The 90,705-nt window shown below is 48.0% G+C and carries 92 protein-coding genes, 5 tRNA genes, 1 pseudogene and 1 riboswitch; of the genes and pseudogenes, 26 read left to right on the top strand and 72 right to left on the bottom strand.

What is annotated here, in order from left to right:
• The 9 genes from H1R82_RS00060 to H1R82_RS00100 all read right to left on the bottom strand — a co-directional run.
• Positions 1–392 (bottom strand): hypothetical protein (locus H1R82_RS00060; protein WP_181821571.1); only part of this gene is annotated, 392 nt, incomplete at its 3' end.
• A 218-nt stretch (positions 393–610) separates the two neighbouring features.
• Entirely contained in the window at positions 611–1,357 is a 747-nt protein-coding gene (locus tag H1R82_RS00065; RefSeq protein WP_147437075.1) for a hypothetical protein, read from the bottom strand.
• A 6-nt stretch (positions 1,358–1,363) separates the two neighbouring features.
• A complete protein-coding gene (locus H1R82_RS00070; RefSeq protein WP_181821577.1) occupies positions 1,364–2,752 on the bottom strand; it encodes a Tle-like phospholipase domain-containing protein in 1,389 nt (462 codons plus the stop codon).
• Positions 2,753–2,846: 94 nt separating this feature from the next.
• Positions 2,847–3,578 carry a hypothetical protein gene (locus H1R82_RS00075; protein ID WP_181732719.1) on the bottom strand — a complete coding sequence of 244 codons (732 nt, stop codon included), beginning with the start codon at positions 3,576–3,578 and terminating at the stop codon, positions 2,847–2,849.
• 117 nt (positions 3,579–3,695) lie between these two features.
• Positions 3,696–4,340: a hypothetical protein gene (locus H1R82_RS00080; protein WP_062842838.1), complete on the bottom strand. Its 645-nt coding sequence runs from the start codon at positions 4,338–4,340 to the stop codon at positions 3,696–3,698.
• A gap of 81 nt (positions 4,341–4,421) precedes the next feature.
• Positions 4,422–5,888: a Tle-like phospholipase domain-containing protein gene (locus tag H1R82_RS00085; protein ID WP_181732718.1), complete on the bottom strand. Its 1,467-nt coding sequence runs from the start codon at positions 5,886–5,888 to the stop codon at positions 4,422–4,424.
• Between the two features lie 348 nt (positions 5,889–6,236).
• A complete protein-coding gene (locus tag H1R82_RS00090) occupies positions 6,237–8,390 on the bottom strand; it encodes a DNA topoisomerase III (RefSeq protein ID WP_181732717.1) in 2,154 nt (717 codons plus the stop codon).
• Positions 8,391–8,531: 141 nt separating this feature from the next.
• A complete protein-coding gene (locus tag H1R82_RS00095) occupies positions 8,532–10,001 on the bottom strand; it encodes a flavin monoamine oxidase family protein (protein WP_374189091.1) in 1,470 nt (489 codons plus the stop codon).
• A gap of 89 nt (positions 10,002–10,090) precedes the next feature.
• A complete protein-coding gene (locus H1R82_RS00100) occupies positions 10,091–10,360 on the bottom strand; it encodes a hypothetical protein (protein WP_181732715.1) in 270 nt (89 codons plus the stop codon).
• A 251-nt stretch (positions 10,361–10,611) separates the two neighbouring features.
• On the opposite strand from H1R82_RS00100, the gene H1R82_RS00105 reads away from it, so the two are divergent.
• Positions 10,612–11,970, top strand: coding sequence for a helix-turn-helix domain-containing protein (locus H1R82_RS00105; RefSeq protein WP_181732714.1), 1,359 nt, complete (start codon positions 10,612–10,614; stop codon positions 11,968–11,970).
• Between the two features lie 90 nt (positions 11,971–12,060).
• Here the strand turns inward: H1R82_RS00105 and H1R82_RS00110 are convergent, their stop codons facing one another.
• The 4 genes from H1R82_RS00110 to H1R82_RS00125 form a co-directional block, all read right to left on the bottom strand.
• Positions 12,061–13,239 (bottom strand): YbfB/YjiJ family MFS transporter, encoded by a 1,179-nt coding sequence (locus H1R82_RS00110; RefSeq protein ID WP_181732713.1) that lies wholly within the window; start codon positions 13,237–13,239, stop codon positions 12,061–12,063.
• A 367-nt stretch (positions 13,240–13,606) separates the two neighbouring features.
• Complete coding sequence (locus H1R82_RS00115; protein ID WP_181732712.1) at positions 13,607–14,365, bottom strand: NAD-dependent deacylase; 759 nt, start codon at positions 14,363–14,365, stop codon at positions 13,607–13,609.
• 62 nt (positions 14,366–14,427) lie between these two features.
• Complete coding sequence (locus tag H1R82_RS00120) at positions 14,428–15,015, bottom strand: HD domain-containing protein (protein WP_232334006.1); 588 nt, start codon at positions 15,013–15,015, stop codon at positions 14,428–14,430.
• A 20-nt stretch (positions 15,016–15,035) separates the two neighbouring features.
• Positions 15,036–15,569, bottom strand: coding sequence for a class IV adenylate cyclase (locus tag H1R82_RS00125; protein WP_181732710.1), 534 nt, complete (start codon positions 15,567–15,569; stop codon positions 15,036–15,038).
• Between the two features lie 132 nt (positions 15,570–15,701).
• On the opposite strand from H1R82_RS00125, the gene H1R82_RS00130 reads away from it, so the two are divergent.
• Positions 15,702–16,307 carry a pentapeptide repeat-containing protein gene (locus H1R82_RS00130; protein ID WP_181732709.1) on the top strand — a complete coding sequence of 202 codons (606 nt, stop codon included), beginning with the start codon at positions 15,702–15,704 and terminating at the stop codon, positions 16,305–16,307.
• Positions 16,308–16,377: 70 nt separating this feature from the next.
• On the opposite strand, the gene H1R82_RS00135 is transcribed toward H1R82_RS00130, so the two are convergent.
• From H1R82_RS00135 to H1R82_RS00195, 13 genes are all read right to left on the bottom strand, one after another.
• The gene (locus H1R82_RS00135) at positions 16,378–16,983 is read right to left on the bottom strand and encodes a LysE/ArgO family amino acid transporter (protein ID WP_181732708.1); all 606 of its coding nucleotides are present in this window, start codon (positions 16,981–16,983) and stop codon (positions 16,378–16,380) included.
• A 159-nt stretch (positions 16,984–17,142) separates the two neighbouring features.
• Positions 17,143–17,598 (bottom strand): NUDIX hydrolase, encoded by a 456-nt coding sequence (locus tag H1R82_RS00140; RefSeq protein ID WP_181732707.1) that lies wholly within the window; start codon positions 17,596–17,598, stop codon positions 17,143–17,145.
• Positions 17,599–17,732: 134 nt separating this feature from the next.
• Entirely contained in the window at positions 17,733–18,878 is a 1,146-nt protein-coding gene (gene yhbH, locus H1R82_RS00145) for a sporulation protein YhbH (RefSeq protein ID WP_181732706.1), read from the bottom strand.
• A gap of 92 nt (positions 18,879–18,970) precedes the next feature.
• Positions 18,971–20,866, bottom strand: coding sequence for a PrkA family serine protein kinase (gene prkA, locus H1R82_RS00150; RefSeq protein WP_181732705.1), 1,896 nt, complete (start codon positions 20,864–20,866; stop codon positions 18,971–18,973).
• A gap of 206 nt (positions 20,867–21,072) precedes the next feature.
• Positions 21,073–21,822 (bottom strand): HAD family hydrolase, encoded by a 750-nt coding sequence (locus tag H1R82_RS00155; RefSeq protein WP_181732704.1) that lies wholly within the window; start codon positions 21,820–21,822, stop codon positions 21,073–21,075.
• A gap of 30 nt (positions 21,823–21,852) precedes the next feature.
• Positions 21,853–22,317 (bottom strand): tRNA (cytidine(34)-2'-O)-methyltransferase, encoded by a 465-nt coding sequence (locus H1R82_RS00160; protein WP_181732703.1) that lies wholly within the window; start codon positions 22,315–22,317, stop codon positions 21,853–21,855.
• Positions 22,318–22,389: 72 nt separating this feature from the next.
• Entirely contained in the window at positions 22,390–22,887 is a 498-nt protein-coding gene (locus tag H1R82_RS00165; RefSeq protein ID WP_181732702.1) for an amidase domain-containing protein, read from the bottom strand.
• Between the two features lie 60 nt (positions 22,888–22,947).
• Positions 22,948–23,553, bottom strand: a complete 606-nt coding sequence (locus H1R82_RS00170; RefSeq protein ID WP_181732701.1) for a hypothetical protein — start codon at positions 23,551–23,553, stop codon at positions 22,948–22,950.
• 64 nt (positions 23,554–23,617) lie between these two features.
• Positions 23,618–24,145, bottom strand: coding sequence for a methylated-DNA--[protein]-cysteine S-methyltransferase (locus H1R82_RS00175; RefSeq protein ID WP_181732700.1), 528 nt, complete (start codon positions 24,143–24,145; stop codon positions 23,618–23,620).
• A 209-nt stretch (positions 24,146–24,354) separates the two neighbouring features.
• The gene (queG, locus tag H1R82_RS00180) at positions 24,355–25,539 is read right to left on the bottom strand and encodes a tRNA epoxyqueuosine(34) reductase QueG (protein ID WP_181732699.1); all 1,185 of its coding nucleotides are present in this window, start codon (positions 25,537–25,539) and stop codon (positions 24,355–24,357) included.
• A 71-nt stretch (positions 25,540–25,610) separates the two neighbouring features.
• Positions 25,611–26,042: a ribonuclease HI gene (gene rnhA, locus H1R82_RS00185; protein ID WP_181732698.1), complete on the bottom strand. Its 432-nt coding sequence runs from the start codon at positions 26,040–26,042 to the stop codon at positions 25,611–25,613.
• Positions 26,039–27,751, bottom strand: coding sequence for an ABC-ATPase domain-containing protein (locus tag H1R82_RS00190; RefSeq protein ID WP_181732697.1), 1,713 nt, complete (start codon positions 27,749–27,751; stop codon positions 26,039–26,041). Before H1R82_RS00190 ends, rnhA begins: the two co-directional genes overlap by 4 nt.
• A complete protein-coding gene (locus H1R82_RS00195; protein WP_181732696.1) occupies positions 27,748–28,344 on the bottom strand; it encodes a uracil-DNA glycosylase in 597 nt (198 codons plus the stop codon). The genes H1R82_RS00190 and H1R82_RS00195 overlap by 4 nt, the downstream gene beginning before the upstream one ends.
• 147 nt (positions 28,345–28,491) lie before the next feature.
• Between H1R82_RS00195 and H1R82_RS00200 the strand changes: the two genes are divergently transcribed.
• Positions 28,492–29,328, top strand: a complete 837-nt coding sequence (locus tag H1R82_RS00200) for an HAD family hydrolase (RefSeq protein ID WP_181732695.1) — start codon at positions 28,492–28,494, stop codon at positions 29,326–29,328.
• A gap of 59 nt (positions 29,329–29,387) precedes the next feature.
• On the opposite strand, the gene H1R82_RS00205 is transcribed toward H1R82_RS00200, so the two are convergent.
• The gene (locus H1R82_RS00205; RefSeq protein ID WP_181732694.1) at positions 29,388–30,935 is read right to left on the bottom strand and encodes an FAD-dependent monooxygenase; all 1,548 of its coding nucleotides are present in this window, start codon (positions 30,933–30,935) and stop codon (positions 29,388–29,390) included.
• Positions 30,936–31,133: 198 nt separating this feature from the next.
• Between H1R82_RS00205 and H1R82_RS00210 the strand changes: the two genes are divergently transcribed.
• Positions 31,134–31,754 (top strand): TetR/AcrR family transcriptional regulator, encoded by a 621-nt coding sequence (locus H1R82_RS00210; protein ID WP_181732693.1) that lies wholly within the window; start codon positions 31,134–31,136, stop codon positions 31,752–31,754.
• Positions 31,755–31,845: 91 nt separating this feature from the next.
• On the opposite strand, the gene H1R82_RS00215 is transcribed toward H1R82_RS00210, so the two are convergent.
• The 8 genes from H1R82_RS00215 to H1R82_RS00250 all read right to left on the bottom strand — a co-directional run bounded on the left by H1R82_RS00215 (position 31,846) and on the right by H1R82_RS00250 (position 36,023).
• Positions 31,846–31,922: transfer RNA gene (locus H1R82_RS00215), tRNA-Pro, on the bottom strand.
• 5 nt (positions 31,923–31,927) lie between these two features.
• Positions 31,928–32,004, bottom strand: a tRNA-Pro gene (locus H1R82_RS00220).
• Positions 32,005–32,178: 174 nt separating this feature from the next.
• On the bottom strand, positions 32,179–32,388 hold the full coding sequence (locus H1R82_RS00225) for a phage holin (protein WP_181732692.1): 210 nt from the start codon (positions 32,386–32,388) through the stop codon (positions 32,179–32,181).
• 218 nt (positions 32,389–32,606) lie between these two features.
• Positions 32,607–32,692, bottom strand: a tRNA-Leu gene (locus H1R82_RS00230).
• A gap of 247 nt (positions 32,693–32,939) precedes the next feature.
• Entirely contained in the window at positions 32,940–33,386 is a 447-nt protein-coding gene (locus H1R82_RS00235; protein ID WP_181732691.1) for a hypothetical protein, read from the bottom strand.
• A gap of 240 nt (positions 33,387–33,626) precedes the next feature.
• Positions 33,627–34,703, bottom strand: a complete 1,077-nt coding sequence (locus H1R82_RS00240; RefSeq protein WP_181732690.1) for a WD40/YVTN/BNR-like repeat-containing protein — start codon at positions 34,701–34,703, stop codon at positions 33,627–33,629.
• A gap of 239 nt (positions 34,704–34,942) precedes the next feature.
• Positions 34,943–35,335, bottom strand: a complete 393-nt coding sequence (locus H1R82_RS00245; RefSeq protein ID WP_181732689.1) for a thioesterase family protein — start codon at positions 35,333–35,335, stop codon at positions 34,943–34,945.
• Between the two features lie 82 nt (positions 35,336–35,417).
• Positions 35,418–36,023, bottom strand: coding sequence for a TetR/AcrR family transcriptional regulator (locus H1R82_RS00250; RefSeq protein WP_181732688.1), 606 nt, complete (start codon positions 36,021–36,023; stop codon positions 35,418–35,420).
• A 253-nt stretch (positions 36,024–36,276) separates the two neighbouring features.
• Between H1R82_RS00250 and H1R82_RS00255 the strand changes: the two genes are divergently transcribed.
• The gene (locus tag H1R82_RS00255; RefSeq protein WP_181732687.1) at positions 36,277–36,489 is read left to right on the top strand and encodes a hypothetical protein; all 213 of its coding nucleotides are present in this window, start codon (positions 36,277–36,279) and stop codon (positions 36,487–36,489) included.
• Positions 36,490–36,542: 53 nt separating this feature from the next.
• Here H1R82_RS00255 and lplA read toward each other — a convergent pair whose 3' ends face one another.
• Complete coding sequence (gene lplA / locus H1R82_RS00260) at positions 36,543–37,532, bottom strand: lipoate--protein ligase (protein ID WP_181732686.1); 990 nt, start codon at positions 37,530–37,532, stop codon at positions 36,543–36,545.
• 179 nt (positions 37,533–37,711) lie between these two features.
• On the opposite strand from lplA, the gene recQ reads away from it, so the two are divergent.
• The 4 genes from recQ (at position 37,712) to H1R82_RS00280 (ending at position 43,609) form a co-directional block, all read left to right on the top strand.
• Positions 37,712–39,853 (top strand): DNA helicase RecQ, encoded by a 2,142-nt coding sequence (recQ, locus tag H1R82_RS00265; protein ID WP_181732685.1) that lies wholly within the window; start codon positions 37,712–37,714, stop codon positions 39,851–39,853.
• 223 nt (positions 39,854–40,076) lie between these two features.
• Positions 40,077–40,871: an HAD family hydrolase gene (locus H1R82_RS00270; RefSeq protein WP_181732684.1), complete on the top strand. Its 795-nt coding sequence runs from the start codon at positions 40,077–40,079 to the stop codon at positions 40,869–40,871.
• 19 nt (positions 40,872–40,890) lie between these two features.
• A complete protein-coding gene (gene rnz / locus H1R82_RS00275) occupies positions 40,891–41,826 on the top strand; it encodes a ribonuclease Z (protein WP_181732683.1) in 936 nt (311 codons plus the stop codon).
• Positions 41,827–41,908: 82 nt separating this feature from the next.
• Positions 41,909–43,609, top strand: coding sequence for a serine hydrolase domain-containing protein (locus H1R82_RS00280; protein WP_181732682.1), 1,701 nt, complete (start codon positions 41,909–41,911; stop codon positions 43,607–43,609).
• An 18-nt stretch (positions 43,610–43,627) separates the two neighbouring features.
• Here the strand turns inward: H1R82_RS00280 and H1R82_RS00285 are convergent, their stop codons facing one another.
• Positions 43,628–44,818, bottom strand: coding sequence for an MFS transporter (locus H1R82_RS00285; RefSeq protein WP_181732681.1), 1,191 nt, complete (start codon positions 44,816–44,818; stop codon positions 43,628–43,630).
• An 85-nt stretch (positions 44,819–44,903) separates the two neighbouring features.
• Here H1R82_RS00285 and H1R82_RS00290 point away from each other — a divergent pair, with 85 nt between their 5' ends.
• The 4 genes from H1R82_RS00290 to H1R82_RS00305 all read left to right on the top strand — a co-directional run bounded on the left by H1R82_RS00290 (position 44,904) and on the right by H1R82_RS00305 (position 47,576).
• Positions 44,904–45,701, top strand: a complete 798-nt coding sequence (locus H1R82_RS00290) for a mechanosensitive ion channel family protein (protein ID WP_232334003.1) — start codon at positions 44,904–44,906, stop codon at positions 45,699–45,701.
• A gap of 70 nt (positions 45,702–45,771) precedes the next feature.
• Positions 45,772–45,978 carry a YhzD family protein gene (locus tag H1R82_RS00295; protein WP_232334004.1) on the top strand — a complete coding sequence of 69 codons (207 nt, stop codon included), beginning with the start codon at positions 45,772–45,774 and terminating at the stop codon, positions 45,976–45,978.
• A gap of 193 nt (positions 45,979–46,171) precedes the next feature.
• Complete coding sequence (locus H1R82_RS00300) at positions 46,172–47,101, top strand: trypsin-like serine peptidase (protein WP_181732679.1); 930 nt, start codon at positions 46,172–46,174, stop codon at positions 47,099–47,101.
• A 109-nt stretch (positions 47,102–47,210) separates the two neighbouring features.
• Positions 47,211–47,576 carry a carboxypeptidase-like regulatory domain-containing protein gene (locus H1R82_RS00305; RefSeq protein WP_181732678.1) on the top strand — a complete coding sequence of 122 codons (366 nt, stop codon included), beginning with the start codon at positions 47,211–47,213 and terminating at the stop codon, positions 47,574–47,576.
• Between the two features lie 48 nt (positions 47,577–47,624).
• Here the strand turns inward: H1R82_RS00305 and H1R82_RS00310 are convergent, their stop codons facing one another.
• The 13 genes from H1R82_RS00310 to H1R82_RS00370 form a co-directional block, all read right to left on the bottom strand.
• Positions 47,625–49,709 (bottom strand): thioredoxin domain-containing protein, encoded by a 2,085-nt coding sequence (locus H1R82_RS00310; protein WP_181732677.1) that lies wholly within the window; start codon positions 49,707–49,709, stop codon positions 47,625–47,627.
• Between the two features lie 199 nt (positions 49,710–49,908).
• On the bottom strand, positions 49,909–50,328 hold the full coding sequence (locus H1R82_RS00315) for a hypothetical protein (RefSeq protein WP_181732676.1): 420 nt from the start codon (positions 50,326–50,328) through the stop codon (positions 49,909–49,911).
• A 140-nt stretch (positions 50,329–50,468) separates the two neighbouring features.
• Positions 50,469–50,897, bottom strand: coding sequence for an MBL fold metallo-hydrolase (locus tag H1R82_RS00320; protein ID WP_181732675.1), 429 nt, complete (start codon positions 50,895–50,897; stop codon positions 50,469–50,471).
• On the bottom strand, positions 50,846–51,427 hold the full coding sequence (locus H1R82_RS00325) for an MBL fold metallo-hydrolase (RefSeq protein ID WP_181732674.1): 582 nt from the start codon (positions 51,425–51,427) through the stop codon (positions 50,846–50,848). Before H1R82_RS00325 ends, H1R82_RS00320 begins: the two co-directional genes overlap by 52 nt.
• A gap of 235 nt (positions 51,428–51,662) precedes the next feature.
• The gene (locus tag H1R82_RS00330) at positions 51,663–52,106 is read right to left on the bottom strand and encodes a hypothetical protein (protein ID WP_309544759.1); all 444 of its coding nucleotides are present in this window, start codon (positions 52,104–52,106) and stop codon (positions 51,663–51,665) included.
• Between the two features lie 23 nt (positions 52,107–52,129).
• Positions 52,130–52,375 (bottom strand): hypothetical protein, encoded by a 246-nt coding sequence (locus tag H1R82_RS00335; protein WP_181732673.1) that lies wholly within the window; start codon positions 52,373–52,375, stop codon positions 52,130–52,132.
• Between the two features lie 42 nt (positions 52,376–52,417).
• Positions 52,418–53,011 (bottom strand): hypothetical protein, encoded by a 594-nt coding sequence (locus H1R82_RS00340; RefSeq protein ID WP_181821573.1) that lies wholly within the window; start codon positions 53,009–53,011, stop codon positions 52,418–52,420.
• Positions 52,924–53,217, bottom strand: coding sequence for a hypothetical protein (locus tag H1R82_RS00345; protein ID WP_181732671.1), 294 nt, complete (start codon positions 53,215–53,217; stop codon positions 52,924–52,926). Before H1R82_RS00345 ends, H1R82_RS00340 begins: the two co-directional genes overlap by 88 nt.
• Positions 53,218–53,762: 545 nt before the next feature.
• Positions 53,763–54,911: a mannitol-1-phosphate 5-dehydrogenase gene (locus H1R82_RS00350; RefSeq protein ID WP_181732670.1), complete on the bottom strand. Its 1,149-nt coding sequence runs from the start codon at positions 54,909–54,911 to the stop codon at positions 53,763–53,765.
• A 13-nt stretch (positions 54,912–54,924) separates the two neighbouring features.
• Entirely contained in the window at positions 54,925–55,350 is a 426-nt protein-coding gene (locus tag H1R82_RS00355) for a PTS mannitol transporter subunit IIA (protein ID WP_181732669.1), read from the bottom strand.
• Position 55,351: 1 nt separating this feature from the next.
• A complete protein-coding gene (locus tag H1R82_RS00360) occupies positions 55,352–57,475 on the bottom strand; it encodes a BglG family transcription antiterminator (RefSeq protein ID WP_181732668.1) in 2,124 nt (707 codons plus the stop codon).
• A gap of 60 nt (positions 57,476–57,535) precedes the next feature.
• The gene (locus H1R82_RS00365; protein ID WP_181732667.1) at positions 57,536–58,990 is read right to left on the bottom strand and encodes a PTS mannitol transporter subunit IIBC; all 1,455 of its coding nucleotides are present in this window, start codon (positions 58,988–58,990) and stop codon (positions 57,536–57,538) included.
• Between the two features lie 205 nt (positions 58,991–59,195).
• Positions 59,196–60,485 carry a homocysteine synthase gene (locus H1R82_RS00370; RefSeq protein ID WP_181732666.1) on the bottom strand — a complete coding sequence of 430 codons (1,290 nt, stop codon included), beginning with the start codon at positions 60,483–60,485 and terminating at the stop codon, positions 59,196–59,198.
• Positions 60,486–60,562: 77 nt separating this feature from the next.
• Positions 60,563–60,675: riboswitch (SAM riboswitch) on the bottom strand.
• A gap of 406 nt (positions 60,676–61,081) precedes the next feature.
• Between H1R82_RS00370 and H1R82_RS00375 the strand changes: the two genes are divergently transcribed.
• From H1R82_RS00375 to H1R82_RS00385, 3 genes are all read left to right on the top strand, one after another.
• Positions 61,082–61,480, top strand: a complete 399-nt coding sequence (locus H1R82_RS00375) for a DUF1259 domain-containing protein (RefSeq protein ID WP_181732665.1) — start codon at positions 61,082–61,084, stop codon at positions 61,478–61,480.
• An 88-nt stretch (positions 61,481–61,568) separates the two neighbouring features.
• Positions 61,569–62,042 (top strand): TVP38/TMEM64 family protein, encoded by a 474-nt coding sequence (locus H1R82_RS00380; protein WP_181732664.1) that lies wholly within the window; start codon positions 61,569–61,571, stop codon positions 62,040–62,042.
• A gap of 100 nt (positions 62,043–62,142) precedes the next feature.
• On the top strand, positions 62,143–62,688 hold the full coding sequence (locus tag H1R82_RS00385; protein WP_181732663.1) for a DJ-1/PfpI family protein: 546 nt from the start codon (positions 62,143–62,145) through the stop codon (positions 62,686–62,688).
• Between the two features lie 42 nt (positions 62,689–62,730).
• Here H1R82_RS00385 and H1R82_RS00390 read toward each other — a convergent pair whose 3' ends face one another.
• Positions 62,731–67,044: a PolC-type DNA polymerase III gene (locus tag H1R82_RS00390; RefSeq protein ID WP_181732662.1), complete on the bottom strand. Its 4,314-nt coding sequence runs from the start codon at positions 67,042–67,044 to the stop codon at positions 62,731–62,733.
• A gap of 223 nt (positions 67,045–67,267) precedes the next feature.
• Here H1R82_RS00390 and exaC point away from each other — a divergent pair, with 223 nt between their 5' ends.
• Positions 67,268–68,800, top strand: a complete 1,533-nt coding sequence (exaC, locus tag H1R82_RS00395) for an acetaldehyde dehydrogenase ExaC (RefSeq protein ID WP_181732661.1) — start codon at positions 67,268–67,270, stop codon at positions 68,798–68,800.
• A 10-nt stretch (positions 68,801–68,810) separates the two neighbouring features.
• A complete protein-coding gene (locus H1R82_RS00400; protein ID WP_181732660.1) occupies positions 68,811–69,176 on the top strand; it encodes a DUF779 domain-containing protein in 366 nt (121 codons plus the stop codon).
• A 41-nt stretch (positions 69,177–69,217) separates the two neighbouring features.
• On the opposite strand, the gene H1R82_RS00405 is transcribed toward H1R82_RS00400, so the two are convergent.
• Positions 69,218–69,778 carry a CAP domain-containing protein gene (locus H1R82_RS00405; protein ID WP_181732659.1) on the bottom strand — a complete coding sequence of 187 codons (561 nt, stop codon included), beginning with the start codon at positions 69,776–69,778 and terminating at the stop codon, positions 69,218–69,220.
• An 83-nt stretch (positions 69,779–69,861) separates the two neighbouring features.
• Positions 69,862–70,437, bottom strand: coding sequence for a hypothetical protein (locus tag H1R82_RS00410; RefSeq protein WP_181732658.1), 576 nt, complete (start codon positions 70,435–70,437; stop codon positions 69,862–69,864).
• 511 nt (positions 70,438–70,948) lie between these two features.
• Here H1R82_RS00410 and H1R82_RS00415 point away from each other — a divergent pair.
• Positions 70,949–71,266: a hypothetical protein gene (locus H1R82_RS00415; protein WP_181732657.1), complete on the top strand. Its 318-nt coding sequence runs from the start codon at positions 70,949–70,951 to the stop codon at positions 71,264–71,266.
• 110 nt (positions 71,267–71,376) lie between these two features.
• On the opposite strand, the gene H1R82_RS00420 is transcribed toward H1R82_RS00415, so the two are convergent.
• The 3 genes from H1R82_RS00420 to H1R82_RS00430 all read right to left on the bottom strand — a co-directional run bounded on the left by H1R82_RS00420 (position 71,377) and on the right by H1R82_RS00430 (position 71,913).
• Positions 71,377–71,466, bottom strand: a tRNA-Leu gene (locus H1R82_RS00420).
• A 5-nt stretch (positions 71,467–71,471) separates the two neighbouring features.
• A tRNA-Leu gene (locus H1R82_RS00425) sits at positions 71,472–71,557 on the bottom strand.
• Between the two features lie 113 nt (positions 71,558–71,670).
• Positions 71,671–71,913 carry a hypothetical protein gene (locus tag H1R82_RS00430; RefSeq protein WP_181732656.1) on the bottom strand — a complete coding sequence of 81 codons (243 nt, stop codon included), beginning with the start codon at positions 71,911–71,913 and terminating at the stop codon, positions 71,671–71,673.
• Between the two features lie 177 nt (positions 71,914–72,090).
• Between H1R82_RS00430 and H1R82_RS00435 the strand changes: the two genes are divergently transcribed.
• Complete coding sequence (locus H1R82_RS00435) at positions 72,091–72,621, top strand: divergent PAP2 family protein (protein ID WP_181732655.1); 531 nt, start codon at positions 72,091–72,093, stop codon at positions 72,619–72,621.
• A gap of 76 nt (positions 72,622–72,697) precedes the next feature.
• The gene (locus H1R82_RS00440; RefSeq protein ID WP_181732654.1) at positions 72,698–73,516 is read left to right on the top strand and encodes a cobalamin-binding protein; all 819 of its coding nucleotides are present in this window, start codon (positions 72,698–72,700) and stop codon (positions 73,514–73,516) included.
• Here H1R82_RS00440 and H1R82_RS00445 read toward each other — a convergent pair.
• From H1R82_RS00445 to H1R82_RS00460, 4 genes are all read right to left on the bottom strand, one after another.
• Positions 73,502–74,374 (bottom strand): diacylglycerol/lipid kinase family protein, encoded by an 873-nt coding sequence (locus H1R82_RS00445; RefSeq protein ID WP_181732653.1) that lies wholly within the window; start codon positions 74,372–74,374, stop codon positions 73,502–73,504. The genes H1R82_RS00440 and H1R82_RS00445 overlap by 15 nt on opposite strands.
• A gap of 57 nt (positions 74,375–74,431) precedes the next feature.
• Positions 74,432–74,701 (bottom strand): YuiB family protein, encoded by a 270-nt coding sequence (locus tag H1R82_RS00450; RefSeq protein ID WP_082240761.1) that lies wholly within the window; start codon positions 74,699–74,701, stop codon positions 74,432–74,434.
• Positions 74,702–74,791: 90 nt separating this feature from the next.
• A complete protein-coding gene (locus H1R82_RS00455) occupies positions 74,792–74,926 on the bottom strand; it encodes a YuiA family protein (RefSeq protein ID WP_181732652.1) in 135 nt (44 codons plus the stop codon).
• A gap of 204 nt (positions 74,927–75,130) precedes the next feature.
• Positions 75,131–76,330 carry an NAD(P)/FAD-dependent oxidoreductase gene (locus H1R82_RS00460; protein ID WP_181732651.1) on the bottom strand — a complete coding sequence of 400 codons (1,200 nt, stop codon included), beginning with the start codon at positions 76,328–76,330 and terminating at the stop codon, positions 75,131–75,133.
• Positions 76,331–76,613: 283 nt separating this feature from the next.
• Here H1R82_RS00460 and H1R82_RS00465 point away from each other — a divergent pair, with 283 nt between their 5' ends.
• Together H1R82_RS00465 and H1R82_RS00470 are read left to right on the top strand one after the other, a co-directional pair.
• The gene (locus H1R82_RS00465) at positions 76,614–77,621 is read left to right on the top strand and encodes an NAD(P)/FAD-dependent oxidoreductase (RefSeq protein WP_181732650.1); all 1,008 of its coding nucleotides are present in this window, start codon (positions 76,614–76,616) and stop codon (positions 77,619–77,621) included.
• Between the two features lie 62 nt (positions 77,622–77,683).
• A complete protein-coding gene (locus H1R82_RS00470; protein ID WP_181732649.1) occupies positions 77,684–77,947 on the top strand; it encodes a TFIIB-type zinc ribbon-containing protein in 264 nt (87 codons plus the stop codon).
• Between the two features lie 33 nt (positions 77,948–77,980).
• Here the strand turns inward: H1R82_RS00470 and H1R82_RS00475 are convergent, their stop codons facing one another.
• Complete coding sequence (locus tag H1R82_RS00475) at positions 77,981–78,340, bottom strand: HesB/IscA family protein (protein WP_181732648.1); 360 nt, start codon at positions 78,338–78,340, stop codon at positions 77,981–77,983.
• Between the two features lie 62 nt (positions 78,341–78,402).
• Entirely contained in the window at positions 78,403–78,645 is a 243-nt protein-coding gene (locus H1R82_RS00480) for an aspartyl-phosphate phosphatase Spo0E family protein (protein ID WP_181732647.1), read from the bottom strand.
• A gap of 394 nt (positions 78,646–79,039) precedes the next feature.
• Between H1R82_RS00480 and mqnE the strand changes: the two genes are divergently transcribed.
• A complete protein-coding gene (gene mqnE, locus H1R82_RS00485; RefSeq protein ID WP_181732646.1) occupies positions 79,040–80,140 on the top strand; it encodes an aminofutalosine synthase MqnE in 1,101 nt (366 codons plus the stop codon).
• A 34-nt stretch (positions 80,141–80,174) separates the two neighbouring features.
• On the opposite strand, the gene H1R82_RS00490 is transcribed toward mqnE, so the two are convergent.
• The 10 genes and pseudogenes from H1R82_RS00490 to cysK form a co-directional block, all read right to left on the bottom strand.
• The gene (locus H1R82_RS00490) at positions 80,175–80,414 is read right to left on the bottom strand and encodes a DUF1450 domain-containing protein (RefSeq protein ID WP_181732645.1); all 240 of its coding nucleotides are present in this window, start codon (positions 80,412–80,414) and stop codon (positions 80,175–80,177) included.
• Between the two features lie 105 nt (positions 80,415–80,519).
• Complete coding sequence (locus H1R82_RS00495; protein ID WP_181732644.1) at positions 80,520–81,089, bottom strand: hypothetical protein; 570 nt, start codon at positions 81,087–81,089, stop codon at positions 80,520–80,522.
• A gap of 24 nt (positions 81,090–81,113) precedes the next feature.
• A complete protein-coding gene (ggt, locus tag H1R82_RS00500) occupies positions 81,114–82,754 on the bottom strand; it encodes a gamma-glutamyltransferase (protein WP_181732643.1) in 1,641 nt (546 codons plus the stop codon).
• The gene (locus H1R82_RS00505; RefSeq protein ID WP_181732642.1) at positions 82,744–83,916 is read right to left on the bottom strand and encodes a CapA family protein; all 1,173 of its coding nucleotides are present in this window, start codon (positions 83,914–83,916) and stop codon (positions 82,744–82,746) included. The genes ggt and H1R82_RS00505 overlap by 11 nt, the downstream gene beginning before the upstream one ends.
• Positions 83,917–83,983: 67 nt before the next feature.
• Positions 83,984–85,150, bottom strand: a complete 1,167-nt coding sequence (locus H1R82_RS00510) for a CapA family protein (RefSeq protein WP_181732641.1) — start codon at positions 85,148–85,150, stop codon at positions 83,984–83,986.
• 96 nt (positions 85,151–85,246) lie between these two features.
• Positions 85,247–85,723, bottom strand: coding sequence for a poly-gamma-glutamate biosynthesis protein PgsC (gene pgsC / locus H1R82_RS00515; protein ID WP_181732640.1), 477 nt, complete (start codon positions 85,721–85,723; stop codon positions 85,247–85,249).
• Positions 85,724–85,837: 114 nt separating this feature from the next.
• Positions 85,838–87,004: pseudogene (gene pgsB, locus H1R82_RS00520) on the bottom strand (poly-gamma-glutamate synthase PgsB); the annotation flags it as partial.
• Positions 87,005–87,273: 269 nt separating this feature from the next.
• Positions 87,274–87,582 carry a YuzD family protein gene (locus H1R82_RS00525; RefSeq protein WP_181732638.1) on the bottom strand — a complete coding sequence of 103 codons (309 nt, stop codon included), beginning with the start codon at positions 87,580–87,582 and terminating at the stop codon, positions 87,274–87,276.
• A gap of 26 nt (positions 87,583–87,608) precedes the next feature.
• Complete coding sequence (locus H1R82_RS00530) at positions 87,609–88,742, bottom strand: bifunctional cystathionine gamma-lyase/homocysteine desulfhydrase (RefSeq protein ID WP_181732637.1); 1,134 nt, start codon at positions 88,740–88,742, stop codon at positions 87,609–87,611.
• 3 nt (positions 88,743–88,745) lie between these two features.
• Positions 88,746–89,672, bottom strand: a complete 927-nt coding sequence (gene cysK, locus H1R82_RS00535; RefSeq protein WP_181732636.1) for a cysteine synthase A — start codon at positions 89,670–89,672, stop codon at positions 88,746–88,748.
• Between the two features lie 191 nt (positions 89,673–89,863).
• Here cysK and H1R82_RS00540 point away from each other — a divergent pair, with 191 nt between their 5' ends.
• Positions 89,864–90,091 (top strand): NifU family protein, encoded by a 228-nt coding sequence (locus H1R82_RS00540; protein ID WP_181732635.1) that lies wholly within the window; start codon positions 89,864–89,866, stop codon positions 90,089–90,091.
• Between the two features lie 100 nt (positions 90,092–90,191).
• On the top strand, positions 90,192–90,705 hold a 514-nt coding region (locus tag H1R82_RS00545; protein ID WP_181821575.1), incomplete at its 3' end, for an Nramp family divalent metal transporter.

Below are 90,705 nucleotides of genomic sequence, written 5' to 3' on the forward strand. Positions count from 1 at the left end.
GTCACATTTAGCTTATATTCCGGATCAACTCCATTTTTCAAAACTTCAAACACTGAAGGAATTTTCCCTGTATACTTATCTTTTTTCGTCCCATCTGAAAAGCCAATATTCTCGATCCTTCTCACATCAAAATCCTTTTTGACCAACGACGTAATTTTTGGAGTTAATTCTTCCGTCCATAATGTCTCAACATATGTATCCCTGATTTCATTCGGTTCCATAATAACGGATACTTGAGTGTTCTTTTGATCTTTGACATTCCCTCTGACTGTATAAGTTTGTCCTGTGAAACGGTCCTTACTTACATCGGATACTTTAAAATCTTTATTGTATGTATCCTTGATATACTGAATGGCTTTTTCTTTGATTTTTTTCTCTTCTGACCAATCCATGTCCCTCATGCCTCCTGTGCCTGTGCATCCGGCCAACAGGAATACAAACAACAGGATGAAAACAATCCAGCTTCTTTGGATATTCACCTTTTTTCTACTCCCTTCCTATCATCAAACAATTGTTAAGATCATTATATAAATTCCGCTGTCCCATTGACTTAGCCATAAATTTAGGGATGGGCCAATATCTTTCTTGCCCATCCCCATATTCATCTAAATCAGTATACAGTTTTATATTGATTCAAATTTATTGAATCAATTTCCGCTTTTTGAATATCATCAATCGAAATTACATATTCGTATAATAAGTATTTTCCTTCATCTTCTTTTGTTGTCGATGTTTTTAATTGATCATCATAAACATAAATCGTTACTCGTACCCTATTAAAATTCATTTCTTCGATTTCCTCTAAAAAGTTTTTTATTGATTGTTCATACTTCCCTCCGTTTTTATAAATTTCTCCAGTCCATTTAAACAAATAATCCTTATCTCCCCCGTTTTTCAGCACTTCATACACGGATGGAATCTCTCCGGTATATTTATTCGTTTTTGTCCCATTGGTATAAGAGATAGTTTCGATTCTCTTTATTTCAAAGTGTTTATTTGAAATTTCCTTGATTTTTGGTTCTAACTCCTGATCCCATTTCACAAGCACATAATCATCTTTTATCTCTGGAGGCATCCAATAAACAGTTATTTCTGTATTGTTCTCATCTTTCACATTTCCCGTTATAAAACAATTGGAATTAAACTCTCGAACACACTCCACTTTTGTTACAACAAACTCTTTATTGTATGTACTTTTAATATGCTGAACAGCTTTATCCTTCAGTTGTTTTTTTTCCTCTTGACTCATTTGCTTTCCCTCTTCCTTTGGTAATGTATCAACGGAATTTGTTTGACAACCGGTCAGCATCATAACAATGACACAAACACAAATGATTGGTATCCACTTTCCTCTCAACCGAATTCACTCCCTTGGGGCAATATTTCCATTATTTTTCTCATATAAATTTGGAATGGGTGTATCTAATTTTTCCTTTGTATCTTCATCGTACCCGGTTGTGAAATTAGAAATGCCATGACTTCCCGAAAAAACATTGATATTTAATTTGTTATCTAGTCCCTCATCCAACGTTACTTTACCGGCTTTATCAATATCATAAGTTTCTCCCAGTCGATAGCCAACCGATCCCACTACATCATCATTAAAACGATAGTTGCGAATCAGTTTATCATATGCGCCTGTGGACTCTTTAATAATATCCACTTGTACATGAGGATCTGTAAGATTTATCACATAACTTCCAGCAGTTAACACAGCAGCCCCTTTAGGACCACCTAAAGATCCAAGCAAAGTACTCCCATTCACATTTGGGAACAGGTTGTTTCCCGGGGCATTAAAAGTGACTGCTGGAATTTTATATCTGGCTGCACAATCAGCAGCTAAATATCCTCCTAAAGAATGCCCCGTAATGGTCTTTTTATAATGCTTATACTTTTCATTACTTAAAATCTGTTCTTTCACAAAAATGCGTGCCTTATTTACTTGTGAATTAACCAAACTACTATCATTCCCCAAAGCAATGGGCCCATCACCGATTACAATATCTTGCCACCGATCAGGTTCTGTGCCCCGGAAAGCAATAATCATTTCTTTTGTGGTGGAGTTAACAAACACATGAGCTTGTAGCCCATTAGACAAGTCAAGACTTAAGCTTTTATCTTCTGACCAATCTTCACCAAGATAAGTTTCTATATTTTTCTCTGAGATTACATCTTTATAAGTCATATCTGATGCAAATGCCAACTGTCTATCAGTCACTTCACGATCCTTTAACGTCCCATTGGGATATAACCAATTTTCTATTGACTGTCGAACACTGCTATATGCCCGCTGAACTCCATTTTTTATCTGGTGTCCAAACTTACTGAACAATCCGGTGAGGGCTGTGATTCCAAGCACAATTCCCCCAGTGATTTTGCCTGCTGTGGAGGTCATCCAATCCCAGGCTTTTTGGGCCGCTTTCTTGGTGGCGGATGCGGCGGTGTCCCAAGTCTTTTTCGCGCCGTTTTTCAGGTTGTTCCAAGTGTTGGAGACCCCGTTTTTTAATTTGTTCCAAGAACCGGAGACAAAGTCTCCCACTTGGCTGAAGAAGCCTTTCTCCTGCTTGGACGGGGCAACGTTCAGCTCCTCCGTCGGCTTGGGAGCCGGAGCCGGTTTTCCTTGGTTGAAATCCTCATGGATCTGCGGAACATCGAAACTCCCGCCGCCGGTTGCATAGGCAGTTGGTGTGGCCAGTACACATGCAACCAAAATGAAGCATAAGAAGAGTTTCCCATGATGTATCGTTTTCATTTTGGCAACCTTTCACCTCTTTTGCATGATGCGTCCCCTTGCTGAAGGGGAATTCTGAAAATCCTATGATTTTCTTTTGCCCATCCCCGTTTCTCTATTCTTTGATGACTGTCTTATATTGATCCAGATCGTGATGATCGATATCTACTTTTTGGATATCTTCAAAATAAATATTATAACGGCTTAAAATATGATTACTATCATTGGTACCCTCGGGTGTTGTTTTAAATTTATCCTCTAAAACAAAAATCTCCATCACAACTTCATTAAAATGCATCCCTTTCAAAGCTTTTAGGAAATTTTTGATTCCCTGCTCGTATCGACCATTTTGTTCATAAATATTAAACACTAAAGCCAGCTCGTATTCTGGCTCCCCTCCATTTTCCAAGATAGTAAAAATAGATGGTATTTCTCCGGTATACTTATCTTTTTCGGTTCCATTTGAATATGCAATATGTTCAATCTTCCTTACATCAAAATGTTTTTCAACCAATGACGTGATTTTGGGTTTCAATTCCTCCGTCCATAATGTTGCCACGTATGTATCCCTGATTTCATTCGGTTCCATAATAATGGATACTTGAGTGTTCTTTTGATCTTTGACATTCCCTCTGACTGTATAAGTTTGTCCTGTGAAACGGTCCTTACTTACCTCGGATACTTCAAAATCTTTATTGTATGTATCCTTGATATACTGAATGGCTTTTTCTTTGATTTTTTTCTTTTCTGCCTGATCTATATCTCCCTCTCCTCCCGTTCCTGTGCATCCGGCCAACAGGAATACAAACAACAGGATGAAAACAATCCAGATTCTTTGGATATTCACCTTTTTTCTACTCCCTTCCTATCATCAATCCCTAAGGTCATTATATAAGTTCCGCTGTCCCGTTGACTTAGCTATAAATTTAGGGATGGGCGATTTTTCCTGCCCATCCCTGTTTCTCTATTCTTTGATTACTGTCTTATATTGATCCAAGTCAAGACTGTCAATATCCACTTTTTGAATGTCATCGATCACAATATTGTAGCGATACAGAGTATAGCTACTTTCCTTAACGTCTTCAGGGGCCGATTTCAATTCATCATCTACGACAAATACTTCCATCAGGAATTTATTAAAATTCATCAATTGGATTTCCTTTAAAAAATTCCGCAATTCTTTCTCATATTTTCCTTCATTCTCATAAATTCGCATTGTGGCTTCCAATGTAAAATCCGGATCTCCTCCGTTTTCCAACACTTGAAATACAGAAGGAACTTCTCCGGTATAGTCACTTTTCTTTGTTCCATCACTATAAACCACCTCTTCAACCTTTCTTACATCCATATGTTTATGAATCACCGATGTAATTTTTGGCTTTAGTTCTTCTGTCCATAATCTGGTAACATAAGTATCATCCATTTCATCCGGTTTTTCCCAAAAAACCGTTGCTTCAGTATCTTTACCATCTTTTACTACTCCTCGTACACGAACAAGTCCAGTTACTTGACCTATACTTACTTTTGTTACCTCAAATTCTTTATTGTATTTGCCCCTTATATATTCAATAGCTTTTTCTCTGATTTCTTTTTGCTCTTGTTGTTCCATCTGTCCCACTCCTTCTGTACAGCCTACTAACAGTAAAGTGAATGTCATTAAAATAACCAGCCAACTTCTTATGTACCTCACTTAATTCGCACTCCTTTTCCTCGATACAAGATTTCCATCCTGATCATAGAGATTTGGAATCGGTGATTTGCTACTATCAGTAAAATTACCTATTTTATGACCAAACTTCGCCGTTAATCGTTGATCTAATCCGTCTTTATCATCGGCTTCTTCAATGCTTCCATCGGGTTGAATATTGTATGTTTTCCCAAGACGATAACCAAATGAGCCAATCAGATCATCATTATATCTGTAGTTACGAATCATTTCATCATAAGCACCGGACCTCTCTTTTTCCGCAATTTCCCGTATCTTCGGATCTGTGATATTTCGTTTATAGCTATTATAAACACCAAATTTTATTTCTCTGTCATAAATAGATTGCACTAAATATTTAGGGAAAAAGGCGAATGCACGAAGAAACTCCTTCACTGTACTGATATTAAGATTTTTTTCCAAATTCATTCCCGGAGCATTAAAGGAAACAGCCGGAATATCATATCTCGCAGCACAATCTACAGCCAGATACCCTCCTAAAGAATGTCCGGTTAATACCATTTTATAACCTTTATATTCTTCACTATTAATAATATCCGCTACTATCTTTCTTGCCTCTACAGCTTGGTGATTATTTCGGTCATCTCCATGAGCTATATATTTATAATCAGCAATCAAAACATCATTTATAAAGTCTTTCGTTGGTTCGGTTCCTCGAAATGCAATAACCATTTGTGTGAATTTATTTGTAAAAATATAGCCTTGTAATCCATTATCTTTATCTATTTTTTCACTAACCTTCCAATTTTCACCTAAAATATTTCGTAAATCATCATAGTTTATTTCGTCATCATAAGCCAACTCAGATAACTCAGCCAACTGTTTATCCGAAACGTCAATATCACTCAGCTTTCCATAAGGATATTGGCTGTTTCCCGCTGCCATTCCGGCATTCCCCAGACTGGCTGTCAGGTTTTGTCTTTCCAATCCCTTTCTCGCAAAAAGATTTTTCAAATTTGTATAGGCTGATTGGATCCCTCTGGCGAGGGGTTGCCCGAATTTGCTCAACAATCCGGTGAGTGCTGCGATTCCAAGCACAATTCCCCCGGTGATTTTGCCTGCTGTGGAGGTCATCCAATCCCAGGCTTTTTGAGCCGCATTCTTGGTGGCGGTTGCGGCGGTGTTCCAAGCTTTTTTCGCTCCGTTTTTCAGGTTGTTCCAGGTGTTGGAGACCCCGTCTTTTAATTTGTTCCAAGAGCCGGAAACAACGTCTCCCATTTTGCTGAAGAATCCTTTTTCCTGCTTGGACGGGGCAACGTTCAGCTCCTCCGTCGGTGTGGGAGCCGGAGCCGGTTTTCCTTGGTTGAAATCCTCATGGATCTCTGGAACATCGAAACCCCCGCCGCCGGTTGCATAGGCGGTTGGTGTGACCAGGGCACATGCAACCAAAATGAAGCATAAGAGAAACTTCCCATGATGTATCGTTTTCATTTTGGCAACCTTTCACCTCTTTACCTGTGAGTCCGTGTCATTAAAAACTTTGAAATCGATGGTTTTTCTTCCTTCTCCTTTTGCTAATATTAATAATTATAAAAAAATTATAAATTTGACTTTAAAAAACGAAGAAATACGTTGGTGAACGATACTTTTCCTCCTGCAATCTGCAAAAAAGATGGACAGATCCCATTCTGCCCATCTTTTTTAATGTTGGATCACCGTTTTTGATCCAAATCAAGGTTTATCCATTTAACCTTGTTCTTTCGGTTTCCTTTTGTGATGATCCGAAGAATATAAAAAACCCCCGCCTTTTCAGCAGGGTTGAAAAGACGGGGAGAATTCTCATTCATTGGAGGAAAAGAGTTTGGACAAGGCTTCTTTGAGAGCCGGATTGGACAGTTCCTCCTGTTGTTTGAGATAGCGATTAATTTCTTTGCGCGAGACTTTGCTTTTTTGCTCTTTTTCCATCCGTTCTTTGAAAGAGGCATATTTTTCCCGGAAACCACAAGAACAGACAAAGATGCGCCCCTCTCCTTCCCCGCGCAGTTCCATCCGCTTTCTGCATTCGGGGCAGTGGACATTGGTGATGCGAGCCAGGTTTTTCCGGTAACCGCAGGACCGGTCCTGGCAAACCAGCATTCTTCCTTTTTTGTTCTTGACTTCAAGCAGCCGCTTGCCGCAGTCCGGACAGCGGGTGGCTGTCAGGTTGTCATGGCGGAAGGTGCGTTCGCTGGCTTTGATTTCATTGACCACCCGTTTGGCATAATCCCTCATCTCACGCAAGAAGCTTTCTTTTTTCAATTTCCCGTTGGCGATCGATTGCAGTTTTTGTTCCCATTTCGCGGTGAGTTCCGGCGATTTCAACTCCTCCGGGACCAAATCGAGCAGTTGTCTGCCGGTGGAGGTGAGGTAAATGTATTTTCCTTTCTTTTCAATATAATAGCTGTCAAACAATTTCTCGATGATATCCGCCCGGGTGGCCACGGTTCCGAGCCCGCCCGTTTCCCCGATCGTTTTGATCAAATCTTTCCGGTCGGTTTCCATGTATTTCACCGGATTTTCCATGGCGGCGATCAAGGTGCCTTCGGTAAAGCGTTCCGGCGGCTCCGTTTCTCCTTGCGTCAACTTCAAAGACCGGACGTTCAGCTCCTCGCCGGGCTGAACCCGGGATAATGCCGGGTTGATGTCGGCTTCCGGTTCGCTGCCGGCCACTTGTTTCCAGCCGGGGGACAACACGGTTTTCCCGCCGGCGATGAATGGTTCCCCTCCGATGGTTCCCTCCAACTTGATCTCCTCATATTCAAAGGGCGGGAACAACACGGCAAAAAACCTTCGCACCACCAGATCAAAAATCTTTCGCTCCCGGGGGCTGAGGTCTTCCAACCGGGCCGGCTCTTCGGTCGGAATGATGGCATGGTGATCGGAAACTTTCCGGTCATCCACAAAATGGGCGCCGGCTTTCACCCCTTGTTTTGCTTGCCGGGCAAACTCCGCATACGGACCCACCCGGCAGGCTTCGATCCGCTCTTTTAACGTATCCACGATGTCGGAAGACAAATAACGGGAATCCGTGCGCGGATAGGTGACCACTTTGTGTGTTTCATACAATTGCTGAAGCGTCGACAAGGTTTCTTTGGCGGAAAATCCGTACCGCTGGTTGGCTTCCCGTTGCAATTCGGTCAAGTCGTAAAGGGCAGGCGCCCATTTCTTTTTCTTTTTCCGGCTGGCATGGGTGATGGAAAGCTTCTTTCCTTTGCCTGCAGCCACGATGTTTTCGCAAACCTCTTTGCGAAAGCTCCGGCCTTTTTTCCAAGTGAATTTCAACCCTTTGTCCGTGACCGCTTCCACCCCGTAAAACGGCTTCGGCCGGAAATTTTTGATCTCCTCTTCGCGGCGGGCAATCATAGCCAATGTGGGAGTCTGGACCCGTCCGCATGAAAGCGAGGCATTATACTTGCTGGTCAACGCCCTGGTCGCATTAATGCCAACCACCCAATCCGCTTCCGCCCGGGCCACCGCGGAACGGTATAAGTTTTCGTACAGTTTTCCGTCCTTCAGTTTTTTAAAACCTTCTTTGATCGCCTTGTCGGTGACGGAGGAAATCCACAAACGCTTGACCGGCTTTTTGACCCGGGCTTTTTCAATAATCCATCGGGCCACCAGTTCCCCTTCCCGGCCGGCGTCGGTGGCAATGACAATGTTTTTCACATCCGGTCGGGACATCAGCTTTTTGATCTGATGAAATTGTTTGCTCGTTTTCCGGATCACCACTTGTTTCAAGGGTTGGGGCAAAATCGGCAGATCTTCCATCCGCCAGACTTTGTACTTTTTGTCATAGGCTTCCGGTTCCGCCAATGTGACAAGATGGCCGAATGCCCATGTCACGATATATTTGTCTCCTTCCATAAAGCCATTTCCTTTTTTGCGGCAACCGAGGACACGGGCAAGATCCCGGCCAACGGAAGGTTTTTCTGCAAGTACCACTGATTTTTTCATCTTGACTCTTTACATCCTTTCAATCCACGCAAAAAAGTTTACCAATCTCACTCTACCACTGTTTTCGGCAGAGTACCAGTTTGCATCCCCCCTTTAAAAAAAACGGGCAAAAAAAATAAGCCTGATCCATCCCATACAGGCTTATGGTTCATTCCGCCGGTGAACATCGTGGGCCGCCCGGATTCCGGATTCAATCGCCCCCTGGATCCATGTTCTCGTGTAGGAAGCATGTTCCCCTGCAAAGTACACCCTTCCTTCCGACGCGATAACGGCCGGGAACAATTCGCTTTCCTGTTCCGGTTTAAACATCGAGAATCCACCGTTGGTATGCGGATATTTTTGCCAACTGAAGGAAGCGCCCGTCACGACATGGTTTTCGATCGAGGGGCCGAAAACTTTCATCAGCTCATCCATGCATTCTTTGATTTGTTGATCCAGGGACAATCCGTCCCAAATCAATGCATGATCCTCCCATGTGTAACTGGCCAGCACCACGCCGGTGTCGCTGCCAAACCCATGGCTGGGGAAATAGGTGAAGCGGATCGGCTGGTCGGTGATCATTTTCCCGCCAAACAGACCCGCGTCTTCCCAAAACCGTTTGTTAAACTGGATTCCGATTTTGGTGGAAGCCACGTAATGCAATTGCCGGATCGCCTTCCATTTGGCATGCGAAAAAGAATCGAACGGCTCGACGTCCACATATTGAAAAGCGGAAAAAGGAATCGTGATGATGGCTGCATCTCCGGTCACATGAACCGTCTTGGAATTTTGATCCAGGGCATAAATGGTGACTTCCCGTTCGTTTTGCACAATCCGGGTCATCTTGTGCCGGAACAAAATGTTGGGCCGGAGTTGCGGCAAAAAAGCTTTCGGCAACTGATCCAACCCTCCGGCCACCTCATAAAAAGAAACATCCGGGCTTTCAAGAAGAATCAATTCACGCAATGCCTCAAGAAAAGACAATTCGGGAAGCCCTTCCAAATCTGCGAGCACCAGGATTTGTTCAATCGCGGCCGGCGACAGGGTCCAGCCCACCGGATTGTAACGGAAAAACGAATCGACGGAATATTTGTCAAATTCTTTGATCACCGTGATCCAACGCTGATCCGGGTCTTCTTCGATGAACTGAGTGATCGGGGAAACGGCCAGATTGAGCAAATCGCTGATGGTTTTCCCTTTTTCAAAGTCATTAACCGGAAACCTCAGGACATCCGGATTTCGTTCGTACTCTTTCAGCCGTACCAACACATTATTGACAAAAATCAGATCGTTGGGAGTGGAATTCACAAACGGCCGGAGCATCAGCCCGAATTTCCGGATATACTCCAATGTCAAATGATGACTGTTGGGAATGCGCATGGCTCCGGCCTCCATATACTCCCCGTTCTCAAACGGTGACCGGATTGTATACACTCTTCCTCCCACACGATCCGAAGATTCCAAAAGGATCACTTCATGCCCGGCTTCTTTCAGCAAAGAAGCAGCCACCAGTCCGGCCATTCCCGCTCCAACCACAATGATCCGTTTCGGTTGGGATGTCCGGCCGAGTCCTTTTTGGATGATGGAGATCATTTCTTCATTGGATAACGAGGGAATAAAAGGATTCATGATTTACCTCCAAGGACATAGAATACTATATCCTATGCATTTCCAGCCCTTTTAAGCATCGCGGTCCCCCGTTTTTCTCCATCCGGTCGGATTTACGCGAAAATATCGTAGGATTTAAATTTCCACACTGATTTTTTCTCTTCTTTGAAAACCTCCAAATCCCAACAGGGAATTTCAATCATTTTCCCGTCTTCGGTCTGAATCCGGACCCGGGTGTGTTTCACTTTTTTGGCCTCACAACAAACTTCGGTTCTTTCCTCATTGCCGTCGCGTTTGACCGCGACATACAAGTACATTTTTTGCATGTCCTCCAAAAATTTCTCCACTTCGCTTTCGGTTCCTTCAATGTTTAACTTCAACACGGTTCACTGTCCCCTTCCTTGGATTTTCCATGAAATGGTTGATGATTTGTCCGAAAATAGTATATAATTTACAAAAAATATTTGCAAATTTAACAAAAATTGTTATATTCATTCAATTATTCCTGATATTTCTAAATATACATGAAATATTTAAACAAACCCTCCGGATATTTGGTGCACCAAACCAAATAAACGGAATTCCCCCAAATATATCGACAAAACCGGACGGAAAATTTTTTGAGGTGAATGGAATGAAAGAACAAATCGATCGCGTGGCACTCGGGAGGTTTATCCGCCAGCAGCGGAAGAAACGAAAGCTCCGCCAGACGGACCTGACGGATGAAAAGTTGACCCAACCCGTTTTAAGCTCGATTGAAAACGGCAGAGGACAAGTCAGCGTGGAAAAATTGGAATACGTCCTGAAAAAGCTGGGAGTGAAAGAAGATGTAACGTGTTTTTCCATGCAAAAGACAAAAGAAGAAAAGATCAATGAGACCATCCGGTTGCAGTTGACGGCCGTCGAAACGATCATCGATCTGATCAGCCCGGACCCGGGCCTGGCACGATTAAGGGAACTGAACATTCACGATGACCATCCGCTCTCTGTGTGGGCGCATTATTTGAAAGGCAAAGCTTACGCCGGGAAAAAGAAAGGGAAAAAAGCGCAGAAACATTTCACGGAGGCGATTTTGCGACTGGAACAACAATATCCGGAAATGGCTGAAAGCAACTTGCATTCCGCCAGCTACAACGGGTTAAGCCTGCTGGAGTACATGACGGACCAATACGGTACAGCACTCCGGTATGCCAAACAGGCACGGGAATGTTTTCAGGAAGAGGGGGAAAGAAGGTATTTAAAAGAAATTATCCTGGTCAATCAGGCCATTTATCTCGAAAAACTGAACCGCCTGGAAGAAGCGCAAAACACCTTGAATGAATTGAAAAAAGAGCAAGCCGGCTATCTCAGCAAAGAAGCACTCCTGTATCATTATGACGTCCGTTCTTCCATCTTGGCCAAAGCCCGGATGCATTCCATGGCCATCCAGTCGGCATTGAAAGGGATCGAGCTGGCCCGTGTGGACAAGATGGCGGATCGCCTGATGAAGTTTTGGGGAATGCTGGGCCGGATTTACATCGAATCCGGACAGCTTCATCAAGCGGAAATCTGTCTGGAAACGGCGCAACAGTTGGAAAAAAAGGTACGCAAGGCGGGATTGTCCGCTTATCTTTACATACAGTTGGCCACATGGCATGAAAAAAAGAAACAAGCGGAACCGGCCCGCAACTATTCCCTCAAAGCGCTTGCATCCAGCAGAAAAGCGGGCCTGGCTTACCATGAGTGCGAAGCCTTGATGCTCATGGCAAACAGCTTTTTTCTGCAAAACGAAAACCACAAAGCTTTTCAAACATTAAAGGAGGCACTCCAAATCGCGACACAGCATTCATTTTCCGACTTAACCGACCGGATCCATCTTCTGATTGGCGCGCATCTGGGCCAACTTGGAGAACGCCATACCCATGCCTTTGCCTTGGATTTCCTCCATTCCCATGTCAAAAGCCGGGAGAAGAAAGAACCCCTGCCCGTGACCCTCCCCGCCGACTCCCCTTAAAACACGAATACCTCCCGGCTCATCCCCGGGAGGTGTTCTTCTTGGAATATCCGCAATGTTTGTCCATCGCCAAGTGAAAGGATATCCCCTTCATAACAGAGTATTTTTTCGTTGTGCGATAACATTATTCATTAGAAAAATTGCCCCCAACAACAGAATTGCGGTGGCGAATACCAAGGAAGAAGTATAACTGTTTGTTTTCTCCGCAAGGATCCCGGCACCGATCGGGCCGAGAATTTGACCCAATCCATAAATCGCAGTCATATAACCGATCACGCGACTGCTTTGTTGAGGATAAATCTCCCGCCCCATGGAAGTGGCAAGCGTGGTGATCCCCATAAAAGTCCCGCCAAACAGAAAAGCTCCCAAATAAATCCCGATGGCATCAGGGTAAATGGCAGGAAGAAGGACACCGACTGCTTGCAATAAATATGTAACCATCAGGGAAATTTGGTATCCCCAGCAATTCGCAATCCATGCCCAAAAAATACAGGAAGGGATTGCGGCAAGCCCTGCAATCATCCAGCTGACGGCGGGATTTTGAGACAAGGAAGGAATTTGCGCCGCCATTGCCACCAGAAAGGTTCCCGTCACGATATAACCCAAACCTTCACACCCATAAGCAGCCATCAGCCAAATGAGTTGTTTTTTATTGTTCTGAACTTCCACAGCAGTTGGATGGGACTCCGATGACCCGGCTGATTCATTTCCTTCTGTCACACCAAACCACGAAACCAAACCCAACAGAATACTGAATACCATCAAACCGAGCCACGCTCCATCCCATTGCAACCATTGGACAAAATAAGGCACGAGCAAACCGCTGAAGAAGATCCCCCATCCAACCCCACCATAGAAAAAACCAGCCCAGCTCATTCGCTGTTGATTGGCCAGCCGATCCAAAACTATGCCTGAAATCAAGACGAATACCATGGCACTGGATATGCCTGATAAAAAACGCCACAACATCCAAAGTGCTTCATGGGTCGTACAGCCCATCAACCCCGTGGTCAAAATATTGACCAAAAGACTGATTCGAAAATAAAAAGTCCGTTTGTTTCCCCAACGAACGGCTCCGGCGAATAAGGCGCCCAACAAATATCCCAAGTAGTTTCCGGAAGCCAAATAACCTGCCATCGATTCTGAGAAGCCCTGACTCTGTTGCATGTACGGCAGAAGCGGGGTATATGAAAACCGTCCAATTCCCATGGCAATCAGCAATGCAATGGTTCCCGAAGCCAAGGTGACAACCAGATTATTTTGTTTCATGACACATCGACTCTTCCTTCACAAAAGAGACAACGTTTTATCATCTCTTTCTAGTTTATGTGTAAACATTGAGTTCTCCGATATATAACGACAAACCACACAAAGATATTGATTAAAGATATATTCATTCTATTAAATCCATTAAATATATTCAATAATATAAATTTTATATATAAAACATTTCTTCTGTTAACACCAAAAATTATAATTGAATCCAATGCTCTCCCCGCCGATTCCCCTTAAAACACGAACACCTCCCGGCCTCAACCCGGGAGGTGTTCTTCTTGGGATATCAGCAATGTTTGTCTTTATTACTATAACATATTTTCTACCTGTCCATCGTTTTAAATGATCCACATCCCAGCCTTTAACCTTGCACCTTTTCCTCCAATTGCCGCAACCGCTCTTCTCCCAACAGAACTCTCCCGCCTTCGCTCAGCACCAGCCCGATGCTGTCGCGGATGAGTTGATCCGCCAGGGAATCAAGCGGCGTGGAACTTTTGTTGATGAGGATAATGTCTGAACCGGTTTCATGGGCGATTTCCACCAACCCGGCAAAAGGATACACTTGCAAGGACGTGCCCATCACGAGAATCAGATCCGCTTGCTCCACTTCCCGGACGGCCTCATTCCAGGAAGCCGTGTCCAGCGGTTCCCCAAACAGCACAATCGGCGGCCGGAGAGGAGCCCGGCACTGCTCATCGGTACAATAATAAGTGCCTTCACGATACGAAGTGGCCGGATACGCTTTTCCGCAGCCGGAACAAACCAGATGGCGCATGTGCCCGTGAATCTCGATCACTTTTTGGCTTCCCGCCCGCTGATGGAAACCGTCAATGTTTTGCGTCAGGATCGCTTTCACCATGCCTTCTTTTTCCAGTTCAGCCAACACATAATGGCCGATATTGGGGTGATGTTTCAACAACTCTTCCACCCGCATCTGGTAAAACTCAAAAAAATCTTTCGTCCCGATGGCACCCGGGGTGGCAATTTCATTGGGATCCCTGCCGCTCCAAAGCCCGCCTTGCGAGCGGAAATCCGGAAGACCGCTTTCCGTGGACATCCCTGCTCCGGTCAAAACCACGAGATGTTTGGCATTTTGAACCTTTTTCACCCATTCTCTCATGCCCTTACCCTCCTTCTCCCATTCATGTTAAGACGATTTTGATCCGGAAACCAGTCTCGGCTTTATGAACAGATCCACCGGTTAACGCGGTTGATGATGTCTTGATATTTCGGTTTGCACTGAATCATCATCCGGCTGACCGGATGATGCTCTCCATATCGCTTTACCACATCCCGGACCCTTTCGTCCAAACTGACTTTTTCCCCTTGCGGCGAAGTTTGAACATCACAATATGTGACCAAGTCTGTAAACAGCCGGTCTTGCTCGTCCAACAGATCATGATTCAAAGAATATGCCGGAAGCAAATCGCTTCTTTTTTCCTTTACCGTTTCATAAGCTTCCGAATGAAAAAGAACCGCGGCAATCACCGGCTTGTTAAAACCGGCCTTAAAAGCAAAACAAGCTCCGTCAAAGGGATGAAAGTTGGTTTTGTTTAACTTGGGACTATAACCGATATCATGGAGATAAGCGGCTTGAATCAGTTCTTTTTTCACTTCCTCATTGAAATTTAGCTTTGGCAAAATCTCTTTCATTAAACGGACAACGCCCAAGATATGATGATACCGGTTTTCTTCAGGAGAAAGAAAGTCTGCCAGTCTATCCGCATGAAACGGTTCGGGAGTTTTCCCGGACGATCTGAGAAGTTTCATCTTCACCAAAAATTTCCCCCTCATTCAAACCGCAATGATTGAAGAGCTTGCGGCCCGATCCCGTACCGGGCCAATGTTTTGACCGTGCTTTCGCCGGTTAATTGTTCTTCCTTCACCCCGAGCTGTAAAGCCACTTGGATCACATGTTCTTTGGACTTTCCCTCAATCTCCAGATACGGAGGAATACCCGGCCACTCGTCAATCTCCAGTCTCGCACCACCGAGCAAAAAACGGGTTCTCCGGTTTTCCTGATACCCCTTGGGACGATACCCCAATTTTCCGAGCAACCGGCCGGCCTCCTCGAAGCTGCTCACGGTGATCTCAATCTCTTCCGTTCCGCCGATCCCGTCATGGTGCACTTCTTTCACCGCCAGTGTGACTTCTTCGCCCGTATCGCGCAGGCGCATCCATTTACTGTGGTCTCCCGGAGTGATCTCATAAACATAACGCCGCATCAAAAATTCGCCGGCCTTTTCCCCGCCTGCTTTGAAGATTCGTTCCATCATTTCGGCCGGATCGATTTCCAGGACTTTGGCTTCAAATTCAATGGCCATTTGGACTTTCCCCCTTCCTTTTTATTATAAAAGCACGGCGGCTGGATGTTTCGAGAAAGTGTGAACACTCCTGTCTTTATCCGCCGGACTGTTGCATATTCTTTGTAACAGCCTGAACAAGGGAGAATGGATATGACGAAGTGGACAAAAAAAGAGTTCGTCGATGAAGATTTCAGCCATCAACGCTTTCCCGCCGTATCCATGGAAGAATGCCATTTTCTCCGCTGCCGTTTCAGACAAACGTTTTTGAAGGAAATCAGCACAACCCGTTGCGTCTTTGAAGAATGCCATTTTGCCCATGCGATCCTGAACGGCTCCACACATCGCGGATCAGCCTTTTTCAATTGCCAATTTGAACACGCCCGGTTGTTTGCTTCGGTTTTTGAAAACTGCAAAATGACCGGATCTTCCTTCGGCGAGGCTGATTTCACCGGTGCTTCCATCCAAGGCGGAGACTGGTCTTACACCTTGCTTAGAAACCAGCATTTCAAGCGATGCGACCTTTCCGGAATCCGGTTCAAAGAGGCCGACTTATACGGTACGGAGTTTGAACAATGCAATTTTAAAGAGGCGGATTTATCTTATGCGAACATCCAAGGGGCTTCTTTCAAAGGATCCGATTTGAGAGGCGCCATTTTGGAAGGATTGGATCTGAAAAGCTCCAACCTAAAAGGAACCCGCATCGACCTTGCCCAAGCCATTCAACTGGCCCGCTCGTTTGGTGCCATCGTGGAGTAAATTTCCCCAATTAAAAAATCAACCCGGTGACGGTTGGTTTGCCACCAGGTTGATGAAAAGGATCCGGGCTTCAGATGGTAAACAGCAGGTACAAAGCGGTGCCCCACATAATGAAAGCCGACACTTTGTTCAACATGTTGATCACGCCGGCGGATTGATGAAACCTTCCCACTTGCTTTCCCACCCATGCCAGGGAAAAGAACCAGATCCAGGATACGGCGACACAGGCAAGCGTAAAAGCAAACTTTTCGGCACCGGTATAGGAAAGGGAACTGGTGCCGATCACCCCGATTGTATCCATGATGGCATGCGGATTGAGCAATGAAACGGAAACGGCAAAAGCGATTTGCTTTTTGGGGGAAAGCGATGATTTTTGCGGCTGATCCGGATCCGGTCGACTTTTGAAAGTCACCCATCCCATATAGGTTAAAAAGAGGGTGCCCGCGAGGATCAGCATCACCTTGACCCAATATACGCCAAAAACCACAACCGATACTCCCAAAACAGCCAAAGAGATCAGGAGTGTGTCACAAACCGATGCAGTAATCACCACCGGCAAAGCCCGGAAAAACTTAGGTTGCGTGGCCCCCTGATTAAATACAAAAACATTTTGAACCCCGAGCGGCAAGATCAGCCCGAAAGACAAAATGATGCCATGAATTACGGCTTGAACCATTTTATACTGCTTTCCTTTCCGGATCACTTTCAGATTTCTGTTTCTTTAACAGAGTAATTTAATTCAGCAAACGCTAAAGAATCCCCTTCTTGAAATCTAAAATCATTTCGCAAAAAAGCATATCTCTTCAGCTGGATCACAAAATCCGTCTTCTGAATCTTATATTGATCTTTTTCTTTCAGTCCAACCGAAGCTGTCAAACCATTTGCCTTTTTTGTAGTTTTCAATGGCCCTTAAAATATACGGAATCGTGTTTACCGGCAATTGATCCAACGGGAAGAACCTTAAATCATCGCATTTATGAGGTTCTTGATTCTTTATTTCTCCTTCCCATTCTTTCACGGTTGCAAAGAAATCGATCCGCTCATCCCCGGCTTTACGATGCATGACACTGACGATTTCAATGTTCTCTTCTGTCAAATGTACTCCGGCTTCTTCCTTTGCTTCGCGAACGGCAGCTTGTTTAACGGTTTCTCCGCCATCCAAATGACCGGCGACAACAGAGTAATTCCCGTCTTCATAACCCGTATTGAAACGACGAAGCAACAAAATCTGATGATCCCTGATAAAAAAGAGATGAATGGTGACCGGTGCAGTAAATCGCCTGGTTGCCATCCCGGACAACTCCTTTCAGATCAAATCCCGAAATAATCATTATTTTACTAATTATCTTTCCATCTTTCTATTTAGTACCCCAATCATTTTTCCAAAAGAAAAAACGCCTCCTCAAAGAGAAGGCGTTTTTGGATTCAAGCTTCTTTCTTTCCGAAAAAGTGCTTCAGCGCATCATAGACTTGCCCTTTTTCCCGGATGACAAAGTGGGCAAAGCGCGGCACTTTCAAATGGCGATAGGCACTCATCAAGGTGGAATGCCGGTTATATTGGTTGACTTCCCCGTAGCCAAACATATTGGAACGTTTGAGAATTTCGCGCACCAATTGGACGCAGCGTTCATTGTCCGAACTTAAATTGTCTCCATCGGAAAAATGGAACGGGTAAATGTTATACCGGTCATGCGGATAGCGGGAATCAATGATTTCCAGAGCTTTCCGGTAGGCCGAGGAACAAATGGTTCCGCCGCTTTCTCCTTTGGTGAAAAATTGTTCTTCGCTCACTTCCTTGGCTTCCGTGTGATGAGCGATGAACACAATCTCGACATTTTCGTACTTGGTGCGAAGGAAACGGGTCATCCAGAAAAAGAAACTGCGGGCAATATATTTTTCAAAAACCCCCATCGATCCGCTGGTGTCCATCATGGCAATCACGACCGCATTGGAATGCGGCACGACGATGTCTTCCCATGTTTTAAAGCGGAGATCATCGACGGAAATTTGGGTTTTTTTGCTTCCTTTCAGTGCGTTTCGTTTAATGGCCGCCAGCAACGTGCGTTTTTTATCGATGTTTCCCATCAATCCTTTTTTGCGCACATCATTGAAGCGGATGTCATCCACCGACATATCCTGGCTTTCTTTGCTCTCCAGGTGCGGCAGTTCCAACTCGGAAAACAACATTCCTTCCAATTCTTCCACGGAGACTTCGGCTTCATAATAATCGTGCCCTGCTTGATCGCCGGCTCCCTGTCCTTTTCCCGGCCCCTGATTGCCGGAACCGGGTTCTTTCCCCAACACATCTCCCACCTTGCTGTCCCCATTTCCTTGTCCCACGTGCTTCCCTTTGTTGTAGTTAAAGCGGAAACGGTATTCTTCAATGGAGCGAACCGGGATTTTCACGATCTGTTTCCCGTCCGACATAATGATGCTTTCTTCACTGATTAAATCCGGCAGGTTTTTTCGGATCGCTTCTTTCACTTTTTCCTGGTGCCGCATTTGGTCCTGATATCCTTTGCGGTGAAGGGACCAGTCTTCCTCAGAGACAATAAACGGGGGGTGCGCCATGGGTTTCACCTCCCTGAAAATAAAGCCCTTTAGACTGTTGCGGCAAGGACTCTCTTTCCGACAGAAGAATCCTTGCCGCAATTTTTTGACCGTCAGCGGTTTAACAAACTGCCCACGTATCTTAAAAGCTCATTGGCACTGGCAGGCGTATATCCGTATTCGGTCACCAGCCGGTTAATCACTTCATTGATTTTTTTCAATTGGTTTTCATCCGGGTTTTTGGTGGATGTCGTGATTTTCACCACGTCCTTGAGATCGGCAAACAATTTTTTCTGGATCGCTTCACGCAGGCGGGGATGCTGTTTATAATCAAACTTTTTCCCTTTGCGCGCATAAGCCGAAATGCGAATCAAAATCTCTTCGCGGAACGCTTTTTTGGCATTTTCCGAGATGCCGATTTGCTCTTCAATGGAGCGCATCAACTTTTCATCCGGCTCCAGTTCTTCCCCGGTGATTGGATCGCGGATTTTGTTCCAGTTGCAATAAGCTTCCACATTATCCAGATAATTTTCCATCAGGGTTTCCGCCGACTCTTCATAAGAGTAGACAAACGCTTTTTGCACTTCTTTTTTGGCGATTTCGTCGTATTCTTTCCGGGCGATGGAAATGAAATGGAGGTATTTCTCGCGCTGCTCGGGAGTAATGGAAGGATGTTGGTCCAAACCGTCTTTGAGGGAACGAAGAATATCCAAAGCGTTGATAAAATTGGTTTCCGTCTTGATGAGTGCACTGGAGATCCGGTTGATGACATAGCGGGGATCGATGCCGGACATACCTTCATCGAGGTGTTCATTGCGCAATTCATCCACGTCGATGTCTTTGGATCCTTCGACCACTTCCCCGTCATACAGGCGCATTTTCGTCAAAAGATCCACTTTTTTCGATTCTTTCAACCGGGTCAGAATGGAAAAGATCGCTGCGGCTCTGAGCGAGTGGGGAGCAATATGGATGTGGGCCAGGTCACTTTGTCCAATTAATTTTTTATAAATTCTTTCTTCTTCCGTCACGCTTAAATTATACGGAATGGGCATCACGATGATCCGTGATTGCAACGCTTCATTTTTCTTATTGGCAATAAACGCTTTGTACTCGGCTTCATTGGTGTGGGCGACAATCACTTCATCCGCGGAGATCAATGCAAAACGACCGGCTTTGAAATTGCCTTCCTGGGTCAGTGATAACAAGTTCCACAGAAACTTCTCATCACACTTGAGCATTTCCTGGAACTCCATCAACCCGCGGTTGGCTTTGTTCAGCTCGCCGTCAAACCGGTAAGCGCGCGGATCGGACTCCGAACCGTATTCAGTGATGGTGGAAAAGTCAATGCTTCCCGTCAAATCGGCGATATCTTGTGATTTGGGGTCCGACGGGCTGAACGTTCCAATTCCGACCCGTTCATCCTCGGACAGGATGATCCGTTTCACGGGAACGTCTTCAATCCGTCCGTTGAATTCTTCCTTCAGCCGGAACCGGCAAGACGGGCAAAGTTTCCCTTCGATCTTCACGCCAAACTCTTGTTCAAATTCGGGCCTCAACTCCTCGGGAATCAAGTTGAGCGGTTGTTCATGCATCGGGCATCCTTTGATCGCGTAAACGGCCCCTTCGTCGGTCATGGAGTACTTCTCCAACCCTTTTTTCAACAGCGTCACAATGGTGGACTTTCCTCCACTGACCGGTCCCATCAACAGTAGGACCCGTTTTCTGACATCCAAGCGCCGGGCGGCGGAGTGAAAATACTCTTCGACCAAGCGGGTGATGGCCTGATCCAGCCCGAACAGCTCTTTGGTGAAGAAATGGTATTTTTTATTTCCTTGTGAATCGGTTGAAACACCGTCTTTTATAATCATATCGTAAACTCGGGAATGAGCGGTTTGAGCCACGCGGGGATTTTTCTTCACGATGTCCAGATAGTCAATGAAGGTTCCTTCCCATTCCAAGCTCTTCTCGCGGTTGCGATACTCCTCAAGGCGTCTGAGGAAATGATCCATGGAAAGCCTCCTCTCTAAACTTTCAAACCAAACCGTTGACTTTTCAAATCCCTGGTGACTAACAATCTGAAAAAGGAAAAGAGACTAAGGCATGATTTTCTATCATATATATGCGCTATTTAGAAAGTTGTTACTTCTATTTTATCAGAATTTAAAGGAAAAAGATAGAAAAACCTCAGGAAAAATCTGAGGTTTTTCAAAAATCTTCAGCGGATGGATGGCTCAAAATCTCTTTTTTCAAATACGCCCGTTTGCTGTTGGATCGATTCCAACAAGCTTTGAAGATCCCCGGCATCATCAACCGGATACGTCGGTTTGCCCCGGTTGATTTGGTATTCGGATTTTAAATAGAATGTTTTCATCCCCGTGGTGGAAGCCACCATGTCTTCCTGCATATCGTTGCCGATCATGACACATTCTTCCGGCCGGACTCCGATCCGCGCGGCAACTTCCAGATAATATTCCGGATTGGGTTTGCAATAGTGGGCCTCTTCATACACGGTCACCCATTGAAAGGGAAGATCATCGATTCCGGCCCATTTCAACCGCTCCATGATCGCGGCCTTCGGGAATACCGGATTGGTTGCCACCACGACTTTATACCCTTGATCCACCGCGGCTTGTACCACTTTCCGGGACAAAGGACTCACCTTTGTATATTTGGAAAGTTTCGGGAAATCTTGTTCATAAAATTGATTGAATAAAGGCCAGATGATTTCCCGGTCCAGCCCGGAACGTTTGAGAAACTCCCGTTCAAAAATTTGTTCGTTGGTCCTTGTCCCGTCCCCGCTTTTCATCATGGCTTCTGTCGCTTCCCAAATGGTTTGGATCAGCTGATCGGGTGCGATCAGATGCTTCACCTTTCCCGCCAGTTCTTTCAAGTAAATGCGCACGAAAGACTCCGTGTCAAGCGGCAGAAGCGTGCCGTCCAAATCAAACAAACATGCTTTGATCATAAGGTGTCCCTCTTTCTGTGTGAATCTCCGTCAGACCAGGTTCTTAAAACCGATTTGCCTCAATCCTTCATACAAAACGATGGCAACGGAGTTCGATAAATTTAACGAACGGGAGACTGGCCGCATGGGAATCCGGATCATGGTATCCTTGTGCGCCTCCCAAATTTCAGGTGCCAATCCTTTGGTTTCTTTGCCGAAAACAAAAAAATCATTTTCCCGGTAAACCGGTTCGGTATAATGTTTTTTCGCAAAGGTTTCCACACAAAAAAAGCGCCCGTCCGGGTACTTTTCCTTCAATTCGTCAAAGGAATCATGATATTCGATATCCAGTTCATGCCAATAATCGAGACCGGCCCGTTTTAATTTGCTGTCATCGATCTCAAACCCCAACGGACGAACCAAATGCAATTTCGCCCCGGTCACCGAACAAGTGCGGGCAATGTTTCCTGTATTTTGCGGAATTTCCGGTTCAACCAGCACGATATGAAACGGCACAGTTTCATCCCTTCCATCTGTCCAAACTTCCTGTCTATTTTACCCGAAAAAGAAAATCCGCTTCAACTTATCCTATTCAATGTGGAAAAACACATAACGGGTCTGTGGTGTCCAGGCGGGGGAATCACGATACTCCCAACGGCGATGCAGGCTGTTTTGGGTATGCGCATTGACCAGCGGCTGTCCGTCTGCATCAAACGCCGTTACAATCGTATTGTGATTGAAACGCCCGTCTCCTTCCCAATCATAACAAATCACATCCCCCAATAAAAGCTCCCCGGCCGAGCCGACCATCCGGCATCTGCCCGTGGAACCCCCTTTTTTCAAAAACTGATACAAACTGTGGGCCACCGCCCAGCTGAAACTCCATTGGTGGTTCCCGTGATCTCTCCGGTACCACCATCCTTGGTTCCTGCTCCCGAAAACCATGGGCATTCCACCTGCATACAGGCACTGGGAAACAAAGTTGGTACAATCATCGTCAAAAAGCAGATATGCAGGATGATGGCCGTTCCAGTAGCGATTGGCATAAGCTACAGCCCGTTGCCGGTTGTAAACCATGCTCGTCATCCACAACGCTCCTTCATCGGTTTTACAAACATCCTATGAAGCCGGCAACGGGATCATTCCCTATTTAAAGCGGCCCACCCAAACCTCCCCCACTTTGATACTGTAAATGGTTTCTTTCTTTCCTTCGCACAAGTGAAGCTCGGTCTGCTGATAAACTTTGCCCAAAATTTTTTTGATCTCTTGGGAAGCGAGGGCGCTTTTTTTTAAATCACTTTTTGTAAACACATCGCTTTCGATATGGAGATTCCAATCCAGTTGCTCCAATCGCGCCTTCAACCGGGGAAAACAATTGCCGGGAAAAGGTTTCGGATCCGGATCGGGGTCAAACATCCCCCACGGCGGACGGGATTCACCCGTCGAGACGACAATTTGCGACTCCGTCATGTAGGGAAGGAAAAGCCACAGCTGCAATTCACAATCTTTCCGGGCTTGCTGCAGTTTTTGCTGCCAGTATTCACTGACGTCCAGCAATGCTTCCAAAAATAATTGTTGATACCACAAAGGGAGCTTTCTTCTCTTTAATGCATGCAACGGGGGAACGCGCTCGTTTTCTTCCAATTCCCGAAGGTGTAATGCCATCGCCGCTTGTTTCCAATGCTCGATTTTCCGGATTTGTCTTTTCCAGCCCCGGATCTTTTTCTTTTTTTTCCTGTGTTGTAAAATCATATGAATTCCCCCATTCAAAAAGAAAAACGGATGTTTCCATCCGCAGGATCCGTGTTTTTTTTGTTTATGGTTTTAACCAACCTTCCAGCGTCAGCAGGTATTCTTTAATATGGAGGCCGCCTCCGTATCCGACCAGCGAACCGTTTGAACCGATGACCCGGTGACAAGGGATGACGATGGACAACGGATTTTTATTGTTGGCACCGCCCACCGCCCGGACTGCTTTCGGCGACCCGATGGCGGACGCGATCTCTTTGTAAGTCCGGACTTCGCCGTAGGGAATGGTGGAAAGCTGCCGCCAAACCCTTTTTTGAAACGGGGTTCCGTACAAATCAAACGGGATCTCAAAGGTCTTCCGGGTTCCCTGAAAATATTCATCGATTTCGTCCATATACGGGAGCAATGCCTGCTCGTTCTTCTCCAGCGTGTAATGGCGAAACCAATGATTCAACCAGATCTCGGCTCCCAAAACGGGATCGTTTTGTTTGCAAAAGTCCAAGTAAATGAGTCCCCGCTGATTCGCCAACAGGGTGATCAAACCGACCGGACTTTCCATATGACTCCAAACCAAATGTTGCGTCCCTGAGGCCATGAAATAAACCTCCCATCCGGGATTTCGTCACTTGACAAAAAACATCTTCAGATTATAGACGAATCGATTTGCAAAATGTTGCAAGAAAATAAATTCATATGCAAAGGGATGCTGCCGTCATCAAAAAGGAATACCCACCATCGCATCTTCCGGATGATTGAAACCGGAGATCCTTAAAAGTCTGTTTCGTATACATTATTCTCTCGTGTTTAGAATGAATTCTCTTTATCTGCAAAAACTCCTCTTTCAAGAAACAACCGGGGCCCGGCAAAGAATTCCAGGCCTTTGTCAATTTCCCGCAAAACTTCCGGATCGGTTTCTTTTTCTTTGGCTCCAAGTAATGCTTCTTTCGCTTCCTCTCCCCCGATTTTGCCCAACGCCCATGCTGCCGTTCCCCTGATCACCGGTCGCGGGTCTTCCCGAAGCAACCGGATAAGATCGGGAACGGCGGAACGATCCCTGAAGTGGGCCAAAGCCAAAATCGCATTTCGTTGGATCGGTTTTTTCCCCCGCCATGAACCGGCCATCGATCCGTACGTTTCCTTAAACTCCAGGTTGCTGATGGAAAGCAGCGGCTTCAAAAGCGGCTTCACTTTTTCCGGATCCGGGCGGAATTCCTGTTGATGGTCAAAATCGATCTTCCGGTTTTTCGGGCAGACGATTTGGCAGGTATCGCACCCGTAAAGACGGTTTCCGATTTTCCCCCTGTATTCATCCGGCAAAAAACCTTTCGTCTGGGTGAGATAAGCAATGCAGGATTGGGCATTCAGTTGCCCCGGTTGCACCAGCGCCCCGGTCGGGCAGGCATCGAGGCAAAGCGTGCAATCGCCGCATCCATCCGTCACCGGTTCATCCGGTGGGAGGTACACATCGGTGATCATTTCCCCCAAGTAAACCCAGGAACCAAATTCTTCCGTGATGATCGCGGTGTTTTTTCCGCTCCAGCCGATGCCTGCTCTTTCTGCCACGGCCCGGTCCGACAACGCGCCGGTATCCACCATGATCATGGTCCGCGCTTCGGGCACCCATTCTTTGAATGCCGCTTCCAATTGGCGGAGCCGTTCTTTTAACACATCATGGTAGTCCTGCCCCCAGGAAGCCCGGCAAAAGTACCCCCGATAAGCCCCTTCTTCCGAACGCGGGGCATTTTTTAGCCGGGAGGGATAACTCAGGGCAATGGCAATGATTGTTTTTGCTTGAGGAAGAGAGCGACCGGGATCCACCCGTTTTTCGATGTCCGGCTCTTCAAAACCGGATGCATATCCTTTTTCCCGGCTCTCCTTCAGTCTCTCCTTGAGCTCTGTAAACGGATCGGCGCTGGCAAACCCGATTTTGTCGATTCCGATTTCCTTTGCTTTTTCCTTCAACCGTTGCTTCAATTCCTCTGCATTCACCTTTCTCACCCCCTTTTTAACCTGTTATTATATCACTGTTATCTATCCATTTGATCCATCAGTTTATTCCATCACTTGGGTACAGCCGCACGGGCCAGTTCATCGCAGCGATTGTTCCACGTCACATTGCTGTGCCCTTTGACTTTGACAAACTCCACGTCATGCTTTTCCATCAGCGCAAGCAATTTTTTCCACAGATCTTGATTTTCCACCGGTTTTTTCCCGGATGTCATCCAACCGTTTTTTGCCCATTTCTCATACCATTTTTGTTGTATGCAGTTGACAATGTATGCACTGTCTGAATGCACTTTGACACGGCAAGGTTCTTTCAGCCGGGATAACGCCTCAATGACGGCGGTCAGCTCCATCCGGTTATTGGTGGTCACTTCCTCGCCACCGGAAATTTCCTTATGGTGTTCTTTATACATCAATACGGCCGCCCATCCCCCCGGGCCGGGATTGTGGGAACAGGCCCCATCGGTATAGACAATCACTTCTTTCAACGCCCATTCTCTCCTTTGACCGCCAGCGTCCGCATCCGGTTGACGGCCGCTGCAATTTCGTATTTGCGGGGAAGTGCCAAATCTCCGGGATGCCCGCGAAACGGGGAAATCCAGTCCAATCCTTTTTCCTTGATTTCCGATTCGATTTCCTCCAGCAATTGCCGCAATGATTTCCTGCCATCCGCGCGCTTTCCGAGCAAACGCAAAATTTGGGCGATGGCGCGGGTTTGGCTGGGATCGACCAACTGTTCCAAGCAGGTCAGATCAATCGTGCCGGAACCCAAAAGAATGCTTTTCAATCCTTTGGCTTCCGCCTTTTCTTTCCGACCCTTTCTTGCATCGAAACTTTTGGCAACCGGATTGCGGTGGGAAATCTCCCCGAAGGACTCGCCGCCTTCCAGTGCTCTTCCCGATTGATGGACACCGGCAATCTCTTTGGCCTGACGGGTCACATCATACGGCAGGTAATGATCCATCATGATCACATAATCCGCCACATCGAAATAATCCCCGGATCCGCCCAGGACCAAAATGGTGGACACCCCGTTTTCTTCATAAAGCTGGCGCACTTTGTCAATGAACGGGGTGATCGGTTCTTTTCCTTTGGCCACCAGGGACTGCATCCGTGCATCCCGGATCATAAAGTTGGTGGCACTGGTATCTTCATCCACCAACAGGCAGGTGCTTCCCATTTCCAGGCTTTCCATGATGTTGGCCGCTTGGGAAGTGCTTCCGCTGGCATCTTCAGTGGAGAATTGATCCGTGTCTTTGCCCAGAGGCAGCCGGCTGATAAACGGGGAAATGTTCACCTTTTCCACCCGGCGTCCGTCTTCGGCCCGAATCTTGACGGCATCTTCCACGGTGATCACATATTCCCTTCCGTCTCCGGCAACATGGTTGTACACCCCGCGCTCAATGGCCTTGAGCAAGGTGCTTTTTCCGTGATATCCCCCTCCCACGATGAGGGTGATGCCTTCGGGAATCGCCATGCCGGAAATCGGCTCGCCGTGCGGCACCGGTATCACCGCTTGCAATGACTCCGGTGAGCGGAACGGAACCACTTGTCCGCTTTTTAAGGGGCGGTTGCTGATCCCGCTTTCACGCGGCAAAACCGCTCCATCCGCCACAAACGCAACCCACCCGTTTTCTTTCAGCGCTTTGCGGATCGCCTGCTGGTTGTCTGTCAGTTTCATCCGGTCTTCAATCTGTTTTTTGTCCGTCTCTGACAGCTTCATTTCACGGACAATCCGGGGCAGGAAATCAAGCAGCATTTGTTCCGCCTGCCTGCCTAAAACCGTTCGTCCCCGGGCCGGCAATCCGATATGTATCCGGGCTTCCATATATTCCGGTTCCACCACCACGGCCGTTCTCTCCAAAATTTCCTGTCCCGGCCGATCCATGGTCATCAATCCGCTTTTGCCCGTTCCGGAAGCTTTAAACGAATACTTGTCCAACTCACGCGACCATTTCCGGGCCAACCAGTCTTCCAATGCCACTTTTCTCTCCCGTGTTTGAATCCAGGACAGATCGACGGGAACCTCTTTCCGCTCCAATCGCACCCGCACTCGGGACGGAGTGGCAAAAGGATCTCCCTGAACATAATCGATAAATAATTGAAAATCCGGAAATTGATACGTTCCTTGCAAGTCTTTGTAGGCTTTGTACCCTTTTCCGTCAATGCGTTTTAAAATTTGGCACAACTGTTTCATTGCGGTTCACCATCCTCATGCTCGTCCTGTCTTGAAACGTTATTTAACAGTTTTTTGTATACATCCCGGATCTGCTTGAAATCTTCCCAAGACTCCCTTTTGGCACTCGGGTTCCGGAGCAGATAGGCCGGATGATAGGTTGGCATGAAAAGCACCCCTTTGCGCCGGACCCATTTCCCCCTGACGCGGGTGATCCGGGCAGACGGGTCAATCAGAGCCCGGGTGGGTGCTGCACCTAACGTAACAATTATTTTTGGACGAATCAATACAAATTGTTGCCGTAAAATGGAAATACATGTATTCATTTCTTCATCCCGGGGCGTCCGGTTTCCCGGGGGACGACATTTGACAATATTCGTGATAAATATTTCTTGACGGGGAATTTCTGCCGCTTCTAAAATTTTATTCAACAGTTGTCCCGCTTTGCCGACGAAAGGGCGGCCTTGGCGATCCTCATCGGCACCCGGTCCTTCACCGACAATCATCAAAAGCGAACGGGGATTTCCTTCTCCCATCACTACTTGGGTTCTCCTTTGGTGTAAAGGACACATGGTGCACTGCTCATATCTTTTCGCCAATGTCTCAAGGTCCATTCTCTTCTCTCCCTTTTCTTCCGGTTTCTCCTCTGTCAAGAAATATGTTATACTCTTAGGAATTCCATTTCAAAAGCTTTAACAAAAACTCAACCTCCTGTTGATCTTTCTGCTTTATTCTGGGAATAGCAAAGGAGTTGAAAATCATTGGAACGATTACCTTATCCTTTTTTTGTCTCAGATATTGACGGCACCCTGCTTGACGATAAAAGACAAATTTCCAAAGCCAATAAAAATGCCATCACTTCCTTCCAGAAATCAGGGGGCGTTTTCACCCTCGCCACCGGAAGAACATACTTGGAAGCCAAACGGTTTATTGAAGAATTGGAGATTCAGGTCCCTGTCATTTTGTGCAACGGCGCCGCCATGTACGATCCGGTTTCCAACAAACAAATCCCGGTCAAAACCTTTGAGCGCCAAATGATTCTCCAACTGTTGGAAGAATGGAAGAAAACCATTCCGCCCCAAGTGGACATTTTTGTCTACGGGTTGGACCGGGTTTACGGGACCAAAATCGGGTATGTGACCCAAGCCAGCATCGACGAAGGATTTGAACCGGAAATCATCTCTTCTTTTGACAAATTGCCGGACATTCCATATTTAAAATTGGTGGCGATCGCCGAAAAAGAAGAGATGAAGTCCATGCTTGACTGGTCCAAACAACGGGCGGATGCATTCCCGCTGGATTGCATTTTGTCTTCGGATGAATACTTTGAAATCCTGCCTTCCGGAATCTCAAAAGGAAATGCCGTGTTGCGACTGTTGGAAAGCATTCACCTCCAAGCCGGTCAAGCCGCCGCCATCGGAGATCACTTGAATGACTTGTCCATGCTGGAAATCGTCGGTTTGCCGGCCGCTGTGGCCAACGCCCATCCGCTCGTGTTGCAACAAGCCGCGGTCCATGTGCCGCCGCATCACCAGGACGGGGTGCAACATTTCATCCAACACCATTTGCTTCCCAACAAAGCCAAAGCATCGTTATAGAAAAGAGAGACGACAGGCTGACACGGAAATCCTGTCGTCTCTCTTTTGGTTTCAATTCTTTAACGCGAAAACGGTTTGTTCCCAAACGGGACAATCCAATATTCATCCAGAAAAGCTTGCATTTTGCCAACCTCCTGAGGGGTGACGGCCACGGCGATATAGCCGTCCGGCCTGACAAGAAAAACCGAGTTTTTCTGAATGCCCGACCGGCCCACGTCCGGCGTCCATTTCACTTCATGCAAAGCCAATGCGTTCTTTTCTGCAAACTTTCGCAGGGACGGGGTGGTTTCGCCATAAAGATGAAGTTGCCAATCCACTGATTGCAATGGCTTAAAATTGTCCCCGCCGTCGGTTTGCACCCATGGCAAACGGTCGCCACCATGGATGGTTCCGATTTTTCCGGCGCTGAGCAAACTGCCCCGATAATGGATTTGTGTTTGGGACATGGTTTTAAAAAGCTTTTCTCTGACCCCCGGAAATTTTACCAGTTTGGGCAGGATATGCGGGATGATCACTTCTTTGTAAATGGCGGAAGCCAGGCCTTTTCCTTCGATCACCTGAACCAATCCCTTAAAGAGACGGTCCGTGGTGGCGACCAAGGTTTTGGCAAAGCTCAACCGCTCCTCTTCATACGAATCCAAAATCCGTTCGGCCGCTTTCTTTTGCAAAACCGCGGCAATCTTCCATCCCAGGTTCATCGCATCCCCGATGCCGGTGTTCATGCCTTGTCCCCCTGCCGGACTGTGAATATGCCCCGCATCCCCGGCCAAAAAAACCCGGCCGACGCGAAACTTTTCACTGACACGGTGATGGACTTTGTAAGAAGAGTACCAGTTGACTTCTTCAATTTTTACCGGCACCATTTTCTCAATATACGGAATCAGGGGATCCAATGCAGAAGGAATGCCCCGGCTTAAAATTTCTTTCGGGATCAGCCCGATGAACCGGGCATGTTCCGTATCGCGGAGCGTGAGTGCCAGGCAAAACTCTTTGTCTGAAAATGCAGGGCCCATTCCCGGCAAAGGATGTTTGGTTTTGACATCTGCCACAAAAAAGACTTGCTCGTAAGTTCCGCCCGGAAAGCCGAGTCCCAACGCTTTTCGCACCGTGCTGTGCGCTCCGTCACACCCGCACACATAATCATAAGACTGCTCCTCTTCGCCCCCTTGTCTTTGGATGGTGACATGAACCCGGCCATCCGTTTCCTTTAAATCCAACAGCCCGGTTTCCCATTCGACCATGACGCCTTTGGCTTGCAAATATTCGATTAATATGGCTTCATGCTCATCTTGAGCGAGGCTTAAGAGATAAGGATAAGGACTGATGTGTTCCGCCAGTTTCTCGCCCAATTCCACCCGGGATACCCGTTTGGCATCTTTAAAAATTTGTAACGCGGTCGCCTTGATGCCGGCTTCGATCAACCGGTCCGCCAGACCGAACTGGCTGTATAATTCCAAAGTTCTGGCATGAACCGCCATGGCTCTGGAAAGCGTGCCCGGCCCCCGGTTTTTATCAATGATCCGAAAAGGAATCCCTTGTTTTTGAAGCGCAACGGCCAGTGCCAAGCCGGTGGGGCCGGCACCGACAATGAGGACTTGGGGTTTCATTCCTTTCCCTTCTTTCCGCTTAAGATCGACCAATCCGCTTGTCACGACGCTTTTTACTTCCTGTATAATAAACAACAGGTTGTTCATTTTCATTATAATTTTGGGATTTTATCCGTAACAATAATCAAAACGGCGGAACCTGTCGCTTATGGAACACTTTTTGACTCCGTGTCGTCCAAAAAGCAAAGGAGGAACCCGATGCGAAAAAATCAAGCGGATCTGCGTGTCGTCCGGACGCGGAAAATGATTAAAGAGGCATTTGTGGAATTGATGGAGGAAAAAGGCTTCGACGCCATCACCGTGAAAGACATCGCCACGAGAGCCGGCATCAACCGGGGGACCTTTTATGCACACTATCAGGATAAATTTGATCTCATGGACAAATACCAGGAAGAAATCCTGACGGAGATCACAGAGATTGCCAAGCGCAATCTGCCGAATACCCTTTCCGAAATCAATGCTTCATCCCCCACTTTAAAACCGGTGAGCACAGTTGTTTCCATTTTGGAATATATTGATCAAAATCACCGGTTTATGAAAACGTTGTTGGGCCCCAAAGGAGACTTGGCGTTTCAAAACCGATTGAAAAAATTCATGTGGAATGCACTCATCAAAAACAATCCAAACTCTGTCTTAAAAGAAGAAAATTTGCTGGTTCCGGGACATTACCTGGTGTCTTATATTGCTTCCGCCCATATCGGAGTGGTTCAACAATGGTTAAACAGCGGCAGGAAAGAATCCCCGGAGGAAATGGCGCGCATCTTATCCACCATCACTGTGAACGGGCCTTTTTTTGCCGCCGGTTTAAAAAAAGCTTGACCTTCCGGAACCTTCCTTTTCCAAGCAAATAAAAAGCGCAGGTCCTCTCCTCAAGACCTGCGCACATACCATGAATCCGTCCAGATATCGTTGGTCGGGACGACAGGATTCGAACCTGCGACCCCCTGGTCCCAAACCAGGTGCTCTACCAAGCTGAGCCACGTCCCGCTGACTGGTCGGGATGACAGGATTCGAACCTGCGACCCCCTGGTCCCAAACCAGGTGCTCTGCCAAGCTGAGCCACATCCCGATAATTCGGTTATTTTATGAACTTAATTTTCAAACGACGAGGTCCATTTTAACATGCCATCCTTTCCAATGTCAATCCAATTCTTTCTGTCCGGATGCCGGAACGGTTGCCTTCAAAATGCAAAAAGACGTTCACGGAAGCATCCGTGTGAACGTCTCAAAAAAATCCTTTCTCTTATGATTTGGAATCATCTTTGTACCATTTGCTTTCCGTGGTGGGATCATTGATAATCCCAAGCGCCACCAGAATGGCGATAATCAGATCCACAATCGTGTTCCCCTCAGGGAGCCCCAAGTCAAAACCGGCATACCGTAGCCCTCCGGCAACAAATGCCAACAATGATAACCAGAAACCATAGTTGCGAAACCGAGTCAACCAATCCATCCCGATTCGCCCCCATTCCCTGAATGTAAGCCGGCTGAAAAGCCAGCTTCAGCATCATCATATGCAGGGAAAAGAAAAACATTTTCTGATCAATACCCATTCGGTAAAAAAAGACGTCCGTCCAAGATCCACCGGAATCCCTCCGCGGGCGCCAACTAACTTCAGCCCGGATCATCAAACAAAAAAACGGCTTCCTGATGCAGGAAACCGTTTCGCTTTGGTGCCGAAGGTGGGAGTCGAACCCACACTCCATAAAGGAACACGATTTTGAGTCGTGCGCGTCTGCCAATTCCGCCACTTCGGCATGATGGGTGATGGATTGAAAAATTTCAATCTCGCTTGGAACGATTTTTATTATATACACTTTATTCTCGAATGTCAAATAAAATTTTTAGAGAATCCCGGACACCAACCGAAGATCCACAAACCGCGAAAAACCCGGATAAACAGCGGGTTTCGGCCCACCCTTCCGGTTCGTCCCCAACCGGCTCCGGCTATTTACGCAATATTAAAAATATATTTTTTGGGCAGTGTCACCTCATGCCGTTCCGTCACCGGGCAGACGCTTTATTCAGCTTTTCCGCAAGGTGGTGCAAAGCTTCATCATCGCCATATTCGACCGGATAGACTTGGCGATCGTTGTTGTAGTAAGTGGCGACTCTTGACTGATCGTAATATGGATATTGCTTCCACAACCAGTTCATGTTTTCGATAATATCGCGTTTATGCCCTGCGCACCAAACGCCGGCATGATACAAACCGACCTTTTGCTCATAAAATTGTTCCCGATTCAGTTCCCCGCTAATCCTCTTGACGTAAAAATCAACAGACCGCGGCGGAAATCCCAACGCAAGACCCAACATGCGATGAAACGCTTCGCTGTCGCGGGAAAGGTTTTTGACTTCTTTGGCAAAACCGTCATGCGCCGGCTCATCCCGGAAGAAAATGTCATAGCCGGGATGAACCGAATAGCGCGGGAACTTTTCGAGTTTTTTCAATAGATCGGGCGACACTCGGGACAAGCATTCATAGCACGACGGCTTGATCCCCGCAAGAAAACTTTCAGCCGGCATCCATCCATGAACGATCCCCCCCGGTTAGTTTGGCTTTCTGCAGACGGTACCATCGTTACGATGCATTTCATAGTCGAAACCATTTAAAATGCAGCGCTTGTCGAGACGGCGTTGTCTCACATGAGCAGGCACCCGAAAGGCCTGCTCATGTTTTTCTGGTCCAGATTAACAATCAACGACCAACAAGGTATGCGGATGTTGAGACCGATATTCCTCTTTCCACCCAAGATTGATCTTCTCCCATGTCTTTCCGACGTCGACAGACCGGAAAAGCCCCAAATTGTTCAACGCGTAAAAAACGCCGGATTCCGACGGGTCGTTTGCCAATGCAGAAATCAGCATTCCTTCCGGTCCTGGCAAGCCGTCAACCGCTTCCAGCCAACGATCCCCTTCTTTTCGATAAATTGTGGAAGAAGCCTGTTCCATTCTGGCGTGGTGACCGTGATTCGGATGGATGGAGGCAGAGACAAGCACCCAATCCGGTTTTTTGGCATCGACCGCCATACCATATAAATAAGGATGTTTCAGGTCTTGGCCCAAAGGAATCCAAGATTGGCCCCCGTCACGGCTTTCCATGTAGCCGCAACCTTCCCGGAACAATCCGTCGCCGCATGCCGCATACAAACGATCCGGTTGCCCTGGATGCATCAACAGGGTATGGGCGTCCAGCGGGCCTTGAAATTTTTTGTCTTCCCAGGTTTTTCCCCCGTCCAGACTCCGCAGCACGGCGCCAAACTCGATCGAAACATAAATCCGCTCCGATTGCTCCGGATCCGGCGTGATCCAGCGGACATGATGCGTGTGCGGCCGGGGAGGGAAACTCCAAGTCCGATGCGATGGCACGAATTTCATCTCTTTATGTTCCCGCCAGGTTTTGCCTCCGTCTTCCGATGAAAATAGCGCACTCGGTTCGGTTCCGACATACACCATTCCGTAACCATTTTCTTTTTGATGAGGACTCACCGCCACGGCTGTGATTTTTTCATAAAGGATTCCTTTTTCTTTTAACGGCTCAAAATAATCACATCCATCCCCGACCGGGTACCATGAGTCGCCAAAATCGTCCGAACACCACAAGCCGCGGCCGAACGTCCCGCAGTACAACCTCTCCGGCCGGAACGGATCTTGGGCAATGCAAGTGGGTTGCATCCCTTTGAGACGCGAAGTTGTCCCGGCACTTTCCCCGTCATCCAGGTCTGCCACCAATAATTCCCGTTCCATCCCCAGCAAAAGTCGCTTCATTCACCGATCCCTCCACACACTTTGTTTTATGGATCAAACCTGATGGATCCGTATTTTCTTTTCCCGGTCATATAAAAAATAAAAGCTTGCCAACCCGTCAAAAACCATTGTCAGCAAGCTTTTCCACAAGGTACCACCTTCTGATTCAAAGGTTTTCAAAGCATCTATGAAACAAACGTAAGCCCCCTTACTGATTTATTCGCAAACCGGTTGAAATTTCAGTTCCTCTTTTTCCAAATTTATTTCATTCGCTCAATATGCGCCTGAAGCTTTTCTTTCGGCCAGATCACCTGGATAAACTCGGACTCTCCCACCAGCGCCTGGTCATGTTCGGCAATCACATCGCACACCACTTTTTGCGGAGTCCATTCTTTGACTGTGGCCACAAACGTGACGGTTTTCCCGACCGGGGCCGGCGAGCGGTGGCGGACATTGATGGAGGCTCCGATTCCTTCTTCCCCTTCTTCCAAAAACGGCTCGATAACTTTTCTTCCGACCCATTCCATATAATAAACCATGGACACGGTGGACAAGACCGGATGAATCATTTTGCCGTCAAACGAAGCAACCATCTCCTCCGTCACCGTCACGGTCATTTTTTCCTGGTATCCCCGGTGAAGACCCGGTTTCATCAAACAACCCCCTTCAACATGGAACCCGGTTCCTGCCAAGATCCATCTTTTTTTTTGCTTCTTCCCCGTCCCGTCCTTTATGTCAACGCGCCGGATCCGGTATTTCCCCTTGTTCCCGGTTTGCCAGTCCGTCCAGAAACAAATCCATAAACCGGTCGGCGATCTCCTCCGGCGGCAATTCGCCTTCGGGACGGTACCACTGATAAAGCCAATTTCCCACGGACAGGAGGAGTAACCGGACAAATTTTTCATCCACCTGCCGGAAGGCCCCCTCCTGAATCCCTTGGGACACAAGCCGGGCCCACATTTTCTCATACCGGTCCCGTTTTTCCTGAATTTCACAAAACCTTTCCTCGGACAATCCCTTCCACTCATGAAAATAAACGGTTGCCGCTTCCAGGTTGGCTTCCACCACCTTGATATGGGCAATGACCGCTTGTCTTAACTTTTCCACTGCCGGTGCATCGTTCTCGACAATGGGCCGAAGGGAATTCAAAAAAGCTTCAGCGCCTCTGTTCGTAATCTCATATAACAAATCTTCTTTCGTGCGGATATGCGCATACAAACTCCCGGATAAAATCCCGCATGCTTCCGAAATATCCCGGATCGTTGTCCCGTGATATCCTTTCCGGCTGAAAAGACGGCAAGCCGTGCTCAAAATTTGTTCCTTGCGTTCCTGCTTTGTCATGTTTCATCTCTCCTGCGAAACAAGCGCTTGTTCGCTTTCATAATAATAGAAATTTCAGATATTTGTCAAGAATCTATTTATTTTAGAGAATGTTATCCTCCTCTTAGCCTCCGGCCGGTTTCCCGATCATGCGCCGGCTTTCCCCGTCACCAAAAATGGATCTTTCCTGAAAAAGGATTTTGTCCATTTTTATCTAAGTTTTAGATAAAATGATATCCCATATTTTTGAAGCGGGAAAGAAGGGGGCACATTCGTGTTATTTAAAAAGAGATCTCATCCTGCAAGCGAAGATGCCTTTATGTCCTTTCATTTCTGGTTAACCCTGGAGGAGATCGAGCAGTTGGAAGCCATTGCACGCGACCACCAAACCGATCCGGCGGCCGTGGTGCAAAAAATTGTCAAAAAAACATTGGAACATTGGCGCCAGTTGGAAACCGAAGAGGAAGAAGAGACCGTGGAAAAATAGCGAAAAAAAACGGAAGAAAGGAACCCCTTTCCTCCGTCTTGCATTCAACCGGTTTAGTAAATGAGGTCAATGAAGTCATCTTTGGAGACGGCTCCGAAATAGTGCTTGATGTCCAGGCCGTCCAAAGATTTTTCAATTTCATCCCGTTCATACCGGATTCCCGTCAGACGGTCTTCAATGTCTTTCACATCGCCGATTCCAAAGAAATCGCCATAGATCTTGCAGGACCGGATGATTCCTTTTTGCACATTCAAACGCACGTCAATGCTTCCAACCGGAAAACGGCGGCTGTGCTTGACATTAAATGCCGGCGACTCGCCGAAATTCCATTCCCATTTTTGATAGCGCGACTCGGAGATTTCCCGGATTTTTTCCCAGTCTTTTTCGGACAATACATACTCGGGAACCGGTTTTTGCCCCTGAAAGATATGTTCCAACAACAATTGGCGAAACTCCAAAATGGTCATGGGCTCTTTCAAAAAGTCAACAATATTGCCCACCCGGCTGCGGATCGATTTGATGCCTTTGGATTCGATCTTTTCCTTTTTCACTTGCAATGCCTTGGTGACATGATCGAGATTGACATCGAACATCAGCGTTCCGTGGCTGAACATCCGCCCGTTGGTTGAAAACTGGGCATTTCCCGAGATTTTCTTCCCGTTTGCCAAAATATCATTCCGCCCGCTTAATTCTGCATCAATCCCCAGCGATTTGAGCGCCTCGATCACCGGCTCCGTAAACTTCCGGAAATTGGCAAAGCTTTTCCCGTCATCTTTCGTGATAAAACTGAAATTCAGATTGCCCAGATCGTGGTATACGGCACCTCCCCCGGACAAGCGGCGGACCACATGGATTCCGTTTTCCCTGACATAATCGACATGAATTTCCTCCACCGTATTTTGGTGTTTTCCGATAATGATGGAAGGTTCATTGATATAAAAAAGCAAATAGGTTTCATCAATATCCAAATGTTTCAGCGCATATTCCTCGATCGCCAGGTTCATGCGCGGATCGGTTATGTTTTGGTTATCTATGAATAACATGGTTGATTCCTCCTGTTTTCGCCCGGACATCCTGAGACGGATCCAGGCTCCTCTGTTTCCATTGACCATTGTACCCGTTTCCCGGGCCAAAATCACGTCTGGGCGAATTTGAGCAAATTCCGGTTTTATTATACCTTTATGAAAGAGAACAGAGAGAAGAGCGAGCAGGGGGATCCGTCATGTCGATGGAACAAGCGGAATTGTTGTTGCAGAAATACTTCGGTTACTCTTCGTTTCGAAGCGGACAAAAGAAAATCATCGAAAGCATCTTATCCGGCCACCATACGATGGGCATCATGCCGACCGGCGGAGGGAAATCCATCTGTTATCAGATCCCGGCTCTGATGTTTCCCGGGATCACGCTGGTGATCTCTCCGTTGATCTCATTGATGAAAGATCAAGTGGACCGTCTGCGCCAACACAACATTTCAGCCACCTACATCAACAGTTCGCTTTCGTCTGCCGAAATCAGTCGGCGCTTGAAAAAGTTGAAAGAAGGGGCTTACAAACTGCTCTACATTGCTCCGGAACGTTTGGAATCCCTGGCCTTTCAAGAGATTTTTGCCACCCTGCCGGTTTATCTGGTCACCATCGATGAAGCCCACTGCATTTCCCAGTGGGGACACGATTTCCGGCCCAGCTACCGGTCCATGGCCAAACAGCTCTTATCCCTGCCCCGCCGGCCGCTCATTGCCGCTTTAACCGCCACCGCGACGCCGGATGTGAAAGAAGATATTTCCCGGCTTTTGCAAATCGATCCGTCGCGGATCTATTCCACCCGGTTGGAACGGCCGAATTTGTCCTTTCAAGTCATACATGAAGAAAACAGGCTGGATTACATCAAACAATATTTAAGAGAGCATCCCCGCCAAAACGGGATCATTTATTGTGCCACCCGCAAAGACACCGATCATGTTTATGAAGCATTGGTGCAATCCGGCTTTTCCGCGGCCAAGTACCATGCCGGACTGACCGATGAAGAAAGAGAAAAAGCACAGGAGCAATTTTCGTATGACCGGGTGCAAACCATTGTCGCCACCAATGCTTTTGGCATGGGCATCGATAAATCCAATGTCCGGTTTGTCATTCATTATCAATTGCCCCGCAATCTGGAATGTTATTACCAGGAGGCGGGACGAGCCGGCCGGGACGGGGAAAAAAGCGAGTGCATTTTGTTGTATTCACCGCAAGACGTCCCCATGCAACGCTACCTGATCCGGCATTCCGATCTTTCCCCGGAGAGAAAAACGCTGGAATTCAGCAAGTTGCAAAAGCTGGTCAACTATTGTCACACCCAACGGTGTTTTCAAGAGGAAATCGTCCGGTACTTCGGGGCCGACACCATGCAACCTTGCGGAACATGCGGAAACTGCCGCAAAAAGATGGGGGATTTGGTCAATTATACAATTGAAGCACAAAAAATCTTCTCCTGCATCAAACGGTTGAACGAACAGTACGGACTCACCATCATCGCCAAAGTCCTCAGAGGATCCAAAAACAAGCGGCTGAAGGAATGGAAGCTGGACCGGATTTCTACATACGGAACCATGCGGGAGTACACGGAGAAAGAAATTCAGCGGTTGTGCCAACTTTTGGCCTCGGATGGTTATCTCTCCCTGATCTACGAAGGGCGTCCCTATCCGCTGGTCCGCCTGACCCCGAAAGCCATTGCGGTGCTGAAAGGAAAGGAACCGGTGTATCTGCACAAAGAGACCGAAAAATGGCTCAAAACCAAAACCCCCGAAACCAAAACCAACCGTCTCCTGGATGAACTGGTGTCCTTGCGCAAGCAGTTGTCCGAAACCGAAAAACTTCCGCCATACATGATCTTCCCGGACAGCACTTTAAAAGAAATGTGCCGCCGCTTGCCCGTCACAGAAGAGGAGATGCAAGCGATCTCCGGGGTCGGGGAAATGAAATTTCAAAAATACGGGGCTCATTTTTTGCAAATTATCCAAGAATATGTCCAAAAGCACGGGGAAAAGCCGGCCCGGGAAAAAACTACGGGAAAACCGTCCAGCCATTTCATCACTTATCAAATGTTCCTGCAAGGCAAATCCATTCCCGAAATCGCCAAAGAGCGCAACCTGACGCGCGGCACCATCGAGGATCACTTATTGCGCGCCGGCTTGGAAGGATTGGAACTCGACTGGGATGCTTTTATTCCCAAAGAATATGAAGCATTGATCATGGAAAAAGTGGAAGAACTGGGCGCCCAAAAATTACGTCCCATCAAAGAAGCTTTGCCGGAAGCCGTGGATTATATGGCCATTAAAGCGGTCATTGCCAAAAGAGAAAGATTGCAAGCTTTGAAAAAATAGCTTCATTCCATGAATGTGCGTTGGAATGAAGCTGTCTTTTCTCTGTCCTTCCTCCTTCAGGAAAACCCGCCCGTCCGATATCATGACCTTTTTCCACCAAACGTCCGCATTTTCATACCAAACGGCCTGCATCCAAAGCCACTGCGATTGCATCCGGAGTTAAGCATCATATATGATACCCACAGGAAAATAAGAAAGAGTATAAAGAGAAAGAGTGAGAGCAATGATTAAACTATTTATCAGCGACTTGGACAACACTCTGTTCGACCATGAAAAACAAATCCATCCGCAAGACCAAAACGCCTTGCACAAACTGATGGATGCAGGTCTTGAAATCGGATTGGCTTCCGGAAGAATGGACTTTGAACTCGTTCAGGTGATGAACCGGATCCAAGGCCGTTTTCACCGCATCAGCCAAAACGGGGCTTTCATCTATACCAAAGAAGGAAAATGTTTGCAAAGGGTCACCTTTCCCGGAAACATCTCCAAACAAATCTATGAAGCATCCCGTCCTTTCGGGCTTGTTTGCTTTGTCAGCGAGGAAAACGAAATGTTTGTCGCCGAAAAGACGGAAAAAGCCCGGGCCATTGAAGAAAGGATGAAGATGCCTGTTCATACCCGCCCGCAATTGCCGGAAGAAATCGGAAAATCATTGTTTCCCAGCAAGGTTTGCTTCTTTGGGGACCCGAACGATTTAAAACGGTTGGATCAACATATTCACCAACGATTCCCATCCCAAGTCGATTCCTTTATTTCGGACACCGATTGCCTGGATTTCATGCCGCCCGGCATTTCCAAAGGGAATGCGCTTCAAAAGCTGGCGGAGGAACTCGGCCTGAAACCGGAGGAAATCGCAACCGTCGGGGATTCGTTCAACGATGTTTCCATGCTCGAATTGACTCCCCACAGCTTTGCCATGCACCATGCCCCGGAAGAAGTGAAACAAAAAGCCGGCCGGGTCGTTTCTTCCGTCCGTGAAGCTTGCGAATGGGTTCTTCAATATAACCAGTCTTCATAAGAAAGGAATGGGTTGCACAATGCAATGTTATTTTTTGGGGACCGGCGCCGGGGTGCCCTCCCGGAACCGCAACGTATCCTCCCTGGCATTGATCATGCCCGAGTATCACGGGCAGATTTGGCTTTTTGACTGCGGCGAAGCCACACAGCATCAAATCTGGGACTCGCCGGTGAAACTGGCCAAAATCAACCGGCTTTTCATCACTCATTTACACGGCGACCATCTCTTCGGACTGCCGGGGGTTTTGGGAAGCCGTTCGTTCCAAGGCGCCACCTCCCCCCTCACCTTGTACGGCCCGAAAGGAATCCGAGCGTTTGTCGAAATCACGTTAAAGACAAGCCACACCTTTCTCCGGTATCCGCTGGAGATCGTCGAAATGGAAGGCGATGATTGCCAATTTGAAGCGCCGCCTTTTTCCATCCGGGCCAAAAAGCTGGATCACGGCATCCCTTCGTACGGATATCGTCTGGAAGAACCGGATCAACCCGGCAGATTGAATGTGGAAAAGTTGGAAAAATCCGGGATCCCGCCCAGCCCTCATTACCGCTTGTTAAAAGAAGGGAAAACCGTCACCCTTCCCGACGGCCGGGTGTTAAAAGGGGAAGATTATGTCAGCTCCCCGAAAAAAGGAAGAACCTTGGCGATTCTCGGAGACACCCGGTACACTCCCGAAGCCTGCCTTCTTGCAAACCGTTGCGATTTGCTGATTCATGAGGCAACGTACCGCCGGGATCAGGAAGATCTGGCCCGCAAATACTTTCACTCCACTTGCACGCAAGCCGCCGCCGTCGCCAAAGAAGCCGGGGTGAAACATTTGATCCTGAACCATATCAGCACCCGGTTTCAAGAAGAAGAATGCAAAGCTTTGCTCCAGGAAGCCAGAGCTGTTTTCCCGTCGACCGATCTGGCACGGGACCGATGGAGTTACACCCTGCCTCCGCACGGCGCTTCCTGACCGGAAACACCTTTCCTCCGTTTCCGGTGTCTTTCTCCTGCCAAAATGGATTAAAATAAAATTAACCGACCAAAGAGGAGGAATGTGGGCCGTGTACAAAAAAACCGGCATCCATCTGTTGCTGGTCACTTCACTGATCTTCCCCGCCTTGGCTCCGGCTATCGCTTGGGGAAACGGAATCGACGGAAAAACTCCCGCGCAACTTTATGCCTCCGACCGCCGCCCGGACAACAACCCGGTCTGGGGAGATGCTCGCCCGATCCGTCCGGTTCTTCAACCGGGATCTCCCGAATCCGGCGGCATGGTATCCAAACCGCTTCTTCATATGGACACCATCATCCGTCAGGCCATCCGGGAAAACATGACCCCGGGAGCCGTCCTTCTTGTCGCGCGCAAAGGAACCATCGTGAAACACCAAGCTTATGGATATGCCGTCTGTTATGCCGACGACCGGCAGACTCCGGTTCATCCTCCGATCCCCGCACGGGAAGACACCATCTACGACCTCGCATCCATCAGCAAAATTTTCACGTCCGTGGCAGTGATGAAATTGTATGAAAAGGGACGGTTCAGGCTGGATGACCCCGTCGCCAGATACATCCCCGAGTTTGCTCAAAACAAAAAGCAATCGGTCACCATCCGCCAGCTTCTGACGCACACATCCGGCTTTCGTTCCGGCATTCCGCTTTATCAAATGGGAAACAGCCGGGAAGAACGGTTGCAAATCGCTTTGACTTACCCGCTGGACCATCCGCCCGGAACCACTTACACCTACAGTGATCTCAACATGATTGCGCTGGGGGTTCTTGTCGAACGCCTTTCCGGACAGCGGCTGGATCAATTTGTCCAAAAAGAAATCACGGGCCCGCTTCACATGCATGACACCTTTTACAACCCTCCGCAAAAGTTGAAACACCGGATTGCCGCCACGGAGTATCAACCGTGGACCGGCCGGGGGTTGGTGTGGGGGACCGTGCATGATGAAAATGCGGCGGCACTGGACGGAGTGGCCGGACATGCCGGGGTTTTTTCCACAGCCCGCGATTTGGCTGTCTTCGCCCATATGATCTTGATGGACGGAAAATACGGATCCACGCGGATTTTAAAAAAAGAGACCGTCCGTCTGATGGAAAACAACTATAACACGGAATTTCCCGGCGATGACCACGGTCTCGGCTGGGAATTAAACCAAGGCTGGTACATGGACGCACTCAGCGGGCCCGATGCGATGGGCCACACCGGATTCACCGGAACTTCGCTGGTGATCAACCGCAGCCAGGGAACGATCGCCATCCTTTTGACCAATCGCGTCCACCCGACCCGCGAAACCGCATCCATCAATCCGCTGCGAAGGGAAGTGGCACGCATGGCGGCGGACGCCATCCCCGTGAAAATCCCGGGCAAAGTGCCGGCTTGGTTTTCCGGTTACGGCGACCAATTGTCCCGTTCGCTGGTGGCATCCCTGCCGCTTTCGTCCGACGACCGCACCCTTGTATTTACGACTTGGCACCGGATTGAACCGGACCATGATCAAGCCACGGTGGAGTTTTCCGCCGACGGCCGGCATTGGTTCACGGCGGAACAATTCAGCGGAAACCGCAAAAATTGGAAGACTTACGCCATTTTGGTTCCCGAACAAGCCCGTTTTGTCCGCTTCCATTATCAGACCAATGAAAGTGTCAACGGGCGCGGCTGGTACGTCAAAGATCCGGTCATCGAAACCCGCGGAAAAACCATCCCGCTTCATTGGCAGGGGGAAGGATGGGAACGCCGGACCTATTGATTCGTCCGGCGGACCGGTTTACACCGCTTGTTTTTCTTTGGATTTGAACGAATTCATCCGGTTGCTCATCTTCTCCAACAAAATCATCAACACATATCCCGTCAGCATACATCCGATGGTGATGAACAACATTTCCCCGCCTGCTTTTTCAATGGAAAAACCGCCCAAAGAAGGGCCGAGAATGCTGCCGACACTGAAATGAACCGAAGCGATGGCATTGGCTGCCGGCAAGAAGCGGGCCGGAAGCAAATCCGTGGCGCAGGCCAGTCCCATGGAGTAAAGGGAGCCGACCAAACCGCCAATCAGGACGAAAGAAACAAAAAGATAAATCCCGTTGGACAAAAAATACGGAATGACAAACATGCCGGCCGCCCCGGCCGAACAAACCACAATCAGCAGATTTTTACGGCCGATCCGGTCCCCCAACACCCCGAGCGGCACCTGAAAAAGCAAACTGCCCCAGACAAATGCAGAAATCAAAAGGGAGATAAAGCTTTGGCTCATGCCTTCCCGCATGCCGATCACCGGGAAATTCCCCGTCAACGCCGTTTCCAAAAACCCGTAAATGAACGGGGAGCAAAAAGCGATGAAGCCAAGCCGGTAGACCGTTCTCAATGAACTTTTGCCGTGCGTTCCGGTCTCTTTCTCTTCATTGTCCAAAGATCCGGCGATCGTTAAACGGCCGGTTAAGTAAATGGAAAAAAGGAGGATACACAAAACAAAGAGAAACGGAACCGTTTCTCCAAAATGAACCAGATTCAGTCCCAGCGGACCGATCCCAAATCCCAATCCATAAGCGAACCCGTATTGGGAAATCCGGCGCCCCCTTTCTTTCACGGGCGCATGGATGGTGATCCACAATTGGGTGGCATAGTGCAACAAACTGTCGCCGATGCCGACCAGAAAGCGAAGCCCGGTCCATACCCAGAAACTTTGAAAAAACGGAAAAAAACAAACGGCAACGGTGACAATGTACAACCCGGCGAGGATCGATTTCTTCACACCGATTCGCCGGACCATGGCCGGACCGAGGGGAGCCGCGAGCAAGATGCCGAGATAAAGCGCAGAGGCACTCAGCCCGTTAAAATCGGCTTGCACGCCTCTTTCTTCCAGAAACATCGTCAACAGCGGAATCAATAACCCCTGGGTCATCCCGGCCACGCAAATCATCCAGATCATTCCTCTGAAAGTCCGGAGAGACCAGGCCATGTTTACGCCCCCTTTTCAAAATCTTCCCAAACCATTATATTGGTTTTAATCATGATTGCTCAACATCAGAAGGGGGGACACGCAAATGATAAACATGATATTGAAACTCGATTGGGGATCAATTCTTGCATCCGTCATCGCAATCGGGATCATCATTTTGCTTTCGATCATCAGCATCATCATCGCCAGAAAATTGATCATCCGCCTGACCACCCACAGCCGCCTCAGCAAAGGGACGCAGTTAAGGTTAAAAACCATTCAAAGCATCCTGATCAATGTCACCACCTATGTAATCATCTTCATCGCTTTGGTCTCCATCCTGGCCGAATTTCACATCAACATTTCTGCCATTTTGGCCAGTGCCGGCGTCCTGGGGCTTGCCATCGGTTTTGGCGCAAAAGATCTGGTTTCCGACATCGTCTCCGGATTTTTCATTTTGCTGGAAGACCAAGTGCAAGTCGGGGAAGATGTCACCGTCAACGGATTTTCCGGCACCGTGGAGCATGTGGGCCTCCGCGTCCTGAAAATCCGCGATCCGGAAGGGGATTTGCACTTTATTTTAAACCGGGATATCAAATCCCTCACCAACCATTCCCGCGGGCACATGCTGGCCAAAGTGGATCTTCCCCTTTCAACCAAAACCGATCTGGATCAGGCCCTCGCTTATCTGGAGGAACAATGCCGGCTTCTCCGGGAATTGTTGCCGGGCGTGATCGACGGTCCAAACGTACTGGGCGTGGTGGATGTGACCCCGCAGTCGTCCATTGTCCGGATCCAAGCACGGGCAGAAAACGGGAAACAAGGTGAAGTGGAACGCCGGTTGCGCAAAGAATTGGTCCAAGCCACCGACAAAGCCGGTTATTTATTGACCGAAACCACATAACCATTAAAAATGATATAATAAAGTTACACTTTTAAATTTTCATTCGAGGTGATCCAAATCCGTGTATCACATGACGGTATATGATATGGATGGCCAACTGCTGTATGATGGGCCCATCAATGCCACAAGTGACGACGAAGCCAAAAAACTGGGCTATGCCTGGCTTTCCGAAAACGGCCATCAAGATAAACCTCACCGCATATTCCATGTGACAGGACGTCTCGTTTCCTTCAAACCGCATCCCTACCGGGGAAATGCTTCATCCAACAAAGCCTGAAAGAGATCATCTTTCAGGCTTTTCCTTCCTCTCAGGAACGGGACTGCAAGATTCCATTCATCGTGATAAAAGCCGGAATCCTCGGTTTTTTACTTTGAATCGGCTTTTGTCTCACCCGTTCCCTGATTGTAACAATTATTCCATTTATTTATAATATTCTCGTAACTTTACATATCGCCGAAGGAGGATATCCATGCGACATGCCAATGGTTTGCGAATGACAGTTTCCTTTTTGTCAACCCTTTTGCTGATGGTTCCCGCTTCTTGGTCCTTTGCCAAAGCCGATGCAGTGTTTGCCGAAACTTCCCCCCATACCCCCGTGGCCAGCGACGGCAAAAGCATCCGACAATCCACGCAGTCGGGAGACATTGTCCAAACCTCCGGGGGCGCCTACAGCAAAGGGTTTGAAGGAAACATGCTGAAAGTGCGTGAAAAAAACCATTCCCCAAACGGCGCATCGGCCGAATCCGTCATCGGGCCGGATAACCGGACGCGGGTGAAAGACACTTCCAAATACCCCTACAGCGCCGTCGTCCAGATCCAAAGCGATCTCGGAAACTGCACCGGTTGGCTGATCGGGCCGGACACCGTTGCAACAGCCGGGCACTGCGTCTTTGACCCGGATGAGAAAAAATGGGCCTCGTGGGCAAAAGTCTATCCCGGACGGGACGGCAACCGTTTGCCGTTTGGTTATGCAAAAGCCACCCGTTTTTACTCGGTTATCGGATGGACCCGGCAAGGCAACACCAATTATGATTACGGAGCCGTCAAATTGGATCAAAACGTGGGAAACCAAACCGGCTGGTTCGGATACCGCTGGCAGAGCGGATCGTTAAATGGCACGCAGGTGAACATCAGCGGTTATCCCGGTGACAAACCGCAAGGCACCCAATGGGAACACAGAGACCGGATTCGGGAAACCACCCCATACAAATTGCTGTATGACAACGACACGTATGCCGGACAAAGCGGATCGCCCGTTTACCAGGAGCAATATCAGAATTGCGGGGTTTGCAGCATTGCCATCCACACCAACGGCGTATACGGAAATAAAAAGAGCAACCGCGGCACCCGCATCACCAAAGAAGTTTTCGATAACCTGAACACTTGGAAAGATCAATAGATTCCAACCGGTTGGAACTTTTATCCCGGAAAAAAAGTCATATAAAGTAACTGTACCATTCAGAGAGGATTCATCCTCTCTCTTTTTATGCAAGGAGGGATTTTGCCTGATGAAATGGAAATGCGGATTCACCATCTTGCTGTTCACCCTTTGTTTCCCGCTTCTTTTCGGCTGTGAAAAAACACCGGCAGCCGGCCCCGTGTCCAAAGTGAAAGTCACCGGAACCGTCTCGGATGAAAACCATTCACCTGTCTCCGGCGCTTTGGTCGTCCCGAAACCGAAAGAAGACGTCAGCGGACCCATCCCGGAAATCGCCAGATATACCGATGAAAAAGGCCGTTTTACATGGTATGTGCCCACCGGATCGTACGAATTTGTCATCGAAAAAGAAGGCTACAAACCGCGCCATCTTCCGGTTCAAGCCAAAGATGCCGGAAAGCCCGTCCACTTGACCGTCATCCTGGAAAAAGAATAAAAAAAACAAGCTCCAAAAATCTTTTTTGGAGCTTGTCATGCTGCTTTTTTACTGTAATTGTTTTTTCAGCTCTTCCAAATCGGTCACCGGCGATTGGCAGGCATAATTTTCACAAATGTACACTTTGGGGCCAAGCGTCGGGGATGCCTCTTCTTCAGGCCGGGGAACAAACCATTTGATGGTGTTGGCATCACTTCCGAGCGGATCCAGGGAAATGACCGCTTCCGGCAGGTAAGCCCTTTGGATCAGCCGGATCATTTCTTTGGTTTTCACATCATTGGGCGAACCGGATATGAGAATTTCTTTGCTTTTCCCCTGCACCAACATCACCGCCATCAGGAAAAAGGAATGGGAAATCGGTGAAGCTTCCACCGCTTTGGCAAAAGCCCGGATTTGTTCCCTCGCCTCTTGAAGCAAGGCTTCATCCGATGTCAGCTTGGCCAACCGGATCAGATTATAGGCCGCCACCGAGTTGCCGGACGGGGTCGCACCGTCATAAATCTCTTTGGGTCGGACAAACAAGGACTCGGTATCTTTTCCGGTAAAATAAAATCCGCCCTGTTTTTCGTCTTTGAACAGCGCCAGCATTTGCCTTGTCAACACCAAGGCCTGCTCAATAAAACGGGGCTCAAAAGTGGCTTCATACAACTCTGTCAAACCCCAGGTGAAAAAGGCGTAGTCATCCAGATAGCCGGGATAGGCCACTTCCCCGTCACAATAGCGGGCAAACAGCCGTCCATTCTCATCAATTAACCGGTCTGAAAGAAAACGGGCCGCTTTGACCGCGGCATCGGTGTATTCCGTCTCTCCGAGAACCCGGCCACCCCGGGCCAATGCCGCAATCATCAATCCGTTCCAGGACGTGAGGATTTTGGTGTCTTTTCCCGGGCGTACACGTTGCTCTCTGGCTTCAAACAATTGCCGGCGCCCTCTGTCCAGCATTTCCTCCAATTCCTTCAACGGCACTTGATACCTTTCGGCAATCTCATCGAGACGAACGCCGATTTGGTTTAAGACGCTTTTCCCGTTTTCAAAATTTCCTTCTTCGGTCACGCCGTAAGCCGCACAAAAAATTTCAGCCTCTTTTTCTCCCAACACCTCCGCAACTTCCTGCGGGGTCCAAACATAAAACTTTCCTTCTTCCCCTTCGGAATCAGCATCCTCCGCCGAATAAAAACCGCCTTCCGGCGCCTGCATGTCTCTTGTCACATAACGGAAAATGCCCCGTGCCACTTCGGCGTACCGTTCCTCGCGGGTCACCTGGTATGCTTCCAGATATGCCAAAGCCAGCAAAGCATTGTCATAAAGCATTTTTTCAAAGTGGGGAATCAGCCACTCCCGGTCCACGGCGTACCGGGCAAAGCCATGGCCCAAGTGGTCATAAATCCCTCCACTGTGCATGGCTGTGAGCGTACGGGTCACCATCTGGAGGGCTTCCTCTTCTCCCGTCAGCCTGTGGTACCGGAGCAAAAACAGCAAATCATGCGGGCGTGGAAACTTCGGCTCGTCGCCGAAACCGCCAAAATCCGGATCAAACTGGCTGGCAAACTGTTCATACGCATGATCGATGACCCCCAGGTCCGTTTCCCCGGCTTCCGCCGGATTTAAATAAGACTTGACCGCATGGACGATTTTGTCCCCGACTTCATTGGCCCGGTTCCGCTCCTCTTTCCACAGCATTGAAACCCGTTTCAACAAATCGATCAGGCCCATGCGCCCGTACATGGTTTGCTTGGGCAGATAAGTACCTGCAAAAAAAGGTTTTTGCTCCGGCGTCATGATGATGGTGAGCGGCCATCCTCCCTGGCCGGTCATTGCCTGACAAACCGTCATGTATACTTGATCCACATCCGGCCTTTCCTCCCGGTCCACTTTGACCGGGACAAAATCCCGGTTCAAAATGGCAGCCACTTCTTCATCCTCAAACGATTGACGCGCCATGACATGGCACCAGTGGCAGGTGCTGTAACCAATGCTTAAAAAGACCGGTTTATCCTCTTCTTTGGCCTTTTGGAAAGCTTCTTCCCCCCATGGGAACCAATCCACGGGTTGATGGGCATGTTGGAGAAGATAAGGCGATTTTTCCCGGATCAACCGGTTGGACTTTCGCTGATTGGATTGATGAACACTCATAAATCAGTCCTCCAAAATGTCATGTATGTCATCCGTCGGGATTTCCATAAAATTCTTGTCTCCCCAAGTAGTTTAGCACAAAAAAAACGGAGGCATGCAACCCGCCTCCGCATCCTGGCTTGATTCAAATCCGTTTGTCCTTGGCGAAAACAATACGCACCCGTCCGCCAAACGGCTGATGGCGGAAATCCGGATGAAACTAATCAAGAATTTTTAATGCTTCAAGAACATCTTTGGCACTGCTGACCAAAGAAGCGAGTGTGGCAGTCAGGGTGATCAAGCCGCCGTAATCTTTTACGAATTCATTGCATTGTTTTTTCAGCTGCCGGATCGTTTCTTTCCTTATCTTTTGCTCTTTCATTTCATTGAGGGCTTGTTCCGTGCTTTCTTTCAGCTTCAGAGCACTCTGGAGATAGATCACATTGTCTTCTTGATAATAATGTCTGGCCCGGGGAATCGCCCGCCCGTATTTGAATCCGTCACCCTGATCGGTTTTGGCTTTTTTCCGGGCCGGACGGGGCTTGATCTTCTCATCTTGATCCATACTGGTTAAAAGAGCTTCCAATCGCGAACGGAGCAATTGATTTTGCTCCGGTGTCAAATTCATCGAAGATGCCATCTGATCGACTCCTTTCACTGCCGGGTACCATATGATGATCTCCCGATCGAAAAGCAGGATTTTCCAGACTCCATTCAAACCTGCTGATCCATTTTCACTTTCATAAAATCATTGATCACCCGCTGTGCCGTTGCCGCCCGTTACCTGTTGAGTGCTTCAGAATCTGTCTTTTCCCGGCTTCCTTCGGGCAGCATGAATGTGTCCCCGTGCTTGCGGAAAACAATCCGCCCCTCTTCTTGCCCGGCGGCTTGCATCAACCGTTCCATCGGCTCCTCCAAAGGTTCGGCCGACAATACAAAGGTGTCCCAATGAATGGGAGCCAGCCATTTCGCACCCGTATCGCGAAACATGGCCCAAGCCTCTTCCGGCGTGCAGTGCGCCCACCGCAAATGATCGGGGGAATAGGCTCCGATCGGCATAAAGGCAAGATCCACCGGCCCCGTTTCAGACAACTTGCGAAATTGATCCGTAAAAGCCGTATCCCCCGGAAAAAAGATGCGGGTTCCCTTTTTCTCTATCAAATAACCGTTATAGCCGTACCGGCGGTTCCAAGGGTAACGGTTCCCCAATGTTTGACGGGGACACCCAGGATCTTGATTCCCAGTTCTTCAATCTCCAGTTGTTCATCCCATCCCAGCTCAAAAACTTTCTTAAACGGCAAGTGTTTGATCAGACAGGCCGTGTTTTTGGGCGTCACCACGTAACACCCTTCATGGGCCAATTGCGACAAGCTGGGAACGTCAAAGTGGTCAAAATGGGCATGGGACAAAAGGATCAACTGCACCCTTTCCAAATCGGAAAGAGAAACCGCCGGCTCGGTATGGCGTTTCATCCCGATCTGCCGGTTCAACCATTTGATGGACTCTCCCACACGTTTTCCCAAGACGGGATCGGTGAGAATGCGTGTATCATATAGTTGCATCAAAACCGTGGAATGCCCGACCCAGCCCACCGTGACTTCTTCCCGGCTCCATTCCTGCGGTTTCAGCATCTTTTCAGGCTTTTTCAATGGCGGCCGGGGCAAACGATTGAACCGGAACCACATTCCCAAACCAATGATTCCAATCATCACCGCAAGCAGAATGAACAGTATTTTCATCCCCAAACATCCTTTTATCTCTTGTTGTTGAATTTCTTTTTGTTTTTTTAAATGCAAACGGCTTCGGAATCTTTCGTATACAGCCTTTTTATTTTACATCACCGGTCTTTGGCTCATCAACCGATCCCACAGCCACCGCCCCGTTCTTCCTTCGTACAGGTTTGCATCGCGTGCCCGCCTCCGAAAGCAAAACCGGACGGTCCAAAGGTAGTTCCTTTTTTCCGTCCGGCTTCCGTCAAGACAAAATGCCCTGGCTTTCCATAAAATTCTTTTTCCGGTTCAGCGAATCATAAAAAAAGTTTCCCGATTTCCGGTCAAGGCTGGCCGTGATGAACAACAGCGGGGAAGTATCCGGAATGTTGCCCGGAAAACTGATCACCGGCAGGTTGTAAAACAGATGCTCCGGATCCTCCTGATGGATATTCCACCACCCTTGAAGATGCATTTTAAAAACTTCGCCCACATACCTTAACAGGCCGTCCAACGTCATTTTTTCTTCCTCTTTCAATATCTCATCCGGCGATGAGTAATTTTCCAACACCCATGCCTCCACTCTCAGCAGGGACTCCGGGGTGTAATCTAAATCCAAATGCCCCAGCTTCTTTTGCAGTTTTTCCAGTTCATCCCGATGGATCATCAGCCATTCTTCAAACCAGTCTCTTTGATTTTCCTCTGCCACCTTTTTCCCTCCTTTACGGTTAATTACCGGAACTCCACATGAATTCCTGCCGCTTTTAATTCATTGATCCACGGCTGGTTGGCATCGGCATTTTCAAACACCCAGGTGATTTCCCAATTTTCCACTTGCACCAGATATTCGTCTTTTTCCAGTTCTTCCCGGATGTGCGCATCTTTTGAAAAATAACCTTTGCTTCCATCGGTTTTGGTCGTGGTTTTATGTTCAACCGCTCTTAATGTTTTGGGATCGGCAATGTCAATAATCCGCACACCGGATGGGGTGTCCACACTTTATTGCGTGGTGAAGTTTTCTCAGTTGAGGGTTTTCCGGTAATTTTCCACCAATTGGTGCGACCGGCTTGCTTTTTTCATGTTGGCATCATACGTTTTGCTCCACTGTTCATAACTCCATTTGCCGCCGTTTGCCTTGTAAACTTCCCACCGGTTTTGTTTGTGTTCCGGGGTTCCCGGGACCAATGAGGTGTCTTTTTCCACTTTGGGTGTTTTCGGATCCGGTGTGCGGTTTCCGCAAGGCAACTCGATCATTGCCGTGTACCGGTCAGTGGAGCGGGCTTTTAAACACCTTTTAAAGCTGTAAAACAGTTCATCCGTTTCCGATTTGACCGTCGGTATGCCGAGATCCAGCTGTTTCACTTTGTTAAACACAGGCACGGCAAAAGCGGTGACCCCGACCAACGCCGCACCGCCGATGCCGGCTCTGGAGAAAATGGAACGAAGCGGCCCCGGCAATTTCGTAACCACATTCCGAAACCCGGAAGCCAGCGGCCCCAACAACCTCGAACCGGTGATGGATGCAATCAACCGGCTTCCCAATGAACCCGGTCCGCTCCCCCGGCAATCCCCATCCCGATCGCCCCCCAACGCACCGCCGAGGGCTGCTTCCAAAAAGGTGCCTGCGTGATTTCACCATTCATCAACCAGCTCATCCCGAAGGAAAGGCCCATCCCGATTAACACCGAAACCCCCAGCAGAGGAGCGACAAAACATACCACCATTCCGACAACCAACACCACTCCGGCCGCGATATATCCGATATTCTCCTTAACCCATTTCCAAGCAGTGGACAATTTGTCCACCACCACTTCTTTCATCTTGGCACAAACTCCTGTGAACCAGTCCCATAAGTCCCCAAAAAATTTCTTCGTTCCTTCCCAAGCTCCCTTTACTTCTCCCTTAAACCAATTCCATCCTTTTTCAATCGTATTACACGATTTTTCGGAAGAAGGACTCTCTTTCTTCACTTCCTGTGAGACCGGCTGCTTATCCGCCGGCCCCGGACATGGTCCGGCATTATTTCTCCGTCTTCCATTTAGGATCCGGTCATGAAAAAATTTCAGAGAAAAGGGCTATCGTCAACAGAACCAGAATCACGTAAATGATCACATTTACCGCTTTTTGCATTTTCCAACTCCCTTTCAATGAGTGAATGGATCCGTTTGAACGGAAGAAGCATCGAATTGCAACATTCCTGTGTTTGCCTTTTTTCTGAGCAATCATGCAACCGGATTCATTCATTACACAAACTCACATTTCATTTTGATTAAAATGAATATTTTTAATTTTATTTTAAATGATCGACTTCATCAAGATTGCTTCCAAAAAAAAAACCGGAGCGGACAAAGCTCCGGTTTTTTTTTTAAAGCGCAAAGTGGCGATATTCCCCGGCAATCCGTTTCATGAGGTCGCTTTCGACCGGGATTTGGGTAATCTCATGAATGGTGTTTTCCAATCCCTTTTGCCGGATGCTTTTCTGAATTTGAACGGCTTCGGAATCTTCCTGGTAATCATACCGCAGGGCGGCGGCAATGGCTTTGGCCAGCGAAACCGGCTGCTCCTTCAGGTACGTGATATATTGGGTGGCCGGACTGACCAGACGGTCTTGGGGTCCCAGTTTCCGCATGGGGGAACGGCCCACCCGGGTCACGTCATCGGAAATATGCGGGTTGACAAAACGCCGGATGATGGTGTCGATATATTTTTGATGTTCTTCCGGATTAAACCCGTGCTTTTCAACCAACAGTTTTCCGGTTTCCTGCAACGTGTTTTTCACCTGGCTTTGGATCTTTGGATCCGCCATGGCTTCATCAATCGTTTGGTAACCGGCTTGGTAGCCGAAGTATGCGGCCACGGCATGGCCGGTGTTGACGGTGTACAGCTTTCGTTCAATATACGGCATTAAATCATCCACCAAAGTCATGCCGGTCACGTGAAGTTCTCCCACCACTTGGGAACGGTCCACCGCCCACTCATAAAAGGGTTCCACCACCACTTTTAACGGATCCTCATTAGACTGGTTGGGAACAATCCGGTCCACTGCGGCATTTGGGAAACCGGCTATCTCATCAGCGTTTTTTCTCTCTTCATCATCCAGTTTGGCATAGACTTCTTTTTTCAGCAGGGCGCTGCCGCCGATCATGTTTTCACAAGCAATGACATTCAAGGGCTTGCTTCCGGTTTCCATCCGCTTTTTCAACCCTTCGGCAATCAGTCCGGCAATCAGCGGCAAGACATTGGGACCAACCGCCGTGGTGACCAGATCCGCACCGGCAATGGCGGCCACCACTTGCTCCGGATGATCTCCGCTGTGAATGGCGTAAACATTTTTGACGATAATTTCTTCATTGGAATCATCGGCCAACCCGATGGAATAGCTTTTCCGCTCGTTGATCAAATCCACAATCTCCCGGTTCACATCCACAAAGCATACTTCATATCCGGATTGGTGAAGCAGGCTGCCGATAAATCCGCGTCCGATATTTCCAGCTCCAAAATGTACTGCCAGCATGTGTGTCCACCTCTTAAAAGAATTTCATGATTTCTTCGGCTGTTTCCGCGTGAACGATTTGATGCACGTTTTCTTCCTCAGCAACCACCAAGGCGATCTTGGATAAAATCTCCAAGTGCTCATCGCCTTTTGCGGCAATTCCGATCAAAAGTTTGACGATGTTGCCGTCTCCAAAGTCCACACCGTCAGGAACCTGTACAATCACAATACCGGATTCGATGACGTTTTCCTTGCCCGCTTCCGTTCCATGCGGAATCGCAACATAATTGCCCATATACGTCGAAGTCAATTGTTCCCTCTCCAGCATGGTATCCACATAAGCCGGTTTGACGTAACCTCTTTCCACCAACAATTGACCCGTCAAGCGGATCGCTTCTTCTTTGCTATCCACGCTTGCATTGAAGCGGATGTTTTCCGGGGATAAGATCGATGATGCCATGTCAAACACTCCTTGTTTCTTTTAATTTTTCTTCAAAGAATCGTTCAAACCGTTTGGCGAGGTAAGCGGAAATTGCCTGCTGGTCTCCTGACTGGAACAAGGCAATCCCCTCGTCGTTTTCAATAAACAGGGAACTGATGTAACTCAAGACTTCCAACACCGGACCGGAAACCTTCTCCGGTGCCAACAACAAGAGCAACGTATCGGCACGGATGTCCGACTGGTCCATGCCCTTCATCACAAACGGCTGTTTCAGGAAACAAACCGTAAAAGAGGGACGGACCACCTGTTGGCTCCGCGTGTGGAAAAGCGCCAGCTGTGTTCCGGGGATTCCCAGTCCCCCTTTTTCCTCCCGCTTTAACAAAGCTTCCACCACCGGCGCCACCCTTTGGATCACCCCTTCCTCCCGCAACCGCAAACAGGCGGCTTCCAAAGCTTCCGGGACAGAGCCGGCCTCTTCCGCAACAAAGCATTGGAATCCCCGGAGGATGGTGGCGATCCCTCCCGAATACTGATGGATCTTTTGCATGTTGGAGATGGTTTGTTCCAGCTTCGGGGAAGGAGCCGGATCCGGATTCCCGGGAGAAGTTTTGAAGCCCGTTCTCTTTTTGCGCAGCTTTTCCCGGATACGGGCCCGGATCTTTTCCACCTCATCGCGGGTCAAAATGGGACTGACCACCAGATAATCCCCTTGGAAATAAGGGAGTTGGATGGTGGAAATGATGAGGTCAAACGCCTCCGGATCCTCCTGATCGATTCCAAAAACCGACCGGTTGGTCAGGTTTTTGATCTCCGGAATCTCCTGCCGGATCCGGGTTTCCAGCATCTTGGACGTGCCGATCCCGCTGGAACAAATAATGAGCGCATGCAAATCCTGCTCTTGTTTGTTGAGCAATGCCGAACCGAAATGCATCACCAAGTACCCGATTTCTTCGTCCGGAACGGAAACATCCGGGAAGACGGCCGCCACCCCTTTTTTGACGACCGCAAACAAATCCCTGTAATCTTCCATGATTTTGGGCAACATGGGGTTGGTGATTTTCATGTTTCGCCGGATGCGGTAAAGGGCCGGTTTCAAATGGGAAATCAGCCCCTGAACCAACGACGTTTGATCCGACAACCGGCAATGCAGCTCTTCTTCCACAAACCGGATCAGCTTTTTGGTCCAAAGCAGAACGGGATAATCCTCTTCCTCGATCGTGTATTCCTGATCGTGTCTCAGCCGGGCCCCTTGCAGATGCATGGTGATATAGCCGACTTCCGCTTCGGGGATCGACAGGCGGAACACCGTTTCCAACCGGGCGATCAATTGCCGGGCGAACGCATACTCCGGTGCATTTTTTAACCGGTTCAGATGCACGGGATCCATTTCAATGTTTTCCCCCTGCATAATGCGTTCGATCGCCAGCGCCAAGTGGACGACCAATCCGATGTAGGCACTGTCCGCAAGAGAATAAGGCAGTTGTTTGCTGATTTCTTCGACCACTTTCTCCACCAGGATGAGCTTGCGCTTTTCAACCAGACCCAGCAATCTTCCGGAAAGGGATTCCGGTGTTTTTTTCGTCTTGTTTTGAATGTTTTCGCGGATCAGGGATAAGAACTGGACTTCATCAATATTTTCGGCAATCAGATTGCTCATGGCCCGCCGTTTGGCTGACTCGCTTCCGACAATTTCAACCCCGTACCCGCGTTTTCGAATCAACGACAAATCAAACTTCTCAAGCCCGCTTTCCAGCTTGGTCAGGTCATGGCTGACGGTTGCCATGGTGACGTCCAGTTCACTTGCCAGCGAAATCAGTTTCACCGGTTCTTTTGCTTCCAAAAGCGTGCATAAAATCAGGATCCTCCGTTCTTCCGGCGTATACTCCCGGCGGGATTGGCGGAACAGATCCCGTTTTAACGCCTCCTTTTGGCCGGCCGCACCGGACAGCTGAATGCCGACCCCCGGCTTTTTGACCAGTTCCAGGTCATACTTTTGAAGCAATTGTTCGATCCCTTTCAAATCCCGGTGGATGGTGCGGACACTGACATCCAGTTCTTCCGCCAGTTGCTTCGTGGTCAAATTTTCCGGCCGGGTGGATAGCAAACGTTTTAAAATCAACCTTTCCCTTGCAGTGATATACATCTTGTCCACTCCATTATAACGACGTCGCCCGGAAAGCTTCGGACAAACCGCGCTTTCCCGTTATTCTTTGGCCTTTTTCAATTCCTCCACGAGTTCATCGTATTTCGGGCTGCTCAAGAAGTTGTCCACGGAAATATGATGAGCATGGGGGATCTTGGCTTTGGCCCGGTCCGTCAGGTCTTTGTGTGTCACCACAATGTCGGCATCATCCGGCAGGTTGTTGATCGATGTGTTGGTCACAGACAGATCCAGACCGGCCTTTTGCACTTTGTTTCTCAAAATGGACGCCCCCATGGCGCTGGAACCCATTCCGGCATCACAGGCAAAAATAATTTTTTTCACTTTGTCGTACTCAACCGGTTCGGCTTTCGGCTCTTCGTCTGCCGGTTTTTCTTCTTTTTTCAAAAGCTCGGCCGCTCTGCCTTCTTTTCCTTTTAATTCACTGGTTTTTTCAACGGCTTTGTCCAAGTCTTCGCCGTTTTGTTTGGATGTTTTCAAAATCAAGGATGCGATGAGGAAAGAAACGAGCGTCGCGGCGATGACCCCCGCCAGGACACCGACATAATGCCCTTTCGGCGTCATGGCCATCAAGGTGAAAATACTTCCCGGTGACGGCACGGCGATCAATCCGGCATCCGTCATCAAGAAGGTGAAGACGCCGGTGGCTCCGCCGGCAATGGCCGCAACCAAAAGAAAGGGTTTCATCAAAATATAAGGGAAATAAATTTCATGAATTCCCCCGAAGAAATGAATGATTGCCGCACCCGGAGCGGATTGTCTGGCTGTTCCTTTGCCAAACAACATATAAGCAAGCAAAATGCCAAGTCCGGGACCCGGGTTGGTTTCCAACAAGAATAAGATGGATTTACCGGATTCGGTCACTTGTTCGATCCCGATCGGGCTTAAAATTCCATGGTTAATGGCGTTATTCAAAAACAAGACTTTTGCCGGTTCCACAAACAAACTGGCAAGCGGCAACAAATGCACATCGATGATGGCTTGAACCCCCGCTGCCAACGTGCTGTTCAACAACAGTACCACCGGACCGATGGCTTTATAACCGAGGATGGTTAAAATTCCGGCGATGATCCCGGCGGAAAAGTTGTTTACCAGCATTTCAAAGCCTTGTTTCACTTTTCCTTCGATCAATTGGTCCCACTTTTTGATGCAGTAACCGCCAAGCGGTCCCATCACCATCGCTCCCAAAAACATGGGAATGCCGGAACCGACGATGACACCCATGGTGGCTGTGGCTCCCACCACGCCTCCTCTCACGTCATAAATCATTTTTCCGGCGGTGTATCCGATTAATACCGGAAGCAGATATTGGATCATGGGGTCGACCAGTTTAGCCAAATCCCCATTCGGGAACCATCCCGAAGGAATAAATAAAGCCGTGATCAATCCCCAGGCAATGAAAGCACCGATATTAGGCATAATCATTCCGCTTAAAAAACTTCCGAAACGTTGTACCTTCATTTTGAATCCGTTATTTGCCTGACCCGATTCCGCCATGTTCTTCTCTCCTTTCTCTTATTGAAATATATATTTATATTTTGTGAACATCTGGTTACTTTTATCATAAGACGTCGGTCCAATCCGGTTCAATTTATAGAAAATCCTATTTTGTCCTTCTAATTGTTGACATTATTAAAATAAACAAACCCCTTTCCATAAAAAATGGAAAGGGGTTGACGGGTAAAGGGGGTTGGCTTAACGGTTATTGTTGGCTTTTTTTCAAGGCTTGATCCAGATCGGCAATAATATCATCCACCGACTCAATTCCGATGGACAAACGAACCAGATCCGGAGTCACTCCCGCGCTTCTTTGCGCTTCTTCCGTCAATTGTTGGTGTGTGGTGCTGGCCGGATGAATCACCAGGGACTTGGAATCGCCGACATTGGCCAAATGTGAAAAGAGCTCCAGGCTTTCAATGAACTTCTTGCCGGCTTCCAATCCGCCTTTGATGCCGAAAGTGAAAATCGCTCCTTGACCTTTCGGAAGATATTTTTGAGCCAATTCATAAGACCGGTGGTTCGGAAGCCCCGGGTGATTGACCCATTCAACCGACTCATGTTTTTCCAGATATTTGGCAACTTCCAGTGAATTTTCGCTGTGCCGTTCCATCCGCAGATGCAATGTTTCCAATCCTTGCAGCAACAAAAAGGCATTAAACGGGGAAATTGCCGCTCCGGTGTCACGCAAAAGTTGCACCCGCGCTTTGGTGATGTAAGCAAGCGGTCCGAGCGCTTCGCTATACACCACTCCGTGATAACTCGGATCCGGCTCCGTGAAATCCGGGAACTTGCCGTTGGTCCAGTCAAATTTTCCGGAATCCACAATGACTCCGCCGATGCTGTTTCCATGTCCCCCGATGAATTTGGTGGCCGAGTGAACGACAATGTCGGCCCCGTGCTCAAAAGGACGGCACAAATACGGGGAGGCAAAAGTATTGTCCACAATGAGCGGAATTCCGTGATCATGAGCCACTTTCGAAACGGCTTCAAAATCCAGCACATCCAATTGGGGATTTCCGATGGTTTCGGCAAAAATGGCTTTGGTCCGGTCGGTGATCGCTTTCCGGAAGTTTTCCGGATCCGATTGATCCACAAATTTCACGCTAATCCCTATTTTGGGAAGAGTATGGTAAAAGAGATTATAAGTTCCTCCATACAACGCGCTGGAAGCGACGATTTCATCTCCGGCTTTGGCAATGTTCAAAATGGCATAAGTGATGGCTGCCTGCCCGGAGCTGGTTGCCAACGCTCCGACTCCGCCTTCCAATTCCGCCACCCGTTTTTCAAAAACATCCTGGGTGGGATTCATGATGCGGGTATAAATATTTCCCGTTTCTTTCAGCGCGAACAAATTGGCGGCATGTTCCGTATTGTCAAACACATACGAGGTCGTTTGGTAAATCGGCACGGCTCTTGATTTCGTGACCGGGTCCGGCACCTGTCCTCCGTGTACGGCAATGGTTTCGCTTCGATAGTTCGTGGATTCACTCATTGGTCTTTTTCCCCCTTTTGTTGTAAAAAAGCCTCTTCTCTGATCCAGAGAAGAGGCTTGATCACTCATCGAAGTCTCTCCTATCTTCTAGAAATCCCAAAGGATTTCTACAGGAATTGGCACCTTCCGGATCTTCATCCGGGGTTGCCGGGCGTCATTGGGCCAGTCCCTCAGCCTCTCTGGATAAGAGCAAAATCTGATAAGAATAGTATTATTTTATTGAATTGACTCTATTATAATGACTGGAAAGGACCATCGTCAATGATTTTTCACAAAAAACTTATTGAAAAACCAGGGCGGTTGCCCTGGTCAGATATAAACCCGGTTCGAATGGGGATTCGAAGAGATTTAATAGGGAGTCCATCTGATCATTTATTCGGACGGACTTTCTAAATTATGGTCTTTTTGTACGAAAAAAGTTTTTTTGTCACGGATTATTCACTTTTAAGATCCTCTCTCTGCTTCCAAAAAACAACCTCCATTTTGGCAAAACGCCTCTTTTTGCGTTAAAACTTCCTTTCCTTGGGTACAGACCCTTCCGTCCCGATCCTCCTTACATATGTTATAGCGATTTGAAAATCACGGGAGGTGATTCCATGTCATCGCTCGAGCGCTTGTGCCGTCAATTTGCGCGGATTGTCAACGGCCAGCCAAGTACCATGAATGGGGTTTGTTTTATTCAAAGATTCCGAAACATCCCTGTCACCATTTTGGGGAAACGGTCCCGTTCTCCGCTGGTTCTTCCCACCTTCTTCAGTTTTGAGAGCCTTGACCGCCAAGGCCGCGCGCTCAATTTGGGAGAAACGGTGATTTTACAAAGAGAGATTAATCCGTTCATCTCCGAATTGCGCAAACGGGGAATTATTGTAACCGCTCTTCACAACCACTGGTTATTTGAAAACCCCCGTTTATTTTACATTCATTTTGAATCCGTCGAAAATCCGATCACTTTTGCCAGAAAAGTTGCCACCGCCTTGAGGGTATTGAAAAGATGAGGATTTTTTAAAAAACCACCCGGAAGCCGGGTGGTTTTTGCAAACTCCCGGTATAATAAACTTAATCTGAAGCAAGGGAGAACGTTGCATGGAAGAGATGTGGAGAAACATTTTGCTGGAACTCGGCATTTGGGCCATTCCTGTCAGCCTTTTGGTCAATACGCTCGTAAACCTGACCGGCTTTCTCCCTTCGGTCTTCATGACGGCAACAAACGTCTGGCTTTGGGGAGCCTGGTGGGGCGGGGTTCTGTCTTGGACCGCGGAAGTTTTGGGAGCCATGCTTGCCTTTGTGCTTTATCAGCGGGGGGTGCGTATTCTTCCCCAGAAATACCGAAACCGCTGGCATTGGCTGGAGTCCATCCACGCACAGCCGCAATGGCGGCAATGGACCCTGCTTGCCGCTGCCCGGTTGGTGCCCTGGATTCCGACGGGAGCCGTAAACCTTTTTGCCGTATGGGCGGGAACCCGCTTTTTCATCTTCTCAAGTTCCACCGCCTTGGGCAAAATTCCATCCATTGCCTTGGAAACCGGAGCCGGGTATGGTTTGATTCAACTTTTTTAAAACAAAGATAAATTTTTACAAACAGGCCCATTTGGTTTAAAATAAATCATGTACGAGAAAATAGTAAGTAACTTATGATCACAAGATGGAGGGATTTTTTATGGCAAAAGTGTTGATTTTGACCGGTGATGCCGTGGAAGCCCTGGAAATTTTCTATCCTTATTACCGGTTGCTGGAAGAAGGGCACGAAGTCACCATCGCGTCCCCGAATAAAAAGAAATTGCAAACGGTTTGCCATGATTTTGTGGACATGGAAACATTCACGGAAAAACTGGCATACGGCATTGACTCCCATGCATCATTTTCCGAAATCAATCCTGCCGATTATGACGGCTTGATCATTCCCGGGGGACGGGCTCCGGAATATATCCGCATGGAAAAAGAAATCCCTGCAATTGTCAGCCATTTCTTCGAAAACAACAAACCGGTGGGGGCCATTTGCCATGCCGCACTGGTGTTCAGCGTGATTCCGGAATCCGTAAAAAACCGTTCGATGACGGCATTCACCACTTGCAAGCCGGAAGTGGAAAGCGCAGGAGCAGAGTACGTCAACAAAGAGCTTCATGTGGACAACAACTTGGTATCGGCTCATGCTTGGCCGGATCTTCCCGGATTTATGCGGGAGTTTTTAAAGAAATTAAAATAATTTTGATCAAAAAAGGAGCCGGGAAAAAACCCGGCTCCTTTTTTAAAACAAAGCCAACTGGTTGCTTTCCGGAAGCCCCTTCAAACAACCCAGCCGCTCCAGCACTTCGATCACCGTGCTGGACAAACGGGCCCGCTTTTGCAAATCCTCGATCGACAAAAACTCTCCTTGCTCCCGGGCTTGGACAATGTTTTGCGCCGCACTCTCCCCGACTCCGGAAATCGAAGCAAACGGAGGGATCAGGCGTTTTTGATCATCCAACCAAAACTTGACGGCATCCGACTGGTACAAGTCCACGGGCGCAAATTCAATTCCCCGTGCATACATTTCCATCACCAATTCCAAGGTAGCTGCCATGGCTTTGTCTTTCGCCGATGCCTGGAAGCCCATCTCGTTGATCTCGTTCAGTTTCCGTTTGACCGCATCATATCCTTTTAAAACCAGCTCGATGTCAAATTCATTGACGCGGGTGCTGAACAATGCCGCATAAAAAGCTTCCGGATGATACACTTTAAACCACCCGATGCGAACCGCCGCCGTCACATAGGCCGCGGCGTGCGCACGCGGGAACATGTATTTGATCTTCCGGCAACATTCAATGTACCAATCCGGCACGCCATGCTCTTTCATCAAGGCTTCCTCTTCTTCGGAAACCCCTTTTCCTTTTCTCACTTTTTCCATGATCTTAAACGCCGCTTTGGACGGCAATCCCATGCGGATCAGATACAACATGATATCATCGCGGCAACAGATGGCCTCCGAAATGGTACAAACGCCGTCATTGATCAAATCCTGCACATTGCCCTGCCAGACGTCCGTCCCGTGCGACAGCCCGGACACACGCACCAATTCACTGAAACAACTGGGTTTGGCATCTTGCAAAATCCCACGCGCAAAATAGGTGCCAAATTCCGGAATTCCCAGCGTGCCGTGTTCAATTCCGTTAATGTCTTCGGGCCGGACACCAATGCTTTTGGTGCTGCGGAACAGTTCAATCACCTTGGGATCCCCGAGCGGAACCTTGGTGGGATCCACACCGGTCAGTTTATGCAACAGGCGTTGGATGGTGGGCCCCGTATGCCCGAGCAAATCCAGCTTCAAAATTTTCCCGGAGATGGCTTTGTAATCAAAGTGGGTCGTGATCACCCCGGATTTGGTGTCATCCGCCGGGTGCTGAATGGGCGTGAAATCATAGACTTCCCGTTCCTGCGGCACCACCATCAGCCCTCCGGGATGTTGCCCGGTGGACCTTTTCACCCCGACGCAACCTTGCGCCAGGCGCTCAATTTCGGCACGCCGCAAATTCAAATTATGTTGTTCCGCATACTTTTTCACATAACCAAACGCGGTCTTTTCTTTCACCGTGTTGATGCTTCCCGCACGATAAATGTACTCTTTCCCAAAAAGTTCCTCGGTGTACTGGTGCGAGCGCAATTGATATTCGCCGTCAAAGTTCAAATCGATATCGGGCGCTTTGTCCCCTTCAAAACCGAGGAACGTCTCAAATGGGATGTCATGCCCGTCTTTCCACAGCTCTTCCCCGCACCGGGGACATTTTTTGTCAGGCAGGTCAAACCCGCTTTCATAAGAACCGTCGGTAATAAACTCGCTGTACTTGCACTTTTTGCAACGGTAATGGGGAGGCAACGGATTCACTTCGGAAATATAGCTCAAACAGGCAACGACCGAAGAACCGACCGATCCCCGGGAACCGACCAGGTATCCGTCTTCCAGCGATTTGCTGACGATTTTTTGCGAAATCATGTACAGCACGCTGAAGCCGTGTTTGATAATGGAGTTCAATTCCCGTTCCAACCGGTTTTTCACGATTTCCGGCAACTCTTCCCCGTACCATTCGTGAGCCGTTTGGTAACAAATCCTTTTTAACTCTTCTTCGGCTCCTTCCAAATGGGGCGTGTACGTTTCATCCGGGAACGGCTTGACCACTTCAATCTGCTCCGCAATCGCCCGGGGATGATCCACCACCACTTCTTTGCATTTCTTCTCGCCCAAATATTGAAATTCCCGCAACATCTCGTCCGTCGTCCGAAAATGCGCTTTCGGCAAAGGCCCTTGCGGTTTCGCGCCGGTTTGGTTTGCGGCGATGATTTCGCGGAAGATGGCATCCTGTTCATCCAAATAATGGGCGTTGGAAGTGGCGACCACCGGTTTGCCCAACTTCTCACCAATCTCGACAATCAATTGATTCGCTTGCCGCAACCGCTCTTCATTTTCCACCAAGCCTTTTTCCACCAGATGCATGTTGTACTCCACCGGTTGGATTTCCAGGTAATCATAAAAACGCGCGATTTCTTCCACTTCGGAAGGCGACTTGTTTAACGCCGCTTCAAATAATTCTCCGCGTTCACAGCCCGACCCGACCAAAAGGCCGTTCCGGTGCTTGACGAGCTCGCTGCGGGGAATGCGCGGCACCCGGTAAAAATATTTTAAATGGGACATCGAGATAAGCTTGTACAGGTTTTTCATCCCTTCCTGGTTCTGCACAAGCAAAATGGCATGGAAAGGACGAACCCTTTTCAAATCCCGTTCCCCCCGGTTTTCATTCAACATGTGCAAATGGGTGATCTGCTTTTTCTCAACCGCAATTTGCAACATTTTCCACATCACATGGCCGGTGGCTTCCGCATCATAGATCGCCCGGTGGTGCTGTTCCAGTTTGATGCCGAGCTTATCCGACAGTGTGTTCAAGCGGTGGTTCCGCATCTCGGGGAATAACATCCGTGCCAGTTCCAGGGTGTCCAGCACCGGATTTTTCACCGGCTCCTTGCCGATTCGTTTCACCGCTTCCTGCAAAAATCCCATATCAAATCGCGCATTGTGCGCCACTAGCACGGTTCCTTCGATAAACTCCAGAAAATCCGCCACCACATCATCCACTTCCGGTGCGTCTTTCAACATGTCGTCGGTGATATGCGTCAGCTCGACAATGTGTTTGGACAACGGGCGGTGAGGGTTGGCAAAGGAGGAAAATTTGTCGATGATTTTTCCGTCTTTCATCTTGACCGCTGCCAGTTCGATAATGACATCGTGAACGGCGGACAACCCGGTGGTCTCCACGTCGAAGACGACATATGTACCCTCGAGTAAATCCATCTCGACTTCATTCATCACAATGGGAATGCCATCGTCGACGATATTGGCTTCCACTCCGTAAATCACTTTGATGTCATGTTCGCCGGCCGCTTTGTATGCTTCCGGATAGGCTTGCGCCACGGCATGGTCGGTAATCGCCACGGCGGGATGCCCCCATTCTGCCGCTCTTTGAATCATTTTCCCCGCACTGGCAATCCCATCCATTGCGGACATGGAGGTGTGCAAATGAAGCTCAACCCGTTTTTCTGCCGCCGTATCCCGGCGCACAAACGAATCGGGTTCGGTTTCTTCCAAGCTGTTCACCATCACGACCAGTTCACGGGAAAACGTGTCATATTGAACACTTCCGCGCACTTTTAACCAATCACCGTCTTGGATCATGGCCAAAACGGCGGCTTGTTCCTTGTCACGGGCAAACACTTTGCACGAAATGGAATTGGTAAAGTCGGTCAAATTGAAGGTTAACAACTTCCGACCGCTTTTTAACTCTTTCAACTCGCTTTTAAACACTTTGCCTTTGATGACCACATTCCGCTCTTCTTCGACAATGTCGTTGATTTTCACCGGTTCTCCCTTGATGCTGTAGCCCAATTTTTTGCTTACAACCGGTTCCTCCGGATGCTCGCTCTTTTCTTTCTGTTTCTTGGCCCGCTCTTTTTGTTCGGCCAACGCCTTTTGCATCAAGGTCTTTTCCTCTTGGATTCTCTGCTCGCGGAATTGTTCGGCGGCCTGCTCCGGTTCGGTTTCTTTTGCTGATAAAATGACGGGGAGTTTGGTTCCGGTGATGCGTTCGTAATACTTCATGATATAGCGGTCCGTTTCCCGTTGTTTAGCCATTTTCAAAACCGCCGGGTTGGGGAAGACGACAACAATCCGGTCCCCTTCCACCCGCCATTCAGCCTGTCCGAACCAAGTGGCGGCGGCGGGTGTGACCTGTTCTTGCAAACATTTTTGGATAAAATATTTATATTTTTGCAGAACGATTTCATGTTGCAAGCGGTCATAGGTGAAGTACATATTCACCCGGACCCACGGCTGAAAATGTTTTTTCACGCGCATCTGAAAATCCTGCCATAACTCCGCATCCATCGGCTCCACCAAATGAAGGTGAATATTCCATGTTCTGTCTTGGAGACGGACTTGCACTTCTTTAATCACACCATCCCGAAAGGCATGATTCAGCCATTCTTCCGGCAATTCGGCTTCATGGAACAGGTTAACCAGTGCTTGCCTCCCCTTCATTGCTAAAGACCTCCAAATACTTGGTTTCTCTTCCCGTACCACATCGGAATGATTCGAGTCATTTACTTATTGTATCGAACATATACAAAGAGAGAAAGAGGCGATTTTTGCAAGGCCGTTTTAAAAGGATAAAATCCGGCGGTCAGGCAGGAATCAAATCATTTTTCAAGAAATTTATATATGGAACATTTATATTTTTCGAAAAAATAAGGAGGATGAGGCCATGAGCGTCAAACTTTCCGGTTACAAAGCCCCCAACACGGAAGGCAGCCTGCTTCATTACAAACCCCGGTATGAAAACTTTATCGGCGGCGAGTGGGTGCCTCCGGTAAACGGCGAGTATTTTGACAATCTGTCTCCGGTCGACGGCAAGGTGTTTACCAAAGTTCCGCGTTCACAAAAAGAAGATATCGAACTGGCTTTGGACAAAGCGCACCAAGCCAAGGAAAAATGGGCCAACACCCCGCCTGCAAAGCGAAGCAAAATCCTCCTTAAAATTGCAGACCTGATTGAAGCCAACAAAGAAAAACTGGCACTTTCGGAAACATGGGACAACGGAAAACCCATCCGCGAAGCACTGGCGGCAGACATCCCGCTTGCCGTTGACCATTTCAGGTATTTCGCCGGTGTCATCCGCGGAGAAGAAGGCAGCGTTTCCGAAATTGACGCCAAAACGCTTTCGGTTCACATCAAGGAACCGATCGGTGTGGTCGGACAAATCATCCCTTGGAACTTCCCCTTGTTGATGGCCGCATGGAAACTGGCACCGGCACTGGCCGCAGGAAACTGTGTCGTACTGAAACCCGCTGAACAAACGCCCGTCACCGTCCTGTTATTTGCAGAGTTGATTCAAGATTTGCTTCCTCCCGGCGTCCTCAATATTGTAAACGGTTTCGGACCCGAGGCCGGCCAAGCGCTTGCCACCTCCCCGCGGATCGGAAAAATCGCTTTCACCGGCGAAACAACCACGGGCCGGTTGATTATGCAATATGCTTCTGAAAACATCATTCCGGTCACGCTGGAGTTGGGCGGAAAATCCCCCAATATTTTTACGGAAAGCGTCATGCGGCAAGATGACAGCTTCTTGGAAAAAGCCATCGAAGGATTTACCATGTTCGCGTTAAACCAGGGGGAAGTCTGCACCTGTCCGTCCCGTGCCCTGATCCAGGAATCGATCTATGAAGAATTCATGGATCGGGCCCTCGAGCGGGTGCGCAAAATCAAAATGGGGGATCCCTTGCATCCGGAAACGATGATGGGGGCACAGGCTTCATCGGATCAATTTCAAAAAATCCTGAGCTATCTCGAATTGGGGCGTGAAGAAGGGGCACAATGCCTGACCGGCGGAAAGCCGTATGACAACCCGAAATATCCGGACGGCTTTTATATTGAACCGACCGTCTTTGTCGGAAACAACAAAATGCGCATTTTCCAAGAAGAAATTTTCGGGCCGGTTGTTTCCGTCACCACATTTAAAGATGAACAGGAACTGTTGGAAATTGCCAATGACACGCTCTATGGCCTGGGAGCCGGATTGTGGACCCGAGACGTTCACCAAGCTTACCAGATCGCCCGGAAAATTGAAGCCGGCCGCGTGTGGGTGAACTGTTACCACGTCTACCCTGCACACGCTGCCTTCGGCGGATACAAACAATCCGGGATCGGGCGGGAAACCCACAAAATGATGTTGGAACACTACCAACAAACCAAAAACATGCTGATCTCCTACGATCAAAACCCCACCGGATTGTTTTAAGGTGACCGGAATGAAACAAGTGGAGCGGGTGTCTGTGACGGAAGAAGCCGCCAAAGTGATTGAGGCTTTGCGGAAAGAACATGGCGATTTAATGTTTCACCAAAGCGGCGGTTGTTGTGACGGATCTTCCCCGATGTGTTTCAAAGCGGGAACCTTCCGGGTCGGAGCCAACGATGTCTACCTCGGGGATGTGGCCGGTTGCCCTTTTTATATGTCCCGGGCCCAATATGAATACTGGAAACACACCCACCTGACCATCGATGTCACCAAAGGCCGCGGTGCGTCTTTCTCCCTGGAAATCCCGCTCGGGGTCCGGTTTATCATTTGTTCCCGTTTGTTTACCGAAGAAGAGCAAAAACAATTGGGACTCCTTTAAACGAAAACCCCCTGCATTAGCAGGGGGTTCACTCTGTCTCTTTATTTTTGAATAAATAATTGTGTCCAATAAGTGCCGTAATCTCCACCTTGAACATAACCGATTCCAATATGGGTAAAATCAGGATTCAAGATATTGGCCCGGTGTCCTTCACTGTTCATCCAGCCGTCCATCACTTCTTCCGCCGTTTTTTGTCCCGCCGCAATATTTTCTCCGGCCGCTTTAAAATCAATGCCTTGCTGTTTCATCATTTCAAAAGGAGAACCGTAGGTCGGGGATTGATGGTCAAAATAATGATGATCCCTCATGTCCTTGGATTTCATGTCCGCTGCTTTGGAAACCGCGGCATCCAGTTGCAACGGTTTCAAGCCGTGCTTTTCCCGTTCCTGATTCACCAAGGCCAAAACCTCTTTTTCAACGGGCAGAATCTCTGCATTTTGATCACCGGTTGCCGCTGCAGAAGACGGTTGCGTTTCCCGGACTGCCTCCTGTGGTTGCAACGTCTCCTTGGGATCGGCTTGATTTTGGTTTCCCAAAAACCCCCAACCGGTAACCGTGGACAACAGTGCCGTCAATCCGGCGAGAATCAATTGAAAACTCATAATGCAACCCCTTTCCCTTCAACTTGCTTCACAGTCTAACATAAATCCGAAGCATTGAAATTGTAGAATATTGGAAAGGAGGTTCATTTCCGCTTCATCAATGCATCAAACCGGTGCGAACTCAATTCTTGTTCAGGTGTGATGAGCATGTTCAGGCTGATGGGGTATTCCCGGTCCTGATGTTCCACTTGCACGGCGATGTGGGCATCTTGCACTTTCCACAATGCTATCCGGATGCTGACATACTGGTCACGCGGAAAATGAGGATCCCAAAATTCCCCATAAAAAAAAGGAGCTCCCCAATTGGCCGACAAAAAGCGCACAACAACGTCCAAACTCCTCAACATTTCCATGGTTAATTCGTTCATCCGGTCATCACCGGGATCCTTCAGGATCTCATCCATTTCCCGGTATGTATCAATATCCAGCCATACCGATTGAATGCGCCCTTCCTTTTTCTCCAACAGAATGCGGGGATATCCGTCCAAATGATTGCAAAAACACACACCTTCTTCCTTTTCCCACATCATGCGATAATCCAAGAGTTCGGCAAGTACTGAGAATGAATGAACCATTTGCTCCTTATCCCAATCAAATTGAATACTTGGCAAATAGGAAGCAATCATTTGTAACTGGCGATGATGTTGTTCATTTAACATGATCCGGCTTCACCCTGTTTTCTAGTGTTCAAAATTCAAGCACCTTTGTATTTTAATTCAAAAACAATCATACAAAGATTATAATTATTTTTATATTAATTGATCAAGTATGGATCTACTACCTTTCTTTTCATCAAATCATGATGCTTTCAACCGGATCCATCCCCGTCGCCTGACGGGGGAAAAATGTTAAAAAACCACAAGCATCCCGGGCAAATCACCGGGACACACAGGGGAAGGAGGGGAAAAAACGGGAGCGGATAAAAAAATAAGCAAATGCGAAACATTCAAATATTGAAATATTAAAAAGAAAAAATGACAGGTAAAAAATCGGAAATTATCCTTCCTGATTATTGGAAACCTGTTTTTCCGTTTCCGGCTTCCATCGCCGGAGACTTACGGTCAAAATTTTCGAATGTTTGCGGATACAGTCAAGCGGCAGGATTTTCCGGCCATACGACGTATAAAAAAGAGCAGGTCTTTGATTTATCACCTCTGGAGGTGGTACAACATGTCACGTCAATTTACCATCAAAGGATGGTTATATGAGCATATCACTTTGACGTGGAAAGAAGGAGAATTATTCAGCGACTGCCCCGAAGTTTTGGAAGTGATTAAAAAACGAATTGAGGAACTGGAAGAGTTAAAAGCATTTATCTTCTGTCCCGAAACCAAACGTTTTTTTACCGAAAACTACCTGAAAAAGCCTTACTCCGCTTATTTGGTGTTAAAACATGTATTGGAGGAAGTTTATGAACTTCCGGACAAAGAAGAGGTCCTGCGGTTGGAAGACCAACCTTCTTCATCCACTCCTCTTCTCAGTTCATAACATGAAAGATGTCCCGTGAAGAGCGGGGCATCTTTCATGTACCGGTCAAACCACGCAAAAAAAGCTCCGCTTTTTCAAGCGGAGCTTTTTTCACGGGCCGATTCACACTTTGGTGCTGAGGGTCGGACTCGAACCGACACGGTGGTACACCCACCGCAGGATTTTAAGTCCTGTGCGTCTGCCAATTCCGCCACCCCAGCATGCTTGGTGCCGAAGGTGGGAGTCGAACCCACACTCCATAAAGGAACACGATTTTGAGTCGTGCGCGTCTGCCAATTCCGCCACTTCGGCTTGAGGTGAAAAATCATTATTGAATCGACAAAAAATATCATATCAGCAATAAGAATAAATGTCAACGATTTTTTTAAAATAGGTAAAAACAAAGAACGGTCAAAAACCCGTCATCAGCTTTTATGGGAGCTTTTCATCTTGAAAAAAACTTTTTCCAATTTCTTGCGTGCCAAAGCAAGTTCACGGAGGACGGCTTCTTCCGTCATCCATTCGGATAATGTCCCGGACCAGCCGCAGGACGGACACACCATTTTTTCTTCGAGCGGCCCGGAATGTAACGTTTTAAACTGTTCCCGGCACTCCCGGCATTGCAAACGATGGCTGACTGGCAACGGATCCGGTAAATAGTCCCTCATAAAAAAAACTCCTTAATGAAACGTTTTTTGGAGACAATGAACGATGTTTGCTTTTTTCATATTAATCCTTCGAAAAACACTCAGGTTTTTCCTGCAACAATTTGCCAAGAATCATTTAAAAATCGTCTCTTGATGAGATATAATAAAATAGTTTCACAAAGGAATCGAAAACAACGCATGGATGAAATAGAACCGACACCGAATGGAAAGGATGACCAGGCATTGATACCGGCTGAACTCATGGCCAATTTTCCTCTTTGGGCATCTCTCACTGCCATTGTCTTGGCACAACTGTTAAAAGTCCCTTGGAATTTTTTTATCACGCATCATTGGGATTGGAACTGGATGGTCAGCTCCGGGGGCATGCCCAGCTCACACACCTCCGCTGTGACCGCACTGGCAACCTCCCTGGGAATCACGGAGGGATGGGATTCTTCCGCCTTTGCCATTGCAACCATCATCGGAATCATTGTGATGTACGATGCCACCGGTGTCCGCCGACAGGCCGGCATGCATGCCCAGGCTCTCAACCAGTTGGCTGACGACTTCGCTTTACTGTTGAAGGAACTCAGGAACATCAAAGAAAAGCCGACCTCGGAAACCCGGATCCGCTTGAAGGAAATCTTGGGCCACCAACCCATCGAAGTCTTTACCGGTGCCTGGTTGGGCATATTGGTTTCTGTCGCGATGTACTTTCTCTGGTATTAAGTGAAGCGGGACATTTAAACAATGCCCGCTTCAACATTTTCGAAGAAGCGCAATGCACTCAAAGGAGAGGATCAGGATGCGACTGGTTTCCATTTGTCCCAGCAATACGGAAATGCTTTATTTTCTGGGAGCGCACACATGGCTTGTCGGAATGGATGATTACTCGGACTGGCCCCCGTCCTGCCAACACCTTCCCCGCGTCGGTCCGGATTTAAATGTGGATATCGAAAAAATCAAAGCATTGAATCCGGATCTGGTGATCGCTTCCCTCAGTGTCCCGGGAATGGAGAAAAATATCGAAAGATTAAAACAAGAAAATCTCCCCTTTATCGTTTTGAACCCCAAAACCCTCCGGGATATTGCACAAGATTTGATCCGGCTCGGAGACGTCCTCGGCCTCCAAACCAAAGCGGAACAAACCTCCCGCCGGTTTACAGATCAAATCGAACGGCTCAAATCCCGGATTCCCAGCAAAGAAAAAAAGCCGCGCCTGTATTGGGAGTGGTGGCCAAAGCCGGTTTTCACCCCGGGCAGACGAAACTGGCTCACCGAGGTGAGTGAATTGGTCGGGGCCGTCAACATCTTTTCCGACATTGACAAAGAAAGCGTGCAGACGGATTGGGAAACCGTACGGGATAAAAAACCCGATTATGTTTTGGCCGTCTGGACCGGGGTTCCGCTGAAGCGGATCAAAAAAGAAATGATCCAATCCCGTCCGCCCTGGCAAGGAACGCCGCTTTCAAAGGAGCAAAATATTTTTCTGTTGGACGAAGGATGGTATTGCCGGCCCTCCCCCCGGATTTTGACCGGCCTTTACCATTTGGCGCACTTGTTATATCCGGAAACGTTTTCAACGCCGGATCCGGATCACCCTTTCCCCTTACAGGAGGAGTAAGGAACGGGGTTGCACTTTAATCCGGACCGGAGTCGTCCCCTTGACTTCCCCGTCAATATGGTAAGGAAAAGATTCCGGTCCCGGGATTTCAATTTGTTGTGCCCTCTCAAACCGGATGGCCGGGTGCCGGGTATGCCAACCGAAATAAGTTAATGGAAAAGCGCGAATAAACTGACCTTTGCTCAGATTTTGCACACAACACACATCCAAATATCCGTCTTGGGTGTCCGCCTGCGGACAAATCCGGATCCCTCCACCGTATTGGCGGATATTGGCCACGGACACCATCCAACATTTCTCCAGCCGATATTCTTTTCCGTCCATCTTCAGTGTCATGGACCGGGCTTTGTAAGAAAACAGGCATTTCATCGCTTCCATCCCGTATGAAAACGATCCGAACCACTTCTTTAAACCGGACCGGTTCACCCGATCCACCACACTGACATCAAATCCCACTCCTGTGGATCCGAACATGGGTTGTCCGTTCACGGTCGCCGTATCCACCAGTTCCGGTTGAAAATTCAAGATACGCGCCAGCGCTTTCTCCGGCCGGGAAGGGATGCCGTGGGCAAAAGCAAAATCATTTCCGGTTCCGGATGGAATAATCCCGAACGGAACCGCTCCGCCAATCAATCCGCTCCCGACCTCGTTCACCGTCCCGTCGCCGCCGATGGCAACCACCGCTTGCCACTTTTTTTGTTTTGCTTCGTCACGAATCTGAGAAGTCAATTTTTCGTTTTGCTTCGTATGCCAGACTTCGTAAGCAACAGACCGGGCCTTGAGATATGCTTCCGCTTTTTCCCAGAAAACTTTCCCTTTTCCTTTACCTGATTCCGGATTCACCACAAATAAAATCATGTTCTCACCTTCTGTCCGAATGCATGCTAAAAAAAACCCAGGGTGCATCCCTGGTATCTAGAACATCCGATATCCTTTTAAGCGCAACGTACGAATGGTAAAAATCCCGCCAAGGACTCCCAAAAAACCCGAAAAGAACAAGACGGCATTGACAATGGTAAAAATTTGCGTCACATCCCGCCCCACATACAAAACAACCCCGAAAAAAAGGGCGAGCGGCAACCAAGTGGTTTTTAAAATCATATTCAAAATAAAGCCCAATCCAAAAAATAAAACAAATAACAACGGAATGGAAATGATCAATTGGGCGAGCGTCACTTGAGTCATCGCCTCCAAATCGCAAAGTTCCCACTCATTTTACTGAATATCTTTCAGAAGGTCAACGATATAAAAAAACCCGCCAAACGCGGGTTCACTTCATTTTTTATCTTCTTTTCCGGTTCCGTGACAGGCATAACACTCTTCCGTACCGCCCAGCAAAAGCTCCAAATACCCTTTTCCGCTGCAATAATGGCAAGTATTTTCCGACAGTTCCGACAGAAATTTTTTCATGGAATCGCCCCCTGTGGTATCCGTTTCAGAAATGATATAATATTCTAATCAAAATGAAAAATTCCATTCAGGAGCGGGAAACGCGTTCACATTCCATGTAAGCGATACCATCGGAATCATGCCTTTTCTTTCGGAAAATTGCTTTATTCCATAACAAAAAACCCTTCTTAAACAAGAAGGGTTTTTTGTAAAAATCATAAATAATTACAGTTTTCCTTTGCGAAGAACCAAAGAAACGCCACCCAACAAGAAGAGCCAGCGAAGATCAATGATTTTCTTCATGAACGCAGCTGTTCCGCCGGTCAATTTTTTATTTCCGACCACACCGATGGCCTCTTTTCTTCCCAGAGAAGCAACGGTTCCTTTCGGTTGATATTTAAACGGTTGGTCAAATTGACCCCCGCGAACCACTTTGGCCAATTGTTTGCCGAGATATTGGCCTTGCTGTGTGGAGATTTGGGCCGTCGGCGGGTAAGGACGCTCATTTTCACTTTCTCCCGGGAACACGAGGGAGCTGTCTCCCACGATAAACACATTCTCATGGCCGGGAGCACGCAGATATTCATCCACTTTCACACGGCCGCGCATTGTTTCAATGCCGGATTCTTCAACCAGTTTATTCCCGCGCACACCACCGGTCCAAACCACGGTGGCCGATTTGATTTCACGTCCGCCTTTCAGGATGACACCGTCTTTGGTGCACTCTTCGATCGGTGTGTTGACAATGAATTCAACACCTTTATTTTCCAAATATTTCACTGCATAGTCCACCAGTTCTTTGTCAAATCCCGGCAAAACGGTCGGTGCCGCTTCCACATTCACGATACGGACTTTTTCAAGCGGAATGTCATAATCCCGGCACAGTTCGGGCATGCGATCCACCAATTCGCCCACGTACTCAATTCCGGTGAATCCGGCTCCCCCGACCACGATCGTGATCAATTCTTCTTTTTTCTCAATGGCATAACGCGAGAACATGTATTCCATGTGTTCGCGAATCATGCGCACGCTGTTGATATTGCGAATAAAGAACGCATTTTCCAATAAACCTTTAATACCAAACGTTTCCGGTGCGCTTCCCAATCCAACCACCAAGTAGTCATATTGGATCGGGTCATTGTTTTCCAACAAAACCGTTTTTTCGCCCAACTTCATTCCGGTCACCCGGTCTTGGATAAAACGGATCCGGTTGGTGTCAATGACCGACGGGATCGAAACACGTGCGTGATCATGATGGGAAGTTCCTGCCGCCGGCTCATGCAATTTCGTCGTGATATAGTGGTAACTGTTTTGGTTGACCAGGGTAATTTCTGCTTCGTTCGCATTCAGATTTTTGGCCAATCCTTTGGCTGTCATCAGTCCGCCATACCCTGCTCCAAGGATCACGATTTTCGGTATACTCATCACAAATCACATCCATCTAAAGTATTATTTAGTATGATTGATTTCTCACAATCTGAAAAGGTTCGAACGCTTCGTGATCATTGAATCATGCCATTGACTATGATATTATTTTCACGAACTTTTAGCAAGAGCTTTTGTTCACATTTTCTCCACTTCATTTCAGTCTATCCGGCAAAAACGAATTGGTAAATTTTTTAAAGCTATGGATTCGATCATCACATCGTGTTATATGATTATTATATAATTTTCTCCATTTTCGCAATAATATTTTGGAGGTGCGCTTGTGACAACACAACAAGTTGAACAAAACATAACCGATATCATCGTGATCGGCGGAGGGCCAACCGGTCTCTTTGCTGCTTTTTACGCCGGAATGCGCCAAGCTTCCGTCAAGGTCATCGAAAGCCTGCCGCAATTGGGAGGCCAATTGTCTGCACTCTATCCGGAAAAATATATTTATGACATCGCCGGTTTTCCCAAAGTCACCGCCCAAAACCTGGTGGATAATCTGATTGAGCAAGCCGACCTTTTTCATCCCACCTATTGTTTGGATGAAAAGGTTTTACAAGTTCATAAAAAAGAAGAACGGTTATTTGAGGTTGTCACCCAAAAACAAGTGCATTTGGGTCGTTCCGTGATTATCACCGCAGGATGCGGAGCTTTTGAACCACGCAAATTGAAACTGCCGGAAGCCGAAAAATTTGAAAACACCCACATTCATTACTTTGTCAAAGACAAACGGCAGTTTGAAGGAAAAGATGTACTGATTGCCGGCGGGGGAGATTCCGCGGTGGATTGGGCTTTGATGTTGGAACCGGTCGCAAAAAGTGTGACCTTGATCCATCGCCGGGACAAATTCCGCGCTCATGAACACAGTGTCGAAAAAATGATGAATTCCGGCATCAGGGTGTTAACCCCGCGGGAAATTACCGCGATCGAAGGAGACACCCACATCGAAAAAGTGACGATTTCTGATAAAAAAAGCGGGGTTTCCGAGGAATTGAAAGTGGATGAAGTGATTGTCAGCTTTGGATTTGTCTCTTCCTTGGGGCCGATTCAAGAGTGGGGGCTTCATATCGAAAAAGGAGCCATCCTCGTCAATTCCAAAATGGAAACCAACATCCCCGGCATTTACGCCGCCGGCGATATTGCCACCTATGAAGGAAAAGTCAAACTGATCACCGTCGGTTTCGGGGAGGCTCCCATCGCCGTCAACCATGCCAAACAATACATCGATCCGGATGCCCGCGTTCAGCCTCAACACAGCTCCAATTTAAAATTGGACCGCTAAATGGTTGCATGATCCCTCCTTTGATTTGAAACGATAAAGATAAAATCAAAGGAGGGATTTTTTTGGGTACTCATTATGCTTGTCCCGTATGTAACGGGTTTTCCGCCCTCGAAGATCATCGTTGCCCCGGATGCGGGCATGTTTTGGAAGACAACGGTCGGTTGACCGATCTGTTCAGTGACTACAGCCCGTATCGTGAGATTGATGATCTGAAAATGACCGACGGGCTGACTGATCTGAAAACCCGTCAATGTCCCCATGCACTCACCTGTCCCGCTTGCGGGCATTCCAAAGTAATGATGGTGGATGAAATCCCGATATCCTGAAAAAAACCCATCTCACATGGAGACGGGTTTTTTTCAGCAATTCTCGTCGGGCCGGCCGGATTCCGTTGCCGTCCGGAATGAAGAGCCGCAACCGCAAGTCACCGTTGCATTCGGATTATCAATACTGAATCCGCCGCCCATGACGGTTTCTTTGTAATCAATCACCGTTCCCTTCAGCAACGGTTGGCTTCGTTGGTCGATCAAAATCCGGACACCGAACTGGTCCAGTTCCAGGTCATTTTCTTTCTTTTCTTCATCAAATCCCATACTATATGAAAAACCGCTGCATCCGCCGTATTCCACGCCGACGCGCAGATAGAGATTTTCCGGATGCTCTTGCTCGCTCAACATATCTTTCACTTTTAAAGCGGCTTGTTCCGTCAATTTAATCACGGGGCATTCCCTCCTTCTCTTACAGTATACAAGGGAATCTTCCCCTGATACAACCAATGAGCTCAGATCGCTTCCATCATCGCCTGTTTGGATCGTTTTTTCGTTCTTTGCATCCGAAGCGGATAGATGATTTCATCTTCCCTTTGGTGAAGAATCGTTTCCTGTTCCCACAAATTATGCAGTTCATCTAGCTCCCGGCTCAGTTCATAAACGGCCGGATGATTCAAACCGAAACGATCCGCCGCTTCTTCCATGCGTTTTCTTGCTTTTTCCAACTGATCTTTTAACGCCGGACCCCCACTCATCTCATGACCTCCTCTTCCCTATCTTGACCCATCTCTCACAAAACAAGGCACATTTGTTCGAAATCTGCCAGTTATTTTCAGTATACAATGACAAAACCGAAAAGAAAAGCTGCATTTTTTACAAATTATTCAATTAAATATATTATTTAGACACATCTTCTTGTTATCTCCATCCTTTCCAAACTTTTTGAGCCATCATGTAAAAAATTGTAAACCCCTTCCCTCCCGGGAAATTGACAAAATCCGGGCGGCCGGAAGATGCCTTCCCGCTTGTTTTCCAATGATTATCCTTTGTGGTAGAATAATATAAGTTCGATTGGTTATTTAGACATTCGAAATAATTTCAGATATCATTGGTTGTTTGTTTGATCAGTAATGAGAGGAGGAACCCTCCATGTCGTTAACCACCACGGTTTCAGACCGCAATTTGGATACGATTGTGGAGAAGGTGAAACACGGGGAACGCCTTACATTGGAAGACGGGCTCACCTTATACGAATCGCCGGACCTGCTCACCATCGGTCAATTGGCCAATGAAGTAAACAGGAGAAAGAACGGGGATCGTGTTTACTTTATCCAAAATATGTACTTAAACCCGACAAACGTTTGTGAAGCCAGATGTGCATTCTGCGCTTTCCGGCGGGATCCCGGGGAAGAAGGGGCTTACACCATGTCGCCCGAGGAATTGCTGGAACATGTCGGCGAGCGGTACACGGAAGGAATCCGGGAATTCCACATTGTCGGCGGACATAACCACACGGTGCCGTTTGACTATTATCTTGAAACGGTGGCCATCTTGAAAAAACACTATCCGCATGTGACCATCAAAGCTTACACGGCGGCCGAAGTGGAATTTTTCTCCCGCTTGTCAGGGCGTTCGGTCGAAACGGTCTTGAAAGAACTGATGGACGCCGGCGTCAGCTCCCTGACCGGCGGCGGTGCGGAAATCCTGACCGAGCGTTACCGCTTAAAAATGAGCCCTGACAAAGCAAGCACCGACGACTGGTTGAACGTCCACCGCACCGCGCACAAGCTGGGAATGAAAACACACAGCACCATGCTGTACGGATCGATTGAAACCAAGGAAGAACGGTTGATTCACATGATCCGCCTGCGTGAATTGCAAGACGAAACAAACGGCTTTTTGGTATTTATTCCCCTGGCGGTGCAACCCAAAAGCGTCAATGCTTCCATCAAACGCCGCACTTCGGCGATGGACGATCTGAAAACCATTGCCATCAGCCGGCTGATGCTGGATAATTTCCCGCATATCAAGGCGTATTTTATTAATATTGGAACACAGCTGGCCCAATTGGCCACACAATTTGGTTCTTCCGATCTGCACGGAACCCTGGTTCAGGAACGAATCAGCCATGCCGCAGGCGCTTTGACGCAACAAGCATTGACCAAAGACGAACTGATCTGGCTGATCAAAGGCGCCAACCGCACACCGGTCGAACGGGACACGTTCTACAACGAAATTGCGGTTTACTAAAAAAGCATCCGGTTGTTTTAACCGGATGCTTTTTTTAATAACGAATTTCCATGTGTTCAATCTCCTCATAAATTTTCTTGAGAAGTTCTTTTCCGCTGTCTGCCGTGACGATTTCCCCGTTGACCAATGCATAGGGACCTTGCGCACAGATTCCGCAGTTTCCCAAACAGTCATACTCCAACACATCGATCCCCGGGTCTTTTTCCAGCTCGTTTTTTACGGCCAGCACTTCATCCGTCAAATTATTGATGCAAAACTCGACAAGAGGGATCATTTATATTCACTCCATCATGATTGACTTCATCTTTTGGTTGTTATTATATAACGATTCCATGATTTTTCCCATTTCCAGAAAAAAAAAGCACTCCGGGTCATGGATTCACCCGGAGTTTGGTGCATTCTGATTTTCTTCTTTGATTAATTTCAGGCCGGTTTCTTTCATGACCCGGATCGTCTCCGATTGGCTCCATTGCCGGTCCTCGACGATTTCATCCGTAAAAACCAAAGTGGACAAGTCGTCCAAAATGTCATGGGAAGCTCTCGTTCCCAAGTTATTCTTTGCCTGGTTCAAATCCTGACGAAAAGCCTGGAAAAAAGCAAAGTACTTTCCGTTGTTTACATATTCGGGTTGATTGATGATGGATTCAATGTTTTGAAATTCGCTTTCCGGATGATCAAGCGGAGCCCCCCATTCCGGCCCGAACACATAATAGTGATCATGCTGATGAAGTGCGTCCAAAGATCTGGCAATCGCATCGAAATCTTCCCGTCGGAAAATCCCTTCATCCGGCTTGTCCAGCAAGGTTCCTTTCACCAGCTGTTCCCGGTATTTTTCAATCGCTTGTTTTTCTTCGGGACTCAGCTGTTCCACATGACGAAAATCCATTAAAAAAAACAATATGGCTCCAATGATCAAAAAAGGAGTAAGTATTTGCAACAAACGCTTCATACCCATGCCTCCAACCCGTCTCCATTAGTCTGCACCAAAGCGAAAGGCTCCGTCCCGTCGTCCGTCAAACCCTCCTTCCATCTTGTTTTTACTCCGGTTCACCTGGATGCCTTGCACTCCCCCGTAATACATGCCCGTCGGTTTCACAATCACCTGATATCCTTTTTGTTCCAATTCTTTCTGGACATTGGCAGGCAACGCTCTTTCGACATAAACGATATTATCCTCCACGATAAACCGGGGGCGGTTGATGGCCGACTGGACCGGCAGATCATATTCCAAAATACGCAATACCACTTGTGTCAACACCGGCGTGATCCGGCTTCCCCCTGCACTTCCGATTCCCAAAACCGGGCGTCCGTTTTTGGCAAAAATGGTCGGAGCCGTATAACTGACGGGCCGTTTCCCCAATTGGGGACGATTGGGAGAGCTTTTGATGAGACTGAAGTTTTTTAACTGGTTGTTTAAGAAAAAGCCATCCACGTAAATCCCCGATCCGAAAAAGTTACTCAGGGTATTGGTGGCCGTCACCATGTTTCCGTCTTTATCGACAACCACAAAGTGGGTCGTATTGTCATGCTCCTCTTTATCCGCGAGCGAATCGGCCACGGTTTGATACTGGCTCGAAATTTGTTTGAGGTTGACATCCTTTGTTAATTGTTGAATATATTGATCCGCCAGCATCTCCTTTACCGGAACCTTGGCAAACTGCGGATCTCCCACGTTTTGGCGCCGCGCATGGTTCACCCTTTTGTCAATTTCCCCGAGCAAATGAATTTGATCGGCAGACAAGTCCCGGGTTTTGCCCACCTTGAGTTTGTCAGCCATTTTCAACGACTCGGCCAACATAATTCCTCCGGTTGGCGGAGAAGGGGTGATCATTTCATAGTTCCCGTATTTTACAACAAGCGGTTCTTTGACCAATGGCTGATACTTGTGTAAATCACTGACTTTCACGCCTTGGGATTTATTCTCGATATCTTTGGCGATCAAGCCTTCATAAAACGCTTTGGATCCGTCCTTTTGAATCGCCTTCAGTGTATTGGCCAGATCTTTTTGGACCAGCAAGCGGTGTGCCTGAATCGGTTCCCCGTCCGGGAACATGTGCTTCAGATCGTTGACCGGCAACCGGTATTTGGCCGCCTGTAAGCGGCTGTTTAAAATCGGGGTGACTTCAAACCCCTGTTCCGCCAGCTCTATTGAAGGTTGAATCAACTGCTCCATCGGCAATTTGCCGTATCGTTGATGAGCGAGTTCCATTCCTTTCACAAACCCCGGAACCCCCACTCCGTTATCCGGAATGATCCCGGTATATGGTGCCGTTTCCCGATAATCGATAACCACGGGGTCTTTCTCCTTGCTGTAAAAATCAATCAACATTGTTCCGCCGCCGCCAAGCCCCGATCCGTAAGGCTCAACGACTCCCAATGCATATCCGACGGCAATCGCCGCATCCACCGCATTGCCGCCTTGTTCCAAAATGCGCATCCCCACTTTGACCGCTTCCGGATGCGCCGCAGCCACTCCGTATTTATGCTTGTTCTTTTGGTCGACGGTTTGCTCAAAAGCTTTGGAATCATACTCATTGCTTTTATAAAAATAAGCAAAAATCGTACCGACAATCACAAAAACAGCCAAGATGACATGAAATTTCTTATTGTTCAACCTTTTTCCCTCCTTTCAGCCCGGGCGGAAGCGGAACCGTTCGGACAAGAATGTTGTTTTCCCGTTTCCATGTGCGATTCCACAGATTCGAATAAATCCTTTCTTGTGTCATTTGCATAAACACCCGCTCACGCCGGTACACCTGACTCCATCCCAAAAGCGGACGCGGTTGCCCTTCCCGGATCATTAACGGATAAATTTCCAACCGGGCTGTATCATTGTTTAACACCTTGTATTGCACCAGCACGCTTTCGCGGGTACGGGTCCAACCCTGATCAAACACAAAATTGCCCAAGCTGTAAAAAATCACGCCGTTTTTATACACCTCGACCGGTTCCAACACATGGGGATGATGGCCGACCACAAGATCCGCTCCGGCATCGATCAAAGCATGCCCCAGATCCCTCTGCCGCGGATGATTGCGGCTGTCATATTCCAATCCCCAATGCATATGTACAATCACCAAATCCGCATTTTGTTTGGCTTTGGCCACTTGCGGAAACCAAACATCCGGATCCGCCGGAGCGATTCCGGAGCGTTGATGTGTCGCGCGGAAATCGACCGGCATCACATCGGAAAAACCCAAGGTGGCAATTTTTATCCCGTTGACGGTTTGATACACCACTTCAACGGCTTCGTCCAAATGACTGCCGGCCCCGACGGTCTCCACTCCGGCATCCCGAAAAGCTTTCAACGTATCCAACAACCCTTGTTTCCCATAATCCTTCATATGGTTGTTAGCCAGATTGACGGTGGAAAAACCTACTTTTTTCAATGCTTTGGCCGCTTCGGGTTTTGTGCTCAGATGAATAAATTTGTCCGCCTTGGGATAACCCCGCCGGTTTACGATGGGATTCTCAAAGTTTCCCGTCACATAATCCGAATACTGAAAATAAGGACGAACATAATGAAATAAATATTCATAGCCGTAGTTTTTGACGATCACATCCTCGATATGCCGCCCGAACATCATGTCCCCCACAAGCGTAACCGTCAGCCGGCTGTCGGGATCCTCCCGAACGGATACGGCTTTCACGCGATCCAAGACCGTCCATCCCGTCATCAACACAATAATGAGGAACAAAGCAATGTACGAATGGAACACGGCCTTTTTTTTCTCGCGTTTCAGATATCGTTGGAACCTCTGCCGATAAGTCAACATTTCCTCCATTCGTCCCTTCACGATGTAATCTTAACCAAAATCATTTTCAAATGGAAGAAAATTTCCTTTATCTCGACGGAGCCAATTTAGCTTTTAATTTCGGCGGGAGATCGATGGTGCGCACCAACGCTTCTCCTTCCCGTTTCCACAAACGGCTCCATTCTTCTGAAAAAATCGGTTCATCGGTGATTTGCATAAAAATCCTCTCCCGACGGTAAAAAGAACCGAACCCGGTCAGCGGCCTCGGGGTTCCATCCCGGATGACAAGCGGGCGAATCACCAAATTCACCTTTCCGTTCATCACTTTATACTGAGCCAAAACACTTTCCCGGGTCCGGGACCACCCCTGATCCGAAATAAAGTTCCCAAGGCTGTAAAAGATGACCCCGTGTTTGTAAACTTCCACCGGTTCCAACACATGGGGATGGTGACCGATCACGATATCGGCTCCGGCATCGATCAACGACCGTCCCAAATCCTGCTGCCTCGGGTGGAAGGTGCTGTCATACTCTTCACCCCAATGCATATGGACAATCACCAGATCGGCATTTTTTTTGGCTTTGGCCACATCATAAAAAAACACGTCCGGATCCGCCGGGGCCACACCGGACCGGTCGGACAAAGCACGAAAATCTTTAGGAAGGATATCGGAAAATCCAAGGGTGGCAATTTTGATGCCCCGGACCATCTGATAGGAAACGGTGGAAGCATCTTGGATATTGTAGCCGGCTCCGACCGTGTTCACCTTTTGGTTTTGAAACACCCGAACGGTATCCAACAAGCCTTGTTTCCCGTAATCCTTGATGTGGTTGTTGGCCAGGTTGACAGTCGTGAAGCCTTCTTCTTTCAACACTTTGGCAATCTCCGGTTTGGTGGAAATATGCACCCGTTTGTCCGCTTTGGGGTAATCTTCGTCTTCGGTGACGGGCTGATCAAAATTTCCGGTAATATAATCCGATTTCTTGAGATAAGGCCGCACATACTGAAACAACGAGTGATATCCCTGATCGGGGACCACCACGTCATCGACATACCGCCCAAACAACATGTCCCCGGCCATGCTGATGGTCAAAAGGCTGTGATCATCTTGTTCCTCCACTTTTGGCGGCGAATCCAAAACCTGGCTGAGGACGATGAAAAAAACGGTGATGCCCAGAGCAATCAACGCGTGCTGCATCGTTTTTTTCTTTTGCCTTTTGATATAGCGTTGAAATTTTTGTTTCCAAGTTAACATGTAGAATCCATCCTTACACCTTGCATAAAAAATAAAGTTCGGGGTTAGAGCCTGTCTCTTTCTCCACCCCCGCATGGTTTGGCTTCTCTTTGATGTTCAGAAAAACTTCAGCAACACAAATTCGTATAAAAACATGATGACGAAAGTCGCCCCGCTTAACAACAACGTACTTCCGACGGTCGGAATCACGCCCTGTTTTTGAATGGTGTTGGCAATCAGCCCGGGAACAATGACACCGATCCCCCGGAATTCCTGCATTTCAAAAGGCAAATAAGGAAAGGTCATGGGGGCGAAATAGTCAAAAATCAGCTTCAGGGCAACTCCGACGGACAACATGGCGGCAAACTTTCTCCGCCCGTATAAAATGGTAAAGCGCCCGACGACTTTTGTCACAATTATAAATGTTAAAAAACTAATTAACAAAATCACACAAATAAAAACAGGCTGATCAAAAACCAATCCCATATATCCGGGAACAATCAGTCCTGCAGGCATAACCCCCACTTTTTCCGCATACAACAGGCTGAGGACCACTCCGATAATTAACGATACGTATAAGTCTGATCCAAACAACGAACTTTCCTCCTAGCTGACAATATGTGCCATTTTCTTGTTTTGTACCGCTTTTTGTTCATCTTCGGGTTGATTCGATTCAGACTCCAGCCGGGCGGTAAACTGCTTTTTGGCTTTTTGGTTCATCTGTTCAAACCATTCACACAAAGGCTCCGCAGCCCCGTGAATGTTACCGACGCCGTAAACCAACCGGTTATGTAATTTGCCTTGAATGGCTTGAATAATTTGTTCCAACGGCTGATTTTCCAAATCCAGCAATTCCCGGCACCGGATCAGGCCTTTTTGGCAGGCTTCCACGATCGGCTGTGTCGTTTGTCCGATGACGACAAGCGTATCGATGGACATATGCGGCAAAACATCCCTTGCGAATTGTTCAGTCCGATCCACCCGGTCCGGACGGCAATTCATAATGACCACGGGATCTTTGACCGGATATCCCAGCATCCCGACACGTTCCCAAATATTCAGGGTGGATGAAGCATCATTGGCTGCAAATCCGTTGACAAAATAAGCAGGATGTTCATCCGCACTCAGCGGAAGGATCCGCATGGCTCCCGGATCGGGATTTGCCTTCAGCATACCCCGGAAAGCCGTTTCCTGGTCAATGCCCAACGCTTCGGCAACAGCCAATGCCAATGCGGCATTCTCCGGAAACACCATGTAATCGAACTGGCGCAAAAACTTTTCCGAGATCTTGGAAGTATCTGCAACATAAACACGCGTGCGGCGGCGACGGGCCACCTTTTTGAAAAAGGGAACAAAAGGCCCTTCGGATACAATCAGATATCCTTTGTACGGAATCGTCGCCGTAAAAGCATCCGCCACCTCTTCCAACGTCGGCCCCATCACATCCATATGGTCTTCCAAAACATTGACAATCACGCCGACATTGGCTTGCAACATTTCTTCCTGAAAGACAATCTGATAATCCGGATTCACGGCCATGCATTCGCTGACCAGACAATTGGCCCCGAGCTTGGCCACTTCTTCCACAACCACTTTTTGTTCCCGGATATTGGGCCCTTCCAGACGTCTGCGAATCGGCTTTTCTTCCTTTTTATTCCAATAAATCATCCTGGCGGCCGTTCCCGTGGTTTTCCCGACCGCGCGATATCCGGCTTCAATCATGACGCCGGTAATCAGTCTGGTCACCGTGGATTTCCCGCGAATGCCGTTCACATTGATCCTTAATGGAATGGAATTAATATTTTTTTGGTGTTTTCTCTTTTCCCAGACCCCCAGGCCAAAAAGCGCCCCAAGCGACAGGGGGATCAACCACATACCCATCAACTCCTCGGTTCCTCCGTAATCCAAGCGGTGATGGCCACTTCATCACCCATCCGGAACATCCATTTTTTATCTGTTTATATTATACTATTAATGACAATTAATAAGATTTTACTGTAACGGCAAATAACAGACACATTATAAGATATCACGAACCCGCCGGAACTCGTAGCAAAAATAGCACAAAAATATTAAACCTTTTTGAGTTACTGATGAAAACCTTGATCCCCGCAAACAAACAAAAAAATGCTGTGCAGAAGCCTCTACACAGCAACCAAGCGGTCGATCACTTCACAGATTTTTTTCAGTTTCGGATTTCCTTCCGCAACCACTTCATCATCAATGACGACGACAGGATACCATAAATCTTCTTCAATAACCCGTTTGCTGAATGATTTTTCTTTTTCTGTCTGCGGATGGAAAATATCCACATATTTTACCGTCACTTGCCCGGGATACTTTCGCCCGAGGGCCGCTTCCAACCAGGTTGCGGTCTCCTTGGAAGAAGGCAGGTTGACGCAACTGGCACAAATTTCTTCCGCACCATAGACGTATACAACGACCTGATTCACCGGCTTCCCTCCGCTTCTCTTTTCAATTACCGAAGCGCCTGATCCAAATCCATGATCAAGTCTTCCACATCCTCCACACCAACGGAAATGCGGACCAATCCGTCCGTGATTCCGAGTTCCGCCCTGCGTTCGGCAGGAATCGATGCATGGGTCATGCGGGCCGGGACGGAAATCAGGCTTTCCACCGCTCCCAAGCTTTCCGCAAGGGTGAAGAAGCGGGTGTTCTCCAACAATTGATCCGCTTTTTCCGCACTGCCCACATCAAATGAGATGATCCCGCCATAACCTTTGGCTTGCACGGATGCCACTTCATGCCCCGGATGGCTTTCCAATCCCGGATAATACACTTTCTCCACTTGCTCATGCTCATTCAACCACTCGGCAATCCGCCGGGCATTTTGTTCATGTTGGCGCATTCTCAATCCCAGCGTCTTCATTCCTCTTATCAAAAGCCAGGAATCTTGCGGTCCGAGAATGCCGCCGACCGAGTTTTGCAAAAAGTGGAGTTCCTCCCCGAGGGATTTTTCTTTGGTGACAACCAGCCCGGCGACCACGTCACTGTGTCCCCCGAGATATTTGGTGGCACTGTGAAGAACAATATCAGCCCCAAGATCCAGCGGGTTTTGCCAGTAAGGAGTCAAAAACGTGTTATCCACAATCAACAACAACCCTTTTTCTTTGGCCAACTGTGCGATCGCCCGGATATCAGATACTTTTAAGAGCGGATTACTTGGTGTTTCCATATAAATGGCCCGCGTTTCGGGAAGAATGGCGGCTTTGATTTGCTTGGGATCACTGGTGTCCGCAAACGTGGCTTTCAATCCCATCCGGTTAAACACCTTGGAAACCACCCGATACGTCCCGCCGTAAACATCATCCCCGATCACCAAATGATCTCCTTGATTGAAGTAAGAAAGGACGGTCGAGATGGCAGCCATTCCCGAGCTGAAGGCCAACCCGGCCGCACCATTTTCCAATTCTGCGATCAGCTGTTCCAATGCCGCCCGGGTCGGGTTTCCCGTCCGGGAATATTCATAACCGGAATGTTCACCCACCCGTTTTTGTTTATAGGTTGACACCTGGTAAATCGGAACGCTGACGGCTCCGGTTTGGGCATCGCCAAAAACGCCTCCGTGAATCAATTTTGTATCCGTTTTCATCGTTTACACCCCACCTTGATAAATTTTTGTGCTGAGATAACGTTCGCTGCTGTCAGGAAAAATGACCACGATCCGCGCATCTTTGGAGCATTTTTTGGCTTCTTCCAAAGCGGCATGACAAGCGGCCCCGGAAGAACTTCCCACCAGCAACCCTTCCTTCGTCGCCAGTTCTTTGACGAGCCGGAAGGCATCCTCATCCTTTACGGTATACACTTCATCGATCAAAGACCGGTCAAAGTAATCCGGGAACATTTCCATACCGATTCCTTCCGTCTTGTGCGGCCCCGGCTTTCCGCCCCCGATGATGGATCCTTCCGGTTCCACGATCACCGTTTTGATCGCCGGATTTTTTTCTTTCAGGTAGCGGGCCGTCCCCATAAACGTTCCGGCTGAACCTGCCCCGGCCACAAACACGTCAATTTCGCCGTCCATCTGTTCCCAGATTTCAGGGCCGGTGCTTTCATAATGCGCCCGGGGATTGGCCGGGTTGACAAATTGTTGCGGGCAATAGGCGCCGGGAATGGATTCTTCCAATTCTTTCGCTTTTTCCATGGCTCCTTTCATCCCGAGCTCGGTCGGCGTATTGATCACCTCGGCTCCCAACGCGCGCATCAATTCTTGTTTTTCCACTGAAAACTTTTCCGGAACGACAAAAATCACCCGATAGTCCGTCCCCACAGCGGCTAAAGCAATGCCAATGCCTGTGTTCCCGGCTGTCGGTTCGATAATCGTCCCGCCCGGTTTCAGTTTCCCCGTTCTTTCTCCTTCGCGAATCAACGCCACTCCCAAGCGGTCTTTCACACTGCCGCCGGGATTAAAAAACTCCAACTTCGCATACAGCTTTATATTCTTCGGAGTTCCCATCCGTTTCAGACGTAACATCGGGGTTTGACCAATCAATTCCTTTACGTCTTCATAACGCTTCTTCATATACATACTCCTTTGAAATGAAACTGAGACATATCCATCATATCAATTTTCTGATTTGGAAAAAAGACTCGTTTTTCCCTGCCGGTTTCCGTGAATTAACCATTGATTTTGCTGGAAAAACCCCCTACAATGAATTTGATATTGGGATATCTGCTTGGTTTGTTACTCCTATTTAGAAAGGGGTTTTTATTGTGTCAGTAGAAGAACGCGTTAATGAAGTATTGGGCAAATTGCGCCCTTTCATTCAGCGTGACGGTGGAGACGTGGAATTGGTCGAAGTCGAAGACGGAATCGTGCGCGTACGTTTGCTCGGTGCCTGCGGAAGCTGCCCCAGTTCCACCATTACACTGAAAGCCGGAATTGAACGGGCGTTGATGGAAGAAGTACCGGAAGTTCGCGAAGTCGAGCAGGTATTATAAGCTCTTTCTTAAATCCCTCTTACTTTTTGTAAAGAGGGATTTTTTATATTCATCTCGAAAACAAAAAAAGAAACTTATTTATTGTATAAATACAATTACGATGAAGGAGGGATCTCCCGTACAAACCAAAACGCCTCCCAAAACATTAAAAGAACGTTTTTTACTAATCGGACCCGGGCTGGTTGCCGCCGCCACCGGTGTGGGAGCCGGGGACTTGGTCGCCGCCCTGGTGGCCGGAACCAAGTTTGGAACGGTTTTTGTCTGGGCCATTATTGCCGGGGCCATCATCAAGTATTTCCTGAATGAAGGAGTGGGCCGTTTCCAACTCGCCTCCGGGCAAACCATTCTGCAGGGATGGAAATATCTGGGCCACTGGGCATTGATCTACTTTGGAATTTACATCGTGATATGGGGATTCATTTACGGAGCCGCCGGATCTTCCTCCGCCGCTCTGGCCGCCACCGCCATCTTTCCACAGATCCCGTTGAAAGGCTGGGCCATCCTGCACGCCATTATTTGCTTACTATTCGTATGGATCGGAAGATATCAGTTTTTTGAAAAAGTGATGTCCCTGCTGACCGGCATTATGTTCATCACACTTAACCTAACCAAAC

This window comes from Thermoactinomyces intermedius (genome assembly GCF_013912365.1).
GTDB lineage: Bacteria > Bacillota > Bacilli > Thermoactinomycetales > Thermoactinomycetaceae > Thermoactinomyces > Thermoactinomyces intermedius.

What these genes read in the sequence shown, in the direction of transcription:
- H1R82_RS00365 (WP_181732667.1), bottom strand. Translation starts at nt 58,990, where the DNA reads ATGGCGGAATCGGGTCAGGCAAATAACGGATTCAAAATGAAGGTACAA.
- H1R82_RS00370 (WP_181732666.1), bottom strand. Translation starts at nt 60,485, where the DNA reads ATGAGTGAATCCACGAACTATCGAAGCGAAACCATTGCCGTACACGGA.
- cysK (WP_181732636.1), bottom strand. Translation starts at nt 89,672, where the DNA reads ATGAAGAAGCGTTATGAAGACGTAAAGGAATTGATTGGTCAAACCCCG.
- H1R82_RS00125 (WP_181732710.1), bottom strand. Translation starts at nt 15,569, where the DNA reads ATGGCCATTGAATTTGAAGCCAAAGTCCTGGAAATCGATCCGGCCGAA.
- H1R82_RS00080 (WP_062842838.1), bottom strand. Translation starts at nt 4,340, where the DNA reads ATGGAACAACAAGAGCAAAAAGAAATCAGAGAAAAAGCTATTGAATAT.
- H1R82_RS00410 (WP_181732658.1), bottom strand. Translation starts at nt 70,437, where the DNA reads ATGTTAAATGAACAACATCATCGCCAGTTACAAATGATTGCTTCCTAT.
- H1R82_RS00490 (WP_181732645.1), bottom strand. Translation starts at nt 80,414, where the DNA reads ATGATCCCTCTTGTCGAGTTTTGCATCAATAATTTGACGGATGAAGTG.
- H1R82_RS00415 (WP_181732657.1), top strand. Translation starts at nt 70,949, where the DNA reads ATGTCACGTCAATTTACCATCAAAGGATGGTTATATGAGCATATCACT.
- exaC (WP_181732661.1), top strand. Translation starts at nt 67,268, where the DNA reads ATGAGCGTCAAACTTTCCGGTTACAAAGCCCCCAACACGGAAGGCAGC.
- H1R82_RS00430 (WP_181732656.1), bottom strand. Translation starts at nt 71,913, where the DNA reads ATGAGGGACTATTTACCGGATCCGTTGCCAGTCAGCCATCGTTTGCAA.
- H1R82_RS00120 (WP_232334006.1), bottom strand. Translation starts at nt 15,015, where the DNA reads ATGAAACTTCTCAGATCGTCCGGGAAAACTCCCGAACCGTTTCATGCG.
- H1R82_RS00455 (WP_181732652.1), bottom strand. Translation starts at nt 74,926, where the DNA reads ATGAAAAAATTTCTGTCGGAACTGTCGGAAAATACTTGCCATTATTGC.
- H1R82_RS00155 (WP_181732704.1), bottom strand. Translation starts at nt 21,822, where the DNA reads ATGATCAAAGCATGTTTGTTTGATTTGGACGGCACGCTTCTGCCGCTT.
- H1R82_RS00085 (WP_181732718.1), bottom strand. Translation starts at nt 5,888, where the DNA reads ATGAAAACGATACATCATGGGAAGTTTCTCTTATGCTTCATTTTGGTT.
- H1R82_RS00110 (WP_181732713.1), bottom strand. Translation starts at nt 13,239, where the DNA reads ATGAAACAAAATAATCTGGTTGTCACCTTGGCTTCGGGAACCATTGCA.
- H1R82_RS00350 (WP_181732670.1), bottom strand. Translation starts at nt 54,911, where the DNA reads ATGCTGGCAGTACATTTTGGAGCTGGAAATATCGGACGCGGATTTATC.
- H1R82_RS00170 (WP_181732701.1), bottom strand. Translation starts at nt 23,553, where the DNA reads ATGATTTTACAACACAGGAAAAAAAAGAAAAAGATCCGGGGCTGGAAA.
- H1R82_RS00380 (WP_181732664.1), top strand. Translation starts at nt 61,569, where the DNA reads ATGGAAGAGATGTGGAGAAACATTTTGCTGGAACTCGGCATTTGGGCC.
- H1R82_RS00435 (WP_181732655.1), top strand. Translation starts at nt 72,091, where the DNA reads ATGGATGAAATAGAACCGACACCGAATGGAAAGGATGACCAGGCATTG.
- mqnE (WP_181732646.1), top strand. Translation starts at nt 79,040, where the DNA reads ATGTCGTTAACCACCACGGTTTCAGACCGCAATTTGGATACGATTGTG.
- H1R82_RS00210 (WP_181732693.1), top strand. Translation starts at nt 31,134, where the DNA reads ATGCGAAAAAATCAAGCGGATCTGCGTGTCGTCCGGACGCGGAAAATG.
- H1R82_RS00375 (WP_181732665.1), top strand. Translation starts at nt 61,082, where the DNA reads ATGTCATCGCTCGAGCGCTTGTGCCGTCAATTTGCGCGGATTGTCAAC.
- H1R82_RS00300 (WP_181732679.1), top strand. Translation starts at nt 46,172, where the DNA reads ATGCGACATGCCAATGGTTTGCGAATGACAGTTTCCTTTTTGTCAACC.
- H1R82_RS00385 (WP_181732663.1), top strand. Translation starts at nt 62,143, where the DNA reads ATGGCAAAAGTGTTGATTTTGACCGGTGATGCCGTGGAAGCCCTGGAA.
- H1R82_RS00165 (WP_181732702.1), bottom strand. Translation starts at nt 22,887, where the DNA reads ATGACGAGCATGGTTTACAACCGGCAACGGGCTGTAGCTTATGCCAAT.
- H1R82_RS00285 (WP_181732681.1), bottom strand. Translation starts at nt 44,818, where the DNA reads ATGGCCTGGTCTCTCCGGACTTTCAGAGGAATGATCTGGATGATTTGC.
- H1R82_RS00270 (WP_181732684.1), top strand. Translation starts at nt 40,077, where the DNA reads ATGATTAAACTATTTATCAGCGACTTGGACAACACTCTGTTCGACCAT.
- H1R82_RS00315 (WP_181732676.1), bottom strand. Translation starts at nt 50,328, where the DNA reads ATGGCATCTTCGATGAATTTGACACCGGAGCAAAATCAATTGCTCCGT.
- H1R82_RS00360 (WP_181732668.1), bottom strand. Translation starts at nt 57,475, where the DNA reads ATGTATATCACTGCAAGGGAAAGGTTGATTTTAAAACGTTTGCTATCC.
- H1R82_RS00310 (WP_181732677.1), bottom strand. Translation starts at nt 49,709, where the DNA reads ATGAGTGTTCATCAATCCAATCAGCGAAAGTCCAACCGGTTGATCCGG.
- H1R82_RS00450 (WP_082240761.1), bottom strand. Translation starts at nt 74,701, where the DNA reads ATGACTCAAGTGACGCTCGCCCAATTGATCATTTCCATTCCGTTGTTA.
- H1R82_RS00440 (WP_181732654.1), top strand. Translation starts at nt 72,698, where the DNA reads ATGCGACTGGTTTCCATTTGTCCCAGCAATACGGAAATGCTTTATTTT.
- H1R82_RS00460 (WP_181732651.1), bottom strand. Translation starts at nt 76,330, where the DNA reads ATGAGTATACCGAAAATCGTGATCCTTGGAGCAGGGTATGGCGGACTG.
- H1R82_RS00190 (WP_181732697.1), bottom strand. Translation starts at nt 27,751, where the DNA reads ATGAAACAGTTGTGCCAAATTTTAAAACGCATTGACGGAAAAGGGTAC.
- lplA (WP_181732686.1), bottom strand. Translation starts at nt 37,532, where the DNA reads ATGTTATTCATAGATAACCAAAACATAACCGATCCGCGCATGAACCTG.
- H1R82_RS00175 (WP_181732700.1), bottom strand. Translation starts at nt 24,145, where the DNA reads ATGGCCTCAGGGACGCAACATTTGGTTTGGAGTCATATGGAAAGTCCG.
- H1R82_RS00115 (WP_181732712.1), bottom strand. Translation starts at nt 14,365, where the DNA reads ATGAGAGAATGGGTGAAAAAGGTTCAAAATGCCAAACATCTCGTGGTT.
- H1R82_RS00250 (WP_181732688.1), bottom strand. Translation starts at nt 36,023, where the DNA reads ATGACAAAGCAGGAACGCAAGGAACAAATTTTGAGCACGGCTTGCCGT.
- H1R82_RS00240 (WP_181732690.1), bottom strand. Translation starts at nt 34,703, where the DNA reads ATGAAGCGACTTTTGCTGGGGATGGAACGGGAATTATTGGTGGCAGAC.
- H1R82_RS00290 (WP_232334003.1), top strand. Translation starts at nt 44,904, where the DNA reads ATGATAAACATGATATTGAAACTCGATTGGGGATCAATTCTTGCATCC.
- recQ (WP_181732685.1), top strand. Translation starts at nt 37,712, where the DNA reads ATGTCGATGGAACAAGCGGAATTGTTGTTGCAGAAATACTTCGGTTAC.
- H1R82_RS00510 (WP_181732641.1), bottom strand. Translation starts at nt 85,150, where the DNA reads ATGTTAACTTGGAAACAAAAATTTCAACGCTATATCAAAAGGCAAAAG.
- H1R82_RS00140 (WP_181732707.1), bottom strand. Translation starts at nt 17,598, where the DNA reads ATGGCAACCAGGCGATTTACTGCACCGGTCACCATTCATCTCTTTTTT.
- H1R82_RS00245 (WP_181732689.1), bottom strand. Translation starts at nt 35,335, where the DNA reads ATGAAACCGGGTCTTCACCGGGGATACCAGGAAAAAATGACCGTGACG.
- H1R82_RS00295 (WP_232334004.1), top strand. Translation starts at nt 45,772, where the DNA reads ATGACGGTATATGATATGGATGGCCAACTGCTGTATGATGGGCCCATC.
- H1R82_RS00505 (WP_181732642.1), bottom strand. Translation starts at nt 83,916, where the DNA reads ATGTTGACTTATCGGCAGAGGTTCCAACGATATCTGAAACGCGAGAAA.
- H1R82_RS00305 (WP_181732678.1), top strand. Translation starts at nt 47,211, where the DNA reads ATGAAATGGAAATGCGGATTCACCATCTTGCTGTTCACCCTTTGTTTC.
- H1R82_RS00445 (WP_181732653.1), bottom strand. Translation starts at nt 74,374, where the DNA reads ATGATTTTATTTGTGGTGAATCCGGAATCAGGTAAAGGAAAAGGGAAA.
- H1R82_RS00390 (WP_181732662.1), bottom strand. Translation starts at nt 67,044, where the DNA reads ATGAAGGGGAGGCAAGCACTGGTTAACCTGTTCCATGAAGCCGAATTG.
- H1R82_RS00530 (WP_181732637.1), bottom strand. Translation starts at nt 88,742, where the DNA reads ATGAAAACGGATACAAAATTGATTCACGGAGGCGTTTTTGGCGATGCC.
- H1R82_RS00205 (WP_181732694.1), bottom strand. Translation starts at nt 30,935, where the DNA reads ATGAAACCCCAAGTCCTCATTGTCGGTGCCGGCCCCACCGGCTTGGCA.
- H1R82_RS00355 (WP_181732669.1), bottom strand. Translation starts at nt 55,350, where the DNA reads ATGGCATCATCGATCTTATCCCCGGAAAACATCCGCTTCAATGCAAGC.
- H1R82_RS00090 (WP_181732717.1), bottom strand. Translation starts at nt 8,390, where the DNA reads ATGAAAAAATCAGTGGTACTTGCAGAAAAACCTTCCGTTGGCCGGGAT.
- H1R82_RS00225 (WP_181732692.1), bottom strand. Translation starts at nt 32,388, where the DNA reads ATGGATTGGTTGACTCGGTTTCGCAACTATGGTTTCTGGTTATCATTG.
- H1R82_RS00345 (WP_181732671.1), bottom strand. Translation starts at nt 53,217, where the DNA reads ATGAAAGAAGTGGTGGTGGACAAATTGTCCACTGCTTGGAAATGGGTT.
- H1R82_RS00400 (WP_181732660.1), top strand. Translation starts at nt 68,811, where the DNA reads ATGAAACAAGTGGAGCGGGTGTCTGTGACGGAAGAAGCCGCCAAAGTG.
- H1R82_RS00405 (WP_181732659.1), bottom strand. Translation starts at nt 69,778, where the DNA reads ATGAGTTTTCAATTGATTCTCGCCGGATTGACGGCACTGTTGTCCACG.
- rnz (WP_181732683.1), top strand. Translation starts at nt 40,891, where the DNA reads ATGCAATGTTATTTTTTGGGGACCGGCGCCGGGGTGCCCTCCCGGAAC.
- H1R82_RS00105 (WP_181732714.1), top strand. Translation starts at nt 10,612, where the DNA reads ATGAAAGAACAAATCGATCGCGTGGCACTCGGGAGGTTTATCCGCCAG.
- H1R82_RS00195 (WP_181732696.1), bottom strand. Translation starts at nt 28,344, where the DNA reads ATGGACCTTGAGACATTGGCGAAAAGATATGAGCAGTGCACCATGTGT.
- prkA (WP_181732705.1), bottom strand. Translation starts at nt 20,866, where the DNA reads ATGGATCATTTCCTCAGACGCCTTGAGGAGTATCGCAACCGCGAGAAG.
- H1R82_RS00130 (WP_181732709.1), top strand. Translation starts at nt 15,702, where the DNA reads ATGACGAAGTGGACAAAAAAAGAGTTCGTCGATGAAGATTTCAGCCAT.
- H1R82_RS00480 (WP_181732647.1), bottom strand. Translation starts at nt 78,645, where the DNA reads ATGAGTGGGGGTCCGGCGTTAAAAGATCAGTTGGAAAAAGCAAGAAAA.
- H1R82_RS00070 (WP_181821577.1), bottom strand. Translation starts at nt 2,752, where the DNA reads ATGAAAACGATACATCATGGGAAACTCTTCTTATGCTTCATTTTGGTT.
- H1R82_RS00135 (WP_181732708.1), bottom strand. Translation starts at nt 16,983, where the DNA reads ATGGTTCAAGCCGTAATTCATGGCATCATTTTGTCTTTCGGGCTGATC.
- H1R82_RS00325 (WP_181732674.1), bottom strand. Translation starts at nt 51,427, where the DNA reads ATGAAAATACTGTTCATTCTGCTTGCGGTGATGATTGGAATCATTGGT.
- H1R82_RS00280 (WP_181732682.1), top strand. Translation starts at nt 41,909, where the DNA reads ATGTGGGCCGTGTACAAAAAAACCGGCATCCATCTGTTGCTGGTCACT.
- yhbH (WP_181732706.1), bottom strand. Translation starts at nt 18,878, where the DNA reads ATGGCGCACCCCCCGTTTATTGTCTCTGAGGAAGACTGGTCCCTTCAC.
- H1R82_RS00495 (WP_181732644.1), bottom strand. Translation starts at nt 81,089, where the DNA reads ATGAAGCGTTTGTTGCAAATACTTACTCCTTTTTTGATCATTGGAGCC.